We start from the raw sequence: 111,025 nt of genomic DNA, 5'->3' as shown, positions 1-111,025 counted from the left end.
AGCTGGCCCTTCTCCGCATTGGCGATGACGTTGCGGACCTCCTCCGCGCTGGCCAGCGGGAGCCGGGCCTGCACCTCGCCGGTGCAGGGATCGTAGACGTCACTGAAGCGCCCCGAGGTGCCCTCCACGTGCTGTCCGCCGACGTAATGGGAAAGCTCACGAACCATGATGGAATGCTCCTTTGCATGTGACCTAGATCATCTCTGCACCCGAATATACTCGGACTTCCTACTAATCTCCAGAGTGCGGGGCGGCTGCGGGGCCCGGTCCGGCGTCGCCGGTCCCATGCTCACGTGACGGCGGTGGCATTCGCGGGCGATCCGGTTCCTCCGGTGACGTAGAGCGGTTTGATGCTGACCAGGGCGTCCCAATGGCCGGTGGCTTTCATATGCCGGCTGAGGGGCCCCAGCCGCCACAGTTCACCCAGCGGCATGCCGAGTTTGGCGAGGAGTTGCTGGTGCATCATCCCGCCGTCGTTGGGGGCGGACGCCAGGAAGGGGCTTCCGGGAACGGCGGGCAGGCATTCGAAGGCGAAGTTGTCGGCAGCGAGCAAGGCGATCCGATGGTCCCACGCCCAGGCGACGAAGTCTTTCGACTGGCTGATGCCCGTGGCGCGCCGGCTGTCGCGGGTGCGTTGTTTTTCCTCCGGCGTCAGGGCGAGGAACCATTCGCACCAACCGGTGTGGAGCATAAGGATGTCTCCCGGGCGGAGACTGACCGACTGGGCCGCCATCGCGGCCTGAATGAGGTCCAGGCCCAGGGGTTCACCGGCTGCGTGGTCTATGGGCTCGCCCAGGTCTTTGCGGCGACCGTCGAGGTCGAGGAGGACTGCCCTGCCGATGATGGGTTTGTCTGCCCACTCCTGGATGCCGAGGTCGGGGGTGCCTACCCTGATCCGGTCATCGGGCGTTGCGTTGTAGAAGCCGACGTCATCGGCCCTCCGGTGGCGGAGCCCGTCCACCTGCGTCGACCCCTGCAGGAAGTATCCGTCCAGATAGTCGTCACGGTGGGCAGGGTGGGAGGAATAGATGGTGTGGCGCGGTGCGCTGCGTTTGACCGACATGCCGGGATCGAAAGCGTCCGCCGGGTAGTCGAGGCCAAAGACTGTGCCGGTCCTGATGCAGTTTCTTGCTGCCAGGACGGCGTCTGGGGAGATGAAGGACGGCGCGCCCCGGTCCGGTTCCGGAAAAAGCCCCCACGACGTCCCCGAGAGCCGGCCTTTCCTTTCCAGCAGCCCCTCAAAGGAGGGATAGGCCCCGGCGCCAGGGAGACGGGTCATCGGGTGAATGCTTTCCGGCGTGCCTGCTGCCGTTGCTGCTGAGGCTTATAGCCCAGAAGGAAACCCGCGACGGCGCAGAGGGACGCTGCGATGCACAGCGGGGGCTTCACGGAGTCGTTGAAGAAGCCGAGCCAGTCTCCCTGCCCGGCGATCAGGGCCACGGCCTGCGCGGTCACGAAGAGGACGCCGCCGAAGAGGAGGGCGGCAAGAGTCAGGACGAAGATGACTTCGGTTGCGCGTCGGAGCTGTTGCATGTCGTTTTTCCTTTAGATCGGCAGGACGCCGATGATGACCAGCACGCCGATGCCCAGTAGCGGCAGGGCGTAGTGGGTGAGCAGCCTGGCAAAGGTTTTGATCGGGTCGACGTCGGCGATGCCGCAGGCCACGTACAGCGGCGCCCCTCCAGGGGGGACCGCCGCCTCACAGGAGGAGAAGATCAGTACGGCGACGGCGGCAGTTGTCGCCGGGACACCGGCCGCGACGAGCGTCGCTACGCCCACAGTGCCGACGGCAGCCATGGTGGCCGTGGCGGAGAGCGGTGCCGCGACGGCGATGACGATCAGCCCGATCAGGACGGCGAGGACCCACAGGGGCAGATTCAGCCGGCTGAGCAGCGCAGTCAGCTGTTGGGGCAGGCCTGTGGCGGCGAGGACGTTGGCGCCGGCAAACGCGAAGACGACGGTAACCCCGACGACGCCGAACCGGGGCGCGGACTGCTGTAGCAGCGCCCACCAAGCTCGGCCGCAGCCAGGGAGCCTCCTCCTGCCCAGCAGGGCACCAGTAATGACCAGCACCACCGGTATCCAGACGATGACGCTGACGGCCTTGGGGACGTCCGCTCCGGTCCACTCCGATAGCGCAGCGGCAGCCATTCCTGAGGTGATGACCAGCGGGATGGCCACCACAAGGAAGAGGAACAGGGTGGCCCATCCGCGGCCGAATGCCACCCGGACAGGCTGCCGGTGGGCCGCATCCAGGGGGCTCATACCGCTTTTGCGGATCAGCAGCCAGGTGACGACGAGCCGGTGCAGGAAGCACCACAGACCGCCGACCAGCAGGGGCAGGACGAGAGAGTTGACGTCGAGCAGGGGCCCGACGGTGGCCGAACCGACGAGCACGAACATGGAGGCGCTGAAGGGGAAGGTGATCCCCATTCCGGCATTTCCGGCCACGAGGGTTGCGGCCGAAGCCCTATCGAGCCGGGATTTTTCCATCCAGGGGATCGTCACGGAGCCGACGGTCGCAGCGATGGCGGCCTGGTTGTGCACGACTCCGCCCAGCCCCGCGGAGGCCACGGTGGAGACCCAGGCGGGGCCCCCTTTCACGCCGCCGAGCAGGGAGTTGAGCAGGTCGATGAGCCGGTCCAGCACCCCGGTTTCGTCGAGCAGGTATCCCATAAAGACGAACGCTACGGTGGCATAGACAATTTCGTCAGTCGCAGCGGAGTAAAGGGAGGACCATCCCACCCGCGCTGCGGCGTCGCCCGTGAAGGGTAGCAGGATCAGGAATCCAAGGATCATGGCCTCCCCGACGCTGCGTTTGATCAAGGTGGTCCAGAGCAGGATGACAGCAAGATAGGCACCCAGAGCCCAGATGCCGATCATGCTGACGCTCCTGACAGGGTATGGCTGAGGTGATGGGAATTGATCATTGATTCCCGTAGAAGATTCTGCCCGAAGTCGGCGTCAGCGCAAGGCCTGTGACGTTTGCGCGCGATCCGCCGCCATCCGCCCCAACGCGGTCGCCGCGGCAGTCGTCATCTCACCCGGGACACCCAGTTCGGAGAGGTAGCCAGCGGTGTCCTGCATTTCTCTTGAGCGGCGCAGGGCGTGCTTGGCGGTTCCGGTGAGGAACCTGTCGATGACGGCTTGTCCGTCGCCGGCGAGTTGTCCGGCGATCTGCGCACGGATCCAGTCCTCCAGGCCGGCGGCCCGCCCGGCGGTGACGGCTTCGACAACCACGGACGCCAGGCCTTTCATGAGGACGCTGCGGAGGAGTTTGTGGGCCATGGCTACCCCCGGTTCCCCTGCCACTATTTGGACGTCGGCGCCTAGCGGGGCAAGCAGGGCCTCGACGGCCGGAGACCCGGGGCCGCTGACCATCAACGGGGTCTTCTCGCCCAGCGCGGCTACGGGCCCGAGGATGGCGACGTCGGCAAAAAACGCCTTGCTGGGCAGCTGTCCAAGTTCACGCATGACCTCCGGCGAGGAGGAGGTGAAGTCCGCGTAGCAGCTGCCTGCCGGGAGGACCGGCAGGCATTCCCGGGCGACGCTGCGCGCGGCAGCGGCCCCGGTGAGGACCAGGACAACCTCCGCGCCGGCGCTGGCCTCCGCAGCCGTCCCCGCCCGGCGGACGCCGTGGGGGGTTGTGGGGGCGACCGGATCGAAACCGGTCACCGTGTGGCCGTGGGCGACCAGCGCCGAAGCGTAGGTAGCTCCGGCTTCACCCAGACCAATAATGGTGCATGCAGTCATGAGATTTGCGTCTTTCTTTGCTTAGTGGCGGGATGCGACGATCGTGCGCCGGCGCTCGGTTTCGTCGGCGAAAACGGCCTCGGCAGCCTCCGCGACGGTCGCCGCCTGGTCCCGTGGAATGACGACAATGCCGTCTGAGTCGCCGATGATGATGTCGCCTGGCAGAACGGGCACTCCCCCGAAGGAGATGGGTGTTCCAATCCGGGAGGGGCCGTTTTTATACGGCCCCGCGGGGGTGGTGGCGCGCGCGAAGACAGGCATACCGATTTCGCCTAGGGCTTCTGCATCGCGAGCGGCGCCGTCGAGGGCGAATCCTGCCAGGCCGAGGTTGATGGCCCGTTCGCCGATGAGCTCGCCCAGCAGCGCCCGGGACTCGTCCCCGCCGCCGCTCACGATGATGACGTCTCCGGGGCGCGCAAGCTGGAGGGCCCGGTGGATGCCCAGGTTGTCGCCGGGGCGGGTCCAGACGGTGAAGGCGGGCCCCGCCAGGCGGGCGCCGGGCCAGATTGCCTGGATGGCTGAGTCGGCGACTCCGAGACGGTCCATAGCGTCGCCGATGTTGGCGGCGGGGAGTTTGGCGAGGCGCTCCAGCACGTCCCGGTCGGGACGGGGGAAATCGGCGTCTAGGTCTTCAAGGACGGGAGTTGTCATGTTGAATTCTTCCGTGAACGGCGGTTGGGAGAGGGCGGATCAGTCTTTTTTCTGGACCAGCGGGAGGACCTTCTTGAAGTCCTCTTCCTGCCCCGCCCAGAACTTCTCGTAATCGGCACCCGAGAGGTAGCTGGTCTGAAGGCCGAGGGCAGCCATCTTTTCCTTCACTGCGGGGTCTTCGATGGCCTTCTGCAAAGCAGCTTCAAGCTTCTTGGCCACGTCGTCCGGCAGTCCGGCAGGTGCCGAGTATCCGCGGACTGTACCGGCGACGAGGTCGTAACCGGATTCCTTGAACGTGGGAACGTCGGGCAGCGAAGGGGCGCGCTCCCCGGTCATGACGCCCAGGACGCGTGCTTTGCCCTGCTTGGTCAAGTCAGTCACGTCGCTGACGTTGGCGACCAGGACGTCGACGTGCTTGCCGAGGAAGGCGGTGGTGGCCTGGGACGCTCCTTCGGAGAAGTGCACCGGGGCAAACTCGGAACCGGTGGCTTCCTGGATTTGCGCCATTGCGAAGTGTTCGCCGGTCTGCAGGCCGGTGGTGCTGGCGGTCAGGGATTTGGGCTTGGCTTTTACCGCCTCGAGGAGCTCCTTCAGTGTCTTGTAGGGGCTGTCGGGCTGCACGGCGATGACCGTGGGGTCAATGACCTGACGGCCCAGCGGCTGGAAGCTGCTGCGTGAGTACTTGGCGCCGCGGCTGGGATCCAGCGGTGAAACCACGACGGACGGGGAACCGGTTGCCCCGATGGTGTATCCGTCCGGCTTGGCGCTGGTGAGCGCCGTGTAGCCGATCTGTCCGCCGGCGCCGGGCTTGTTAATCACCTCAACGTTGGTGCCGAGTTCCTTCTCCAGGATTGGCTGAACGAGGCGGGCTGCGGTGTCGACGGCTCCCCCGGAGCCGAAGGCGACGATCAGATCGATCGATTTGCCCTTCTTCGGGAAGTCACCGCCGGTGTTGTTGGCGGCGCCGGCATTGGCGCCGCAGCCGGTGAGTGCGATGAGGGCTGCTGCGGGTGATTTTCTTGGCTGACAAGGTTCTTCTCCTTTGAAGAGATGCGTGGGTTAGGGATAGGTGGGTAAGGGATGGGCGGGTCAGGGGGTGCGCGGACGAGGGACTTGCGGGGTTAGGCTTCGGGGTCCTCGGTGAGGGCCCTGGGTTTGCGGAATTTGAGCAGTGGGCTGCAGAGAATCAGCAGGCCCAGCCCGATCAGCACCGCGGAAATGGGGCGGTTGAGGAAGACGGTGAAGTCGCCTTGGGAGATTTCCAGGGACTCGCGCAGTGACCGTTCCATCAGAGGCCCCAGGACCAGGGTCAGGACCATCGGCGCCAGCGGGATGTCCAGGTTCCGCAGGGCCAGTCCCAGGAGGCCGAAGCCGATCATGACGAAGACGTCGAAGACGCTGAAGTTGATGGTGTAGGCGCCTATGACCATGAACAACAGGATCAGGGCGGTCAGGATGGGCGTGGGCACCCGCAGGATTGAGGTCCAGAGGCCCACCAGCGGGACGTTGAGCAGCAGCAGTAGGACGTTGCCGATGAAGAGGCTTGCGATGATGGCCCAGGCGATGTCGGAGTGCTCGGCAAAAAGGCTCGGCCCCGGAGTCAGGCCTTGTTGGAGGAATGCGCCCATCAGCACGGCGATCGTCGGGGATGCGGGGATACCCAGGGTGAAGAGCGGGATCAGCGCCGCGTTCGCGTGGGCGTTGTTGGCCGTTTCAGGCCCCGCCACGCCCTCCACCGCGCCCTTGCCCAGTTCCTTGCGGAAGCGCGAGAACTTTTTCTCGGCGGCATAGGACAGTAGGGACGACACCGATCCGGTCATGCCGGGGATCAGCCCGAGCCCGAAGCCGACGCCGGTGCCCCGGGCGATAGCCGGCGCGCTGCGGCGCCATTCCGTCCGGGTCGGGAGCAGCGAACGCATCCCCGGTGCGTGGACCAGGGGCGTCTCAGCGTCCTTGCGGTAGGAAAGGATTTCCGAGAGCCCGAAGACACCGACGATGACTGCTACGAAGCTCACGCCGTCCAGGAGCCGGTCCATCCCAAAGGTGAAGCGTGGTGCGCCGGCAACCGGGTCGATGCCGACCATGGAGATCAGCAGGCCCAGGGCACCCGAGATGATGGCCTTCACCATCGATTTACCGGCCAGGGCAACGAGCAGCGAAATTCCCACCACCATGAGGGCGAAGAACTCCGGCGGTCCCACCAGCAGACCCAGTTCGCCCAGGGGTTTGGCGGCGGCAACGAGGCCGAGGGTGGCGATGGTTCCGCCGACGAAGGAACCGACCGCTGCCAGGGTGAGCGCCGCGCCCGCCCTGCCGAGTTTTGTCATGGCATAGCCGTCGATGGTGGTGATGGCCGAGGATGCCTCACCGGGGGTGTTCAACAGGACGCTGGTGATGGTCCCGCCGTACTGGGTGCCGTAGAAAATGGCGCACAACATGATGATCGAGCCGGTGGGATCAAGGTTCAGGGTGAGCGGGATGAGCAGGGCCACGCCGGCGACCGGGCCGACGCCCGGCAGGACGCCGATGACGGTGCCCAGGAGGCAACCGAGGAAGGCGAAGATCAGATTTTGCCAGGTCATTGCGGCGGCGAACCCGCCGAGCAGTTCGTTCACGGTGTCCATGCCTAGAGTCCGATCAAGTTCAACGGAGCGAATGCCGAGACCGGGAGGGCGACGTTCAGGCCGTAGTTGAAGGCATAGAACGCGCCAACGCTTCCAGCGAGGGCAATGATCAGCGATGACACCCAGGTCCGGCGGCCGCGAAGCTTCAGGTGGTACAGCAGGAAAAGGAACATGCTCAGTTGAAAGCCCAGCAAGTCCATGACGGACGCCAGGACAACAAGGCTGGCCACCACCGCGATCACCACCCCGCGGTCGATCCCCTCGGCTTTCTCGCTCGGGCGCCGCAACTCCTGGACCAGCCAGAGCCCGGACATCGCCACCAGCACTCCCCCCATGGCGAACGGGAACAGCCCGGGGCCCGGTCCCAGAGACGTCCATAACCCGAGACCGACCGAACTGACCAGCACATAGGCGCCGACCAAGGTGAACGCGCCGATGCCCCCAAGGACCGAGGGCGCGACGCGCGTGGCGTGCCCGGGCCGCATCATCAGTGACTTCGTTGTCATCATTTCCTTCTTACGTGCAGTGAACTTTGATTTCATAGAATGAAATAACATTCCGTCTGGAGAAATAGTGACATGAGACACAGGGCCTGTCAAGGAACGTCGAGTTACATAGAATGAAAGGATGACGGTGACTTCGACACACTCAAGCGGTTCGGTCGAGGCCGGCGCGAAGTCCGCGAATATGCGGTCCCTGTCCAGGGCTATGGAGGTTTTCGCCGAACTCCAGCGCGCCGACAGGCCGCAGCGGCTCAGTGATCTGGCGAGGACCTGCGGCATGAGCCTGCCCACGACGTTGCGCATCCTGCGCGTGCTTCAGGACTTCGGCATGGTCGGCCAGACAGACAAGTCGTATCGGATCGGGCCCGCAGTCCTGCCCGCGGCCCGCAGCTACCTCGAAAATGATCCGCTGGTGGTCGCGGCCCGGCCCATCCTCCAGCAGGTCGCCGCGCAGACGGGGTTGACGGCGTCCCTTTACACGAGGCTCGGCTTTGAACGGATCCTGATTGCCCGCGTGGACGGCGAGGCGCCCCTGCGGTATGACCTCCCGCTGGGCAAACGGCTCCCCCTTACCGTCGGAGCGGCGGGCAAGATCCTGCTCGCCGCACTTTCGGAGGAAGAATTGCAGCAGGCTGTCGCCGCTGCCGTCGCTGCCGGTCACGAAACCCCCGATTTCACGGCCGGAGAGCTCCGTGCGCGGCTTCCGGACAGTGGGACCGACTACTCCTATTCGGCCGACGAGCGCGCCACCGGCGTTTTGTCCGTGGCCGTCGCGGTTCCCAACAGGGCCGGCAACCCGACCGAGTCCATTTCCCTTACCAGCCCCGTCGAGGCGGCCACCGAAGAACGCCTCAAATCCGGCGTTCCCGAACTCCGGCGCGCGGCCGCCCGTCTCTCGGAACTCCTGGAGGGGTCCGTCTACTAGGACCGGGTAAGTTAGGGACTGTGAAGATTGCTACCTGGAATGTGAACTCGCTCCGTGCCCGTGCCGACCGCGTTGAGGCCTGGCTCCAGCGCACCGACTGTGATGTCCTGGCCATCCAGGAAACCAAGTGCAAAGACGACAACTTCCCGTGGGAACTGTTCGAGCGGATGGGTTACGAGGTCGCGCACTTCGGCTTGAGCCAGTGGAACGGCGTGGCTATCGCCTCCCGGGTGGGGCTCGACGACGTCGAACGCACCTTCATGAACCAGCCGGTGTTCGGCAAGGGCGGCAAGGACGAGGTGCAGGAGGCCCGTGCGATCGGCGCCACCTGCGGCGGCATCCGGGTCTGGAGCCTCTATGTCCCCAACGGCCGGGCGCTCGATGATGAGCACATGCCCTACAAGCTCAGCTGGCTGGACACGCTCCGCGCCCACGCCGAGGGGTGGGTCCAGGCCGACCCGGAGGCCCAGATCGCGCTGATGGGTGATTGGAACATCGCCCCGCGGGACGAGGACGTGTGGGACATCGACTACTTCCGCGCCGAAGGGCTGACGCACGTCAGTAAACCGGAGCGCGAGGCGTTCCGTGCCTTCGAGGAGGCGGGATTCACCGACGTCGTCCGGCCGCACGCGCCCGGACCGGGCGTGTACACCTACTGGGACTACACCCAGCTGCGCTTCCCGAAAAAGGAGGGGATGCGGATCGACTTTGTCCTCGCCTCCCCCGCGCTGGCGGCCCGCGTGACCGGCGCCTCGATCGACCGCGAGGAGCGCAAGGGCAAGGGCGCCTCGGACCACGCCCCGGTCGTCGTGGAGCTGGCAGGCTGATGGACGCCCGCCAGGGAAGCGCCGGTCTGCGATGACAGGCAACCTCTACCACGGCCAGGCGGGGTTGCCGTTCTCCTCGACGCTGCGGGTCTACGAGCCGCTGGAGGCCTTCCCCGCCGAACAGCAGGAGGCCCTGCGGGCCGCAGGCGCCCGCTCGGAGTCCCGGGCCGCGGTGGAGAATGCCGAACTGCTGGCGTCCCTGGGCCGAATCACCCGCCCCGGCGGGGATCCCTTTCCCACCGGGCAAACCGACCTGGTCCGCGTGCTGGCCGTCAGCAGCTCCGCCGGCAGACCCGCCGGTAGGCCCGCCGGCCCCGCCGACGGCGACGGTGCAGTCGGCGACGGAGCAGACAGTGCAGCCGCCAAGGAGGTCCTGCCGGCCAGGCTGCTGTACTGCCCGAGCCAGCTGGTGCTGCGCGCCGGGCTGGCCGCCAACGCCCTGATGGAGGGGATCCACGGCCCGCTCGCCCAGCTGCTGATCCCGGAAGAACAGCGGGACCGGCACCAGGAACGCATCGACGAGGTGAAGGCGCGCGAGGGGACCGGCCGGGTCCACACCCGGGCCTCGACCTGGGGGATTCCGTTCAGCTGGTTCTGCCTTTTCCAGGAATCAGACCCCACGGACGTGGTGGAGTCTGGCGGCCGGATCATCACGGTGCGCATCCGGGCCACGATCGGCACCGCGCTGGAACGGGTCCGGCACGCCGTGGCCCACCTGGCCCTCGCGGCCCCCGAGCTGGACATGCTCGAGGACCTCACCCAGCTCACCGAGTGGCTGGAGCTCTTTCACGCGGATTCAGTCGTGGAGCTCGATTACGGCGCCGTGGCGGACAAGGTCTACCCGGACGATTCCCCGCTGGACGTGAGGCTGGGCATCGAGTGCCTTGCCGAGGGCGACATGACCGGGGCGGCCGCCGCGTACCGGCGGCTCGCCTCCCGCTGGATCCCGATCCGGCAGCTGGCGCGCGCCTCCTGAAGCCCGCCCCGCCGGAGGTATGCCTGCCGGGGCATATCTCCGCGAGGTTCCGGGTTCGGTTTTTTCGCCGGACCGCTTAGCCGGGGGCCGGGGCGAGCGGCTGCGCGAGCCGCGGCGCCGCCGTCGTGTCCCGCACGATCAGCCGGTGCGGGGCCACCGTGGAGCGTACCGCCCCCGCGATCCCGTCGAGTTCATCCAGCAGCATCTTGGTGCCAAGCTCGGCCTGTTCGTCGGGGCGCTGGCCGACCGTGGTGAGGCCCATCGAGGCGGAGAATTCGTGGTCGTCGATCCCTACGACGGACAGATCCTCCGGAATCCGGACGCCGGCCCGGCGGGCCTCGAAGATCACCCCCATCGCCATCTCGTCCGAGGCGCAGAAGATTGCAGTGGGTTTCGGTCCGGGACGGTCCCACAGCCGCTGGAACGCGGCCTGGCCGCTGCGGACGGTGAAGTCCCCCCACTCGTCCCACTCCGGCCGGACATCCAGCGCCGCCTGGGTCATGACATCCTGGAACGCCTTGATCCGCACCCGCGGGACGTCGAAGTTCAGGTCTGTTTCGTCGTCGCCGTGCAGCAACGCGATGTCCCGGTGGCCCAGTCCAATCAGGTGGCGCACCGCGGTGGAGGCCGCCTCGTAATCGTCGATCCCGATGTAGGCGCAGCCTTCGACGTGGCCGCCCACGACGACCAGCGGGATGTCGATCTTCTGCAGGTGCTCCAGTTCCTCCCGGCTCAGGGCCATGCAGAGGACCAGGAGGGCGTCGATTTGCTTGTAGACCATGGTCTTGCTGAACAGCCGCTCGCGGTGGCTGCCGTGCCCGCCCAGGTTGAACAGCGAGAGGTTGTACTGGCGGCCGTGCAGTTCGCGGTCCGCGCCCTCGATGGCCTTTGAGAAGAACCAGCGGCTCACGAAGGGTGCCAGTACCCCAATGGTCCGGGTGCGCCCGGTGGCCAGGCCCGAGGCCGAGGAGGAGGCCACGTAGCCGAGGGCCTCCGCAATTTCGAGGATCTTCTGGCGCGTGGCGGGCGAAACCCTGGGCAGGCCGCGGACGGCCCGGGAGACCGTGGCGGTGGAGACGCCCGCGGCGGCCGCCACATCCTCAATGCTGACGCCGGAATGGCCGCCGCGTTGCGCCCTGTCAGTTGTCCTTGCCACCGTGCCCCCTTGTCGGCTATCCGCAAATCGCGTCTAGCGTGCCGCCCCCACGGCCGATCCCTTCCAGTATCCGGCCCGCCCCCGGCGGGCGCCTCAGCGCCGTCGGGCGGCCGTCCGGCCGGGCAAACGCCGCCGCAGCCGGATCATTCCGTACAGTGCGAGCAGCGTGGCGAGCAGCCCGAGTGCCCAGCCGAGGGCCGGCTGGGCGGTCACCTCCATCCAGACGGTGACCGCCAGCAGGACCAGCGCCCAGAAGCCCAGGAACCCGATGATGATGTCGAAGTCCTCGCCCGAGCGCACCCTGCGGTGCGTGGGGTGGATCTCGCCCTGGTTCTGGCCGCGTGCCATCAGGAACCCGCCATCATGAAACCGTCACTTGACGGCGCCGGCCGTCAGGCCGGCGACGATCTTGCGCTGGAACACCAGCACCAGGATCACCAGCGGGATGGTCACGATGGTTCCAGCCGCCATGATCGCCGTGTACGGGATCTGGTTGGGCTGTGCGCCGGCGAAGCTCGCGATGGCGACGGTGACCGGCTGGGTCGCGTCGGACGAGAGCTGGCTGGCGATGAGGAACTCATTCCATGACGAGATGAACGCCAGGATGGCCGTGGTGAAGATGGCAGGGGCCGCGAGCGGCATGATCACCTTCCGGAAGGCCTGGCCCTGCGTGCAGCCGTCCACGCGCGCCGATTCCTCGAGCTCCCACGGCATTTCGCGGAAGAACGACGTCATCGTGTAGACGGTCAGCGGCAGCACGAAGGAGATGTTCGGGATGATCAGGGCCTGGTACGTGCCCATCCAGCCGATGTTGGTGAACAGCTGGAACAGCGGGGTGATGAGGGCGACGCCGGGGAACATCGAGGCCCCCAGGATGAAGCCCAGCACCAGGAACTTGAACCGGAAGTTCAACCGGGCCAGGGCGTACGCGGCGAACACACCGATCAGTAGCGAGACCACGGTCACCACCACGCCGATGAACACGCTGTTGAGCAGCGCCTGGCCAAAGCGGTTTCCGAAGGAGGTGTCGAACGCCGTGTTGAAGTTGTCCAGCGTGACGTGCGTCGGCAGGATCGAGGTGTCGTAGGTGAACCCGACATCGCGGAAGGCGGTCACCACCATCCAGTAGGCGGGGGCGAGGCACCAGATGAGGATCACCAGGGCACTGATGTACGTGCGGCCCTGGGCCCACTTTTCCCGGTTCTGGGCGACCTTGCGCCCCCGGTCTTGCTGCGCGCGCAGCTCGGTCGCGGCGGTGGTCATTTCTTCCCCTTACTAGCGCCGGTCTGCTGCTCCACCACATTCGCGCCAAGGAAGCGCACGAAGATGAAGGCGACAAGGAAAATGATGATGAACGTGATGGTCGATAGCGCCGCCGCCGCGTTGAAGCCCTGCCTGATCTGGTTGATCACCAGGATGGACAGCGTGGTGGTGTTGTTCGCCCCGCCGGTCAGGATGTACGGCAGGTCGAACATGCGCAGCGCGTCGAGGGTGCGGAAGAGGATGGCCACCATCAGCGCCGGCTTCACCAGCGGCAGGGTGATCATCCGGAACCGCTGCCAGGCCGTGGCGCCGTCGACCTTGGCCGCCTCGTACACCTCCGCGGGAATCATCTGCAGGCCGGCCAGGATCAGCAGCGCCATGAACGGCGTGGTCTTCCAGACGTCGGCGATGATGACCGCCCATTTGGCCGGCCATTCGCTGCCGGTCCACAGGATGGTGGTGTTGAAGAGCTTGTTGGCAATGCCCTCAAAGGCGAAGATGAACAGCCACAGCTTGGCGGTGACGGCGGTGGGGATGGCCCACGGCACCAGCACGGCGGCGCGGACCAGGCTGCGGCCCTTGAACGTGCGGGCCATGATCATGGCCATCCAGAAGCCGAGCACTGTCTCCAGTGCCACGGTCACGACGGTAAAGAAGAAGGTTGTGGCCGTCGCGGACCAGAACTGGGATCCGAGGGTACCCGGCGGGCAGGCCACCGTGCCGCCGGCGGGTGCGCTGCACTGCTGGGCGAGCCAGTTGACGTAGTTCGAGAACCCGGCCGGGCCGCCCTCGGTGAAGAGGCCGGTGGCCGGATCCAGGCCGGCGTCGGCCTGGAAGGACATCACGATGGCGCTGATGATCGGGTAAACGATGACGACGGCCAGCGCGATGATGGTGGGGGCCAACAGCCATGACGCCCACTTGCCCTGGCTGGCGATGATGTTGTCTTCCCCCACCCCCTTGGGTGCGTGGTGGAGCTCGGTCCCGCCCGACGCCGGCTTCTTAACCGGCGTCGGGCCCAATTCAGTTGCCATGATGGACTACTTTGACTGGGTTTCGATGGACTTCTGCATGTCCGACAGCGCCTGGTCCACCGGCTTTTCACCCTTGATGGCGGGGTAGGCGTTGTCCTGGATGGCCTTGGTGACGGCCGGGTAGAACGGCGTCACAGGACGCGGGACGGCGTTCTCGATCGAGGTCTTCAGCACCGGCAGGTACGGCAGCTTGGCGACCAGTTCCTTGTCGTCGTAGAGATTGGTCAGCACCGGAGCGAGGGAACCCTGCGTGGCGAAGAACTTCTGCGTTTCTTCCGTGGTGAGGAACTTCAGGAAGTCCAGGGCGGTGGCCTTGTTCTTGGAGTAGACGCTCATGCCGGCACTGTGGCCACCCAGCGAGGATGCGCCGGGACCGTCCTTGCCCGGAAGTGCCGTCATGCCCAGCACGTTCTTGACCTTGGAGGATCCTTCGGTGGTGGCCAGGTTGTACACGTAGGGCCAGTTGCGCAGGAACAGGAGCTTGCCGTCCTGGAACGCCTGCCGGGATTCCTCTTCCTTGAAGGTGATGGCCTCCTTGGGGATGTTGCCGTCCGCGTAGGCCTTGGCGAGGTTGGAGAGGCCGGTCTTGGCTTCTTCCGTGTTCAGGCTCGGCTTGCCGTCCTTGTCCAGCACGGAACCGCCGAAGGAGTTGATCGCCTCGGAGGCGTTGACCGTAAGTCCCTCATACTTGGAGAACTGGCCGGCGTAGCATCCCATGTTCTTGGACTTCGCGATCGAGCACATGCCCATCATCTCGTCCCAGGTCTTGGGCGCCGTGGGAACCAGGTCCTTGCGGTAGTACAGGATGCCGCCGTCGGAAGACTCCGGGGCCGCATACAGGGTGCCCTTGTAGGACGCCGCCTCGACGGTCGGCTTCAGCATCCCGGAGGTGTCCAGCGCCATCTTGTCCTTAAGCGGCTGGAGCCAACCCTTCGCCGCGAACTCGGCGGTCCACACGACGTCGACGCTGACCACGTCGTAGTTGGCGTTCTTGGACTGGAAGTTCTGTACCAGATCATCGTGCTGCTGGTCGGCCTGGTCGGTCTGCTCTTTGAACGTGACCTTTTCGTCCGGGTGCGCGGCGTTCCACTTGGCGATCAGCGGCCGGACCACGTTGCTGTTGTCCTTGCCCTGTACGTAGGTGATGGGGCCGCGGCCGTCCAGGTTAGCTGCCGCATCGCCGCCGCCGGCCGAGCCGCCGCCACCGCCCGTGCTGCCGCCGCCTCCACAGGCTGTGAGGGAGAGGGCCAGGACACCGGCCGCGGCCGCAGGAAGTAGGTACTTACGGTTTTTCATACAGGTGCTCCTCGCTGAGTACCGGCGTGGACCGGTGGTGCAGTTGGTGTGGTGCCAATCACAGTAGCGAGCAAGTGGTGAGGAATGCAAGCGTTTACATTAAACCTTTACGTAACGGAGACCGCCTGCGGTGGTGGACTTCGCCGCGCAGCCCACTGCCCTGCGGGGGCGGAAACCCTTGGGACCCACGGTTCGGGTGGGGCGGAAGTTTCCAAAACCTCACCGGGCACAGCACGGACCGACCGCCCCGCAGGTTGCAGAGGACCGCGTGGGAATGCGTCGGACCATGACGCCCCGCGTCAGCGGACGCGTTCAGCCCGGCCGAACCGGGACCGCGCCCCGGAGCCGATGTGGATCAGCACCGGCGTGCGTTTGCCGACGACGGCGTCCAGAGCCTCTACCAGGCCCGAGACTTCTGCCGCGAGGGTATGCGGGGCAACCCCTTGGCGCGGCTGCACCCGGATCCGCAGGGCCGGCTCGCCCTTGAATTCGTAGGTTGCCACCGTGGCGCCGGCCAAGTCCGGCCGGTCGGCCAGCGCCGCCCGGAGTGCCTGCTCGGCCACGCCGCCGCCGATCCGGACATAGCCTGGCACTTCACCGGCGTCGTCTTCGGCGACAAGCAGGTTCGCCCGGCCTTTGCCCTGCTGCGCCAGCCACGCCACCATCAGCGCGATGACGAGCAGTAGCAGCAACGCCATGACAATCCACAGCCAGCTCATCGTTTGACCGGGGAAGCGGGTGCGGTCGAAGAGACCGCGAACGCCGCCCCAGATGATTGCGGACCACCCCTGCCACCAGCGGCCCACGGCCGGCACGGTGGCCAGCAGGACCAGCAGGCCCCCGATCACCAGGAGCTTGACGCCGAGGATGCCGATCAGGAGCCGGTTAAGGATCCGGGGGGTGCCGTTCATGCGCCGATCACCCCCGAGGAGGCCAGGTTGACCCGGACCTCGGGCATCGGTGAGAGCGCCATCTCCCGGAGTTCGGCCTGGACAGCGGCCTGGACGTCCGCGGCGCGGAGCGGCACGCCGGAGGTTGGCCGGACGTTGACCAGCACCTGCCGCCGGGAGACCACTACCATCACCTGCTCCTGCGTCACGTTGGCGGCGAGCCGCGCCCGCCGCGCCAGGGCCGAGGCGATGACCTCGTCATCGACCACGACGCCGGCACGGGGGTCTGCGAGGACGTGCCGGGCCCGTCGCCCGGGAAGCACGGCGTTAAGGAAGAAGAACAGCCCGGCCGCGAACAGCACCGCGCCGATGACACCGAGCAGCAGCGGGGGAATCCCGCCGGGGAGGGCCGTGACCCGCTCCGCGGCGGTCTGCGGGTCAATCAGCCACGGCGGCTGTCCCACGGCCCGCACCGCCGTTTCCAGCAGGGCGTAGCCGCACAATCCGATGACCAGGAGGGCTGCGATGACGGCGGCGGCCGCCCGGGACGAAGTGGTCTCGCGGGCCAGGACTTTTTGCATCCCGGGCGCGCCGGAGCCTGCAGCGGATCCGGCAGGCAGGGCCCCGGCGTCCTCGGGTACGGGCATAGCGGGCCCGGTACCGGCGTCGCTGTAGTGGCGTTCGGCGGCCTCGCTCACCGGACCCGGCCTCCCTCGGTGACGCTGGCCCCGCTGATGCGGATGTCCACCCGGCTCAATTGCGCACCGCTGAGCTCCGTGACGCGGCGCAGGATCTCCGCTTTCGCGGCCACCGCACGGTCCCAGATAGAGCCGCCGAAGGCGGTGACCCGCGCCGGGTCCTTGAGCACCGCCGTGAGCGACGGGACGGCGATGGGGGCGACGAGCGAGAGCGCCAGGAGCCCGTCGTCGTCGGCCCAGTCGGCCCGGACGTCCTGCGGCGGCACACCGAGCGCCTCCGCAGCAGCGGCGCGCGCCACGCTGGTGAGGGCCTGGGTGCTGATCCGGTTGTGTCCGGCCAGGAGCCGTCCGGCGGCGGCACTCATGAGGAGGAACGCCGGCCCGTGAGGGCGTCGATGACGCTGCGCAGGTCCAGTTTCCCTTCCGCCGCGCGGCCCAGCAGGGCTCCGAGGGCCATAAAGAGCAGGGAACCCAGGAAGCCCCAGACGCCGAACGCGAAGGACATGAACGCCAGGAAGGCGCCGGCCGCTATGCCGACTACGGTCAGGTTCACTGCAGGGCCTCCCTCACGGGCCGTACCTCGCCGGAGGCCGCGGGCTTGGGCGGGCCGGGGACGAAGACGTCATGGATTTCAATGTTTACTTCGATGACCTGGAGCCCGACGAGCTCCTCCACGGCGGCGTAGACGGCGGCGCGGATCTGGTCCGCCAGGGGGTGCAGCGGGGTGCCGTAGAGCGCCACGAGGTCGATGTCCACGGCCACCTGGGTCTCGCCGACTTCGGCGCGTACCCCGGCTGCGTGATCCGAACTGCCCACCGCGTCGCGGATGGCGCCCAGGGCGCGGGACGGCCCGGTGCCGAGGGAATACACGCCGGGGACTGCGCGGGCGGCGATCCCGGCCACCTTGGCGACGGCGGCTTCGGAAATCACGGTGCGGCCGGTCGCGGCGCGGGCCGCACCCGGCAGCCCGGCGTCGGACAGGCCGGCCTCCGGAACCGCGGACTGAGGATTCTGGTATTCCATGTGGCACTCCCCCTTCTCTTTGTCACCACCCTAGTACCTGCCAGCGATATGGTGGCCGGTTGGCCCGGCAGGCCACCCGGATCCCCTGCCAGGACCTGCGACAGACGGAGCCGCGGGATATGGTCAGCCGCCCACAGCCGCTGTTGGACCGGGGAACGCACCTCCAACGCATCGCCGTTGCCCATGACGATCAAGTTGGTCAGTGGATGGGGGCCAGCCGCCTGTAGCTGAAGGACTTGAGCGTCAGCGACCCCTCTGCCGTGACGGCATTGACGGTCGGCGCCCCCGCGGCGGGGAAAACGAGTGACGTCAAAGTCTTTTCCCCGCCGTTGATGAAAACCTCCACTGAGGAATAGTCGACGAATATTGTCAGCTCGACTTTCCCTTCACGCGGTGGGCTGACGGTACGTCGCGGTGCCCGATAACTCGGCTGGAGTCCGGCCTCGCCGGCGGCGGCAGCACCAGCAGCGCGGGAAATGAATGCAGATTCACTCGCGAAGTCGTATCCGACCGTTGCGAACGTTCCTTTACCGCTTCCAAGCTCGATCCTCGCCTCGGATCCGTCGTCGCCACCCTTGCGTTCAAGCGTCATATCCAGCCGGTAGGCCCCGCCCTCCGGAGCCGGTAGCTGCCCGGTGCCATCCTGCGTCATTCGACGTTCCCCAACCGTTGCCACCGGTCCTTCAATCGACGTCATGGCAGCGGTGGGGCTGGAGACCAGGGTCGGCTTGCCTGCGATTGTTTTTAGCCTGATGTCGCGCACCATGGAGTCGGCACCGCCGTGCCAGTCCTCGGTGGGAAGCTGCCGTGCGTACGTCCAGTTGTTCATCCACCCGATGGCGTGCCGGGAGGACATCCGCTGGCTTTCGGTGAGCCGGGGATCGTCCCACGTCACGGCGGCGTAAAAGTCGGAGCCGGCATCGAGCCACTGGTGCGCCGCGTCGGTGGCGGTGAAGCGGGTTCCGTCCCATGAGCCAGTCCAGTAGGCGACGCCCGTGGTGAATCCCTCTTCGCTCCCGTTGGCGCTGGCGGCCAGGACCCAGGTCCGCTTGGACGGGTCCCCGTCGAGATCGAGCTGGAAGAGTTCCGGGCATTCCAGGGTGCCCAGACCCGTGCGTTCGATGCCCGAAGAGTAGTGCCAGTCCAAGAGGTCAGTCGAGGTGTACACGCCGATCTTCTCGCCTTCAGCCAGGGCCATCACCCATTGGCCGTGGGCTTCATCGCGGATGATCTTGGGATCCCGCCAGTCCGGTTCGCCGGGGTTCTCCATGATGGGGTGCTTCTTATAGGCGGTAAACGAGTATCCGTTGTCGGTGGAATAGAACAGGGATTGCCGTTGGACGCCCTGGTCCTGTTGCGTCATGACCGCGATAACGGCCCCCCTGCCGAAGCCGGCCGAGTTGTCATGGTCCACCACGGCGCTTCCGGTCTCGATGTCGCCCAGCCCGTTTTTGTACTTGGCGATCGCCACCCCTTCGTCTTTCCAGTGCACCAGGTCCGTGCTTGTCAGGTGGTACCACTCGGTGCCGTTTTCCGTGGGATACCCGGCGTTGTAGAGGTAGTAGTAGTGCCACAGCCCATCCACCAGGATCGGACGCTGCGGATCATTCATCCAATTCTTTCCGGGCGTGATGTGATAGCTGGGCCGGAATCGGGACGCCCCCTCCGGCCGGTCAAACGCCGAAGCCGGGAGCGACGACGCCTGCCGCGGCACGCCCAGATCCGAAACCATGGACGCCACGGCTTCGGAAGATATACACCCCGGACGGACGACTTCACCTGTCCCTGCCCGGACGACCCGGTCTTCCATACTGGACCGGACCTCGACGTCGTCTCCACTCCGCGCGGCTGCCACCCACCCGCTGGGGCATTCGATGCTCCGCAGATCCGCCACACCTTCGGCCCGGAGCGGATGCGTCAGCTTCTCGAGGGTGCGATCCCCGCCGCTGAGCCAGTAGGAGCCGTATCGGCCGTGCGATGCCATGGCTTCGTCCTGGGCGGCGGCGATGCCCCCGAGTGCCTGCTCGACCTGGCCGGCAGCTGCCGGACGGGGACTCGCCGTCGACGGGACCAGCGCCACCGCGACCAGAACCGCCGCGGCCGCTGCAGCCACAACAATCCAGATCGTGCGGAGGTTCAGGGTTCCGGGCGGGAAACGTTCTGCGATACGCAGCTGCCTCAATTTCTTTGGCACCAGCGGGCGTACGAGGTCTCTCACAATTTCAACGTTCCTGGTTCTGGTGGGGAGACGACGCCGTTCTCTGACGCCCTCGGAGATACAGGATGGAGGCGCCCGGATTCCGGGCGCCTCCATCCCTGTTACTGCCTCATTGATGAACTACTTGTAGAGGCCTTCGCCGCCAACCTTGACGTTGGTGGGCAGGTAGCCGAACGGCCCCAGGCCGTTCTTGCCGAAGGTGCGGTCAACCTGGGAGACACCGTCACGGAAGTTGATCTTCACGGTGGGCGAGAGGGAGCCGCCGCGGACGCCGTTCACGTTGTCGATGAAGGACTGCACCAGGCCGCCGGGCTGCACGTAGTGCGAGTAGGCCTGGAACTGGCGGCCGTTCTGGTTCGGGGTGGGCGCCTCGGGGGACTCGGACGGAAGGTTCAAGTCCGTGGGCGAGCCCAGGGCCAGGCCGCTGTTGTTCATCGGCTGGTAGTCCGAACGGACGCCGTTGCCCACGAAGCCGTAGACGCCGTCGGGACCGCGCATGCCGGCCGCGTAGGTGAACTGGTGGCTAATGGTGAACAGGTAGTACTTGTTCTTGCCGCCTTCATTCTGAATGAAGATCTGCGGACGCTCGGTCTGGTCGTTGACGCAGTTGGCCGAGAGGATCGGCGGCAGGAAGGACCACTTGGTCAGGTCCTTGTTGTCCGCAACTGCCAACCCCACGTTGGCGGTCTGGTAATAGGCGCCGCTGCTGTTGACCTCGTTGACGCTTTCCGCGTTCGGGTCGCCGGCCTTGTAGCCGAGGTCCTCGGCCTTGCATTCGTACTGTCCACGCGTTCCGCCGGTGTTGCCTTCGAACACCATGAAGGTCTTGCCCGGGTGGGCCGGGTCAGCGAACGTGTAGGGGTCGCGGAAGGCGAAGCCGGGGTTCTGGGCCTTGTTCTGGTACATCTTGCCGTCCGGCTCAAGCAGCTTGGTGTGCTTGAAGCCGTCGAAGGTCACGCCGTTCTTGTCGGCGTGGATCTTGCCCAGCGCCTTGGCGATGGCCGCGTCCGGGGCGATGCCGCCGCCGCCTGCGTTGCGCTGGGCAACGTCGTAAAACGTGGTGGCCGTGTAAAAGACGTTGACCTGGTTGCCCTGCATCAGGCGGGTGGAGCCGGACCATTCAGTGTTGCCGATCGAGGCGCCGTCAGCGAAGACATGGCCCCCGTAGTTCCACTTGTCCTTGGCCGGATCGGCGTTGGTCTTGCGGAAGAAGTAGCCAATCCGGGCGTTCCAGTGGCGCTGGTCGAAGCCGTAGCCTGCGTGGCGGTCGGCAACGAGGGAGAAGATGACGTCCCACCCCTTGTAGCTGATCTGGTTGGCGTTCTCGTCCGTCAGGGACCAAGTGTCCCAGACCCAGACGTCATCGTTCATCGCGGGGAAATTCTCAGGAATTTCCGGCATGGTGACATCCGGACTCATCGAGTTCTGGCCGGGCGTCACTGTGGAGTCGCTCTGCGCCATGATCTGCTTGGCATCGGCGCGGGTCCACTTGGAGGTGAAGTCCGCCGCCGGATCGTAGGGCGTCTGGCTGTGATCGGTGGGCAGCGGGAAACCGGGGGCGGGCGCCGGCATCTGCTGGGCGGCGGGCGGGTCCGAGGGTTCGTTGGCCTGGGCCGACGGAACGGCCAAAAACGCTGAGGCCACGAGGGCGGCTGCCAGCGCCGCGGCGGCAGGGCGCCACCTCAGCATCATGGGTGTATTGGGGTGCTTGTGCATTCTTGCTTCTCTCGCGGAGTTAAGACCAGTCGTGGATGACGGGCGTGTGCCCTCAATCCCCGAACTCCGACGGTCCCGACGACACCGCAGGCGTCATCGAGGACGCCATCGTGTCGAGGGGCGGGGCTTGGGTAGGGCCCCGGCTGGCGATTCGGAAAAGGATCTTTTCCTGTGCCGGTTTCTACGCTATGTAGGCCGAAGCCTGCTTATCAAACCGTGATTCGAGGTCCGAAGAACCGTGGTTTGCTCCACCCATGCAAGCGCTTGCATTGTCCAACCCGCGCGCGTGGCACAGGAGAATAGGTGCGTCAAATACCGCCCCACAAATCAGATTTAGTGTGAAATGTCACCCGGCGGAGGCCAAGGAAGCCAGTCCTTCGGTGCCCGTCGGCAAGCAGTCGGCGGGCATTCCGGGGCCGTCCAAACCTCAGGCGCCACTCGTTCCATGGCCTACTTGCAGTTGGCCGCAATCCAACCGATCACGGGAGCCATGGCGTCCTGGAACTTGCCGCTGGAGTAGACGGTCTGGTCACTCAGGCCGGCGACGGCGACCTGGTTGAGTTTGGCGAAGTCGGCCTTGAGGCTGTCCGGAACCCGCTCTGCCGTTCGGCTGAGTTCGGCCTTGAGCTGCTCAAGTTCGGCGGTTTTGCCCTGCGCCGCCGACAGCGGGAACAGCGAGGCGCCCGTGGCCTGCTCCGAGATCGTCCTGCACGCCTCCGCCGCCGTCGGGAAGTCGCCATACGGGCCGGACGTCCTGGTGGGGCTGGCCGTCGCGGAGGCGGTGGCGGACGCTGCCGGGGACGACGACGACGGCGGGGCCGCGGCTTCCGGCGCGGCGCAGCCGGTCAGGGCCGCGGCGGCGAGGAGCGCGGTGACGGTCAACGGGCGGCGGGTCTTGTGCATAATGCTGTTCAAAATCACTCTTCTTGGTCGGGCTTGCGCCGCGGACCTGTCAGGGACGGTTCGCGGCAATGGCGTTCTTCCCCAGCGTGCGAGTCTAGCCGGGCCCGTCGCCGGGTCCGCAACCGCGCGCGACGTCGTCGAACTCCCATCGATTGCTCCCTAACCGCCGTTTTGAGGCCTCAAAAGGGCGGCTACCCAGCAGTCGATGGGATTCGGGGCACTCGATAGGGTTAAAGAAGAAAAGCACCAGTTCCGAAGAACTGATGCTTCCCAGTGGTGGCTCCGACCGGCGTCGATCCGGTGACCTTTCGATTTTCAGTCGAACGCTCTACCAACTGAGCTACAGAGCCTAGGTGACGTGTCACCATGACGGCCGGAATTTCTTCTGGCAATCAGAGCGACCCTGACGGGACTTGAACCCGCGACCTCCGCCGTGACAGGGCGGCGCGCTAACCAACTGCGCTACAGGGCCTTGCTTTTACTGCTTGTTTACTGCTGTTTCTTGCTGTCTGCAGTATCGCTACCGCAATTTTTCAAGGCCTTTAGCCTACCAGACTTTTTCATCCGGCTTGACCAGTTCCTTGCGTACCCCCAACGGGATTCGAACCCGTGCCGCCGCCGTGAAAGGGCGGTGTCCTAGGCCGCTAGACGATGGGGGCCAGGACGCCATCCGGAAAAACCACTGAACCAAGGGCAAAATTTAAGGGCCGAAGCCTTCGTTTTTGTTCCCTTCGGGTTCCTCCGAACTGGACCTATAAAACTATAGGGCCAACTCCCGGAATCTCCAAAATCCGCTCCACCAAACGGGAATAAGCTCTGGACAGGGCCCGTAGGGCTGTGCGGATGATGGACGGATGGACGCCCTTGCTGCCCTCAATGAGATCGCTTTCTGGCTGGAACGCGAACGCGCCACCACCTACAAGGTGCAGGCCTTCCGCAAGGCGGCCGGACTGATTGGCGGATTCTCCCCCGAGGAACTGGCGGCACTACGGGCGAATGGCCGGCTGAAGCGGATGAAGGGGATCGGCGACCGGACCTTCGAGGTGATCGCCCAAGCGGTCGACGGCGGCGTTCCCGACTACCTTGCGGCCCTGCGCGAACGAGGCGCCGAACCTCTCGCCACCGGCGGGCAGGAGTTGCTGGCAAGCCTCCGCGGCGACCTGCACACGCACAGCGACTGGTCCGACGGCGGTTCGCCGATCGAGGCCATGCTGGACGCGGCCCGGACGCTGGGCCGTGAGTACCTGGCCCTGACCGACCACTCCCCCACGCTCAGGATCGCGAACGGCCTGAGCGCCGAGCGCCTCACCGAACAGCTGGAGGTGATCGCCGGGATCGGCGCCGGGACCGGATCGGCAGGAAACGGCACAGACCACCCCCAGGTCCGGCTGCTCTCCGGCATCGAAGTCGACATTCTGGAGGACGGGACGCTGGACCAGGCTCCGGAACTGCTGGACCGCCTCGACATCGTGGTGGCCAGCGTGCACTCGAAGCTCCGCTCCGACCGCCGGACCATGACCAGGCGAATGCTGGCCGGCATCGAGGACCCGCACACCCGGGTGCTGGGCCATTGCACCGGCCGACTCCTGAACGGCTCCCGCGGGACGCGGCCGCCGTCGGAGTTTGACGCGAAACGGGTGTTCGCGGCGTGCGCGGAAGGCGGCGTCGCCGTCGAGATCAACGCCCGCCCGGAACGCCAGGACCCGCCGGACGAACTGATCCAAATGGCCCTCGACGCCGGGTGCCTGTTCAGCATCGACAGCGACGCGCACGCGCCTGGCCAGCTGGATTTCCTGCAATACGGTGCGGAACGGGCCGCCCGGAACGGCGTTCCTGCGGAGCGGATCATCACCACCTGGCCGGTGGACCGGCTCCTCGAGTGGTCCCGACGCGGCACGTAGCGACTGCCGGCACGGCACTCAGGCGAGCAGCAACACGGCGAGGGTGACCATCACGACGGCGATTCCGGCGTCGAGCACCCGCCAGGCCGCCCGGCGCCGGAACACCGGCGACAGGAACCGCGCCCCCGCACCGAGGGCAGTGAACCATGCGATACTCCCAAGTCCGGCCCCGGCGGCGAACCACCAGCGGCCGGTCTCGCCCTGGGCGGCCGCGAGTGAGCCGAGCAGCAGGACGGTGTCCAGGTAGACGTGCGGGTTCAGCCAAGTGAAGGCCAGGCAGGTGGCCAGCACGGCCGCCCTGCTTCCCGGGGGCTTGTCCCCGGGCAGGTCCAGCTGTTCCCCGCGGACCGCGCGCCGGGCCGCAAGCGCCCCGTAGACCAGCAGGAAGGCGGCCCCCGCCCATCTGATCACCACCAGGGCGGCGGGCGCCTGGTCCAACAGCACGCCGATGCCCGCGACGCCCAGCAGGATCAGCACCAGATCCGAGACTGCGCAGACGGCCACCACCATGGCCACATGCGAGCGCTGGATACCCTGGCGAAGTACGAACGCATTCTGGGCACCGATGGCAACAATGAGGGACAGGCCGGCGGAGAGGCCGGCAAACACGGGGAGGATCACCCTTCGACGGTAAGCGCCGAATAGATATGAAGACAGCTAATCTTTCTGTTCCTGCATAAGATGAGCTAATGATCGACATTTCCCCGGAGCAGGCACGGACACTGGCGGCGATCGTCGCTCACGGAAGTTTTGATGCCGCCGCCGCCCACTTATCCGTGACGCCCTCGGCCATCAGCCAGCGGATCCGCGCCCTCGAGACGGCCGTCGGCCGCCCGGTGCTGACCCGGGCGCGGCCGGCGGAACTCACGGATTCCGGCCAGGCCGTGGTGCGCTTCGCCCGGCAGCTGGAGCTGCTCTCCGCGGACCTCACCGGGGAGCTGCAGCCGGAGGAACCCCAAGGGCGGACTCGACTGACGCTGGTGATCAACAGTGATTCCCTGCACACCTGGGCGCTGGCCGGCCTGGCCGCGGTGGCGGGAAGGGTCCAGCTCGAAATCCTCCGCGAGGACCAGGATTATTCGCTGGAGCTCCTGCGCAGCGGCGCCGCGGCCGCCGCCATCACCACCACGGCCAAGGCGGCGCCCGGGTGCTCCTCCCGGCGGCTGGGCGTGATGCGCTACCTCCCGGTCTGTACGCCCGGCTTTGCCGCCCGGTGGTTTCCCGACGGCGCCACGGCAGAAACGCTCGCCGCCGCACCAGTCATCGTTTTCGACCGCAAGGATGATTTGCAGGACCGGTACCTTCGGTCGGTGAGCCGCGCGGCACTGGAACCGCCACGGCATTACATCCCGGCCGCCAACGAGTTTGGCGAGGCCATCCGCTGGGGAATGGGGTGGGGGCTGCTCCCCGAAATAGAAATAGCGGAGGAGCTGAAGCACGGCACGGTGGTGGCCCTGGATCCAGCGGGGCACGTGGATGTTCCGCTCCACTGGCAGCAATGGCGGCATGGATCGGCCGCACTTGACGAGGTCGCCGCGGCAATCCAGGCCGCCGCCCGTCCGCTCCGGTAACTCCGGGCCGGTGACGGGGCCGGTGACGGGGCCGGGCTTGGCTACAGGTTGGCAGGATCTCGACTAGACCTGGCCGATTTCCGCCAGCTGCCGGGCCGCCGCACCGGCTAGATTGGCAGCATGGCAACAACAGCCGAAACCGGCTCCCCCTCCCCGGACAGCACGCATGCAGACAATACCCATCCCGGCAGCGCCCACGAAGCAGCCCCGCAGGCCGCAGCACGCGCGGCCCTCCGGCCCGGGCAGATCAGCGGGCTGGGAATCGCCGCCGTCATTATCACCGTGGTGCTCTGGGCGTCGGCCTTCGTGGGCATCCGCGCCGTCGGCCCCAGCTTCTCCCCCGGGCCGCTGACCTTGGGGCGGCTTGCCGTGGCCGCCGTCGTGCTGGGCCTGGTGGTCCTGCCCAAGTTCCGCAGGGCCGCCGTGCTCCCGCGGGGCCGCGAGTGGTGGCCCATCCTGGCCTACGGCGTGATGTGGTTCGGCGGCTACAACGTCGCCCTGAACGCCGCCGAACACCTGCTTGACGCCGGCACCGCCGCCCTGCTGATCAACGTCAACCCCATCCTGGTCGCCGTGATGGCCGGGATCATCCTGAAGGAAGGCTTCCCGCGCTGGCTGATCATCGGCAGCCTGGTCGCGTTCGGCGGAGTTGCGGTAATCGCCCTCGGTTCCGGCCAGCGGTCGACGGCGGACCTAGCCGGCGTGCTGCTCTGCCTGCTCGCGGCCGCCCTCGCGGCGGTGAGCGTGATCGTGCAGAAGCCGGTGCTCCGGAAATTCCCCGCGGCCCAGGCAACCTGGTTCGGCATTATGGTCGGCGCAGTGTGCTGCCTGCCGTTCAGCGGCCAGCTCGTCGCCGAACTGCAGGCCGCTCCGCTGCCCGCAACGCTGGGGCTGGTCTACCTCGGCGTCTTCCCCACCGCAATCGCATTCACCACCTGGGCCTACGCGCTCTCGCTGATCGACGCCGGCAGGCTTGCCGCCACCACATACCTGGTGCCCGGCACCACCATCCTGATCTCCTGGCTGGTGCTGGGCGAAATTCCCACCGTCTGGGGTCTGGTGGGCGGCATGATCTGCCTCGCCGGCGTCGCCCTGACCCGGCGCCGTTCCCGGGCCCTGCCCGGCACTCCGGCCAGGTCCTAGGGGCAGGGAGATGTCCGCCTCCCTTCCGCCCGGCCTGCCGATCATTCCCGGCGGAAACAACAACGACGACGGTACCGTCCACGACGGCGGACCCGGCCCGTTCCCGATGTCCGCGGACGAGTTCGAAGTGGCGGTGGGCGACGCCCTGGACCGCATCCCGCCGGAACTGGCGAAGACCATGGACAACGTGGCCGTGTTTATCGAGGACGACTACACCCCGCAACCCGGCGAGGACCCGGACACGGTGCTGCTGGGACTCTACGAGGGCGTGCCGCTGACCGAACGGGACTCCTGGTGGGACGCCGGCTCCCTACCGGACCGGATCACCATCTACCGCCGGCCGATCCTGGAGCTCTGCGCCTCCCGGAAGGACGTGGTCGAGGAAGTGACGGTCACCGTGGTCCACGAGGTGGCGCACCACTTCGGCATCAGCGACGAGCGGCTGCACGAACTCGGCTGGGGCTAGCCGCCTCCAGTACGACTAGCCTTGGAGGCATGGGACACGACCACAGCCACTCGCACGGGATTACGGCAACCGGGAGGCACCGCAAGCGCCTGATCGCCGTGCTGGGCATCACCCTGTCCGTGGTCCTGATCCAGGTTGTGGGCGCCCTGGTCTCCGGCTCGCTGGCCCTGCTCGCCGACGCCGGGCATATGCTCTCCGACGCCGCTGGCGTCTTCATCGCGCTGCTCGCCGCCTGGATCGCCGCGCGTCCGGCGAATGATGCGCGGACCTACGGCTACCAGCGGGCCGAGGTCCTCGCCGCGCTGGCCAACGCGCTGGTCCTGATCGTCATTTCCGTGGTCATCTTTACCGAGGCCATCCGGCGCCTCGGCTCGGCCCCCGAGGTCCAGACCGACGTCATGCTTTCCGCCGCCGTCCTGGGTGCGGTGGCCAACCTGGTCTCGCTGTTGATCCTGCGCGGCGCCCAGAAGGAAAGCCTCAACATCCGCGGCGCGTACCTGGAGGTCCTGGGCGACCTGTTGGGCTCCTTCGCCGTCATTGTCGCCGCCATCGTCATCATGGCTACCGGATACCAGGCCGCGGACACCATTGCCTCGATCCTGATCGCGCTGATGATCCTGCCCCGGGCCTGGCACCTGCTCCGCGACGTCGTGGACGTGCTGCTCGAAGCCACTCCCAAGGGAGTGGATGTCCAGATGATCCGCGAGCACATCCTGGCCGTGGACGGCGTGGTGTCCGTGCACGACATCCACATCTGGACCATCACCTCCGGGGTGCCGGTGTTCTCCGCCCACGTGGTGGTGGAGGATGCGGCGCTCGGAGCCCGCGGGGCGGACCGGGTGCTGGACAAGCTGGTCAGCTGCCTGGGCTCACACTTCGACACCGAGCACTGCACTTTCCAGCTCGAACCGGTCACCCACGCGGAACACGAGGCCCACCAGCACGCCTGACGGCCCGTCGCCGGTACGGCCGGCACTGCCCGGAACTGCTTTCGGCGGCCCGGAACCACCGTCGAACGGCACGACACGCCCCGTAGGGTGTGCCCAAATCACATGCTTGTTGTTTATGTTACTGATGTGACCTTTGTTGCCAAAGTAGCGTATGGCACGTAGCCTCGTCCCTGCTGGGCGATCCGCAGAGGGGCCATTCACGTGCCACATTCCTACCTCGCTCGCGCCAGCCTGACTGCAACGAGGTTTTCCATGGCTTGGACCGGATCCGGCGGCAAGGCTGCGGCACTCTGCACCGCCGTCGTACTGCTCGGCGCACTTGCTGTCCCGGCCCAGGCCTCCCCCGGGGCGGCACGGCCCGCTCCGTCCCTGGGGGTGCCGGCCGCGCCGGAGCTGCCCACGCCCGGGGAAATCGCCGCGGCCAAGTCCAGTGAACGCGCGACGGCGGACCAGGTGACCCGGATCGACCGGATCCTGGCGGACGCCTCTGCGGCCAAGGAAGCCGGCCTGGCCATCTCACTCGCCGCCAACAACGCCTATGCGGACGCCCTGGTGGAACTGCAGATCAGGCGGGACGCCGCCGCCCTGGCGGAGGCCAAGGCCGCGGCCGCCGAGGCCGAGCAGAAGAAAGCCCGCCGGCTGATCGGCCAACTCGCCGGCGACCTTTACCGCAATGGCGGCATGACACCGGCGCTCAGCCTGGTCAGCGGGAACGGCGAGGCGCTCCAGCAGGCCGCCACGCTCGAGGCGGTGGCTGCCGGCCGGAACCGCGCCTTCCAGGCCGCGGAGAATGCTGCCGCCGCCGCGCGGTCATCGAAGGACGCCGCTGCGGACGCGGACCGCGCCGCCGACGACGCTGCCCGCACCGCGGAGTCCCGCAAGACCGACGCCGAACGCGCCGACAAAGACCGGCAAAAAGCTGTGTCCGATGCCGCCGCCCAGCGGAAAATCCTGCTAGGCCAGCTGGCCTCGCTGCGGAACACCACCGTGGCACTGGAGTCCGCCCGGGTGGATGCTTTGGACCGGCAGCGCCAGCAGGCACGGCTCGCGGCACTTACCGCGGCGGGGGCCGCCGGCCCGGAGCCTGCCCGGGCAGCGGAGCCTGGGCCGGTTGCGCCGGCGCGCCCGGCCGGTACAACGCCGACGCCGCCCGCGGCGCCCCGGTCACCGGCCGTGCCGGAGCCGGTTCCCACCGTCCCGGCGCCCGTCCAGCCAGCACCGGTCCAGCCCGCACCCATCCGGCCCGCTCCCGCGCCGGCACCCCGTCCGGCACCGGCACCCGCGCCGCGTCCCGCCCCGCCGGCGCCCGCACCCGTACCTGCTCCTGCTCCTGCTCCTGCTCCCGCGCCGGGCGGTTCCAACCAGGTGGCAATTTCCGCGGCCCTGAACAAGGTCGGTTCGCCGTACTTCTACCAGTACGGCGGCACCGGCGCCTACGGCTTCGACTGCTCCGGCCTGGTCCAGAACGCGTTCGCCGCAGCCGGCAAGCAGCTGCCGCGCACGGCTGCCCAGCAGTACGCGGAGGCTCCGGTGCACGTGCCCCTCTCCGCGGCGCAGCCCGGCGACCTGCTGGTCTGGGGCTCGGCCCCGGGCTTCTACCACGTGGCCATCTACCTGGGTGGCGGCCGCGTGGTCCAGGCGCTGAACCCGGAGAGCGGGCTTACCGTGACGGACCTTGCTTCCATGTCCGGGATGCAGTTGTACCCCTACGCCGCCCGGTACTGAGTCGGCGCATTCGGGGCGGCTGCTCAGGAACGGACCGAAAAATGCGCTCATCAATTCGTGTTCGCTGCAACAGGGCACCCGGAATTCCGGAGTACCTTTGAGACACTGTCGAAAAGCTCGGCGGTCCATTCAGGAGGTGACGTGGTCATAGCACCGGAGACCGTGGACGGCGGCAAGGGCAGCGTCGTACTGCGCGACGACGGCCTCGTTCACCTGCAGTGGTCGCCTGGGATCAAGATTGAGGTAGAGGACGCCAGGGCCGCAATGGCGAAAGTCAATGAAATATGCCGCGGCGTGCCTCACCCGATGCTTGTAGACATGGCTACCGTCGCCTCGGTGAGCCGGGAAGCCAGAAGCATCTGGTCGATTCCCTGCGACGCCGCCCGGATCGCTTTGTTGGGGCGTTCCCCGGTGGACCGGGTCCTGGCGAACTTTTTTCTCGGTGTGCATATACCTCCCTGCCCTACGCGCTTCTTCACCTCCCGCGACGAGGCGACGGACTGGCTCTGTGCCAAGTCGTAGACGTCGGGATCTGGCGACTCAGCAGCAGCACCAGCGGCGAGCCGGACTTCACCGTATTTTTCCTCGGTCCGGGACACATGAGTCCTGAGGAGAGCATCGAGGACCCGCGCCTGCAGCAGTTGGTTGACGGCATTGTCCGGCTGGCCGCCGGAGAGCTGAGCGCGCGTATCGAGCCCTCGGAACAAAGAGATGCCATCGACGCCGTCATTACCGGCGTCAATCTCCTGGCCGAAGAGCTCGGGTATATCTACTCGGACCTCGAGGATCGCGTGGCGGCCCGAACGGCCATGTTGCGTCGAACGCAGGTTGAACTGGAGCATATGGCCAAGACCGACGCTCTGACCCGTCTGGCCAACAGGACCCTACTCAACGAACGGATCCACGAGGCAATCCAGACCGGCCCGGTCGGCGAAGATGCCCCCGCCGTGCTCATCCTGGATCTGGATTCATTCAAGGCTGTCAACGACACCTTGGGCCATAGCGCCGGCGACGCCGTACTGATCGAGGTTTCCCGCCGACTGCGTTCCGTCGTGCGGGCTGGCGACACCGTGGCCCGGCTTGGCGGCGATGAATTCGCGGTCCTCATCGTCGGAGCCAGCGCCGAAGAAATCATGCTCATCGCGCACCGGGCCTGGGAAGCCCTACAGGAAAGCGTGGATATTGGCACAGAAACGGTCTGGACCACGGGCAGCATCGGCGTCTGTATCCGCGGCGCCGGGTACTCGGCAGAGGAACTGGTGCGTGGCGCCGACATTGCGATGTATCAAGCCAAAGCCCAGGGCAGGAACAAGGTCCAGCTCTTCCACCCGGATATGCTCAATGCCGTTCAGGAAAGATCACGGATCACCGCTGAACTACGAACGGCAGCTGACAGCGGCCAGCTGGCGTTGCTGTACCAGCCGGTAGTCGAACTAGCGTCCGGCAGAGTCGCCGGTGTCGAGGCCCTCGTCCGATGGCACCACCCCGTACACGGCACAATCATGCCGGACAGCTTCATTGGGATCGCCGAAGAAACCGGCCTGATCCTGGAACTTGGACGGTGGGTACTCCACGAAGGAATCTCCCAACTGGGCCGCTGGAAACGAGCCGCACCCGAGCTATCGGATTTCTGCCTGCACATCAACCTCTCGGCCGCCGAACTCCTTCGAAACGATCTGCTCGAAGACGTCAGCGGGACCCTGGCGAAAAATGACATCGAACCGTCCCGCCTGGTCCTCGAGATTACCGAGAGCGTACTTATGTCCCGGGGTACGGGAGAAGAACAGGTACTGGAAAAACTCCGCGCCCTCGGCGTCGGGCTGCAGATCGATGACTTCGGCACCGGCTATTCATCCATCAGCTACCTTCGGACCCTTCCCGCCGACACAGTCAAGGTTGACCACTCCCTCATCAAAAACCTCGAATCCGACCTCCAGCAACAGAAATTCGTTGCTGCCATCCTGCAATTGATATCGGCAGCCGAACTGGAAGCGATCGTCGAGGGCATCGAAACCGCCGAACAGGCCGCTCAGCTGCAAGCAATGGGCTGCCTCTACGGGCAGGGCTATTACTTGGGACGCCCCGGCCCCGCCGCGGCGATACTCGAACGGATCAGCGGCTCCGAGCCCCGGCGGTAATGTTTGTCTATGCCGAAGTTTTGGGACCGAATGCTGCTAGTCCCGACCGTATCGCGCCTGGTGTCCGGTGCGCCGAAAGACCCGCATGCAGCCTGGGAACAATACTGGACCGGCATACGTGCCACGGGTGACAAAGGAGACGTTCTCTGGGACGCCGGCTCCGCGGCCGAGCGCAAACAGTACACAGAGATAGTTCTCGCGCATTTTGATCCGGACCTGCCCGTCATCGACATCGGATGCGGCAACGGGACGTACAGCAGATGGCTTGGCTCCCTTTTCCCCAAGGTCCTCGGGGTTGATGTCTCCGCCAGCGCCGTTGCGAGGGCCACTGGGGAAACCAGCGACAGCCAGAACCCCGCATACGCAGTCCTGGACGCCACGGAGGCGGGCGCCGGAGAACTCCTCTTGGAGCGTCTGGGGCCCGCGAACGTTTTCATCCGCGGCGTGTTTCACGTCCTCAAACCAGCCAAACAAGCCGCGCTGGCGGACAACCTGAGCACCATCGTCGGGGGAGCCGGACGCGTGTTTTTAGCCGAAACAAATTTCCTCGGAAACAGCCTCGACTACCTGGCCGAACTGGGTGCAACAAGAGGACACGTACCCGCACCCTTGCAGCGGGCCCTGCAAAACCTGCCCCGCCCGGGGCGTTTCGGCGCCGCGGAGCGACGCATCGTCTTCCCCGACACAAGGTGGCGCACCCTCGCGGACGGACCGGTCAGCATCGAGGTCATCCCCATGAACCCCGCCGGCGGGCCGCAACGGGTTCCGGGTTACTTTGCCCTCATGGCCGGCGCGCAATCCCCGACGCGCGCGGGCACATCACTCGGCGCTCCGCGCGGTTAGGCCGTTCTGGCAGTCGGCACCGTTCACGGGTCCCCGGGATCTCGTCGGTCCTAGGAGAGCACGTCCTTCGTGGTGAACCGGGCGTAGGCGAGGGCGCCGAAGAAGGCCAGGTAGCCGCCCTGCAGCAGCGCGTTGGCGGCGAAGGATTCCCAGGCGACGGGCTGGCGCAACAGGTCGGCGAAGTCGAGCCAGCGGTGTGTGAAGAGCCACGGGTGCAGCCACTCGAGCTGCGGCAGCGCGTCGGCAACCTGGGCGACGACGGCCAGCACCACCGTGGCCGCCATCGCACCGACGGGCACGTCCGTCAGGGACGACATGAACAGGCCAATGGCGGACAGTCCCACAAGTGAAACCGCCAGATAGGCGGCAATCAGCAGCAGCCGCCCGAACGCCTCGCCGGCGCCGATCGAGTCGCCGGAAAGCAGGGTCACCGGCCCCACCGGGAACAGCGCCGCTCCGATGCCTGCCCCGACCAGGGCCACCGTGAACGGAGCTGCGACGGCGAACACGGCGGCCCCGGCGTACTTGACCACCAGCAGCCGACCCCGCCCCGCCGGGGCAGCCAGGAGGTAGCGGAGCGTCCCCAACCCGGCCTCGCCGGCCAAGGTGTCGCCTGCGACCACCCCGATCGTGAGGGGCAGGAATAACGGGACGGCGACCAGCATCGCGGTCACCCCGACGAACAAGCCGTTTTGGCTGATCCGGTCCAGGAACGCGGGCCCGCGGCCGGCCGGCACCGCCGAGGAGAGCCGCACGGCCACGGCGATCAGCACCGGGATGGCGGCCAGGGCGAGCAACATGGCCCAGGTCCGGCGGCGGCGGAAGAGCACACTCAGCTCGGAGCCGAGCAGCCGCAGGCCCGGTGCCCTTGCCCCCCGCGGCGCCGAAACGGCAGCCGGGCCGGAAGCGGCAGAAGCGGCAGCCGTCAGCTGAGGCTCCCCGGGGGCGGGGTTGCCTGGACCTGGGGCGGGCGGATCATTGCGCAACGTCGAAGCCCTCCCCGGTCAATTCGACGAAGCGGTCCTCGAGGCTGCCCTGTTCGACGGCGAAGCCGCGGACCCTGACGCCGGCCGCCACGAGCTCCGCCACCAGCTTCTCCGGCGAGGGGGCGCCGGCGGCGGAACCGGCGGGCAGCGGCGCGTACAGCACCTCGCCGGCAGCCGCCTGGTCGGCAACCGCCTGGTCGGCGGCCGCGGTTCCCGCACCGGGCCCCGGACCGCGAAGAGTGCCGCCGCCCCCGGACGGCGGCCTCCCGCCGTCGACGCTCAGTCCCAGGCCGGCCATCACCCGGGCGGCAGCGCCGGGGTCCGGGGTCAGCAGCCGGACCCTGGAATGGCCGGCCTGCCGCAGTTCCGGCAGGGGGCCCTGGGCCACCAGGCGGCCGGCGCTCATGATGGCGGCGTGCGTACAGATCTGTTCCACTTCGGCCAGCAGGTGGCTGGAGACGAACACGGTGGCGCCGTCCGCGGCGAGGGACCGGACGAGGTGCCGCACCTCGCGGGTACCTTGCGGGTCCAGGCCGTTGGTCGGCTCATCCAGCACCAGGAGCTCCCGGGGTGCCAGCAGCGCGTTGGCGATACCCAGCCGTTGCTTCATGCCCAGCGAATAGGCCCGGACCTTTTTGTCCGCGGCGTGCGCCAGGCCCACCCGTTCCAGCGCTGTGTGCACCCGGGCGCGCCGGGTCCCGGCGGGCGCTTCCGGATCCGCGGCGTCGAAGCGCAGCAGGTTCGCGGCGCCGGAGAGGAAGGGGTAAAACGCCGGCCCTTCCACCAGGGCGCCCACCCGGGGCAGCACCGCGCGCAGCTGCCGCGGCATCTCCTCGCCCAGGACACGGACCGAGCCGCTCGACGCCGCCGCGAGGCCCAGCATGATCCGGATCGTGGTGGTCTTGCCCGAGCCGTTGGGGCCCAGGAAACCAAAGACCGAGCCTTTGGGTACCGCCAGGTCGACGCCGTCGACCGCCAGCTGCCGGCCGAAGCGCTTGCTCAGGCCCCGGGTCTCGATGCTCAGTTCGGCGGACGGCGCGACGGCGGTCACCGGGCGGCAGCTGCGGCCTGGAGCCGCTCGAGCGGGACCGACCCGGCGAGGATGCGGCCGTCGTCCAGGATCAGCACGTTCAGCAGGGCGCTGGAGAGGAGCCTGCCACCGGCCACGGGGACCGCGGCCTGGGCCAGCAGCGACGCCGCACTTCCGGGTTTGCCCTGTTGCTGCGGGGTGCCGTTGCCCAGCGCTGCCTGGGGCACGGTGCCGGCGGGCAGTTCGACGATGGACTCCCAGCCGGTCCCGCTGATTTTGGCTTTGTCCCGCGCAGCCGCGGCGGGGGCCTTCGTGGCCGGACCGGGCCGTTCCTTGGCGCCGGCTGCCTTGTGGTCCGGAACCGGGAGCTCCTTGACGGTGGCGCCGGGCGGCGGGCTGAACTGGAAGATGGCGGCGTCCGGGGCCTCCAGCGAAAGCTTGGTGAAGGCGACGCTGAACGCCGGTTCGGCCTGGCCGCGCGCCCTCAGCTCGACGCCGAGCGGCATGCCGCTTTGGCCGTCGACCGAAACGGCCACCGAGGCCAGCAGCGTGGTTGAGGACCGGGGCGTGAGCACCAGGCGGTAGGCGGCGCGCCCGGCGACCTCCACGTCCGCGCCGACGCTCACATCGCTGCTGCGGTCCAGCGTGGCGAGGAGCTTCGCGGCCAGCACGTCCGGGGTGGGCACGGACTCCTGGCCGGACGGGTGGCGGTCTCCGGACCGGGCCGGGAGCACCGCGTGCGCGGCGGTGTTGTCCTTGGAGTTGTAGAACCAGAGCTCGTTGCCGTGCCGGATGACGTCGCGCTCGGCGAGCCGGTCCATCACCTGGACGCGGGCGTTCTGCGCCCCGTCGCGGTAAACCCTGGCCGTATGCGGTCCGGTCAGGAGTTCCAGCCAGGCGGTGTCGGCCGAGGCCGTTCCCGGACCGGTCTGCGGAAGTTCCGGCAGGCCCAGCTCGGAGGTCTGTTCCAAGGTCCCGGAGAAGGATGTCTGGCGGTGCTGGGCTACCAGCTCCAGCACTTGCTGGGGGGATTTGGCCGGCAGCGGATCCTGCGCGCTGGCCGGCAGGGATCCCGTCAGCACGCCGGCGGCGATCACGGCAGGGACGGTTGCGGCCGGCAGCCAGCGCAACCAGGTACGGGTCATTATGACCGCGCTCCAATATGGCTCATCATTCAAGGTTACGCCCGGAAGCGGCAAGGATCACCGGGCGCCGGCAGATTCTTCCGCACCGCCGTCCGGAGCCTGCAGCGGGACCTCCGGCAGCACGGTGCCGGCGCCGCCGTCAACCGTAATGTCCTGCCCGGTGGCGATCAGCGAGGTGGCCTCCGGAACCCCGACGACGGCGGGAATCCCGTATTCCCGGGCCACGACGGCGCCGTGCGAGTTGGGTCCGCCCATTTCCATCACCAGTCCGCCGGCGGTCAGGAACAGCGGCGTCCAGCCCGGGTCCGTCGAGGGCGCAACGAGGACCTCGCCGGGCTCCAGCAGCGCCCCTTGTGGCTCCAGGATGACCCGGGCCCTGGCGGTGACGGTGCCGGCCGAGGCCGGGCTGCCGGTCAGGAGCCCCGGGTTTCCCGCTGCTGTCCGGCCGGCACCGCCCGGCCGTGCCTCCGGTTCCGTCCCGTCCGAGAGCAGCACCCGCGGGATGTGCCGGCGGCCAAGTTCCCGGACGTAGGCTTCCCGGCGCTGCGCCACCAGGTCCTGCAGCGGCGCCCCGGCGAGGGCCTGCCGGACGTCGACCAGGTCCAGGAAAAAGACATCGTCCGGATCCGTGATGCGGGCGGCCGCCGCCAGCTCCGTCCCGATGGCCTGAAGTTGGACCCGCACCGCGGCCAGGGCCTCCACAATGTGGTACTTCGGCAGTTCCCGCAGCCCGGCGAACATCCTGGTGCGTTTCAGCGCCGCCCGCACCAGCGCGCCGCGCAGCCTGCCGCGCTCCCCCGCGGCGGCGGCGAGCCGCTTCGCCTGGGCCTCGGCGTCGCGGGCGGCCCTGCTGAACTGCCGGTCCGGGGCCTGGCCTGGGTCCTCCAGGCGCAGGTAGTTGGCCAGGACTCCGAAGATATAGGCAGGGTCATCGGACCAGCGCGGCATCCCGACGTCGATTTCCGCCACGGCCCGGTGGCCGTAGCGGCCCAGGAAAGCGGTGAGCCCTGACTGCACGCCGGAGGGCAGCGTTCCCGCCCGGTAGCGGCGGACCAGGTCCGGGACCGCCGCACCGTCGCGGGAGCCGTCGTCGGTGACCGCCGCGCCGTCGAACACCGCTGCGGACTCGGCGTCGGCCCGGATGGCTGCGGCGAGCTGCCAGAGCGCCAGGTCCATTTCGGTGGTGACGTTGCGGGGCAGTCCCCGCAGCACCTGCTGCAGCGCCCCCGGTCCGGGCCCCGCCCCCAGCAGCCTGCCGGCGGCCGCCAGCAGGGCGAAGCCCAGGGCCGGCAGGGGCAGGATGTTGGGCACCACCGGGAAAAGCTCCTGGCCAAGGATCCGCTCCACGTGGTCCAGCCGCTGCTCCGCGGTGGCACCGGCCGGGACTACCAGGGCGGCCCGGAACCGTTTACCGAATTGCTCCGCCCGGCGCAGCGCTGCCTCCGGCCGGAACAGTGCCCGGAGCAGCGTGCCGGGGACCCGGGCCCGCACCGCCACCGGGCCGATGTGCCGCAGCACCCGCCACGGGGACCGGCTGGTAACCGAAAAGCGGGGGTCCTGGAACAGCTGCCGCAACACGGCCGCGGAGCGGGCCTCCATCACGTCGAACACCCGGGGAACGATCGCCCGTCCGACGGCGCTGCGCACCACCGGGGTCAGGTCAAAGAAGAGCCGCTGCCCGGCCTGGACGTACGGCGCCGGCCCGTCATGCGGGGCGGGGACCTGGAACTGCGCCGCACGGGCCACGGACGAGGCGATAAGCCGGAAGGCCGCCAGCCCCATTGGGGTCAGCGGGCGGGTCAGGCCCTGGGCCAGGCTGAAACACAGGTAGACGCGGGTCCCGTCCCGGACCGTCGCACGCTCGGGCAAGGGGTAGAGCGTGGTGATGGCCCGGGACTGCGTCAACCATGCCGCGCCGCCGCCGTCGATCGCCCATTCGAGGTCCTGCGGCGCGCCGAAGTGCACTTCCGCGCGGCGGCCCAGCAGCTCCAGCGCCAGCAGCCGGGCGTCGTCGACGCAGGGCGCCGTGCCGGCGTCGGGCTGGACGATCCGTTCGGTTCCGCCGCCCGGCAGCGGCCGGATGACCAGTTTTTTGCTGCCGATCCGGCGCTCCAGAATCCGCCGGGTGGCGCTGTCGACGACGAAGTGGTCCGGGTTGACCGCCCCGGACACCACCGCCTCGCCGAGGCCCGGGCTGGCGTCGATGACCGCTTCGTGCCGCCGGCCGGTGACCGGATTCGCGGTGAACAGGACTCCGGCCACGGCTGCGTCCACCATCCGCTGGACCACCACCGCAAGCGCCACCGACCCGGGGCCGATCGCGTGGGCGGCGCGGTAGCTCACGGCGCGGTCCGTCCAGAGCGAGGCCCAGCACTGCCGGACCGCGGCCAGGACCGCGTCGACGCCCACGACGTTGAGGAAGCTGTCCTGCTGGCCGGCGAAGCTGGCAAAGGGCAGGTCCTCGGCGGTGGCGGAGGAGCGCACCGCCACCGGGACGTCCGGGCCCAGCGCCGCGTAGGCGTCCTGCACGGCCGCGTTAATCTCCGCTGGAACTTCTGCGGCCAGGACCAGCCGGCGGGCGGCGGCGGCCAGTCCGGCGAGCCTGGCGAGGTCCCGGGGGGCGGCCGCGGCCAGCTCTGCGTGGACGGCGTCGAGCGCGGCAGTGGACGTGGCCTGCCGGTAGGCCCGGGTGGTCAGGCAGACACCCGGCGGAACCGGCAGCCCTGCGCGCAGCAGTTCGCCGAGGTTGGCCGCCTTGCCGCCCACGGCGGGCAGCAGCTCCGCGCCGGCCTGCTCCAGGGCGACCACCAGCCCCGGCGTCGGTTCCGGCGGTTGCGGTGGGCGCCGCCGCGGCGCTCCTGGATCGGGTAGCTGCCCCATCTGCCGGCCCCCTTCAACGACGAAGCATGCGGTCCCGGCGGTGGGCTAGGAGTCGCCGAGCATCGGGCCGAAGCTGGCCCGGTCGGCCAGCCGCGGGTCCTCACGGTCCGGGACCACCATCACCGGGCCCTTGGCGTGGTGCAGGATCCCGTCGGACGTGGATCCCAGCAGCATCCCGGTGAAGCCGCCGCGGCCGCGGGTGCCCACCACTACGAGTTCCACGTGCCGGCTGGCCTCGACGAGGATGTCGATCGGGGAGCCGTCCACAAGCTGGGTTTCAACCTCGAGCCGCGGGAAGTGGCTCTTGAGCCACGCCACGCCGGCGTCGAGCTGGACGCGGATATCCGCGAAGAGGGCTTCGCGGTCCATCGGGGCCGGGACCCAGGCGAGGGAGCCGCTGTATTGCGGGACCGCGCAGACCAGGCGCAGCGGCGCGGAGAGCCGTTCGGCCTGGGCCGCCGCCTCCAGGACCGCCACCCGGGCCTGCTCGGAGCCGTCCACGCCCACCACCACGACGTTTTCGACCGGCTGGTGGCCGGATTTTTCCCGTTCGGCCCGGACGTGTTTGTCCTGCGTGGTTTCGCCCAGTCGGTCGCCGCAGATGAGCGGCACCGTGACCGTGGGGCACTTGGCGTGCGCGGGAAGCGCGCTGCTGACCGATCCGAGGAGCCGGCCTACGAAGCCGCCCCGGCCGCGGGTGCCGAAAACCAGCAGTTCGGCGGTTTCGGTCATGTCCAGCAGGACCCCGGAGGCGTCCCCGTTCTCCACCGACGCATCGACGTCGATGTTGTAGCCGGCCACCTTGTCCATTGCCTGCTTCAGGATGGCTTCGGCGCCCTCCCGGATGACTGAATCGTCGACCGTGGCGTAGCCGCCATCCAGCCCGGAGGCGGCGAAGACGGGCACCGAGTAGGCGGTCACGATGTGCAGCGGGCTGCCCCGTCGCGCCGCTTCGCGGGCGGCCCAGACCAGGGCACAGTGGCTGTGCTCCGAGCCGTCCACGCCGACGACGATCCCCCGAGGAGCGGACCGCTCGCCGGCGTCGTCCCCCGCCGGATCCGGGTACACCTGTTCTCGGGCCATGGGGTCCGCCTCCTCGCGTTACGTGGCTGTGTTGCGGCTATTCTGCCAGAAGTGTCAGGGTGCGGCGTCCACTGGCGGCGCAGGCAGGATTTACCAGGTGTTTACATACTTTGTGCCCGGGCCCGAAACCCGCGCAGCGGCGGCGGCCGGGCCTGCCGGAGCCTGGTTAAAACGCCGTAAAGCCGCGGAAATAGCAAAGCCGGACAGGCCCTGTTCACAGCCCGCAATCTTGGGTATCCTCTGAGGCATTGCTGAACCGAGACTCGTCTTTCAGATCGCCGGCTCCCTTGCGGGGCGCGTCAGGACGGATCGCCGGACCAGCGTTCCGGGCATCGGCCCGGAATCCGCACCATTCGAGGAGGGACCCCGCAGTGTCGAGCATGCCTGTGTACGGCGGTATCGAACGGACCAGCACTGTGGTCATCGGCACGGGCCTGTCCGGACTGGCGGTCGCCAGCGAACTGCAGCGCCGGGGTGTCGGAGCCATCGTGGTTGACGGACTGGACCTGCTCGGTGCCGGAAACCCGGCCAATACCTCCTCGCTGCAGCGCTGCGACGCGGCGGACGCTGCCACCCTCAGGGAGCGCAACGAAATCCTGCGCCACCTGCGGAACTACGCCGCCAGCCACAGCCTCGACATCCGCAACAACGTGCGGGCTCTGCAGCTGGACCACCTGGAGGCGGACGGCCGGGCGGTCGAGGGCCTTGACTTCCAAGAAGCCGGACACCCGGCGCAGCAGTGGGCCGTCAGCACGCCCAATGGCATCCTGTACGCCGACCATCTGGTGCTGACCCGCTGCGCGCACAGCCAACTGCGCCGCATGCTCGCCGACTTGGGGGTGGCCGCAGGCCAGAACCTGATGGCGGCCATGCACGCGCTCGGCATGTACCTCGTCGGCGTCGGCGAGCTGATCACTCCCACGCCGAAGGAAGTCCTGCGCCAGGCCAAGCTGGTGGGCCAGGCGATTTCCGCCAAGGTCCACCCGGAGGGTATGCCGTCGCTGCTGTCCGCGGGCCTGGCGTTGCCGGCCTAGGAGCCGGCTTCGCCGTCGGTTCCGGCGCTCTCGTCCCCATCGGTTCCGGCGCCGTCTTTAAGCCGCCGCTTCGCCATCAGGCCCAGTGCAACCAGGATGCCCACGGCCACCGCCACGAAGAGCACGATGCTCCACGGGAAGGGCTGCGAGGCGTCCGGCGCCGGGGACGAGGGCGCGACCGTGGTTCCCGGCTGGGCGGTGCCCAGCGTCGGTACCGATCCCGACGCCGGGGCCGTGCCGACCGCCGTCGAACCTGCGCCCGCCGCCGCCGCGGCGGTGAAGGTGAAGGTGCCCTCGATCGGGTGACCGTCCGCGCTGGCCACCCGCCACTGCACGGTGAAGGACCCTGCCGGTGCGCCCGTCTTGAGCTTCTGCGACGCCACGTTGTCCACGATCTCAACCGCGCCGTCGGCCCAGTTGGTCCCTGCGGCGTCGCTGACCTTGATCTGCGTGCCGATCGCCAGCGGTTTGTTGGTGAGCGTGAGTGACACCGAGGCCGGCGGGGTGGGCAGCGTCGCGCCGGCGGCCGGGCTGGTGGACTCCACGGCGTCGTGGGCCAACGCCGGAGCGGCACCCAGGAGCGCGATGCCCAGCAGGACCGCCACGGCGGTGATCAGGCCCAGCAAGGCGCCCGGAAGTTCTCGGATTGAACGCATGGAAGAACTGCTCCTTGTGTTGGCTTCCTTACAGACTAGGCGAATTTGGCAGGTGGGCGCCGTCACGCCTAATAGGATTTAGCTAACACCCCCTTTCCCTCCCGGAGGACCAATGCTTAAGCAGGGCTCTGCACTCGACCGGTATTTCAAGATTTCCGAGCGGGGGTCGAACTTCTCGCGCGAGATCCGTGGCGGGTTCGCCACGTTCTTTGCCATGAGCTACATCGTGGTGCTGAATCCGCTGATCCTTTCCGGCCCGGATTCGTCCGGCGGGACGCTCGGCTTCCCGGCTGTCGCCGCCGTGACCGCCTTCGCGGCGGGCATCCTGACGATCCTGATGGGGGCCTGGGCCAAGCACCCCTTCGCGCTGGCTACCGGCCTGGGCGTCAACGCGTTCGTGGCCGTCACCGTCGCCACCAACCCGGGCCTGACCTGGCCGGACATGATGGGCCTGGTGGTCCTCTCCGGCGTCACCATGCTGATCCTGGTGCTGACCGGTTTCCGGACCGCCGTGTTCAAGGCCGTCCCGGAAGGGCTCAAGACCGCGATCGTGGTCGGCATCGGCCTCTTTATCGCCCTGATCGGCCTGGTCAACGCCGGCTTCGTCCGCCGCATCCCTGACGTCGCCGGCACCACCGTGCCCGTCGGCCTCGGCTTCGACGGCAAGCTGCTGGGCTGGCCCACGCTGGTGTTTGTGGTCGGCCTGATCCTGACCATCGCCCTGGTGGTCCGCAAGGTCAAGGGCGCGATCCTGATCGGCATCATCACCTCCACCATCCTGTCCGTGATCCTGGAATTCACCCTGCACATCGGGCCCAGCTTTGACGGCAAGAACTTCAACCCGCAGGGCTGGTCCCTGGTGGCGCCCAAGTTCACCGAATGGGCCGCCCCGGACCTGTCCCTGATCGGCAAGGCCAACCCGTTCGGCGCGTTCGAGCACCTCGGCTTCGTCGCCGCGACCCTGCTGGCGTTCGTGATCCTGCTGAGCATCTTCTTCGACGCGATGGGCACCATGGTGGGCCTGGCCACCGAGGCCGGCACCATCGACAAGGACGGCAACATCCCCAACGTGGACCGCGTGCTGCAGATTGACGCCCTGGGCGCGATCGTGGGCGGCGGCGCGTCCGTCTCCTCCAACCAGATCTACGTTGAATCCGGCGCCGGCATCGGCGAAGGCGCCCGCACCGGCCTGGCCTCGATCGTCACCGGCCTGTTGTTCCTGGTCGCCATGTTCTTCACCCCGCTGATCAACCTGGTCCCGTTCGAAGCCGTGGCCCCGGCGCTCGTCGTCGTCGGTTTCATGATGGTCTCCCAGGTCGGCAAGATCGACTGGCAGGACTGGGGCATCGCGATCCCCGCGTTCCTGACCTTCACGCTGATGCCGTTCACCTACTCGATCGCCAACGGCCTCGGCGCCGGCTTCATCTCCTTTGTGCTGATCCGCCTGGTCCAGGGCCGCGCCCGCGAAGTGCACCCGCTGATGTGGGTTGTGGCCGCCGCGTTCCTGCTGTTCTTCGGGATCGGCCCGATCGAGGCCGCGCTCGGCCTGCACTAAGGATCCCGGCCCTCCCCCTCCGCCGAGATGGCATTTGGCGGCAGTGTTTTTGGAAAACATGGCCGCCAAATGTCATCTCGGCGGCGTTTAAGCCGGGGTTTCCGGGATTTCGGACACCCCGACGGCGGCGCTGCTGGTTTTCCGCCCCGGGCTGCGGTGAGCTAGGGACATGCCTTCCGCCAACCCCGCCGTTGATGTCCCGCCGCAGCCCTGGACCGGAAGGTTCGACGGCGACGGCGCCGACCACCGCCGCTGGTGGCAGGCGGTAACGCCCCACACTGGGCACCCGGCTGCGCACCCGCAGCCGGCCCGCTCCCCCGCCGCCCGGCCCGCCGTCATCCTCGGCTTCGGCAGCGACGCCGGCGTGCGGCGCAACAAGGGCCGGGTCGGGGCGGCTGCCGCACCCGCCGCCATCCGCGCCGCGCTCGGCCCGCTCGCCTTCCACCTGGACCGGGAAATCCACGACGCCGGCGATGTCACCGTGGCCGGGGACACGCTCGAGGCCGGGCAGGCGCGGGCCGGACTGGCCATCACCGGGCTGCTCGACGCCGGCGCCCTGCCCGTGGTCCTGGGCGGCGGCCATGAAACCGCGTTCGCCAGCTACCTGGGCGTCGCCGGGTCCGCCGCGGTCCGCGAAGGCCTGAGCCTGGGGGTGCTGAACCTGGATGCCCACTTCGACCTCCGCGACGAGCCCGTGCCCAGTTCCGGCACCCCGTTCCTGCAGATGGCCCGGGCGGAAGCCGCCGCGGGCCGCGAACTGAAGTACGCCGTCGTCGGGATCTCCGAACCGAACAACACCCGTGCGCTGTTCCGGACCGCGGCGGATCTGGGCGTGGACTACCTGCTGGACGAGGACTGCTCCGCGGACGCCGCGCAGGCGTTCGTGGCCGCGTTCCTGGCCCAGGTGGACGCGCTGTACCTGACGATCGACCTGGACGTGCTGCCGGCGTCGGTGGCACCCGGGGTGAGCGCCCCTGCCGCCTACGGCGTCCCGCTGCCGGTGATCGCAGCGGTCTGCCGGCAGGTGGCCGCGAGCGGGAAACTGCTGCACCTTGATGTCGCGGAGCTGAACCCGGAGTTCGACGTCGACGGCCGCACCGCCAAGGTCGCCGCGCGGCTGATCAATACGCTGCTGCGGTAGCCGGCCGGCGGGGTTAGGGCGGGGCGGAGTTGAAGCCGGGCCGCTCAGATGGCGGTGTGCGGGGCCTGGCCCTCGTCGCCGTGCTCTTCCACCGCGCGGCGCTCGCGCAGCCGATCCAGCCGGTTCATCACCGGCGCCGTCGTTGCGCCGTGCAGCACGATCGACATGGCCACGACCAGCCCCACAAAGGCCCAGAGTTCCTGCGCCTGTGCGCCGAAGTTTCCGTGGCCCAGGGCGTAAGCGAGGTAGTAGAGCGAGCCGATGCCGCGGATGCCGAAGAAGGAGATGGCGATCCGTTCCCGCGGGCCGGTCTTGCCCCGCGCCAGCCCGAGCCAGCCCGCCAGCGGACGCACCAGCAGCAGGAAGGCCAGCGCCACCAGCACCTCGGTCCAGCCGATCCCGGCGAGGAGGCCGCGGGCGATCGCGCCGCCCAGCAGGACCAGGATGACCACGGTCAGGAGCCGCTCCAACTGCTCCACGTAGGAGTGCATCACCCGGTGGAAACCGTGGGTGCGTTCCGCGGCCCGGATGGTGACGGCGCAGACGAACACCGCGACGAAGCCGTAGCCCTCGATCAGCTCGGTCACCCCGTAGGCCAGGAACGTCGCCGCCAGTGCCACGAACCCCTCGGAGTGGTTGGAGAGCCGGATGCTCTCGTGCCGGGCCGTGAAGAAGAGCCGGCCCAGCAGCTTGCCCGTCCCGACGCCCAGCAGGACGCCGATGCCGATCCGCCAGAGCACGTCCACCGCGAGAAAGTTACCGAGCCAGCCGGACGGCGAGGCCCCGACAAAGCTGATGGCAATGGCGAGGTAGACGAACGGGAACGCCAGGCCGTCGTTCAGGCCGGCTTCGGAGGTCAGCCCGAAGCGGATCTCGTCCTCGCGTTCGGTTTCCTCTTCCTCGTCGGCGGGCTCCCCCACCTGCACCTCGGAGGCCAGGACCGGGTCGGTCGGTGCCAGCGCGGCCGCTACGAGGAGGGCGGCGCCCAGGCCGAGGCCCAGGAACCACAGCCCCAGCAGGGTCAGGCCGATGATGCACAGCGGCATGGCCAGTCCCAGCATCCGCCAGGTCGTGGACCACCGCCGGAGCCCCAGCGGCCGGTCCAGCGCCAGCCCGGCTCCCATCAGCGAGATGATGACGCAGACTTCGGTCAGGTGGGTGACGAACTCCCCGTGCTGCAGCGGATCAGGGTCCGGCAGCGCCGGCATCAGCGTGAACGCCAGCATGCCGGCGCCCAGGAAGACCATCGGCATCGAGAGCGGCGCGTTGCGCAGCAGCTTGGGCAGCACCGCCGCGATGAAGACGGCGATTCCGGCCGCGACGAAGACAATACTGGAACCCTCAAACATCTGCACGCCCTCCTGCCGCGACCGGGGAGCAGGCCCGGAATGGGTCGGGGCGCCGTTCCCAAAAGAACGGCGCCCCTCGCCTAAAAGATATACCGCCACCTGCACACTATCGGCTCCGGGCCGGGACGCCACGCCGGACAGACTAGAATGGAGGGCGGCCAACCGGCCGGATTCTAGGAAAGACCAGTTAATGAACACACACACCATGCGGACCCAGGCCTCTGACGCAACGTCCATCAAGCTCTCGTTCGCCAGTGCCCACGAGGTCCACTACGGCCTCGAAAACGCCGTCAACACCCTGATCGCCTCGGCCGTCCAGGACCGCCGCTGCGGGATCCGGGTTACCCGCCACGAGCCGGGCGCCTACACCGTGGCACTGGATGACACCGTGCCGTTCGGCGAGACCCACGAGGACGTCGCCGCCTAGCCTGCGCGGGCCGGGACAGGCCAAGGGCCGGTGAGGGATGCACCCCTCACCGGCCCTTTTTCCTTGCCCCTGGCGGGGCGGGGCGCCTAGCTCCGCCGCACCTGGACGCCGTCGGACTTCAGGAACAGCTGCGTCTCCGACGGCGCTGCCGGCACCAGCCAGAGCACGTTGCCGCTGGAGGAAACCTCTTCGACTTCGCCGGCTGCCAGAAGCTGCGCGTGCTTCAGGATTTCCACCCGGTCCCCCGTCTTGAGGCTCCTCCAGTCGGAAACCGTGGCGGCGAATGCCGTGCGCCTGGACATAACCGTCCCGCGTGCTTTCATGAACTTCTACCCCTTTGTAGGTTCTTGCCACAACATCGTTGGTGTGGGCTTGATCATATTTTTACTACAATTCCTCCGGGCCCGCCCGCCGTGTTGCCGAACATTTCGGAGGCCCTCAGGAAATCCCGCGTATCGCGTATTTTGTTTGCCGTCAGGCCAGATTTCCGACGGCGGATTCGGCGGCGGCGCGCACCTTGCCCGACGCCACCAGCCGGTCCGCGGCTTCCAGTTCTGGCGAGAGGAACCGGTCGGCGCCCGGGCCGTCGACGACGTCGCGCAACACCGCGATGACCGCGGCGCCGGCCGGTCCCGGCGTCAGTTCACCGCCGGAGAGCTGCGTGCGGATGTCCAGGGCGCGGGCGGAAGTCACCAGCTCGATCGCCAGGACGCGGCGCAGGTTCTCCACCGCGCGGCGCAGCTTGCGGGCCGCGTGCCAGCCCATCGACACGTGGTCCTCCTGCATGGCCGAGCTGGGGATCGAGTCCACCGACGCCGGCACGGCCAGCCGCTTGTTGTCCGAGACCAGCCCGGCCTGGGTGTACTGCGCGATCATCAGGCCGGAGTCGACGCCGGGGTCCGCGGCGAGGAAGGCGGGAAGCCCGTGCGAGCGGGCCGGGTCCAGCATCCGGTCGGTGCGACGCTCGGCAATGGAACTCAGATCCGCGACGGCGATGGCCAGGAAGTCCAGCACGTAGGCCACCGGGGCGCCGTGGAAGTTGCCGTTGGAGCTGACCCGGCCGTCTGGCAGGACCACCGGGTTGTCGATCGCGGCCGCCAGTTCGCGGGAGGCCACCAGCGCCGCGTGGTCCACGGTGTCGCGGACGGCGCCGGCCACCTGGGGGGCGCAGCGCAGCGAGTAGGCGTCCTGGACCTTGGTGTCGTTGATCCGGTGCGAGGCCACGATCGGGGAGTTGGACAGCACCCGGAGCATGTTGTCCGCGGAGGCGGCCTGGCCCGGGTGTGGCCGGAGCGCGGCGTGCAGTTCGGGGAGGAACACCTGGTCGGTGCCGAGCAGCGCCTCGACGCTGAGCGCGGCGGTGATGTCCGCCGTCGTGAGCAGCTGGCGGAGGTCCGCGATGGCCATCAGCAGCATCCCCAGCATGCCCTCGGTGCCGTTGACCAGGGCCAGGCCTTCCTTTTCTGCCAGGGTGACGGGTTCAATGCCGTGCGCGGCGAGGAGCTCCGCGACCGGACGGCCGTCCTTGGCGCCGTACAGCTCGCCGTCGGGACCCAACGCTTCGCCCTCGCCCATCAGGACCAGGGCGCAGTGGGACAGCGGCGCGAGGTCGCCCGAGCAGCCCAGCGAGCCGAATTCGCGTACCACCGGGGTGATGCCGGCGTTGAGGACATCCACCATGGTCTGCAGCACCACGGGGCGGACGCCGGTGCGGCCGGAGGCGAGAGTCTTGGCGCGCAGGAACATGATGCCGCGGACCACCTCGCGTTCCACGGCCGGGCCCATGCCGGCGGCGTGGCTGCGGATCAGCGACTTCTGCAGCTGGGTGCGCAGCTGGTTGGGGATGTGCCGGTTGGCCAGCGCCCCGAAGCCGGTGGAGATTCCGTAGGCCGGGGTCTCGCTGTGCGCGAGGTCGTCGATGTGGGCGCGCACCGTGGCGACGGCGTCGAGGGCGTCCTGGGCGATGGTCACCTTGGCGTCGTGGCGGGCGACGGCGACGACGTCCTCCGGGGTGACGCCGCTGGCGCCGAGGGTGACGGTGAGCGGAGCTTGCGTTGTCAGGGTCATGATTCCTACTTCTTTGCTTCTGCGGAGTCCGTGGGGAGCATCGGGATGCGGACGCCGCGTTCTTTCGCGACCTCGACGGCGCGCTCGTAGCCGGCGTCGGCGTGGCGGATGACGCCCATGCCGGGGTCATTGGTGAGCAGGCGTTCGAGCTTCTCCGCAGCGAGGTCCGTGCCGTCGGCCACGGAGACCTGGCCGGCGTGGATGGAGCGGCCGATCCCGACGCCGCCGCCGTGGTGGATGGAGACCCAGGTGGCGCCGGACGCCGTGTTGAGCAGCGCGTTCAGCAGCGGCCAGTCGGCGATCGCGTCGGAGCCGTCCGCCATCGCCTCGGTCTCACGGTACGGGGAGGCGACTGAGCCCGAGTCCAGGTGGTCGCGGCCGATCACGATGGGCGCCTTGACCTTGCCCTCCCTGACTAGCTGGTTGAACAGCAGTCCGGCCTTGGCGCGGTCGCCGTAGCCCAGCCAGCAGATCCGGGCCGGCAGGCCCTCGAACTCCACGCGCTCGGCGGCGGCGTCGATCCAGCGGTGCAGGTGCTTGTTCTCCGGGAAGAGTTCCTTGATGGCCTTGTCCGTGACCGCGATGTCCTCCGGGTCACCGGAGAGTGCCACCCAGCGGAACGGGCCCAGGCCCTCGCAGAACAGCGGCCGGATGTACGCCGGGACGAAGCCGGGGAACTCGAAGGCCCGGTTGTAGCCGCCCTTGCGGGCTTCGTCGCGGATGGAGTTGCCGTAGTCGAACACCTCGGCGCCGGCATCCTGGAACTCGACCATGGCCTGGACGTGCCTGGCCATCGAGGCCTGGGCCTTCTTGGTGAAGCCCTCGGGATCGGCTGCGGCCTCGCTGTGCCATTCCTCGACCGTGATGCCCTCGGGCAGGTAGCTCAGCGGGTCGTGCGCGGAAGTCTGGTCAGTGACGATGTCCACGGTGAGCTCGCCGGCGTTGTGGCGGCGCAGGATCTCGGGGAACACCTCGGCGGCGTTGCCGACATAGCCGACGGACCAGCCGCGGCGCTCTTCCTTGGCTTTGAGCACCTTGGCGATGGCGGCGTCGAGGTCGGTCTCCACCTCGTCGAGGTAGCGCTTGCCGGCGCGTCGGCGCAGGTGGCTCTCGTCGACGTCGACAATCAGGCAGGCGCCCTCGTTCAGGGTGACGGCGAGCGGCTGCGCGCCGCCCATGCCGCCGCAGCCGCCGGTGAGGGTCAAGGTGCCGGCGAGGGTGCCGTTTTCGTCCCCGGTGAGCTTGCGGGCGATCGCGGCGAAGGTCTCGAAGGTGCCCTGCAGGATGCCCTGGGTGCCGATGTAGATCCAGGACCCGGCGGTCATCTGGCCGTACATCATCAGCCCCTCGGCCTCGAGCCGGCGGAATTCGGGCCAGTTCGCCCAGTCGCCGACGAGGTTGGAGTTCGCCAGCAGCACCCGGGGCGCCCATTCGTTGGTGCGGAAAACGCCGACCGGCTTGCCGGACTGGACCAGCAGGGTTTCGTCCTTTTCCATGGTTTCCAGGGTGCGGGTGATCGCGTCGAACGCCGCCCAGCTGCGGACGGCGCGGCCGGTGCCGCCGTAGACCACCAGGTCATCAGGGCGTTCGGCCACCTCGGGGTCCAGGTTGTTCATCAGCATGCGCAGCGGGGCTTCGGTCTGCCAGCTCTTGGCGGTGAGCTCGGTGCCGCGGGCTGCTTTGACCGGGCGGGCACCGGTGGTGAAGTCGGCGGGTGCCATGAGGGGCTCCTTTGTTGTCTCGGGTGGTTCCTGGCAAGAGGTTCTGTATCAACTAAAGCCTGTCCGCAGCCCCGGAAACAGGGGCTTCCGGCGGGTGCTGTCCGGGATTCCAGACCCGACCGGCTCGCGGTTGGCGTCGATTTGAGCGCCCGGAACGGCAACTAGAGCGAGCTGGTTAGGCTGGGGCGCCCATGGATCCGGACCGAGAGATCGTCCGCCACCTTCTTGACCCGCGCGGCCAGCACCGGCCACTGGTCCGCCGGCAGCTTGTCCTCCAGAAACGTCACGGCTACGGCGGCCGTCGGCCAGCCCGCGTGGTCCGTGACGGCGGCCGCGATCGAACCAAAGCCCGGCGTCACCTCGCCGTGTTCCGTGGCGTAGCCCCGCTGCCGGACCTGGTCCAGGTGGGAGGACAAGGCCGAGTACTTGGTGATCGGTGATTCGGTCTCGTGCCGGGCACTGAAAGCCGCGGCGTTCGGGTACAGCGCGCGGACCTGGGACTTCGGCAGCGCGGCCAGGATCGCGCGTCCGCTCGCGGTGAGGTGGCTGGGCAGCCGGACGCCGACGTCGGTCACGAGGGAGGGGCGGTTCTTGGCCCGCTCCTCGACGATGTAGAGCACGTCCCGGCCGTGCAGCACGGCCAGGTGCGCGCTCTCCCCGATCACGTCCACGAGCGATGCGAGCATGGGCCGGCCCAGCCGGGAAAGCGGCTCCTGGCGTGAATAGGCGGAGCTGAGCTCGAAGGCGCTGATGCCGAGGCCGTAGCGCTGTTCTTCGTGTAGGTGGAGCACGAATCCGTTCGCCTCCATCACCCCCAGCAGGTGGTAGACGCTGGAGCGGGGCAGGCCCAGGGAGGTGGCAATGTTCGACGCCGCCATCGGCCCGCGCTTGGAGGCCAGCAGTTTCAGGATGCGCAGCGTATTTTCGGCAGCAGGTACCTTGGACGCCGCCCTGGCGGCGGACGGCTTCGGTACGGCCGCGTTCGGTACGGGGCTGGCGGCTTCCCCGGGCTGGGCAGTGCGGCTGGCGGCAGGCATGTGTTCCTCTTCGACGTCGGGCGGTGTCCGGTATCCCGTACTCAAGCATGCACCCGGCCCGCTGCCGCCGGGATCGCGTCGCCGCACCCTCCTGTCTGGGATACCGGACTTTCGCCCGGGTACGTGGCGGGGCCCGGCCCGCGGGACTTCCGCCCCTAGCCCGGCCGCGGGGGCGGCGCTTCACTGAAAGGAGCCGCCGGAACACCAGGAGGACCGCCGTGCGCTGGATCGCAGGACTGTTCTTAATCGCCCACGGCCTCGTTCACCTCGCTATCTGGCTGCCGCGGCCGGACGCGAAGGCCCCGTTCGACGTCGGCCGCTCCCCCTTCGCTGGGGAGGTGCGCCGGCTCGCTGTTGCCCTGGCCGTCGCCGCCGCGGCGGTGCTGGGGCTGGCCGGCCTGGGCGTCCTGGTGGCGGCGCCGTGGTGGATCCCGGTCACGGTCGCCGGGGCAGCAATCTCATCCGCGCTGCTGCTGCTCACGTTCAACACGTGGTGGCTGATCGGGCTGGGCATCAACACAGCCATCATCGTGCTCACCATGCAGCAGGCCGGGTGACGGGCGTGAAAAGCGTGCGGCCAGGGCTGCAGGGGGCGGGGCTGAGAGCGGTGAAGACGGTCCACACCCTGGCGTGGTTCACGATCGAATCGGCGATGGTCTATGTCCTGTACGCCGGATTCCGGGGACATTCCGACCGGAGGGCGGGCCTTGCTGGCGCCATCGTCCTCGCCGAAACTGCGGTCTTTGCGGGCAACGGCTTCCATTGCCCGCTGACGGCGGTGGCTCAGCGACTGGGCGATGCCACCGGATCCGTCACCGACATCGATTTGCCGAAGTGGTTTGCCCGGAACCTCCCGGCGATCCACGTCCCGCTGATCGTGCTGGCAGTAGCTTTCCACTGGCGCAACCTCCGCCGTCTGCCACCGCTCGGCCGGCGCGGCGCTGCCACGCGAGTATCAGCTGCGACCGTCCAAGTAGTCCGTGGTGAAGATGAGGTAAATGTTACTCGTGTTACTGGAGGGAGTCATCCCTAGAGTGGCGTGACGGGGGCACCGGGGCAGGGATGGCCGGGCTGGGGGCCCGGCCCCGCCGGTTCCCCCGCGAAGGGGTTCGGTTCGCAGGCAAGGAGCACTCCGATGAGCATTTCCCCAGCACAGCCAATCAGCTCAGCACAACCAGCACGTCCGCGGCCGGCCGGGCGTATTGGCCGGACACTCAGGCAGGCCGTCCACCGCCTGCGCGAGGGCCGCGTCCCGTTCCGGATCGGCGAGGTGGTGGTGGGTGACGACCCTTTCAACGGCCGCCGGGAGGGGAGGGTGGAGGTCATCCGGGCCCCGTACGTCGGGCTGCGCATCCCCGGCACACCGGCCGGAAGCCTGGTTTTCTTCGACCACCGGAACGTACGGCGCCCCGAGTAGATCCCGTCCACGGTCACACCACACCGCGCACCTGCCCGTGCCGGGCAAAGGGGCGGCCGGGGGCAAGGTATGCCGTTCGCATTAAGGAGATCATGTCCATGTTCGCTGCAGATGCCGTGCCCGTTTACCTGACCGCCGCCGAGGTGGCGGTGATGATGCGGGTGTCCAAGATGACCGTCTACAGACTGGTCAAATCCCAGGCCCTGGCGGCAGTCCGCTTCGGAAAGTCCTACCGCATCCCGGAAGCGGCGGTCCGGGATTACATCCGGCAGACCGCCACACCCGCCTCCTGACAGCATCAGGCCGGCGGTCGACGGCGGCCCGCGCCGGTGCGGGCGTTACGCCTCCCGTTCGCCCCTCCGCCGGAAGTCGCCCGGCCAGTCGGACTTCCGGATCCGGCCGAGTTCCTGAACCGGCCCCAGGTGCCCCCACTCGTCGCGCCCCAGCCGGGCCAGCGGCCCGAGCAGGTCGATCCGCGGGTGGTTGCCCTCCAGGACATCGGCAGAGACCGCGGCGTGGGTAACTTCGCCGAACACCAGGACGCAGTCGCCCATGGGCAGGATCGAATGCAGCCGGCACTCCAGTGCCGCCGGCGACTCCGCCACCCGCGGCACGCTGACGGTCAGGCTGGCCTCCCGGGTGACGTGGGCGGCGTCGAACTCGCTGACTTCCGGCGGGAAGTTGGTGCCGGTCGCGTTGACCTCGGCGATGAAATCAGCTGGCGCAAGATTGACCACAAATTCGCCGCGCGCGGAGATGTTCCGCAGCGTGTCCTTCCGGCCCACCGAGGTGAACTGGACGATTGGCGGTGTCACCGACGCAACAGTGAAGAAGGAATGCGGAGCGAGATTGTCCACCCCGTCGGCGGAGGTGCTGGACACCCAGGCAATGGGACGGGGAACGACGACGGCGGTCAGCAGCCGGTAAAACTCTGCGGAGGGCAGGTCGGCGGGGCTGAAATCCTTGCGCATGCCCCCAGCCTAGCGGCACGCCCCCGCCGGCAATCCCGCCCCGGCCAGCATGCCCGGCCGCCAAGCCGGGCGGGACTGACAGACAACGGACCCGCCCGGGCAGTTGCGCCCGGGCGGGTCAGAGCCAGCGCGTCAGAGCCGGCAGGTCAGAGTTAGCGGCCTACCGCGCGGACCAGCCGCCGTCCATCGTGTAGCTCGCACCGGTGACCATGCCGGCGTCGTTCGAGGCCAGCCAGGCCACCAGCGAGGCGACCTCCTCCGGTTCGACCAGCCGCTTCACGGCGGCCTCGGTGAGCATGATCTTGCTCAGCACCTCGGACTCCGGAATGCCGTGCACCTTGGCCTGGTCCGCAATCTGCGATTCGACCAGCGGAGTCCGGACATACCCGGGGTTGATGCAGTTGGACGTGACGCCGTGGGCGCCGCCCTCCAGCGCCGTGACCTTGCTCAGCCCTTCCAGCCCATGCTTGGCCGAGACGTAGGCGCTCTTGAACGGCGAGGCCCGGAGTCCGTGCACCGAGGACAGGTTGATGATCCGGCCGAAGCCGTTGGCGTACATGTGCGGCAGCGCGGCCCGGATCAGCAGGAACGGGGCCTCCAGCATGAGCGTGACGATGCGCCGGAAGTCGGCCGGATCAAAGTCCTCGATCGGGCTGATGCGCTGGATCCCGGCGTTGTTGACCAGGATGTCGCAATCCAGGCTGAGCGTCTGCAGCGCTTCGACGTCGAGCAGGTTGACCGCCCACGCGGTCCCCCCGACCTCGTCGGCCAGGGCGGTGGCGGCGGCTTCGTCGACGTCGGCAACCACCACCTTCGCGCCCCGCGCGGCGAGGGCACGGACGCTGGCCGCGCCGATCCCGCCCGCGCCGCCGGTGACCAGTGCCTTGCGGCCGTTGAGCGTATTTTCCATTTTCCCAGCCCTCCAGTTCAGAAATTCACGGTGATCAGATTCAAGCAGGTCAGAGTCGAGCAGTCAGCGGGCGCCCGCGACGGCGAGGCCTTCACGTTCCGCGTCGGCCCGGTCCACGTCCTCGAGGGCGATGCCCTTGGTCTCCTTGAGGCTGAGCACCGCCGCCGTGGTGATGGCACAGGCCACGACAAGGTAGATGGCGGTGGGCAGCCAGGAGCCGGTGTCCTTGAGCCAGGCGGTGGCCAGCAGCGGCGCCAGCGAGCCGGCGAAGATCGAGGTGACCTGCGAGCCCAGCGAAACGCCGGCGTAGCGCATCCGGGTGGGGAACAGTTCCGACATGAGGGCCGGCTGGCCGGCGTACATGAACGCGTGGAGGCACAGGCCGATCGTCACGGCCAGCACAATGACCACCGGGTTGCGGGTGTCGAACATCGGGAAGGCGAAGAACGGCCAGGTGGCACCGGTGATGGCGCCGACCAGGTAGACCGGCTTGCGGCCCCAGCTGTCCACGAGCCGGCCGACCTGCGGGATGACCAGGAAGTGGATGAGGTGGGCGATCAGCAGTGCCAGCAGCAGCGAGGACGTGTCGTACTTGTGCACGCTCTTGAGGTACACGATCGCGAAGCTCACCACGAGGTAGTACATGATGTTTTCCGCGAGCCGGAGGCCCATGGCCTGCAGGATGCCCTTGGGGTACTTGCGGATCACCTCGCGGACGCCGTAGCTGGCGGCCTGTTCCTGCTCCAGCTGCGCCTTGGCCTCGAGGAAGATCGGGGCTTCGGAGACGTTGGTGCGGATGTAGTAGCCGACGAACACGATCACCGCGGAGAGCCAGAACGCCACGCGCCAGCCCCAGCCAAGGAAATCGGCGGCGCTGAGGACATTGGACATGATGAACAGGACGAGGGTGGCCAGCAGGTTGCCGACCGGGACGGCGGCCTGGGGCCAGCTGGACCAGAAGCCGCGGGACTCGTTCGGGCTGTGTTCTGCCACGAGCAGCACGGCGCCGCCCCATTCGCCGCCCAGCGCGAAGCCCTGGATGAAGCGCAGCGCGACCAGCAGGGCCGGCGCGAGGTAGCCGATGTCGGCGAAGCCCGGCAGGCAGCCCATCAGGAACGTGGACACACCGATGATCACGATGGTCAGCTGCAGGGTGGGCTTGCGGCCCAGCTTGTCGCCGATCTGGCCGAAGACGATGCCGCCGAGCGGGCGGGCGACGAAGCCGACAGCGTAGGTCAGGAATGCCTGGATGATGCCGTCCAGCTCATTGCCGGTGGCGGGGAAGAAGTACTTGCCGAACACCAGGGTGGCGGCGGTGGCGTAGAGGAAGAATTCGTACCATTCCACGACTGTGCCGACCATCGATGCGGCGACGATTTTCTTGAGGCCTGCGCCCTTGGCGGGTGCGGCGGGGGGTGTTGCGGAGCGTTGATCTACGCTCATCTGGTTCTCCTTAGTGTCCACGATGACACGCGCTGTGATGCACGGCACTGAAATTGGGCCTCATCGAGTATCGCCGCACATTCCGGGCGGCTCAATGGCCAAAGCGGCACGATGTGTGTGCAGAATTGCAGATATGAATGCGAATCCTGATGACCTGCTGGTGCTGCTGGCGGTCTCCCGCTCGGCGAAATTTACGACGGCGGCCCAGGTCCTCGGCCTGAACCACACCACGGTTTCGCGCCGGATCGCGGCCCTGGAGAAGGCCCTCGGCGGACGCGTGCTCTCTCGCGCCTCGGGCGGCTGGGAACTGACCGAACTCGGCGCCGCGGCGGTCGCCGTCGCCGAACAGGTCGAAGGCGCGGTGCGCTCGCTCGAAAAGCCGGGATCGACGCCGGACCCGGTCACCGGCGTCGTCCGGATGACGGCAACCGACGGGTTCAGCGCCTATATCGCCGCCCCCGCGGTGGCGCGACTGCGCCGCGACCATCCCGGGCTCAGCGTGGAGATCATCACGGTGACCCGGCGCGCGCTGCAGCAGCGCTCCGGGCTGGATATCGAGGTGGTGGTCGGCGAGCCGCAGGTGCACCGGGCCGAGGCGGCCCGGCTCGGCGAATACATGCTGGGCATGTACGCCTCACGGAGCTACCTGGCCGAGTACGGGACGCCGCGGTCGGTGGACGAGCTGAAGGCGCATCCCCTGGTCTACTTCGTCGATTCCATGCTGCAGGTGGACGACCTGGACGCCCCGCGGCGGCTGGTGCCGACCATGCGGGACGGTCTGAGCTCCACCAACGTTTTTGTCCACGTCGAGGCGACGCGGGCCGGGGCCGGCATTGGCTTCCTGCCCTGCTTCGCCGCGGACCTGCACCCGGACCTGGTCAGGCTGCTGCCGGACGAGTTCGCGGAACTGCTCCCCTACTGGATGGTCCTGCGGCCCGACTCGATGCGCCGCCCCGCCGTCGCCGCGCTGGTCCAGGCCCTGCGCGAGCAGACCGACGCGCACCGCGAGGCGCTGATGGGCCGGGCCGGGTACGCAGCGATTGCTCCGTAGGCGCCGTTTTGGGGCCGCAAAAGGGGCGCTACGGAGCAGCCGACGCAGGGTCGTGGCGGACGGCGGCGCCGGCGGCGAACGCCCGCACCCTGTCGTCGTGCCAGATGTGGGCCGGGACCGCGCCGCCCAGCAGCCGGCGCGCGAGGCCGGGGTCGTCGTCGAACGGCGAGTCGCTGCCGGCGATGATCATGTTGCCGTAGCGCCGGCCCTTGAGCATGGCCGGGTCGGCGATGATCACGGTGTGTTCGAAGGCGGCTGCGATCGTTGCGGCGTCCTCCCGCGCGTTGGCCAGGGCGGGGGCGTCGCCGGAGTTCACCAGGTAAATTCCGCCGGGTGCCAGGACGCGCTGGGCGTGCTCGGTGAACTCGCTGGTGGTGAGCGGCCGGGGGGTGAGTGAACCGGCGAAGACGTCGCGGATGATGAGGTCCCGCGTCTGCGGCGTGAGGCTCTCGGTGACCTCGCGGGCCTCCCCCACGCGCAGCCGCAGCAGCGGCGCCTTGGGCAGGTCGAACCAGCCGCGGACGTACTCGGCGAGTTTGCCGTCCAGTTCCACCACCACCTGGCGGGCGTCCGGATAGGCGGCATGGAAGTAGCGTGCCAGTGAGCAGGCTCCCCCGCCAAGGTGCAGGGCACGCAGCTTGGGACGGGCCGCCGGCGGCCAGCGGGATTCCACCAGCGCGGCGATCCAGCGCATGTATTCAAAGTCGAGGAACAGCGGGTCGGCCAGGTCGATGTGCGAGCTCATAACGCCGTTGATCCTCAGCAGCCAGCCGGTTGAATTGTCCTGGTCCGGGATCAGCTCGCAGTCGCCGGTGTCGATGTAATAGACGCCCGCGACGGGGCCGTCCGGGCGCGAGCCTTTCGGCACTTCCACCACTCCCGGCGTCCCGGTTCCGGAGTTGCGGCTGGCCGCTCTGCCCCGTTTGGCCATCAGCCGTGCGCCGTTTCGCTCATGGTCCAACCCTAGCGGCTGGGATTCCCCGAATTTCAGGATCTTCTTGTAATCGGATGCAAAGCGTGCTTACTATTCATTAGTAATCATGCTTACTATTCGCGTTCGGCGCTGCTGGTCTTTCCACCGGCAGCAGATCTACAAGGAAAGAGAGCGACGATGACAGAGAACCAATGGCCCCAGGACACCACCTACGGCACCCCCGGTGTGGCGCAGGGAGAGTCGGACCTGCGGCAGAGCTCGACGTTCCCGCCCGCTTCCACCGGGACTTCAACCGGGACGTCTTCAAAGACCGAGGCCGCCAAGGGCGAAGCCAGCGAAGTGAAGCAGCAGGCCGCGGAATCGGCCCAGAATGTCACCGAAACGGCGAAGGCCGAAGCGGCGAACGTGGCCGGTGAGGTCAAGAGCAACGCAAAGGACCTCATCAACCAGGCGCGCACGGACCTCACCGCCCAGGCCGGCACGCAGCAGCAGAAGGCTGCCCAGGGCCTGCGCTCTATCTCCAGCGAACTGCATACGATGGCTGATGCTTCCGACCAGCCCGGCGTCGCGACCGACCTGATCCGGCAGGCCGCCGAACGGTCACAGTCCGTGGCTACCTGGCTGGACAACCGCGACCCGGGTTCGCTGCTCAGCGAAGTGAAGTCCTTTGCCCGCCAGCGCCCCGGCACCTTCCTGCTGGCCGCTGCCGGCGCCGGCATCCTGGCCGGACGCCTGAGCCGCAGCCTCAGCGCGGGCGCCCCTGACACGGCAACCACGGGCACCACCGGCACCCCGGCGCAGTACAGCGCACCGGTCACCCGGGTCCCGGACACCGGCGTCGCGGTCCCCCCGCCGCCGGTAACCTACCCGGAAACCACGACCGCCGGCGTCGCCGATACCTACCCGCCCAGCCCGCTTGAGGGCACCGGTGCGCACGCCGACCAGTGGGCAAACGACCCGCTGGCCGCCGATCCGTACCGGATCGATCCCACCGTCGATCCCGACCGTAAGGATCCGTTCGACGGAGGCCGTCGATGAGCAGCGAGATGCCCACGGGCGCCCCGATGCCTCCCTCGGAGGCCCACGTGAAAGCGGAGACCAGTTCCCTGGGCGACCTGCTCGGTGACGTCACACGGGACATGTCCACCCTGATGCGTCAGGAAGTGGAACTTGCCAAGGCCGAACTGAAGCAGACCACCAGCCGGGCCGGCAAAGGCAGCGGTATGCTTGCCGGCGCCGGAGTCGCAGGCCACTTCGTCCTGCTGTTCCTCTCCCTCGCCCTCTGGTGGGGCCTGGGAACGCTGATGGGGCTGGGATGGTCCGGCGTCGTCGTCGCGATCATCTGGGGCGTCATCGGCGCCGTACTGGCCTCGATGGGCCGCAAGGAACTCAAAGCGATCAAGGGCATGCCCCAGACCGCCGAGACGATCCAGGAAATTCCCCCCACCCTCAAGCCCAGCCACTAGAGCGAGGAAAACACAATGAGTGAAAACCCGGATGCCATCCGCGCCGACATTGAAGCAACCCGCGCCCGGCTCGGCACGAACGTCGACGCCGTGGCCGACAAGGTCACCCCGTCGCACATCGTCCAGCGCCAGACTGACAAGGTCAAGGACGCCGTCTTCGGAGTGAAGGAGAAAGTCATGGGAGCAGCCGACCACACCGCCGGCAACGTGCATTCCGCGGGCGGCAGTGCCGCCTCGCACCTGAACGACGCCGGCTCCGCCGTCGCCGACGCACCGCACCTTGCCAAGACCAAGACCCAGGGCAATCCGCTTGCTGCCGGGCTGATCGCCTTCGGCGCCGGCCTGCTGGTGTCCTCGCTGATTCCGGCGAGCCAGAAGGAACGCGAGGCGGCGGACGCCTTGAAGACTGCCGCCGAGCCGCTCACCACCGAGCTGACCGAGGCTGCCCAGCACGTGGCCGAGGGGCTAAAGGAGCCCGCTCAGGCGGCTATGGAGAACGTCAAGGCAACCGCCACCGACGCCGCCCAGAACGTCAAGGGTGAAGGCCAGAGCGCCGTCTCCGACGTGAAGGACCGCGCGGCCGACGCCAAGGACAACGTCCAGCAGGCCTAGCCCGACCCGGAAGACGGCCGGTTGCCCTCGCTGACGCGCTGGGCAGCCGGCCGCTGCGCTTAACCCACGAAAGAAGATTCCGATGGCCAAGAACCTCACCAAGGCGGACACTGGCTCCATGGACGACGCCGAAACCGCGAAGAGCAGCACCGCCAAAGCCCGGACCGCACCCGCGCCGGACGATGCCCGCAAGCCGGACAGCCCCGGGGACGTCACCAAGCCGTCCTGGAAGTACATCGCGAAAAAGACGTTGCGGGAGTTCACCAAGGACCAGTGCCCCGACCTCGCAGCGTCGCTGACCTATTACTCGGTACTGTCAATCTTCCCGGCGCTGCTGGCGCTGGTGTCCATGCTGGGCATTTTCGGGAACCCCCAGAAAACTACCTCCGCGCTGCTCGATATCGCACAGGGCATCGCCCCGGGCGATACCGTGGACACGATCCGCGGGGTGGTCCAGGACCTGGCAAGCTCGCCGGCCGCCGGCTTCACCCTGATCCTTGGCTTGCTCACCGCTCTCTGGTCCGCGTCCGGCTACGTGGGCGCGTTCGGCCGGGCCATGAACCGGGTCTACGAGATCGATGAGGGCAGGCCGTTCCTCAAGCTGCGCGGCACCATGCTCGGCGTCACGGTCGTCAATCTGCTGATCGTCGTTGTGCTGGCCGCGATGCTGGTGCTCAGCGGCCCGGTGGCGGAATCCGTCGGGAACATGATCGGCCTCGGCGGCGCCTTCCTGGCCGTCTGGAACATCGCCAAATGGCCGGTGATGCTGGTGCTGGTCGTCCTCGCGATCGCCATCCTTTACTACGCCACCCCCAACGTCAAGCAGCCGAAATTCCGCTGGATGAGCATGGGCTCGGCCATCGCCCTGGTGGTCTTCCTGCTGGCCTCCCTCGCTTTCGGTTTCTACGTGGCCAACTTCAGCAGCTACAACAAGACCTACGGTGCGATCGGCGGCGTGATCATCGCGCTGCTCTGGCTCTGGATCCTGAACATGTCGCTGCTCTTCGGCGCCGAGTTCGACGCCGAGACCGAGCGCGGACGCCAGCTCCAGGCCGGCATCGAAGCGGAGGAAACCATCCAGCTGCCGCCGCGCGACACGAAGAAGAGCGACAAGCTGCAGGCGCAGGAGGAAGAGGACATCCGCCGCGGCCGCGAGCTGCGCGAAGAGCACAGCGGCGGCGGGCAGCCCTCCGCGGATTACAGCTCCACCGACCGGAACGGGCGCCGCGAAAGCTAGTACCGGGAGGGGAAGCGCCGAACGGCGTCGGACGCGCGGGATACCCGCCGGCCGGCGCCGTTTCCGCGTCGGGTCACGGCGCCGTTTCCGCGTCCGGCGTCGGGTCACGGCGTCCGGTGCGCACCCCGCAGCCCAGAGTCCCGGCGTCGGGCGCGGGACCAAAGCCCCTAGCCGCCGCGCCGCCTGACCCGCTGTACTGGGGGGACGCACCGCTGGGGGTGCTGCGTCCGCCTACCGGGAGGATCCATGCCGGCACCCGCAGTTGGTCCCCCGCCCGCCGCCGTCGCCGTGGGCTACGACGGTTCAGAATCCTCGCAACTCGCCGTCCGCTGGGCCGCCGAACATGCCGCCGCACTGGGCCTGCGCCTGCGGGTGGTGCACGCCTGGGTCTGGCCGATGTTCACCAAAGATCTTGGCCCGGTCAAGGGAGTGGCCGGCAGCGGTCTCCGGCATTCCGCCGAGACCATCATCGCTGAAGGTGTGGGGCTGGCCCACGGCGTTGACCCGGGACTCGACGTCGAGGGCGTGATGGAGGCCGGACTGCCCGCACAGATCCTGCGGCAGGCCGCCCGGGATGCCGCCCTGCTCGTGGTGGGAAGCCGCGGCATCGGCGGCGTACTCGGGCACCTGGCCGGCTCGGTCTGCCTGGACCTGGCCGGCTCCGCCCCCTGTCCGCTCATGGTGGTCCGCCGCCCGCACCTGCCCGGCAAGCCCGTCGTCGTGGGCGTCGATGCCGCGGCCCGCAGCCCGGTAGTTCTGGCCGAGGCCGCCCGGCTGGCCGCCGCCGTCGGTGCCGAACTGCAGTTGGTCCACGTGGACCCGGGCCGGGGAGGCAACGCGGAGCCGCACGGCCGGCACGCCCCGCTGCACGGCTCGGACCTCCTGGAGCACGCCCTCGGCCAAGCCGGTCGACTCGCCCCCGGGCTGGCGGTCTCCGGGATCCTGAAGGAAGACCACTCCGCGGCCAAGGAACTCGTGGAGGCGGCCGACGAAGCGGACGTGCTGGTGCTGGGCACCCATAACCGTGCCGGAGGCGTCGGCAATACCGTCTCCGCTGTGCTGCACAAGGCCGCCTGCAATGTCATGATTACACGCTGATTCTTAGGCCCCGGGACCCGTGCCTCGTCCAGCCCCGGGGCCGGACGAGGAGCCAGAAAGGGAGGCTCAGTGCGAGCCTGGTGGGTTGCGCAGCCGGGACCGATCGCCACCGGTCCGCTGGTTTCAGGCGAGCGCCCGGACCCCGTCCCCGGCCGCGGCGAAGTACTGGTGCGCGTGCGGGTGTGCGGTGTGTGCCGGACAGACCTGCATCTGGCCGAGGGTGAGCTGGCCCCCAGGCGCCCCGGTGTGGTTCCGGGCCACGAGGTGGTCGGTGAGGTGGTGGGACGCGGCCGCGGCGCGGACCGGTTCCGCCGCGGTGAGCGGGTGGGGGTGGCGTGGCTCGGCGGGACCTGCCGAACCTGCCGGTTCTGCCTGCGCGGGCAGGAAAACCTGTGCTTGTCCCCCACCTTTACCGGCTGGGACCGCGACGGCGGCTACGCCGAACTCATTACCGTCGCCGAGGACTTCGCCTACCGGGTTCCGGAAGCCTTCGACGACGAGGAAGCGGCACCGCTCCTGTGCGCCGGCATCATCGGCTACCGCGCCCTGAGCCGGGCCGAGCTGCCCGTCGGCGGCCGGCTGGGCATCTACGGCTTCGGCGCCTCCGCCCACCTCGCCGCGCAGCTTGCGCTCTACCAGGGGGCCCAGGTCTATGTGATGACGCGGTCTCCGGAGGCGCGGCGGCTGGCTCTGGAGCTCGGCGCCACCTTTGCCGGCGGGGCCGAGGAGGAACCGCCGGACCCGCTCGACGCCGCCATCCTCTTCGCTCCCGCCGGGACTCTGGTGCCGCCGGCGCTGCGTGCCCTCGACCGTGGCGGGACCCTCGCCGTCGCCGGCATCCACCTCAGCGACATTCCGGCCCTGCACTATGCCGAGGAGCTGTTCCAGGAGCGCCAGCTGCGCAGCGTCACCGCCAACACCCGGGCCGACGGTGAGGAGTTCTTCCGCATCGCCGCAGAGATTCCCCTGCGCCCCACCACGGTCGCCTACCCCTTCGACGCTGCCGACCAGGCGCTGCAGGACCTGGCCGCGGACCGGGTCACCGGCGCCGCCGTCATCCGCGTCGCGCCCTGATCCAGTCCCCGCCACCTAATGCCAGTCAGTTGGGCGCGGGGCGTTGCGGGGGAATTCGTGCTGCTCGCCGGCCCGGAGCAGCACCCTTTGCGCGCCGACCCGGACCAGCACGGGAGCGGCGTCGCCGGGGGCGGCGGAGACGAGAAGCCGGTCGGTTTCCAGGTGCACGGACAGGAGCTGGTCGCGGTAACGGACCTGGAAGTCCACCCGGCGCAGTTCAGCCGGCAGCCGGGGGGTGAAGTCGAGGGCGTCGCGGGTAATCCGCAGCCCGGCAAAGCTGCGCTGGACGACGTCGATCGAGCCGGCCATCGCGCCCAGATGGATGCCCGAGCTTGTGGTGCCGCCCTGGGTGTCGTCCAGGTCAGCGTCCAGGGCTTCCCGGAACGTGGCCCAGGCGCGCTCCGGATCGCGCTGCGCGAGGACCGAGGCGTGCGCCACCCGGCTCAGCGTGGAGCCGTGCGCGGTGCGGGCCAGGTAGAAATCCACGGTCGCGGCCATCTGCGCGGGGGTGACGGTGTAACCCAGCCGGCCGAGGAACCCCACGAGCTGGTCCTCGCCAAGCACGTACAGCAGCATCAGGACGTCCGCCTGTTTCGCCAGCCGGTAGTGGTTGGTGCTGTCCCCCTCCGCTTCCAGGATGAGGTCCAGCCGTTCGATGTTCCGGTAGCTGCGGCGGTAGTGGTTCCAGTCCAGCTCGCGGAGCGCGCCGTAGCCGGCGAACTGGCTGATGATGCCGTCGCCGTGGAAGGGTACGAACATGCGCCGGCTCAGCCGGGCCCAGGCCGCAATCTCTCCGGCCGTGATGCCGAGCCGGGCACGGAGGTCCTCCATGTCAAAGCCCCGGACGGAGTGCATGATCCATTCGGCCTGGTCGAAGACCCAGGCGGCCATGATGTTGGTGTAGGCGTTGTCATCGAGGCCGCCGCCCGGGTTGCCCGGGGGCCCGGTGTGGTACTCGTCCGGGCCCATCACGCCCCTGAGGTGGAACCGGTCGTCGGTGGCATCGTAATCCGCCATCGAGGCGAACAGCCGGGCGACGTCGACAATCAGTTCCGCGCCATGCTGGGTCAGCCAGCCGCGGTCCTGGGTTGCCTCGAAGTACTGCCACGCGTTGTAGGCCACGGCCAGCCCCACATGGCGCTGGAGGTGGGAGTAGTCCGGCATCCAGTGCCCGGACAATTTGTTGAAGAGCAGCTTTGGGGTCTGCTCGGTGCCGTCGCTGCCGCTCTGCCACGGGAACAGCGCGCCCCGCAGGCCGGCCGCCCGCGCGGCGTCGCGGGCTGTGCCGAGGCGCCGCCAGCGGTAGTCGATCAGCTCCCGGGCGAGCGAGGGCAGCCGGGAGTTCAGCACCGGCAGGACAAACAGCTCGTCCCAGAAGACGTGGCCACGGTAGCCCTCCCCGTGCAACCCGCGGGCCGGCACCCCGGCGTCCAGCTCGGCCGTGTGCGTCGTCAGCGTCTGCAGCAGGTGGAAGACGTGCAGGTTCAGGATCAGCTGCGCCTGGGAGGGGGCATCGGACTCGATGATGAACGGGGCCAGTAACAGCGACCACGCCCGCTCGTGGTCCGCCAGCAACGCCTCGAAGCCGCCCGAGCGCGCGAGCACCGCCTCGGCAGCCGTCAGCGGCGAGGAGACCGCGTGGTCCCTGGAACTGGCGACCCCCAGCGTCTTGGTAACCTTCACCGCGGTCCCGTCCGCGGCCGGAACCTCCAAGCGGTGCGCGTACAGGCCGTCCAGCTGCTCGAAGGTGGAATTGGCCGGCCCGGACACCTCGGTGCGCAGTGCCAGTGCGATGCCAATGCGGCTCTGGCTGGTCTGCACCTGCACGCTCAGTCCGACGGCGCCGCGTCCGGCTGTATTCCGCCCACCGGCGGGCTCCCCACCGGCGGACCCGGTTGCCTGCACCGCCGTCAGGTGCCGGTTGGACAGCTGCGCATCCTCGGGAACGTTGGAGTTGGTTACCGCGGTGTCGCAGCCGCTGCGGACGCTGATGCTGCCGCTCCAGCCGTCCGCGGTGAGGACGGTTTCCAGCGCTGCCAGATGCGGCTCCGCCATTGACACAATGCGGCGCTGCACCAGCTGCAGCCGCCGCCCGGCGTCGTCCTCCAGCAGCGCCTCGCGGGTGAGCAGCGCGCGTTTAAGGTCCAGGGTGCGGCGTTCCTTCCGGAGCTTCAGGCCGCCTTCGGACCACCACGCGCCGTCCCCGATCCGGAGGTCCAGGTGCAGCCAGTCCGGAATGTTCACCATGTGCTCATCCACGGTGCGCTGCCCCTGCACGACGCTGGCCAGCCGGTTGTAGACACCGGCGAGGTAGCTCCCGGGATAGTGGATCTCGCCGCCGCGGTGTTCGGGAGCCGCGCCACGGGTGGCCAAGCAGCCGTTGCCCAGGGTGGTCAGCGCCTCCCGGTGCCCTTCGTGGGCCGGATCGAAGCCCTCGTAGACCAGCATCCACGGGTGGGTGATGACCAGTCCGATGTCCAGTTCGCTGACGTCTTCGACCACGATGTCCGCGCCGGCGTTCTCCAGTTCGGCCCGCCGGCCGGTCCGGTCGATGCCGACGACCAGCCCGAATCCGCCGCGGCGGCCAGCCTCGACCCCGGCGACGGACGCTTCGATGACCATGGCCCGCGCGGGCGGGATATCCAGCCGCCGCACCGCCTCCAGGGCCAGGGCCGGGGACGGTTTGCCGGGGATGGCCTGGCGCAGCGCCGCCTGCCCGTCCGCCATGTGGTCGAAGAACCCGTCGAGGCCGACGGCGGCCAGGAGCGTGCCCGCATTGGGGGCGGAGGTGGCCAGCAGCACCGGGATCCGGCCGGCCCTGAGCCGTTCCAGCAGCGCCAGGGTGCTGGGGAAGGCCCGCGGCGGCTGGCCGCGCAGCATCTGCCCGAAGAGTTCGTCCTGGCGTTTCCCGAGCCCGAACGCCGTCCAGTCGGCCGGACCGTCCGCGGGTGAGCCGGCCGGCAGTGAAACGCCCCGTGAGGCCAGGAACGCCGAGGCGCCGTCGGCGGGGGTCCGGCCCTCGATGTAGCCGGTGTAGTCGGCGTCGGTGAGCGGGTCCCGGCGGGCGCGCGCCGGGAGCCGGGGGTCCTGGAAAACGTCAGCCAGGAGCCGTTTCCACGCGGCGGCACGGAGCTCGGCGGTATCCAGCACAACGCCGTCCAGTTCGAAGACCACCGCGTCGACGGGCGCCAGGGCAGCTGCAACCGTGGGCGACTCCGTCATGGGCTATTCGTACCAGTCATCCGGAGCCGGCAACAGTGGCGCGCGGCCCGGTTGCGCCGCTCAGCCGAGGAGCGCATCGAGGGTGGTGAAGCCGTAGCCGGCCTGGCGGATCCGGTTGATCAGTTGCGGGAGCGCGTCGGCGTCCAGGGTGCTGCCGTCGTCCGGGTTGGAGCCGATGTGCATCAGGACGATTTCCCCGGGTTGTAGGCCGGCGAGGACACGGTCGGCGACGATCTGGGCGGTGACGCCGCCGCTGGTGCCCTTCCAGCCCAGGGTGTCGACCGTCCAGCGCACCGGCACGTAGCCCAGTGCGTTCACCGCCGCGATGGTCCGCGCGTCGCGTTCACCGAAGGGGAAGCGGAACAGCGGGCGGGCGTCGGCTCCCCCGGCCGTGATCGCCGCCTGCGCAGCGGAGAGTTGCTGGGCGATCTGGGCATCGGAGAGGGTCGTGAAACCCGGGTGCGTCATCGAGTGGTTGCCCACCCGGTGGCCGGCGGCAACGATCGAGGCGACGCCCGCGGGGTTGGCGCCGGCCCAGTTGCCGGTGAGGAAGAAGGTGGCCCGGACCCCGGTGGCGCCGAGGGTGCGCAGAATGCTGGGCAGACCGGCCGAATTGGCCCCGGCGTCGAAAGTCAGGGCAACCGCACGGCCGGCATTTGGGATGATCTCGACGTCGGCTCCCCGGAGCGCCGCCGGGAACGGGGCCGGAGGTACAGGGGGCGGTGCCGGGGGCGGCGCTTGGGTCGTGACCGGCGGCGGGACCGGGGCGGCGCTCGACGGCGGGGCGGGCTTGGCCGTCGGCGTCGGGCTCGGCGTCGGGGTGGGCGTCGGCGTCGGAGTGGCCGTCCGCGGGGTTGCGGTGGAGGGGCTGGCAGCCGGAGCCGTCGACGGTGCGGCGGCCGGGCGTTCCCGGGAGAGAACCAGTGCCGTGACGACCGCGGCGGCCAGCAGCAGCACCGCGGCCGCCAGCGCAACCAGCCGGCGTCGTCCGCCAGCGAAGACCGACCACATGCTTCACCGTGGCACCACCGGCCCCGCGCGGGGTAGGGCTGAAAGACCCGCCGCGCGCCCGGACCATGCGCGAACGGACACTTGGGGCCCCGCAAGCCTACGCCGCAAGGGCCGCAAGTGTACGTTCGGGCTCAGGGTAGGCCGCAAGTGTACGTTCGGCCCGGGGGCGGGGCGGGGTGGCGCAGTAGGATGCAAGTAGTCGCAGACGCCAGGTCTTGCGCGGAGGACGAGGCGGGACAACCGTGAAAATTGCGCTCCGGTATCCGCTGGTGATGGGCACGGTCGCCGCCCTCCTGGCGGTGGTGTTGCTGCTGGCCTCGGGCCAGGAAGGCATCGCGCGGATCGCGGCAAGCATTTACGCGCTGGCCGTGGCCGCCTACCTCGCCATCGGTATGGTCCGCCGGCTGCTCGGCGGCCAGTGGGGCATTGACATCCTGGCCGTCACCGCCATTGTCAGCACCGTACTGGTGGGCGAATTCATCGCCTCGATGATCATCGTGCTCATGATGGCCGGCGGCACCGCCCTCGAGGACTACGCCGCGGGCCGGGCCAAGAAGGAACTGACGTCCCTGCTGGAGCGCGTCCCTCAGACGGCCCACCGGGAACGCAACGGCAACTCCGTCAACGGCGGCTCGGGCACCGCCACCAACGCAGCAGGCACCACCGAAGGAGCCGCCGAAGCCACCACCGAAACCGCCACCGAAACCGCCACCCACGCGGGCGGCCAGCACGAGGATGTTGCCGCCACCGACGTCCGGATCGGTGACATCCTGCTGGTCAGGCCGGGTGAGGTGGTGCCGCTGGACGGCGTCCTGCTTTCCGAGTCCGGGACCTTCGACGAGTCCTCGCTCACCGGGGAGAGCCTTCCGGTGGAGCGGGTGGCCGGCGAGGGGCTGATGAGCGGCTCCCTCAACGGCGAAGCGGCGGTCCGGATGCAGGTGACGGCACGGATGGAGGATTCCCAGTACAGCCGCATCGTCGCGCTGGTCAAGGAAGCCGCGGACAGCAAGGCCCCGATGGTGCGGCTCGCCGACCGGTATGCCGTGCCGTTCACGGCCCTGGCCTACGTTCTCGGGGCGATCGGCTGGATCATCAGCGGCAGCCCGGTCCGGTTCGCAGAGGTGCTGGTGGTGGCCACGCCGTGCCCGCTGCTGATCGCCGCCCCCGTCGCCTTCCTGGGCGGCATGAGCCGTGCCGCGCGCGGCGGCATCATCGTCAAATACGCCGGCGTCCTGGAACAGCTGAGCCGGATCAAAACGGTGGCCTTCGACAAGACCGGCACCCTGACCTACGGCCGGCCCTCCCTGGTCGGCATCCGGACCGCCGGGTCCTTCACCGAGGACCAGGTCCTGGGGCTGGCAGCGTCCGCCGAACAATATTCCTCACACGTCCTCGCCGCCTCGGTGATGGACGCGGCCCGGAGCCGCGGGTTGGTCTTCGAAACCGCCACGGAGGCCACCGAATTCGCCACGCACGGCGTCCGGGCCCGCTTCGACGGCCGGGACGTGGTCGTCGGCAAGCCCAATTTCGTTGCGGAATCGGCTGCCGGGGTCGTGGAAACCGGGCTGGCCAGCGGCGAACTCGCCATCTACGTGGGCGTGGCCGGGGAGTTCGCCGGGGCCCTGGTGATGAGCGACCCCATCCGCAGCGAAACCCGCCGCACCGTGGCCGAGCTCCGGGAACTCGGCGCCACCTGGACCGTCATGCTGACCGGCGACGCCCTGGCCACCGCCGAGCACATCGCGGCAGCCGCCGGGCTGACCGATGTCCGGGCCGAGTGCCTGCCGCCGGACAAGGTCGAAGCCGTCCGGGCCCTCCCCGTCCGCCCGGTCATGATGGTGGGCGACGGCGTCAACGACGCCCCCGTCCTGGCCGTCGCCGACGTCGGGATCGCGATGGGCGCGCGGGGATCGACGGCGGCGGGTGAGTCCGCCGACGTCGTGATCATCCTCGATGACCTGTCCAAGGTGGCCTCGGCCGTGCGGATCGGCCAGCGCACCGTAAAGGTCGCGCTGCAGAGCATATGGATCGGGATCGCGCTGAGCGTGGCGCTGATGCTCGCCGCGGCCGCGGGCTACGTCCCGGCCATCGCCGGAGCCCTGTCCCAGGAGGTGGTGGATCTTGCCACCATCCTGAACGCGCTGCGCGCCCTGGGTTCCGGGCGGCCCGCGGTGCCCGGCGCAGCGGCCGGCGGGCCTAGCCCCCGGACGCCAGCTTCTCGGCTTCCGCGATCCGCGGGACGGTCCTGAGGTAGCTGTCAGGGTTCAGCGAGATCGAATCGATGCCCTCGCCCACCAGGAAGGCCGCGAACTCCGGGTGGTTGCTGGGCCCCTGCCCGCAGATGCCGATCTTGATCCCGGCCGCGTGCGCCTTCCGGATCGCCTCGCTGATCATCGCCATCACGGCCTCGTCGCGCTCATCGAACAGCGCCGCCAGCTGCGCCGAATCGCGGTCCACCCCCAGGACCAGCTGGGTCAGGTCGTTCGAGCCGATCGAGAAACCGTCAAAGCGGGTGGCGAACTTGTCGGCCAGGACCACGTTGGAGGGGATCTCGCACATCATGTATACCTGCAGGCCATGGTCGCCGCGGACCAGGCCGTTCTCCGCCATCACCGCCAGGACCTTGTCCGCCTCCTGCGGCGTCCGGCAGAAGGGGATCATCACAATGATGTTGCTGAAACCGAGCTCCTCCCGGACCCGCTTCAGGGCCCGGCATTCGAGCGCGAACCCCTCCCGGTACCGCTCGTCGTAGTACCGCGAGGCACCACGGAACCCCAGCATGGGATTCTCCTCGGCCTCCTCGAAGGCTGAACCGCCCACCAGGTGCGCGTACTCGTTGGTTTTGAAGTCGCTGAGCCGCACAATGACCGGGTTCGGATGGTACGGCGCGGCGATCTTCGCGATGCCCAGTGCCAGGGTGTCCACGAAGTAGTCGCATGGATCGGCGTAGCCGCGCGTCAGCTCCCGGATCTGCGCCGCTTCCTGCGGGTCAGTAACGCGTTCCGGATGGACCAGCGCCATCGGATGGACCCGGATCAGGGCGCTGATGATGAACTCCATCCGGGCAAGCCCGACGCCGTCCGCGGGCAGCCGCCACCACTGGAAGGCGGCCGCCGGGCTGGCGATGTTGACCATGACTTTGGTGCGCGTCGCCGGCAGCTCGCCCAGGTCCACGTCCTCGGTTTCGAACGCGAGGCTGCCGGCGTAGACGCGTCCCACATCGCCTTCGGCGCAGGAAATCGTCACGGCCTGGTTCTCCGCCAGCGCGGAGGTGGCGTTGCCGGTCCCGACGACGGCGGGCACCCCCAGTTCGCGGCTTACGATCGCCGCGTGGCTGGTGGGTCCGCCGCGGTCGGTGACGATCCCGGCCGCGCGCTTCATGATGGGGACCCAGTCCGGGTCGGTCATTTCGGTGACCAGGATGGCGCCATCGCGGAACTTCTCGATGTCCGCGGCGCTCCGGATGACGCACGCCGTCCCCTGCGCGATCGAGTCGCCGATCGCGGCCCCGTCCGCCAGCACCGGCCCGGTTTCCAGGAGGTGGTGGAGGGTGAACCGCGAGCCGGTCTTGAGCGACTGCACCGTCTCCGGCCGGGCCTGGACCATGAACAGCTCGCCGGTCTCGCCGTCGCGGGCCCATTCCATGTCCATCGGCCGGCCGTAGTGCTCCTCTACGGAGACGGCCCAGCGGGCCAGGGCGAGGATCTCGGCGTCGGCCAGGACGAAGGCACGGCGCTCCGCTTCCGAGGTGTCCACGGTGCGGGTGCGGGCGTGGCCGCCGCGGCTGTAGACCATCTTCTGCGCCTTGGAGCCGAGGGTCTTTTCAATGATCGGGCTGGGTCCCCCGGCGGCCGCAGCCTCAGTTAGGAGCGGTTTGAAGACCAGGTATTTGTCCGGGTTGATGGTGCCCTGCACCACAGTCTCGCCAAGGCCCCAGGCGGCGCTGATGACGGCAGCCCGCGGGAAGCCGGAGTCGGTGTCGATCGAGAACATCACCCCGGAGGCGCCGACGTCGGAGCGCACCATCCGCTGGACCCCGATTGAGAGTGCGACGTCGAGGTGGTCGAAGCCCTTGACCTCCCGGTAGCTGATGGCCCGGTCCGTGAACAGGGAGGCGTAGCAGCGCCGGCAGGCGTCCATCAGTTCCCGCTCGCCGGCGACGTTCAAAAAGGTTTCCTGCTGGCCGGCGAAGCTGGCATCGGGCAGGTCCTCGGCCGTGGCGCTGCTTCGGACCGCGACGGAAAGCCGCTCCCGCCCGGCGCGCTGCCCCAGTTCGCCGTAGTGCGAGCGGATGGAGTCGGCGATGTCCGGCGGGAAATCGCTGGCCAGGAACAGTTCCCGGATGGCTTCGCCCGTTTCGCGCAGCGTGGCGTCCCCGGAGCGGTAGGCGAGGATCCGCGAGCGCATGGCCGGTTCGATCCCGTTCGCCGCGATGAAGGTCCGGTAGGCCGCGGCGGTGGTGGCGAAGCCGTCCGGGACCCGCACGCCCCGGGCCTTGAGGGACTGGATGAGTTCGCCCAGGGAGGCGTTTTTGCCGCCGACCTGGGGGACGTCGCCCATGCCGATTTCTTCAAACCACTTCACGTGTTCGGGCATGCCGGCGCTCCTTTGGGCGTGTGTCATCCATGGTCCGATCCTGCGGCCCGGGGCCGTATGCGGTCAGAGTCTTTGGACCTTTTAGGCGGCGCGGCCGGACGGGCCGGCGGTGCCGGACCGCCGGTGCCGGGCCACCTTGTAGACCCAGTCGGCGAGCAGGACCGCCGGAATGGCTGCCAGGGCAACCGCCAGTCCTCCGGGGGTCGGCGGGGAATGGCCCAGCAGGCCGGCGACCGGGCCAAGGAACAGGAAGACGGAGAGCAGCCCCAGCTCCGCCAGCACGGCCCAGAGCAGCAGCCGGTTGGTGAACCAGCCCAGCCGCCAGGGCGGGGAGGTGGCGCTGCGGCAGGCGAAGGCGTTGGCGAGCTGGGCCAGCACCACGGTGGTGAACGCGGCGCCGGAGCCCGCCATCAGCACATCCGACGGCGGCAGTGCGGCACCAGGGCTCCAGCCGGCGCCGAAGAGCACGGCGGTGTACGCCGTCATCTCCAGCAGCGCCTCCACCGGGCCCAGCAGGCCGAAGACCCGGAACATCAGGGCGCGGTCCATCAGGTGCCGGCGTTCCGGCGGGCGTTTCAGGGCCCCCTTGCTGGGCGCCTCGCTGCCAAGGGCCAGGGCCGGCAACAGGTCGGTGCCGATGTCCAGGGCGAGGATCTGCAGGACGCTCAGCGCCAGCGGGAACCGCCCGCCGGACAGGGCCCAGAACACGAACGGGGTCAGTTCGGCGACGTTGTCCGTGAGGTGGTAGGTCAGGAAGCGGCGGATGTTCGCGTAGGTGGCGCGGCCCTGCTCCACGGCCGCGATGATCGTCGCGAAGTCGTCGTCGAGCAGCACAAGGTCCGCCGCCTCGCGGGCCACGTCGGTGCCGCTCAGGCCCATGGCGACGCCGATGTCCGCCTGTTGCAGCGCCGGGCCGTCGTTAACGCCGTCGCCGGTCATGGCCACCACATGCCCGCGGTGCTGCAGCAGCCTGGCGACCCGGAGCTTTTGTTCGGGCGTCACCCGGCTGACGACGACGCCGTCGCGGTCCAGCAGCGCGGCCAGGACCTCGTCGTCCTCCGGCAGGGTGTGCCCCTCCAGCACCATTTCCGGGGAGCCGATCAGGCCGGTCTCCCGGGCGATGGCCGCGGCGGTGAAGGCATGGTCGCCGGTGACCATGCCCACCTTGATACCGGCCTCGCGGGCTGCCTGCAGCGAGAGCCGGACCTCGGCGCGGGGCGGATCGTGCAGGCCGATCAGGCCCAGCAGCGTCAGCCCGGTCTCCACTTCGTCCGCCGTCGTGCTGTCCGGCACCGGCCCCGGCAGCGTTCGCTCGGCGACGGCGAGCACCCGGAGCCCGTGCGAGGCCATCTGGTCCACCATGCGCAGCGCGCCGTCAGTGCCGTCTGTGCCGCCGTCACCGCCGCTGCCGACACTGGCGGCGTCGTCGCGCCTGCATAAGGGAATCACGGACTCCGGCGCGCCCTTGACCAGGAGTTCAGTCCCGACGATGGCGGACTCCCGCAGCCGGCGGGGGTCGAAGGCGAAGCGGTGCGACGGCGCCGGCTCGGCCAGCCGTCTGCCGCGGCCGGCCAGCCGGGTGGCCAGCGCATCGATGGCGGCCTCCATCGGGTCGCCCTCGGCGATCCACTGGCCCTCGTGCAGCACCGCCCGGCCCACCGAGGCGGCGCGCGCAGCGGCGCTGAGCCGCTGCCCCGCCTGGAACGCCGCGGCCCCGACGTCCGCGCCACCCTCGCCGCTGACCTGCGCCTTCGGCCCGTAGCCTGGCCCGGTGATGCCGAGCAGCCCGGCGGGGGTCCAGACCTCGACGGCGTTCATCCGGTTCTGTGTGAGGGTTCCGGTCTTGTCCGTGCAGATAAAGGTGGTGGAGCCGAGCGTCTCCACCGCCTGCAGATTCCGCACCAGGGCGTTGCGCGCGGCCATCCGTTGGGCACCGATGGCGAGCGACAGGGTCACGGTGGGAAGCAGCCCCTCGGGCACCAGCGCCACGGCCACGCCGATCGCGAAGAGGAACGCGTCGCGCCAGGAGATGCCGACCAGCAGCGAGAGGATGAAGAACAGCGCGCCGATGCCCAGCGCGACGCCGGCGACGATCCGGACGATCCGCTGCAGCTCCAGCGCCAGCGGGCTCGGCGGCGCCTCGACCTTGCCGGTGAGCGAGGCGATCTCGGCGAGCCGGGTCTGTCCCCCGGTGCTGGCCACCAGGCCCTCCGCCGTGCCGATGACCAGGAACGTCCCGCCGAACACGGTGTCCCCGGCCGCCTTGGTGACCGCCTCGCTTTCGCCGGTGAGCATCGATTCGTCCACCGTGCAGACTGCGGCGAGCGCGAGGCGCAGGTCCGCGGGGACCCGGTCCCCGGCCACCAGCACGACGGCGTCGCCTGGCACCAGCTCGGTGGTGTGCACCTTGATGACGCGGTTGTCCCGGCGCACCGAGACCATGGCGGGCAGCAGTTCCCGCAGCTTCGCGGCGGCGTGCTGGGCGCGTTCCTGCTGGATGTAGGCGAACACCCCGTTCACCAGGATCACCACAATGATGGCGACGCCCAGCTGCGGCATGCCGGCGACGAACGCGAGGGCCGCCGCTGCCCAGAGCATGACGGCAAAAAAATGGGTCAGCTCTGCCAGCAGCCGCCGCCAGCCCGGAACCGCGCGGATCTGGGGCAGCCGGTTTGGTCCGCTGCGTTCCAGCCGCCGGGCGGCCTCCGCCGAGCTGAGGCCGGAAATATCCTGCAGCGGCCCGGCGCCCGCGGCCGGGATCACCGTCCGCCGCCCGTCACGTGCAGCACCCAGCCCCGGCCCTGCCCAGGTCCCTCATGCCTCCGAGGATGCGCCGGCGCGGCGCGGCCGGTTAGGGCCAAAGGTCACTGCGGCGGGCCTCAGCACTGAGGCGCAGCAACAGGGCCCGGCAGCCGGGCTCAGCTGCCGGTGGCCGCCGGCGGCCGCTGCCGGCCCAGCGAGCGCAGGTACGTCCCAAAACCCTGGGGCGCCCGTGCGTGGGTCCGGCCGGAGGTCAGCACCCGCATGCTGTCCGTGGCCAGGACGGTGAAGGCGAGGCTCCGCAGGCTCTGGACCAGGGTGCGGTCCTCGTGCGTTTCCAGGTGCGAGAACCCGCCGGCGGCCAGGTAGGCGGAGGCCCGGACGCCGAAGTTGGCGCCGTAGATGTGCGGGTGGTTTTCTTCGAAGGGGTGGCGCTCCAGCCAGCGGCGCAGCAGCTCCGGGTCCATCCCGACGGGGTCCGGTTCCACCGAGCCCAGCACGGCGTCGGCCCCGGCTTCGGCGAATTCGAGCTGCCGCACCAGCCAGTTCACCGGAACCTGCGAATCGGCGTCGGTGTTGGCCAGCCAGGTCCGTCCCGGCCAGGGCAGCGGCGCGGACCGCTGGCCCGGGGCGCGCCGGTGCGGACCGAGCACGGCGGCGCGGACGCCTGCCGCCCGGCTCGCGCCGGCGCTGCGCAGCCGGACAGGGAGCGCGCTGAAGCGCGGGTCGGCGTCGACGTACCCGGCGGTGATCGCCGCGGACCGGTCGGTGCAGCTGTCCAGGACCACCATCACCCGGACGGCGACGCCGGGGCGGCGGCGCTGCAGTTCGTCCGCGGCGCACTGCACCGCCCGCAGCGCCCGGTCGATGTGCTGGTCCTCGTTGTGGGCCGGCATGACCACCGCGACGGCGTCAATGCCCGGCCGGCGCTGCGGGCTCCGGGCCGCAGCGGCCGCGCCGCTCACCCCTGCGGCTCCGGGGCGCGGAGGATTTCCAGCACGAAGTCGCGCTCCCGGTAGAGCCCGGCGTCGGCCCAGCGAAGCTGCCGGCGCGCGGCGGCGTGGACGGTGTCACCGTCGAGCTCCCAGCCCTCGATCGGGTGCCGCCAGTGGCACAGCGCCAGCGTGCCGCCGGGCAGCAGCGCGGCCTCGACCCGTTCGAACAGGGCGGCCAGCTCCTCCGGACTGAGGTAATAGCCCACCTCCGACACCACGATAAGGTCGAAGGCGCCCTCCGGCCAGTCCTGCGGCACCGTGAGGTGGCGGGTCCGCGCGGCAGGCAGGTGCGCGAGCCGCCGGGCGGCGTGGGCCAGCGCGGCGCTGCTCGCGTCGACGGCCAGGAAGCTGCCGCAGCGTTCCGCGAGTTCCACGCTGAGGGTGCCGATCGAGCAGCCGATTTCGAGGCCGGCGCTGTAGCTGCGGCCGGGCAGCGCCGCGAGCGTCAGGGCACGCTTGCGGTGTTCGTACCAGCTGGTGGTGTACTGCCAGGGGTCTTCGCTACGGGCGTGGACGGTGTCGAAGAGTCCCTCCGCGTCCGCCGCGGCGAAGCCGGCGCGGGCGCGTGCGGCGTCTGCCAGCGCACCGGCCCCCGGGCCGTTGGGCGGTACGGCCGGCCGTTGCCAGGCGAACGTTTCCCAGTGCCGGGAGAAGTGCTGCAGAAAGGGCGGCGGGAGCAGCACTTCATCGCCCGGCTGGTCGGAGAGCGCCTTGACCTGCGAGGTGTGCGCCGCCATGGCCCGCGCTTTCGCCTGCTCCTCGGCCTGGGTCAGCGGGAGCCGCAGCCAGGACTGCCAGGCCGAGTCCTCGGGGCCGGCCCAGAGCCAGTACCAGACCGGGTACTCCAGCAGCCCGTAGCCGGAGGAGGCGGCCGCCTCCGCCGCCGCGGAGCCCAGCGCATCGTGGTCCGTGTGGCCGTCGTTGCGGTAGGGCGCCACGAGGACAACCCGGTCCGCGGTCCGGCCGGTGGCGGCAGCGGCCTCGGTAATCGCGGCCAGGACCTGCTCCCGGTGCCCGGCGACCTGCCCGTCCGGCAGCCCAAGGTACCGCCAGCCGGCGTCCGGGACGAGCCGACCGACCGCGCCGGCGAATTCGCGCAGCCGCAGGTCGGCCAGCTGTTCCGGTGTGGTGTTGGGCGAGTCGGGGTGCGAGGCCTCCCCTGCCGTGCACAGCAGCAGCCGCACCTCGGCGCCGAGGCCGTGCAGCCGGGCCATCAGCCCGCCGGCGCCCAGGGATTCGTCGTCGGGGTGGGCGGCCAGGACGATGAACGCCGTGCCGGCCAGCTCGCCGGCGTCGAGCGGGAGCTCCGGCAGGGCGGCGGCGCCGCTGCGCGCCCAGTCCTCTTCGGGCGTTCCGGCGTCGTGGTGGGTGAAGCTCACCATGGGTGGTCCCCCTTGAAGGCCAGTGCGCCGAGCTGGGCGTCGTCGCGCATGGCGTGGTGCTGGCGGATGTAGAGCGAGAGGTCGGCCATGCGCTTCCCGTAGCGCGCGTCGAAGGCCAGCGGGGCGGGCCCGAGGTTTTGACTCACCAGCGCCTGGACGCGTTCGACGGCGGCGGCCACGCTGCCGCGGACGCGCAGCGCCTCGCTCCACGCACCGGCTCCGGAGAGCTCCCCGGCGTCGATCCGGGCCGCGGTCCGGGCGAGGTACTGGGTGAGTCCGGTCAGGGTGCGGTCGATTTCGCCGAGGTGGGCGAGGGCGAGCTGGTCCGGTTCGCGGCCGCCGTCGGCCGCTTTCTGCAGGGAGTCCACGTAGCTGCGGGCCACCGCGACGGCGCCGCCGAACCAGCAGGCAGCGACCCCCATGCCGCCCCAGGCGAAGCCGGGACGCTGGTAGTACCAGCCGGCCGGGCCGAGCGGGACGGCCGGCACGGCGTCGAAGTGTACGGTGCCGCTGGGGACCTCGCGCAGGCCCAGGCTGGTCCATTCCGGGTCGGCGAAGCTGACCCCGGCGGCGTGCAGGTCGACGGCGAACGCGGCGCGGCCGCCGCCGTCGTCCAGGTGCGCGGTGAGCACGGCGTGGTCCAGTTGGGCGGCGATGGAGCACCACGGTTTGGAGCCGTTCAGGACGACGCCGCCGCCGGCGCTTTTGGCTTCCAGCTTCAGCCCGGGAGCCTCGGCGGCGAAGACACCCCAGGTCCCGTCGAAGGAAACGCCGGTCGAACCCGGGGCCGCGCCGGCCTGGGTGAGGATGGCGGCGGCGTCGAGGTGGGGTTCCAGGATCCGGCCCGCAGCGACGTCGACGGCGGTCACCGAGGCGAGGATCTCCCAGAGGTAGCCGGTCCGGCCTGCGCCCGGGTTGGGTGCGGTCCCGCCCAAGTCCTTGGCCAGGGCCAGCAGGGCCGGGACGTCACCGATGCCGGCCTCGGCGGCTTGCAGCAGCGGGTTCAGCCCGGCCAGGTCGCCAGGCGTGGAGCTGATCCGCACGGCCTGGGGAGGGCGGGCTTCCTGGGTCGCGTTCATTGCCTGGTCCGTGTCCTTTGCGAAGTGCGCCTGGTGTTGTCCGTGCCTGCAGCTGCCGGCCGAAGCCGCCGCTGGGTAAATCTAAGCATACTTAGCACTTGGCCGGTCCTTGCCCACCGTCGTTGCCGGCCGGCCAGCAGCACTGCGCACACCATCCCGCACTAGAGCACGCGGGCGAGGGCGAAACCGTCCCAGCCCTTCGATCCCACGGTCTGGATCACGGTGGCGTCCAGTCGTGGATCCTCGCCCATCATCTGCAGCGCCGCGACGATCCCCGGCGCGTTGACGGCGTCCAGGGCCGGTTCCAGCACTGCCCCTTCCCAGACCACGTTGTCCATCACCACCGTCGTGCCGGGGCGGCCAAGCCGGATGGCCCAGTCCAGGTAGTGCGGGTTGTTTTCCTTGTCCGCGTCGATGAACACGAAGTCGAAGGGCTCGGCGACCTCGCCTTCCAGCGCGCGCAGCGTGTCCAGGGCGGCGCCCACCCGGATTTCCACCAGGTGGCCCAGTCCGGCCTGGTCGAGGTTGGCGCGGGCCACCTCGGCGTGCCTGGGCACGAATTCGCACGTGGTGAGCCGGCCGCCGTCGGGCAGGCCCTGGGCCATCCAGATGGTGCTGAATCCCGCCAGGGTGCCGATCTCCAGCACCCGCCGGGCTCCGGAGATCTGGACCAGCAGCTTCAGGAGCTTGCCGGCGTTCGGCGCGACCTCGATGGGCGGCATTCCCGCCGCCAGGGCGGCCGCCACCGCGTGCCGCAGCGAGTTGTCGGGCCGGACCACGGCGCCGGAGAGGTACTCCTCGACGGCGATCCAGCGGGAGGTGGGCTGGTGCTCGATCATGCGGCCAGTCTTCCAGTTGACCCCGCCCGACGGTAGGGCCGGGCTTCAAGGCGCCACGGCCACAGTCACCGAGGCGTGGGAGTCATGAGCGTTTGCGTGAGCTGCCGAACGGATGAAGCTGGCTCTCGGAGGTCTCGTTTGGCCTAGGCCATAGTTGGTTGGCGGCCATTTTGTAACAAAGTTTTCCGTCGAGTTTCTGGGGCCGGATCCACACCTGATAGCCCTCCTCTGCGACGAAAAGTTCTCGTCCTCTGCTGCTGTCGGAAGCAAGCCATAGTGCGGAAGAGTCGGCCATGGCGTCGTCAACAATTCCTGCCCGGACGATCAAGGAGTCCTTGCGGATTTCCACCGGCGTCCCGACCAGGCGACTCCAGTCATGGCAGGGGTATGGGTCAGCAGTCATCTCGGAAACTCGCTTCTCGCGCCTGGTGCGGATACTTCGTCGTAGCGCCGAAGTGAGCGTCGCAGGAACCGGCCACGGCTTCCTTCGTGAATCCTTTGAATGCTGCTCGTCATGGCCTGCTCCTTCCGGGCGGGGCTTGTTAGTGGAGGTGACTTCCACCGTTGATGTCGATAGTGGTGCCGGTGAGGTACGCGGAGTCCTGTGAGGACAGGAAGGTGATGACCGCGGCCACTTCATCGGTGGTGGCGTTTCGGCCAAGGGGGATGCCGGCATTGATGGCGGCTTCCTGTTCGTCGGTGCTGCCGACGCGGATGTTGGTGTCAACAGCTCCGGGGGTGATGGCGTTGATCGTGACGCCGGTGGCGCCGAGTTCGCGGGCGAGTGCCTTGGTGAAGCCAAGGATGGCGGCCTTCGCAGCAGAGTAGGGAACCTTGCCGAATACGCCCCCGCCGCGCTGGGCGGATACAGATGACATGTTCACTATCCGGCCCCAGCCGTTGGCGATCATGTCCGGCAGGAACGCCTTGGTCACGAGGTATGTGCCGGTGGCGTTGACATCCATGATCTTGTGCCAGAGATCCAGGGTTGTTTCGAGGAACGGCACCGGGGAGGTGATGCCGGCGATGTTGGCTAAGGCGCCCACCGGAGGAAGGTTGCCGTGCTTGACTTCATTCGCTACCGCGGCTTGGGCGCTGATGACCGAGGATTCATTGGCGACGTCTATTTCGTGGCCGAAGGCGGGGACGTCGAATTCATTGCCGATCTCGGTCGCGACCTTGGCGGACTTCTCCCCATCAAGATCCAGAATCACGACGGCCCATCCCTGACTGGCGTAGCGGCGGGCAGTGGTGATGCCGATGCCGCGCTCGGAGGTCGCGCCGGTAAGGACTGCGGTGCGCTGGATGGTGTGGCTCATTGATGCTCCTTGGAAACCTAGGGCCGGCATTGCTGCGGCGGGCAGAGCGATCCGCCGGCGCCTGTAGCGTCGGCGCCGATCGTTTTGATCTGCGGGGTGATGCTGATCACTGTAGCGCGGCTTATTGTCGACAGTCAACCCTAGACATCGACTGTTGACATTGAGCATGAGCTGCGTCACTATTGGTCGCATCAGATGTTAACAGTCGACAGCGTTGGAGCCGTGTGCCCATCGCTCATCGAAAGGGACAAAACTCCATGAGCAATGAAGCTCTGAAAATGAGGGGCCATGTACACGGCACCAAGGACGCCAGAAGGGTGGCCATCGGCTCCGGCGTCGGCGCTGTGATTGAGACGTATGACTTCATCGGCTTCGGCACCGCCGCGGCGCTATATTTCGGGACGGCCTTCTTCCCCGGCAGCGACCCCGTGACGGGGACGCTGGCCGCATTTGCCACCCTCGGCGTCGGCTTCGCCGCCCGTCCAATCGGCGGCATCATCGGCGGCCACCTCGGCGACAAGCTCGGGCGCAAGCCCGTGCTTGTCTCCTCGCTCATCCTCATGGGCATCGCCACGTTCGTCATCGGCCTGCTCCCCACCTACAGCCAGGTCGGCCTGCTGGCCCCTGCCCTGCTGGTGTTCGTCCGCATCGTCCAGGGCCTGGCTTTCGGTGCGGAATGGGGCGGCGCCATCCTGATGAGCTACGAGCACGCACCCTGGAAGTCGAAAGGCAAGTACACCGGGATGGTCCAAGCCGGCTTCCCGGTGGGGCTGCTGCTGGCCAACCTGGTCTTCCTCTCCAGCGCACAACTCGGCGGCGAGCTCGCCTGGCGCATCCCGTTCCTGGCCAGTATCGTGCTCGTCATGGTCGGCCTGATCATCCGTTCCAAGGTCCCCGAATCACCGGTCTTCGACGAGGTCAAGGACTCCGGAACCATCGTGAAGTCCCCCATCGTGGAGGTCCTCAAGACCGACTGGCGGAACATTGTCAGGGGCATCGGCCTGCGCATCGCCGAGACCGCCGGCTACGCGGTGTCCATCACCTACATGATTTCCTACCTGAACACCCAGCACCTGGCGGACAAGACCCAAACCCTTGTAGCCCTGTGCATCGCCTCGGCCATCGGCATCTTCGCCACCCAGGCCTGGGCAGCGCTCACCGACCGGATTGGCCGCCGGCCACTGTATGTGTGGTCCTGCGCCTTCGCCCTGCTGTTCGCGATTCCGATGTTCCTTCTCGTCAACACCGGAATGTTCGTCTTCATAATTGCCACCCTCGTGATCTCCTACGCCGTCTGCCAGAATTCCCTCGCCGGGGCCCAGGGCGCTTGGTTCCCCGAGCTGTTCCGGGCAAACACTCGCTCCTCCGGGGCTTCGCTGGCCTACCAGATCTCGGCCACCGTCTCCGGTTTCACGCCCTTCATCACCACTCTGCTGTTCGTGAGCTTCGGCTGGATGGGCCCGGCGCTGCTGTTCGCCCTCTACGCAGCTATCGGCCTTTGGGCTGCTATCACCACCAAGGAAACCTGGGGCAAGCGTGAGCGCGAGCTTGCTGACGAAGCCGCCAAAAGCATCCCCAACATGGTGAACGCTTGATCACCGCAACGACTAAGACGAAAACGGAGCCAGCAATGCCAACACTTACCGCCGAGCGGGTTGACCAAGACCGCTTGATGAACGTCAGCGCCGCGGCGTACCGGATACGCCACCACGCCCTGAACATGGGCGAGGTACAGGGACAGGGCTACGTGGGCCAGGCACTCGGCGCAGCGGACATGCTCGCCGCCGTCTACGGGGACCAACTGAACTTCCGTGCCGAGAACCCGCACTGGGAAGCCCGGGACCGGTTCCTGCTTTCCACCGGCCACTACGCCATCGGCCACTACGCCGCGTTGGCCGAGGCCGGAATCGTGCCGGTCGAGGAACTGGAGACCTACGGCTCGGACGATTCACGCCTGCCCATGTCCGGGATGTCCACCTACACCCCCGGCATGGAAATCTCCGGCGGTTCCCTGGGCCACGGTCTGACCATCGCCGTCGGCATGGCCCTTGGCCTTCGCTACCAGGGCTCAAGCGCCCGGGTGTTCAATTTCCTTTCCGATGGGGAACTGGACGAGGGCTCCACGTGGGAAGCCGCCATGGGGGCCCACCACCACCAACTGGGCAACCTCACCGCGATGGTGGACATCAACGCCCTGCAGGCCGACGGGAAAACAGACACCGTCCTGCGCACCGAACCGGTGACGGAAAAATGGCAAGCGTTCGGCTGGTACACCCAGCGGGTGGACGGGAACGACGTCGGCGCGCTGCTGGCAGCATTCGATAACGCAGCCGTCCAGGCCGCCGCCGTCGGACGTCCGTCGGTGATCCTGTGCGATACGAAGGTGGGCCGGGGCGTTCCGTTGCTGGAAAACCGCGAAAAGGCTCACTTCATGCGCATCGAAGAACACGAATGGCAGACCTGCCGCGAACAACTCACCGCCGGATACGAAGGAAAGGCTTCAGCATGAGCACCACAACCGAGGCCCCCGACACCACAACAGCCGCCAAGCCGAAGCTGAAGACCTCGGCGATGATCGCCTCCTTCGCGGACGCGGGCCAGAAGACCGCGTCCGCACCGTTCGGGCACGCCCTGGTCAAGGCCGCGCAGGAAAACGACAAGATCGTAGGCCTGACCGCCGACCTGGGCAAGTACACCGATATGCACATCTTCGCCCAAGCCTTCCCGGAGCGGTTCTTCCAGATGGGCATGGCGGAACAGTTGCTCTTCGGCGCAGCCGCCGGCTTCGCCGAAACGGGGCTGGTCCCGTTCGCCTCCACCTACTCGGTGTTCGCGGCTCGGCGTGCCTACGACTTCCTCTGCTTGGACAGCGCCGAACCGAACCTGAACGTCAACATCGTTGGCGGTCTTCCCGGGCTGACCACTGGATACGGGCCCAGCCACCAGGCCACCGAGGACATGGCCATCTTCCGTGGCATGCCCAACCTGACCATTGTGGACCCATGCGACTCGATCGACATTGAACAGGCCGTCCCCCAGCTGGCGGCCAGCGACGGTCCGACCTACCTGCGCCTGCTGCGCGGTAACGTCCCTACCGTCCTCGACGAGTACGGCTACACCTTCGAACTTGGCAAGGCCAAGGTTCTGCGTGGCGGCAACGACGTCGTGTTCATCTCCTCCGGTCTGATGACCATGCGCGCCCTCCAGGCCGCCGAGGCACTTGCGGGCCACAACGTGGACGTCGCCGTCGTCCACACCCCGACCATCAAGCCGTTTGATGCCGAAACGGTCCTAGCTGAGATCAACACCGACCGCCTAGCCGTCACACTGGAAAACCACTCTGTCATCGGCGGCCTCTTTGAAACGGTGGCCTCCGCCGTCGTCACCGCCGGAGTGGGCAAGCGCGTGGTTCCCGTAGCGTTGCCGGACCAGTTCTTGGACGCCGGCGCCCTGCCCACCCTGCATGACCGATACGGCCTGGCCGTGGATCGCATCGTGGCTAAGGTCCTCGCCGAACTCGGCTGACCGGCGGGGGGGGTGGCTGGTTACCTTTCAGAAAGCACGGCACCGGCCCCCGCCGGAGCCGTGCTTTCTGCCGTATCATCAGACAACTACCAACTGTAAACAGTCGACCTATAACACTGAGGACGGGCCATGGCCGGAATGACAGCCCCGCTGCTGGGATTGCAGAAGCAGAACCTGCGGGAGCAGGCGGTCTCAGCACTGCGCACCGCCATTACCAGTGGAGAACTTGAGCCCGGCCGCCACCTGGTGGAAACCGAACTGTCCGAAATGCTGCAGATCAGCCGAGGAACGCTGCGTGAGGCTCTCCGCCAGTTGGAACAGGAAGGATTGCTATCCGCGGGGCCGCGCGGCCGCCTTTCCGTTCGGCACCTGGACGAAAAAGAAATCCGCGATATTTTCGCCGTGCGGGCTGCCCTCGAATCATTGGCCGCACGCACCCTGTGCGAGCTCCCGGAACGCGAAGTTGCCATCGCGGCCCTGCATCAGAAAATTGACGTTATGGAGGCGGCCCAGGACGCGTCATTGGAAGAGCGGATCGAATCCGACATGGAATTCCACCGCACCCTGTGCCAGCTGACAGGGAATGAGACACTGCTCCACTCCTGGGAATCGCTGGAGGGGTCCATCCGGATGTCCATCATGTTCGCTGGACGGGAGAAAGGTGTCAGAAACATGAGCGTGGCCCGACACCACGAGATCGTAGCGGCCATCGAAACCGGCGATGCATCCCTGGCCCGCAAAACGATCCGCGAGCATATGGACGGCGCCGCAGACAACCTGGTCGCCTAGGCCGTCTGCCCAGGCGGCGCATGTTACCTCGATGCGCCTTCGCTGCCTTCGGGTGCTTCCACGCGAAGCGCCCAGGTAGGGGGACGGCGGGAATCGGGGGCTACTCGCCCAGGGCTTGTTCCAACCGGTCCAGTTTGCCGGTCAGTTCGCCCGTGTAGCCGGGGCGGATGTCCGCCTTGATCACCAGGGAAACGCGGCTGCCGTAGCGGCCCACGGCTTCGGTGGCGCGCTTCACGACGTCGAACACCTCGTCCCATTCCCCCTCAATCGTGGTGAACATCGAGTCGGTGTGGTTCGGCAGGCCGGATTCGCGGACGATCCGCACCGCCTCGGCGACGGCGTGGTGGACCGACGCGTCGTCGGCTTCGGAACCGGCCGGGGCGTCTGCGGGGCGGCCTGAGGGTGCGACAGAAAATGCAAGCAACATGGCTCCAGTCTGCCACGCGGGCCGGGGCACACCAGGGCCCGGAACGGCGGCCCAACACGTCACATATAGAAGTACCCGCCGGTAACAGGTTTCCTCCGCCTTCCCGTTGCTACCCTAAGCAAATGAACCGGGCAGTAGACCGCAAGCCGCTCCGTGCGGATGCAGCGCGCAACGTCAACAAGATCATTGCCGCGGCCCGCCAGTGCTTCCGCGAGCACGGCCCCGAAGTCCCGCTGCAGACCATCGCCGTCACCGCCGGAGTGGGGCCCGCGACGCTGTTCCGGAACTTTGCCGACAAAGAAGAACTCGTCCTCGCCGCCCTGCACCAGCAGTTGAAGCTGCGGGTCAATCCGGTGATCGAGGAGGCCCTGGCCGGCAAGGACGCGGCGGAAGGCCTGTTCCGCATAGTCGACGCCCTGATGGGGGTTGCCAGCGACGAAGCCAACCTCCTCGGCGCGGTGGCGGGACGCCGCGGGGTGCTCACCGGGATCACCGGAGACCTGATCGAGTCCGTCGCCGTGCTGCTTGGCCGCGGGCAGGGCCAGGGCACGCTGCGCAGCGACATCTCGATGACGGACATGATCCGGCTGCTGGCCATGCTGATCGGCGTGGTGGACACGATGGAGGCCGGATCGGAGGCGTGGCGCCGTCCGGTGGCCCTGATGGAGGATGCCATCCGTGCCGAGCGGCCCGACCGTCCCCTGCCGCCCCAGTCGCTGGTGCCGGGGACGACGTACGGCACCGCATTCGGCGTCGGCTTCGGGTCTGCCTACGGGACCAAGTAGCGTTGGCCGCATGACCTGGGAAACCGCTGCCGGCGTGCTCGGCGGCCTCTTGCTGCTGTATGCCGTGCTGCTGCTGCTCCTCTGGGGCTACGCACGGCGGCATCCCGAAACCGTCACCATGAAGGACGCCTTGCGGCTGCTGCCGGATCTGCTCCGGCTGATCCGCCGGCTGCTGGCCGACCGCACCGTCGCGGTGGGGGTGCGTGTCCGGCTGGGCCTGCTGCTGGCATACCTGCTCTCCCCGATCGACTTGGTGCCGGACTTCGTGCCGGTGATCGGTTACGCGGACGACGTCGTGATCGTCGCCCTGGTGTTGCGGTCCGTGGTCGCCCGGGCGGGCGTGGAGGCGGTGGAGCGGCACTGGCCCGGCACCCCGGAGGGCCTGCAGCTCATCCTGAAGCTCGCAGGCCTCGGCACCGCCCGCTGAGGCTCCGCCGCCACGGGCCGTCATGGACCGGGGTGCGGAATAGCGCCCCGGCGGCCGCTGTTATGGGCTGCATGAAGGCAATAACTTACAGCGAATACGGAAGTCCGGACGTCCTTGAGCTGACGGAGCAGCCGCTGCCGAAGGTCGGGCCGGGGATGGTTCTGGTCAAAGTCAAGGCGGTGTCGGTCAATCCGGTCGACTGGAAGATCATGGCCGGCTACCTGGACGCAGCCATGGATGTGCAGTTCCCGGCCATCCCCGGGTGGGACGTGGCCGGTGTCGTCGAGTCGGTCGGCATCGATGCTCCGCATTTCCAGCCCGGCGAGGAAGTCATTTCCTACGGCCGCAAGGACTACGTCCACGGCGGAAGCTTCGCCGAATACATCGCCCTGCCGGAACGGCTCCTGGCCCGCAAGCCCGCGTCCCTGGGGTGGAACGAATCCGCCGGCCTTCCGCTGGCGGGATTGACTGCCTACCAGGTCCTCACCCGGCTGGGCCTCACAGCGGGTGAGACCGTGCTGATCCATGGCGGCGCCGGCGGCGTCGGGTCGCTGGGAATCCAGATCGCCGCGGCGCTCGGCGCTAGGGTCATCGCGACCGCTTCCGAAAAGAACCACGACTTCATCCGGTCCCTCGGGGCCGAGCCGGTCAGCTATGGCGAGGGGCTCGCCGAGCGGGTGCGGGCCCTGCGCCCGGAAGGCATCGACGTCGTCGCGGACTTCGTGGGCGGCAACCTCGAGGCCACCCTGGCGGTGCTGGCCGACGGCGGCCGGCACGCCTCGATCGCGGACAGCGAGGTAGAACAGCACGGCGGCACCTGGATGTGGGTGAACCCCGTCGGCGCCGAACTGCAGGAGCTCGCCGACCTGGTCGACGAGCGCAAGCTCCGGGTTGAGGTGGCGCAGACCTTCCCGCTGGCGCAGGCTGCCGATGCCTTCCGGCTCAACATGGAGGGCCATACCCGCGGCAAGATCGTCGTCACGGTCGACGGCGACTAGGGCCGCCTGATCCGGGGCGGTTCAGCCGTCCGCGGGCTTGTCCTTGGCTTCGTGGAGGTCGGGCTTTTCCTTGGCTTCGTGCAGGTGGTGTGCCTCCTGGAGATGCTGCTGCAGCTTCTCCTCGGCCTCCCGGCGGCGGCGCGCCATCTCCCGCAGTTCCCGGGTCGACTCGGCCCCGGGGGACACAAAATGTTCGTGCGTCTTGGAATGGTGCGCCTTGCCGGCCGCTTCCGGGTTCACCGCTTCCGGATCATCCGGCTTCACCGCTTCCGGATCGTCCGGACCGGAGTTAGCGGCATTCGGCGCGTCATTCTCGCTCATGATCGAATGCTTGCACCGCCCGCCGGGCGGAACTAGGGGCTAAAGACCGTTCAGCGTCCGGCGGCCCTCAGTTCCAACCAAGCAAGCGCAGCCCTGCCGCGGCGCCGGCGCCGGCCAGGACCACCACCAGGAACGGCGCGCGGAACCAGAGTGCCACCGCGGCCGCGGCGAGGGCGCCGAGCCGGGCGTCCAGTGCCAGGGACTGCCCGGACGCCACCGTGTTCACGACGGTCAGGGAGGCCAGCAGGCCGATCGTCATGGTGCCGGCGATCCGGGACATCCGCGGATTGCGCAGCAGGCTGGCGGGCACCAGATAACCCACCAGCTTCCAGGCGTAGGCCAGCACACAGGAGAGCAGGAGCCAGAGCCAGAGCGTCATGAGGCCTCCCCCGGGCCGCGGCCCGGACGGCGGGCAACCTCATGCTCCTCGGCGTACGGGTCGACGTCGGGTTCCAGTCCCTCGTCGCTGCGACCGTGGCTGAACCAGCCGACCACCGCCGCCACGAGCGCGGCGACCAGGATCGGAACCCCGGCCGGCACGAACGGCACGGCCAGAACGGTGGCTAAGGCGCAGACGACGGCGATCGCGACCGGTTCGCGGCCCTTGAGACGCGGCCAGAGCAGACCCAGAAAAGCCGCCACCGCGGCGCCGTCGAGCCCCCACTGCTTCGGGTCTCCAAGGGCACTGCCGGCCAGCGCCCCCACCGCAGTGAACAGGTTCCACAGCACAAAGATGCCGATCCCCGCGGTCCAGAAGCCCCGGCGCTGCTCCGCCGGGTCGGTCTGACCGGTGCTCGTGGCGGTCGATTCGTCGATGGTCACGTGGGCGGCGGCGAACCGGCGCCAGCCCCGCGGCTGGAGCAGGGCGTTGAGCTGCATCCCGTAGATGCCGTTGCGCATGCCCAGCAGGGTGGCCGCGCTCATCGCCGCGATGCCGGAGCCGCCGCCGGCCACGACGCCGATGAAGGCGAACTGCGAGCCGCCGCTGAACAGCAGCAGGCTCAGCGCCATGGTCTGCCAGAAATCCAGCCCGGACGTGACGGACAGGGCCCCGAATGAGATGCCGTACAGTCCGGTGGCGATGCTGATGGACAGCCCGACGCGGACGGCCGGGGATTGTGTGAACTTCAACGGCGCGGCCGCTGCGGGACCGGCCTGCCCAGGCTCCACGCCCAGGCGATGAGCGGCGCCTGCAGCGGCAAGCGCAGGCTGTGGATGCGGCGTTGGGCTGGCGTTCCGTCGGGGCCGAACGCTGTGCGGAGCGCATCCAGGTGTCCGGCGAGGAAGGCGGTGAACATGCCGGTGACGCACGCGGCGGCCACACGGCGGGTGGGCGGGAGCAGCAGCCCGACGGCGGCGCCGGCCTCCAGCAGCCCGCTCGCCGCCACCCATTCCTCGCGGGACAGCACGGCGAGCGGCCCGTTGCGCCGGATGCCGGAGTCATCACGGCAGAGGAAATCCGGGACCACCGGGGCGAAGAACCCGGGATCGCGGAAGTGTTTTGCCGCGCTGGCCAGCAGCAGTCCGCTCAGGGCGGCCGCGGAGAGTGTCTGGGTTGCCCGGGGGGACCAGCAAAAAGGCATGGAACCATGCAACCACAGCCGCGCGGTGCCCGGTAACCGGGGGCCGTAACCTGCGCCGCGGGCTGCGAACACGGGACTTTCCGCAGGGGTCCGGCGGCGGCGGCCCGGAGTACCTTGTTGACTATGAGCAGTGTCGTGGAGATGGCCGGCGTCGTGAAGCGGTTCGGGGCCGTGACCGCCCTCGACGGCCTGGACTTTGAGGTGGCCGCCGGGGAGGTACACGGTTTCCTGGGGCCCAACGGGTCCGGCAAGTCCACCACGCTGCGGCTGCTGCTGGGCCTGCTGCGGTCCAACGCCGGAAGCATCCGGGTGCTGGGACTGGACCCTTGGCGCGACGTCGCGACGCTGCACCGCCGGCTGGCGTACGTGCCCGGCGACGTGGCGCTGTGGCCGAACCTGACCGGCGGCGAGGTGATCGAGCTCCTCGGCAAGCTGCAGGGCGGCCAGGACCGGGCGCGGCGGGACCGGCTGCTGGAGCTGTTCGAGCTGGACCCGACCAAAAAGGCCCGCACCTACTCCAAGGGCAACCGGCAGAAGGTGGCCCTCGTCGCCGCCCTGGCCACCGACGCCGAACTCTTCTTGTTGGACGAACCCACCAGCGGCCTGGATCCGCTGATGGAGGACGCCTTCCGCGGCTGCGTCCGCGAGCTCCGGGCGCAGGGCCGCACCGTGTTGCTCAGCAGCCACATCCTCAGCGAGGCCGAGGCGCTCTCCGACCGGGTCAGTATCATCAGGGCCGGCCGGGTGGTGGAGACCGGCCCGCTGGAGCACCTGCGGCACCTGACCCGCACGTCCGTCACCGCCGACGTCGCCGCCGTGCCGCCGGGGCTGGAACTCCTGGCCGGCGTGCACGATGTGGTGGTGGCCAACCACCGGATCAGTGCCCAGGTGGATCCCGCCGGCCTCGGCCCGTTCCTGCAGGCCCTGACCGCCGCCGGTCTGCGTGCACTCACCAGTCAGCCGCCGACGCTGGAGGACCTGTTCCTGCGGCACTACGGCGCCGGAAACGGCGTCTCCCGGAGCGGGACGGGCACGACAGCCTCCACAGGCGCAGGTTCCCAAGCCGTGGGCTCCGCCGCTGCGGGCACCGGCGGACGGAGCTCCGCCGGGCCGCGTTCCACCGGGACACGCTCCACCGGTCCGGGGGCCGGCAATGCCTGAGACACTGGCCGGCACCGGGACCCTGGTCCGGCTGGGGCTGCGGCGGGACCGCTGGCTGCTGCCCGCCTGGGTGCTCGGCTTCGCCGTCGTGGCGTATTCGACGGCGGCGGCCGGCGCGGATCTCTACCCCGATGTCCGCAGCAGGATCGAGGCCGCCAACGCCTTGAATGCCACCGCCTCGATGGTGGCGATGTTCGGCCGCATCTATGATCCCGCTTCGCTGGGGGCACTCTCGCTGATCAAATACACCGCGTTTATGACCGCCATCCTCGCGGTCCTGATAGCCATCCTGATCATCCGGCACACCCGGGCCGACGAGGAGAGCGGACGGCTGGAACTGCTTGGCGGCGGCCGGCTGGGACGCGACGCGGCCCTGGCAGCCGCCCTGGTCATCGGCCTAGGCGCCAGCCTGGGCGTGGGACTGCTGTCCGCCGCCGGCCTGGCCGCCGGGGGCCTGCCGCCCTCCGGGTCGCTGGCCTTCGGCCTCGGCTGGGCCGCCACCGGGATGGCCTTCAGCGCCGTGGCCGGCGTCGCGGCACAGCTGACCGCGAGCGCCCGCGCCGCCACCGGACTCAGCGTCGGCGTCATCGCGGTCACGTACGGACTGCGCGCCGTCGGGGACCTCGCCGAACCGGGGCCGTCGTTCCTTTCCTGGCTCTCGCCGATCGGCTGGAACCAGCAGATCCGGGCGTTCGCCGGGGACCGGTGGTGGGTGCTGGCGCTGCCGGTAGCGCTTTGCGTCCTCCTCGTCCCGGCGGCCTTTGCCCTCCGGGCCCGGCGGGACCTTGGCGCGGGGCTGCGCGACGAGCGTCCCGGACCCGCCGTCGGTTCGCTCGCCGGGGTCTGGGCCCTGGCCGTGCGCCTGCAGCACCGGGTGTGGCTGGCCTGGGCGGTGGCCTTCGTCGTTTTCGGCGTGGTGATCGGGTCCCTGGTCAGCAACGTGGCACAGATGCTCAGTTCCTCCAACGCTCAGGACCTGATCAGGCTGATCGGCGGCACGGACGCCCTCAGGGACGCTTTCCTGGCCGCCGAGATCAGCATCATGGGCCTGCTGGCCGCAGCCTACGGTGTGGCGGCGGCGAACCATCTGCGCAGTGAGGAATCCGCGGGCCACACCGAGGCCCTGCTGGGGACGGCCACCACGCGCATCCGCTGGGCGGGCAGCCACTACGTTTTCGCGCTGGCCGGGGTCGCGGTTCTGATGGTGCTGGCCGGGGTGTCGATCGGCGCCGGCGCCGCAGCCGCCGTCCAGGACGCCGGGCTGGTGGGCCGCGCCACGATCGCCTCGCTCGCCCAGATTCCCGCCGCCTGGGTGCTGACGAGCGTGGCGCTGGCGGTGTTCGGCTGGGCGCCCCGGCTGGCCGGGGCGGTCTGGGGCGTGCTGCTGGCGTTCGTGGCGCTCGGAGAGTTTGGCGTGCTCTGGAACGCCCCCGGCTGGCTGATGGACCTCTCCCCGTTCCGGCACTCCCCGCTGCTGCCGGTCGGGTCGGACGCGGTGCCGGCGCTGGTAGCCCTGACCGCCGTCGCCGCCGGGCTGGCGGTACTGGGCTTCCTCGGGTGGCGGCGGCGGGACCTGGCCGCGTAGCTGCGCCGCTCCGACGTCGTCCGGGCCGTGGCTGGACCAGGCAGGGACCCGTCGACTACTTGCCGTTGTATTCGTCGTCGGTTATGTGCTCACCCCAGATGGTGGTGGCTGCGGGGTCTTCGCCGTTCTGGAGCATGGCGATGTGTTCCATGAAGCAGCCGGGGGCAGCGGCGTGCCAGTGTTCTTCGCCGGGCGGGGTGTAAAGCGTTTGGCCGGGGTGGACTTCGATGATCTTGCCGTCGCGGCCGCCGAAGCGGGCGACGCCCTGGGTGACCCGGAGGTACTGGCCGTGCTGGTGGGAGTGCCAGGCGGTCCGGGCTCCGGGGGCGAAGCGGACGGTTGCGACGACCATCGTCTGGTCCGGCTCGTGGGGCAGCGCGATCGGATCAAGCCAGACGTCGCCGGCGAACTGCTCGGCCGGGTTCTTCGAGGTGGGCACGGTGGGTTCGATGTTCATGATCTTTCCCTACTTGTTGTCGGTCAGGAGTTGCTGGGCCACGCCCATTGCAGCCATACCCTTGGGCCAGCCGGCGTAGAGCGTGATGTGGGTGATGGCTTCGATGAGCTCTTCCCGCGTCACGCCGTTCTCGAGGGCGCGGCCGAGGTGGAAGCCAAGCTGCTCTGTGTTTCCGCCCGCGGCGAGGACGGCAACGGTGATGAGGCTGCGGTCGCGTGCGGGGAGTTCAGGCCGGTTCCAGACGTCCTCGAAGAGCACGTCGTCGGTGAGTGCGGCGAGTTTCGGGGCGAAGTCGCCGAACATTTTCCGCCCGCCTCCGAGCTGCTTGGGTTGGTCAGTCATGATGTTCCTTTTTTCGGTGGGTGCGTGGAGGCTCAGGCGGCCTGTGCCGGTCAGTCGGCTTTGCGGATGGTGGCTGCGAATCCGTCAGCCTGGTTTTCGATGGCGTTGGTGTCTTGGTAAGTGCCGATGGGCACGATCCCGTTGAAGTAGCCGACGTGCCGGTAGTAAAGGACGAGGCTTCGATCGGGGGCGTAGTACCCAATCGTGAGCGGCGCGGCCTCGCTTCCTGCTGGTGCGCCCGCGAGGTCCAGCGGGACCGGTAGCTGCGCTAGCTTTTCCTGGCCGCCGTGGTGCCGGAACGCCAGGGTCAGGGGAAGCTGGGCCAGGAGGGATGCCGACGTGGCGCTACCGTCGAGTTCTCCTGCAATTCTCCGGCCCTGGAGCTCGATGACGATTGGAGTGGTGGCTGATGTCACGGTCCGGGCGGCAGCCGGATCGCCCGCCGGTGTGCCCGGCGAGGGCGGCCGTGTTTCAGCGCTGCCGCCGGCGTTATAGCTGCAGCCAGCCACGGCGACGGCGATCCCGACCATCGCCGTCGCCACGAGGCCTGACTGCAAGGCTTTTCCCAGCGAAAAACGGTTGCCAGTGTTCATGGGTGGATCCTTTCCGGGCGGGGCGGTGAATTTGGGCACCGCCGGTACGGCTAGAGGCGGGCGGGGAACGCGGTGCGGCGCCCGTAGACGGTCAGCATCAGCGCGGCCAGTCCGGCGGCGATCATCACGACCGCAAGCACCAGGCCGCTGAAACTCGTCAGCAGGGCGGCGCCGAGGATGCCGGCGGTGAAGATGGCCAGGTTGAACGCCACCGGTAGGAATGAGTTGGCAACGTCGGCGTCCGCGCCTCCGGTGGTGGTGAGGGCGGCTTGGAGCTGGGCGGCGGCCCCGCCGAAAGTGATCCCCCACAGGACGGTCGCGGCGATGACAGCCGGGGCCGAGGCGTAGCCGACCAGCAGCACCACCGCGGCCGCGATGAACAGGGCAACGCTTCCGTGCAGGAGCGGGCGGGGGTGGTTGTCCAGGAGGGCGCCGGTGACGATGATTCCGGCGATCGAGGCGACTCCGAAGATGAAGAGTTCGACGTCGACGGTGATGCCGGTGCCGGTGGTCCGCAAGTACGGGGCGAGGTACGTGTAGATGGTGTTGTGGGCCAGCATCCAGGTGAAAATGACGGCCAGGATCACGGCGATGCCGGGGATGCGGAACACCCGGGCCAGGGGAAGCCGGGTGGCGCCAGGTTGCCCATCGGCATCGGGTGCGATAACAGCAATGAATACACCGGCAATGACGGCCACCGCGGTAAGTCCGGCGAACGCCCAGCGCCAGTCGAAGGTCGTTCCGAGCCAGGACCCCAGTGGTGTGCCGAGGGCGAAGCCGACGGGCGCCCCGACGGAGACGATCGCCAGCGACAGGCCTGCACGGGAGGGCGGGCTGATCTTTCGGCCGTACGCGGCCAACATCCCCCAGATGATTCCCGAGAACGCCCCGGCAACGAAACGCGACACCAGTGACAAGCTCACGTCGCCAGAGAGGGCGGTAGTGCTGTTGGCCAGGATCAGGCCTAGGACCGCGCCGAGGAGCAACGGCTTGCGGCGCATACCCCGGGTAAGTGTGATGGCCGGAATCGTGATGATCACCGTGCCGAGGGCGTAGGCGCTGACGAACAGTCCGACGGTGCCTTCGCTGGTCCCCATTCCGGCGGCGATGGACGGCAAGAGGCCGGCCGGCATGGTCTCCATCGCAACGAGGACGAAGCCGATAACGGCCAGCACCGCCAGGGTGGCCAGCGGCAGTCGTTTCGCCGGTTCAATAGCTGCCGGGGCCGGCGCCCGGAGAGTGGTGGTGTCCATGGGTTCTCCTTGCCCGCAGGGGAAGCGGACGGGTTACGTGCTGGGAATCTTCACCCAGTCAACAGGCGATGCATTCCGCGCGGGAGTCACTGTCAAGGGGTGTACCGGGAGGGACCCCCTTCTCTTCCGGTGCCGATTTATCCTTGAAACATGGATAACCGGGCTGAAGTACGTGAGTTCCTGATGTCGCGGCGCGCACGGCTCACCCCGGAAGAAGCCGGCCTCGTCGCCGGCGCGAATCGCCGAGTGGCCGGGCTGCGGCGCAGCGAAGTCGCGCTCCTCGCCGACGTCAGCGTCGAGTACTACGCCAAGCTTGAGCGGGGTTCCATCGCGGGGGCGTCCTCGTCCGTGCTCGATTCCCTGGCCCGTGCCCTCCGCCTTGACGACGCCGAGCGGGCGCACTTGTTCGACCTGGCCCGGGCGGCAGACGGCATTCCCACTTCCGGCAGGCCCCGGAAACGTGCCGCCACCCAGGCGCCGGCGCGACAGAGCCTGCAGTGGGCGCTGGAGGCGATCACCGAGGGCGTCGCCTTCGTCCGCGACCCGTACCAGAACCTGCTCGCGACCAATGCCCTCGGGCGGGCCTTCTACTCGCCGGTGCTCGGGGACGGCGGCCGTGTGCCCAACCTCGCGCGGTTCCAATTCCTCGACCCGGCGTCGCGGGATTTCTACCCGGACTGGGAGCTGTTCAGCGAGATGTGCGTGGGCATCATGCGGGCCGAGGCGGGCCGCGACCCCCACGACCGCACCATGCAGGACTTGGTCGGAGAGCTCTCGACGCGGAGCGAGACCTTCCGCGCCCTCTGGGGTGCCCACAACGTGCGTATGCACGGCTCCGGAACGAAACGTTTCCATCACCCTGTGGTCGGCGAAGTGACCCTGGCGTACGAAGAGCTCGCCATCACCGCGGAGCCTGGGCTGGTCCTGATGATCTACACCGCGGAGCCCGGTTCCCCGTCGGCAGAACGGCTCCGCCTGCTGGCCAGCTGGGGCGCCAGCGGACGCACGGCCGCGGAACCGCACCAGACCACCGGCTGACACCGCCGGCCCGCAGCAATTCCCTACAGCGGGGCGAGCAGCTGGGCGCGGACCTCGGCGGGGCGGTTGGTGGTGATCTCCTGGATGCCGAGTTCCCGGCAGAGGGCGACGTCCTCCGCCGAGTCCACGGTCCAGACCCGGAAGCGGCGCCCCGAGGCCAGCCAGCGCCGGACCGTCCGGGAGTGCCCGCGGACGTAGCTGATGCCGGGGCCGGCCAGGCCCACCTCGCAGTCGTCCAGGATCCGTTCCCCCTCGGTCTGTGCAGCTTTCATGACGTTGGCCAGGGCGCCCCCGGTAATGGCTCCGAGCCCCAGCTCCTCCCGGATTTCCTCCACGTTCACGTCGTCCACGAGCTGGCAGATGGCCGCGGCGGGTACGGACTGGAGCAGGTGCTTCACCGAGTCGGGGCTGAAGCTCATGAAGGAGACCCGGACGTTGTCCAGCATCGAGGTGGCCCGGTCCCAGCCCTCGGCCTCGAGGACTGCCAGGACCCGGTCCTCGAGTTTGAGCTGATAGGGGCTGGGGTGTTTTAGTTCGATCGCCAGCCCTATCTCGCGGCCGGCCAGGCGCAGGATGTCCAGCAGTTCGGGGAGGGTCAGGAACTGCTCGGAGGGGGCGCCGTATTCTTCGGGGATCCGGGCGCCCTTCCAGGAACAGAAGTCCAGCAGCCGCAGCTCCTCCAGGGTGCGGTCCGCAACCGGGCCGGTGCCGTTCGAGGTGCGGTCGAGGTTGGCGTCGTGGAGCAGCACCGCGTGCTGGTCGCGGGTCAGGTGGACATCGCACTCGACGCCGTCGGCGCCGTCGGCGATGGCCTGCAGGTAGGCGGCACGGGTGTGCTCGGCGAAAGCTCCGCTGGCGCCCCGGTGGGCGTAGACCAGGGGGCGGGCGGCGGCGGACTCCTCGATTGTCATGCTGACACGTTAGCGGACGTGGGTTGCGGATGCGCGGCTAGGCTGGGCACATGCAGGTGAACACTGAACGACCCGCCAGTACCGCCGTCCCCCGGGCCAGCACCGAACACCGGCTCTCCGCCGCGTACGCCGAAAAGGCCGCGGCGCTGCGGAAGATGAAGCTCCTGGCCGTGTCGCTGCTGATCGGCATGGCGGTCATCTTTGTGGTCGCCTTCGCCCTCCAGAAGCAGTACCCGGCGCTTCAGTACGTCCGAGCCGCGGCCGAGGGCGGCATGGTGGGCGCCCTCGCGGACTGGTTCGCCGTGACCGCCCTCTTCAAGTACCCGCTGGGCCTGAAGATCCCGCACACCGCGATCATTCCACGGCGCAAGGACCAGATCGGGGCGTCGCTGGGCGAATTCGTGGAGACCAACTTCCTTTCCGAACAGGTGGTGAAGGAGAAGCTGGCCAGCGTGGACATCGCCCGGAAGGTCGGCGGCTGGCTGTCCGGTCCGGGCGGGCCCGAGCGGGTGGCCAAGGAGGGTGCCGCCGTGATCCGCGGCGCCTTCACGGTGCTGAACGACGACGACGTCCAGGCCGTCATCGAGGGCATGGTCCGCAGGCACCTGCTGGCGCCGCCGTGGGGACCCCCGGTGGGCCGGCTCGCTGAGCGCGTGTTCGACGACGGCCACCACCACGCGCTGGTGGACCTGCTGGTGGACCGCGCGGTGGACTGGGTGCGGGACAACCACGAGACGGTCAACCGGCTGGTCACGGACCGCTCCCCCACCTGGGTGCCCACCTTCGTGGACGGGCTCGTGGGCGACAAGGTCTATGTGGAGATCCTGAAGTTCACCCGCGCGGTGCAGGGCGATCCGCAGCACCAGGTCCGGCTCTCGATCGACAAGTACCTCAAGGAGTTGGCCCAGGACCTGCAGCACGATCCGGTCATGATCGCCCGGGCCGAGGGCATCAAAGCCCAGGTGCTGGGCGACCCCGAGGTCCGCGAACTCGCCTCCCGCACCTGGGGCACCGTGAAGGCCGCCCTGCTGGCCGCCGTCGACGATCCGCACAGCGAGCTGACCGTGAAGTTCAAGGCCGCCGTGCACGACTTCGGCACCCGGCTGGTGGTCGACCCGGAGCTGGCCGGCAAGGTGAACACCTGGATCGGCGACGCCGCGGGCTACCTCGTGAACAACTACCGCGCCGACATTGCCGGAGTGATCACCGATACCGTGGCCCGCTGGGACGCCGAGGAAACCTCGCAGAAGATCGAACTCCAGGTCGGCAAGGACCTGCAGTTCATCCGGATCAACGGCACCGTGGTGGGCGCCCTCGCCGGGCTCGCCATCTTCACGGTGGCGCACCTGCTCTTCGGCTGACCCCCCAGCGCGAACGGACACTTCAGGCCCCAACCAACGCGCGAACGGACACTTCAGGCCCGCTAAACGTGCGCGACCCTGGCCGCGGCCCGGCCATGCATGGCGAAGACCGTGAACGCCAGCGCCGCGAGGGCCGTGACCACGAGCAGCATCAGCCCGATCGAGTAGCTGCGGGTCGCGGCGTCGTAGGTGGCGCCCATCACCAGCGGCGGGAAGTAGCCGCCCAGGCCGCCGGCGGCGCTGACCACCCCGGCAATGCTGCCCACCTTCCCGGCCGGGGCGAGCACCCCGACCCAGGCGAAGACGCCGCCGGTGCCCAGTCCCAGGGCCGCCGCCATGGCCACGAACGTCAGGCCGGCGGGCACATCGCCGTCGGGCTGGAGATTCACCACCCAGGCCAGCACGGCGACGCCGGCGAGCGACACCATCACGACGGGTTTGGGTCCGAACCGGTCCGCGAGGACGCCGCCCACCGGCCGGGCCAGCACGGCGGCCAGGGCGAACCCGGCCGTGCGCGCACCGGCGGCGCTGGGGTCGAAGCTGTAAATGTCGCGGAGGTAGGTGGGAAGGTAAGTTGCGAAGGACACGAAGCCGCCGAACACGACGGCGTAGAGGAAACACATCTTCCAGGTGACCGGAGTCTTCGCGGCGTCCAACAGCTTGGGCAGGACCGGGGCGTCGGTGCGGTGCCAGGCCGGGGACTCCTTCATCAGGAACCAGACCAGCGCGGCCATGACGGCCAGGACCCCGGCGATCAGCAGGTGCGTGGGGAAGTACCCGATCCAGGCGACCAGCCGCGGGTTCAGGAAGGCAGCCAGCGCGGTGCCTCCCATCCCGGCGCCGAAGACCCCGGTGGCGAAACCGCGCCGTGACGGTTCGTACCAGGCGCTGACGAAGGGGATGCCGACGGCGAAGACCGTCCCGGCAACGCCGAGCAGCAGCCCGGCGCCCAGCACCAGCGCGAAGGAGCGGATGGTGCCGCCGACGGCCACCAGCAGGATGGGGACAATGGCCGCCAGCAGCACAAAACTGAACAGGGCGCGGCCGCCGTACTTGTCCGTCAGGGCGCCGACGACGATCCTCCCCAGCGAGCCAACGAAGACCGGCATCGCGACGAGGACGCCCGTGGTCGCCGGGTTCAGCTGGAGGTTCTGCGTGTAAAAGGCCCCCAGGGTAGCCACCGAGTTCCACGCCCAGAAACCGGCCACCGAGGCGGCGGTGGCGAGCACCAGGTTGAGGGTCCGGCCGCCCGGGGCGGCCGCGGAGGGGGACACTGTTCCGGCCACTGGGGGTCTCCTTTCGATTCGGACGGGCGGGTTCAGCGCTGCGCGTTCAGCACCGCCAGCTGGTCACCGGTTCCGGGTATCCCGGTCGCGGGTTCCGACGGCGGACCAGCCGCGGCGGGCGGCGGTGGAAGAGGACCGTGCCGCGGCCGCGCCGGCTTTGGCGCCGTCCCGGTCACGGTCCCGGGAGCGGTACACGATGTAGGGCCGGAAGAGGTAGTGGAACGGTGCCGTGAAGGCGTGGACGAGGCGGGTGAACGGCCAGATCACGAACAGCGCCATGCCCACCACGGTGTGCAGGTGGAAGGAGAACGGCGCCGCCGCCATCGCCGCGATGTCCGGCTGGAAGATGAACAGCGAGCGGAACCACGGGGCCACGGTCTCGCGGTAGTTGTGCCCGTGCTCGCCCTCGAAAACACTGGCAAGGGTGGTCCAGAGCCCGAACACGATCGCACCGGTCAGCACCACGTACATGGTCTTGTCGTTCTTGGTGGTGGCCATAAACACCGGCCCGGTGGTGCGGCGGCGGTAGATCAGCAGGATGATGCCGCCCAAGGTGCCAACCCCGGCAATGCCGCCCACCAGCAGGGCGTTGAAGTGGTAGAAGTCCTGGCTCATACCCACGGCCTGGGTCCACGCCATCGGAATGACCAGGCCGAAGAAGTGCCCGGCGATCACGGCGAGCAGGCCGAAGTGGAACAACGGCGAGGCGATCCGCAGGAGCCGGGATTCGTAGAGCTGGGAGGACCGCGTGGTCCAGCCGAACTGGTCATACTTGTACCGCCAGACGAGGCCGCCGACCAGCACCACGGCCATGACGTAGGGCAGCACGCCCCACAGGACGATGTCCAGAGTGGAAAGTTCGACGGCGGATCCGGGCTCAGCTTCGAAGGCCGGCATGGTCAGGCCCCCTTTACGGGAAGCAGGCGGGGATCGTACGGGTCCAGGCCCACCGCCTCGGTGGGCGGACCGTAGCCGGCCATCCGCATCACGGCCTGCTCGTCCGCCGGCGATTTCCCGGGCAGGGTGGCGCAGATAGCCTGCAGGATCCGGGCGTGCGGCAGCTCGTCCCGGAGCAGGCCGAAGCGCAGCATCTCCAGGCTGGCCCGGAACCGGCTCAGCAGCTCGCGGCCGGCCGCGAGATCCACCAGCGCGGCGTATTCCAGCACCATCGGAAGGTAGTCGGGCAGTTCGCCGTGGGTGTCCACCAGAATGTCGCTTTGCCGGTAGGTCTTCTTGAAGTTCCCCAGGACTTCGCCGCGGCGGCGGGTGTCCCCGTCGGTCCAGTAGGACAGGTGCAGGGCGTGGCGCTTGCCGAGGTCGAACTCGCGCACGTAATGCGCCTGGAGCTCCAGCGGCGGCAAGGATTCCAGCCGGTCCAGCACCTCGGCGAAGTCCGCACCGGCGCCGGGGGACTCGGCCAGCGCGTCCCGCATCAACGGGACCCTGCCGAGCAGCTCCTCGTCCGGGTAGGACAGGCACCAGGCGGCGGCGAGGTAGACGACCTGCTCGCGGCGGCTCACTGCCGCTCCCCCGGCTGGCTGCTGGGACCAGGAGCGGCTCCGGCAGCTGGCTGCTTTTCGGGGAACAGCCCCGCCGGCGCCCCCGTCCCGTCCCAGTTCAGCAGGTTCACCCGTCCACGCAGCGTCGCCTCACCGGGCGCGGCGCCGGAGGTCTGCCGGTCCTTCAGCGCGTTGAAGGTTTCCACCGCCACCGGGACGGGTCTGCCGCTGGCCTCGCCGAACGGCGCGGAATCCTGCATGCCCGGCCCGCCCTCGAAATCCAGCGAGCAGCCCATTTCCTCGAGGTCGTGTGCCTGTTCCACGTGGGCCTTGGGGATTACGTAGCGCTCCTCGTACTTCGCGATCGCCATCAGCCGGTACATCTCGTACATGGTCTGGCTGTCCATTCCCACCGCTTCCGGGATCGAGTCGTCCGGATCATTGCCGAGGCTGATGCCTCGCATGAAGGAGCGCATCGCGGCGAGCTTCTTCAGCACCGCGGTGACCCGGTCCGCGTCGCCTGCGGTGAAGAGTTCCGCGAGGTATTCCACCGGGATGCGCAGCGCATCGATGGCGCCGAACAGGTTGCCGGCGTCCTCGCCGTCGTGCCCCTGGTCCCGCAGCAGATCGACGACAGGAGAGAGCGGCGGGACGTACCAGACCATCGGCATGGTCCGGTATTCGGGGTGCAGCGGCAACGCCACCTTGTAGACCTTGGCCAAGGCGTAGACCGGCGAGCGCCGGGCCGCGTCGATCCAGTCCTCCGGGATGCCCTCGGCCCGCGCCTCGGCCTGGACGGCGGGGTCGTTCGGGTCCAGCAGGACGTCCATCTGGGCTTCGTAAAGCTCCTGCGGGTCCGTGACGGCGGCAGCCGCGGTGACGGCGTCGGCGTCGTACAGGAACAGGCCCAGATACCGCAGCCGGCCCACGCAGGTCTCCGAACACACCGTCGGGAGCCCAACCTCCACCCGCGGGTAGCAGAAGGTGCATTTCTCGGCCTTGCCGGTCTTGTGGTTGAAGTAGATCTTCTTGTAGGGGCAGCCGGTGATGCATTGCCGCCAGCCGCGGCACTTGTCCTGGTCCACCAGCACGATCCCGTCCTCCACCCGTTTGTAGATCGCGCCGGAGGGGCAGGAGGCCATGCAGGACGGGTTCAGGCAGTGCTCGCAGATCCTCGGCAGGTAGAACATAAAGGTCTGCTCGTAGGCGAACTTGATCTTGTCCTCGGATTCGCGCCGGACCTTTTCCACGATCGGGTCCAGGTGCCCGTTCTCCATGGAACCGCCCAGGTCATCGTCCCAGTTCGCGGACCAGGTGATCTTGGTGTCCTCCCCCGTGATCAGGGACTTGGGCCGCGCCACCGGGAAATCATCGCCCAGCGGCGCGTCCACCAAGGTTTTGTAGTCGTAGGTCCACGGCTCGTAGTAGTCCTTGAGCTCGGGCTGGACCGGGCTGGCGAAAATCCCCAGCAGCTTCTTGACTCGGCCGCCGCCCTTGAGCACCAGCTTGCCGCGCTTGTTCAGCACCCAGCCGCCGTGCCACCGCTCCTGGTCCTCGTAACGGCGCGGATAGCCCTGCCCGGGACGGGTTTCGACGTTGTTGAACCAGACGTATTCGGTGCCCGCCCGGTTGGTCCAGGCCTGTTTGCAGGTCACGGAACAGGTGTGGCAGCCGATGCATTTGTCCAGGTTCATGACCATGCCCATTTGAGCCATCACACGCATCAGTACTGCACCTCCTGGGAACGACGGCGGACGGTGGCCACCATGTCGCGCTGGTTTCCGGTGGGGCCAAGGTAGTTGAAGGCGTAGGCCAGTTGGGCGTAGCCGCCGATCAGGTGCGAAGGTTTGACCAGCAACCGGGTCACCGAGTTGTGGATGCCGCCGCGCCGCCCGGTGGCCTCGGACTTCGGCACGTCGATGGTGCGTTCCTGGGCGTGGTGGACGTAGACGACGCCGGCCGGCATCCGGTGGCTGACGATCGCGCGGGCCACGAGGACGCCGTTGATGTTCACGCACTCCACCCAGTCGTTGTCCTTGACTTGGATGGCGTCCGCGTCCGCGGGACTCATCCAGACCGTGGGGCCGCCGCGGGAGAGCGAGAGCATCAGCAGGTTGTCCTGGTATTCGGAGTGGATGGACCATTTGGAGTGCGGCGTCAGGTAGCGGACCACCACCTCCATGGCCCCGTCCCGGCCGAGTCTGGGTTCGCCGAAGAGCCGGTGCATGTCCAGCGGCGGCCGGTAGATCGGCAGCGCTTCGCCGATGTCCCGGATCCAGTCGTGGTCCAGGAAGAAGTGCATGCGGCCGGTCAGGGTGTGGAAGGGCTTGAGCCGCTCCACGTTGATGGTGAAGGGTGAGTAGCGCCGGCCGCCGGTCTCGGAGCCGGACCATTCCGGGGAGGTGATCACCGGGACCGGGCCCGCCTGGGTCTGCGCGAAGGTGATGAATTTTTCCTCCGACCCTTCGGACAGGTCCGCGAGTTTCCGGCCGGTGCGCACTTCCAGGTCCTTGAAGCCCTGGACGGAGAGGGCACCGTTGGTGGTGCCGGAGAAGGCAAGGATCGCCTCGGCCATCTTCGCGTCGGTGTCGATTGCGGGGCGGCCGTCAGCGGCGCCGCCGAGCATCACGCCGTTGGATCGGCTCAGCCTTTCCAGCGGGCCGGCGAGTTTGTAGGTGACGTTCTTGACGGTGAAGCCGAGTTTGTCGGCCAGCGGCCCGACGGCGGCCAGCTTGTCCGCGATGGCGGTGTAGTCGCGCTCCACGACGGAGAAGACGGGCATGTTCTGCCCTGGCACGGCGGGGATGGATGCGTCCCGCCAGTCGCGGACGATCCCGCCGGGCTGGGCGATTTGGCCGGGGGTGTCGTGCTGCAGCGGCACGCTGACCAGGTCCCGGCGGACTCCCAGGTGGGTTCCGGCCTGCCGGGAGAACTCCTGGGCCAGCAGGTGGAAGGTGTCGAAGTCCGTCTTGGTTTCCCAGGGCGGGTCGATCGCGGGGGTGAAGGCGTGCACGAAGGGGTGCATGTCGGTGGAGGACAGGTCGTGCTTCTCGTACCAGGTGGCGGCCGGGAACACGACGTCGGACAGCAGCGTGGTGGAGGTCATCCGGAAGTCGGCGGAGACCAGCAGGTCCAGTTTTCCTTCCGGCGCCTGCTCGTGCCACTTCACATCCCTGGGCTTGAGGCCCTCGGCATGGTCCTTGCCTAGGACGTTGTTGTGGGTGCCCAGCAGGTTCCGCAGGAAGTACTCGTTGCCCTTGGCCGAGGAGCCGAACAGGTTGGAGCGCCACAGCACGAGGGTCCGCGGCCAGTTCTCCGGGGCGTCCACGTCCTCGATCGCCGGGTTCAGGGTGCGGTTTTTGAGGGCGTCCGCGATGTAGCCGGGGGTGTCTTGCGCGGTGCCGGCGGCGACGGCGGCTTCCGCCTCGTCCGCGAGGTCCAGCGGGTTCCGGTCGAACTGGGGGTAGAACGGCATCCAGCCGAGTCGCGCGGACTGGGCCATCGCGTCCGCGGTGTGCATGCCGTCCAGCGCGCCGGTGGACAGCGGGGACTTCAGCGCGTCGGCGGAGTAGCCGTCCTGCCGCCACTGGTCCGTGTGCATGTACCAGTACCCGGTGCCGATCATGGTCCGCGGCGGCCGGGACCAGTCCAGCGCGTTCGCCAGCGAGACCCAGCCGGTGGCGGGGCGGGTCTTTTCCTGGCCCACATAGTGCGCCCAGCCGCCGCCGTTGCGGCCCATGCAGCCGGTGAGCATCACCAGGGCCAGCACGGCCCGGTAGGTCGCGTCGCCGTGGAACCACTGGCAGATCCCGGCGCCCATGATGATCATGGACCTGCCTTTGGACTCTTCGGCGTTCCGGGCGAACTCCCGTGCCACCCGGATGCAGGCCTGCGCGGGAACGGAGGTGATTTCCTCCTGCCAGGCCGGGGTGTACGGCGTCGCGGCGTCCTCAAAACCCGCGGCCCACTCCCCCGGCAGCCCGTCGCGGCCCACACCGTACTGGGCCAGCATCAGGTCGAACACGGTGGTGACCAGCTGGCCTTCCAGCTCGAGGACGGGCACGCCGCGGCGGAGCACGCTGCCCTCACCGTTTGCGTCCTCGAAGCAGGGCAGCAGGATCTCGGCGCTGTCAGCGGAGACCTCGCGCAGCGACAGCGCCGGTTCGATCCCCTCCAGGTCCAGGTTCCATTTGCCCTCGCCGCTGCCGGAATAACGGAAGCCCATTGAGCCGTTGGGCACGGCCGGTCGGCCGGTCTTCTTGTCGAACAGCACGGTGCGGAACGCCGCGTCCTCAGCCAACGACTCGGCCGGGAGATCCCTGGCAGTGAGGAACTTCGCCGGGGTGAGGGAGCCGTCGTCGCGCCGTTCCAGCCGGACCAAAAACGGCAGGTCCGTGTACTGGCGGACATAGTCGGCAAAGAACGGCACCTCGCGGTCGATGAAGAACTCCTTGAGCATCACATGGCCCATGGCCATCGCCAGGGCGGCGTCGGTGCCGGCCTGGGCGGGGAGCCATTCGTCGGCGAACTTCGTGTTGTCCGCATAGTCCGGGCTGACCGTGACCACCTTGGTGCCGCGGTACCGCACCTCGGCCATCCAGTGCGCGTCCGGAGTCCGGGTCACGGGGACGTTGGAGCCCCACATCATCAGGTAGCGCGCGTCCCACCAGTCACCGGATTCCGGGACGTCCGTCTGGTCTCCAAAGACCTGCGGGCTGGCCACCGGCAGGTCGGCGTACCAGTCGTAAAAGGACGTCATCACGCCGCCGATAAGCTGGATGAACCGGGTCCCCACCGCGTGCGAGACCATCGACATCGCGGGGATCGGGGAGAATCCGGCGCAGCGGTCCGGACCGTAGGTCTTGATCGTGTTGACGTGCGCGGCTGCGGCGATTTCGATCGCTTCCTGCCAGGAGACGCGGACCAGGCCGCCCTTGCCGCGGGCCTGCTGGTAGCGGCGGCGCCGTTCCGGGTCGCCCGCGACGTCGGCGAACGCCAGTACCGGGTCGCCCAGCCTGGCCTTCGCCTCGCGGTACATCTCCACCAGGACGCCGCGGGCGTAGGGGAACCGGACGCGCGTGGGTGAGTAGGTGTACCAGGAAAAAGCCGCCCCGCGGGGGCAGCCTCTAGGTTCGTATTCCGGGCTGTCGGGGCCCACCGAGGGGTAGTCCGTCTGCTGGGATTCCCAGGTGATGATGCCGTCCTTGACGTACACCTTCCAGGAGCAGGAGCCGGTGCAGTTGACCCCGTGGGTGGAGCGGACCACCTTGTCGTGGCTCCAGCGGTCCCGGTAGAAGATGTCGCCCTTGCGGCCGCCTTCCCTGAACACCGCCCTGCCGTCGTCGGTCTGGTCCCATTTCGTGAAAAATCGGCCCAGCTTCAACATTGCGTCCGAGGCGGGTCCGTCCAACCCCGCGGAGCCTCCGGCAGTCATGCCCCCAAAGCTATGGGCCGCGATTGGGCCCGGCTAGGGCCTTAGGACACGGGGTAGCGCGAGGGGCCGCAAGTGCCCGTTCGCGCTTTGTTGGCCCTGTTTAGGCGAAGGGTTCCAGCTCGACGCCGGCTTTTTCCAGCGCTGCGCGGACGGCGGCGGCCACCGCGACCGAGCCGGGGGTGTCTCCGTGCAGGCACAGGGAATGCGGCGAGAGCGTCACCACGGTGCCGTCGACCGCCACGACCTCGCCCTTGAGCGCCAGGCGGAGCGCCCGTTCGACGATCTCGTCGGGATCCTCGATCACCGATTCCTCCTCCAGGCGCGGCACCAGGGTGCCGTCGGGGAGGTAGGTCCGGTCAGCGAAGGCTTCGTGGAACACAGGGTGGCCGGCTTCGCGGGCAAACCGGAGCAGGGCCGAGCGCTCCAGGCCCAGGATGGGCAGGCCCGGATCGTAGGCCTGGATGGCGGCGACCACGGCGGCGGCCTGCTCTTCGTCGTGCACGGTGCGGTCGTAAAGGCCGCCGTGCACCTTGACGTAGTCCACCGAGGCGCCCACCGCATGGGCGACGCCGTCGAGCGCCCCCAGCTGGTAGAGGACCACCCCGAACAGGTCGTCAAAGGTCATGTCCATGGCGCGGAGGCCGAAGCCGGCCAGGTCCGGGTAGCCCAGGTGGGCGCCCACCCTGACGTCGAGTTCGTAGGCCGCGCGGCAGGTGTCCAGCATGGTGACCGGGTCCCCGGCGTGCATACCGCAGGCCACGCTGGCGCTGGTGATCAGCGGGAACATCGCGGCGTCGTCGCCCATGGTCCAGGAGCCGAAGGACTCCCCCAGGTCAGCGTTCAGATCCACGGGTGCCGCCTTCCAGATCCGGGCCGGCGTCAGCGGCGGGAGCGCCGGGCTTCAGCTCGCCGGGGATGGTCACCGGCATAGGGCCGAAGGCCTCCTTGGCGTTTTCGATGACGGCGCGCCCCATGATCCGGTTGCCGACGCCGCCCACCACGGCGCCGACGCCGAAGGGCAGGGCCCGGCCCAGCAGCGCCGTGCCCTGGCGCTTGAGCAGGTTCCGCAGGAAGGCCCGCTGGATCCGCTCCCGCACCGAGCCAAAACCGATCATCGGCGCCCGGCGGGCGAACAGCGTGCCCCAGGCCTGCGTGGGGCCTTTGCCCTGGCCGGCGGCCTGGCCGCTGAGGGAGCTCAGCAGGGCCGTGCCTTCTTCGCCGAGCATGATGGCCATGACCAGCGTACTGGCCCGCTCCGGATCCACCATCCGCACCCCGTGCAGTTCCGCCAGCGAGGTGGCGAACAGCGCGGTGGCCTCCAGGAAGCCGACGGTTGCGGCGGCGGAGAGGCCCAGCGCGGCGACAGTGCCGACGCCGGGGATAACGGCGGAGCCGCCGACGAGCGCACCGCCGCCGGTGACGGCGGTCAGGTAGCTGCGTTCCAGGATGGCTGCGAGCTGCGCCGCGGTGGCCTGCGGGTGCTTCCGCTGCAGCCGGCGCAGGTTCGCCAGGACCAGTGGCCGCTGGATTTCCACCGCGCGCAGGAGCATGCTGTGGACGCCGGGCTTGGGCTTGCCGTCGGCGTCGAACATTGCGCTGTGGGCGGTCTTCTGGGCAATCTTCATTGCCGGGTTGCTGCGCTTGGCCATCATCGCCTCTCCGTGAACCATAAGGGTGCTGAACTTCGTCCAGCCTTAACACTAGGCCACGTGCCCGCCGGCCGCGCCTGGACGGCCGCTAAAACGCCCACGACTCGGCCAGCGCGATGAAGGCCGAGGAGGACGGGCCCAGCGGGCCCGGGTAGACCGACGGCCCGCCCGGCCACTCCACCCCGAATTCGGCGAGCCGTCCGGAGCTGCAGGGCAGGTACACATTGCTCAGGGCGGCGCTGGTTTCGCCGAGCTGGAAGTCGGGGGCGGCGAACTGCCGCCGGTCCAGGACGCCGGTGATGGCCAGTTCCGCCTTGTGGCCGGTGGCGCGGAAGCCCGACGCCGGGTCCACCTGCACCGTGAACTCGTCGTGGGTGTGGCTGATCCCGGCCAGCGGGAAGCGTGCCGCCTCGGGGAAATAGCGGGTGAGTTCGGTGGCCAGGGTCTCCGCGAGCGCTGCATTGGCGCCGTAGCTGCGCCAGCCCTGCAGGGTGGCCACCAGCAGGGCGCTCCCGGCACCCCAGCGGGACCAGTCGGCCTGCCAGAACGTGGCGAAGCAACTGGCCGGTTCACCGGGAACCTGGGCTCCCCGGGAGTCCACCGGGTGCAGGGCCAGGCCCGCGTTGATCCCCACCAATGCCAGGCTGCGCCGCACCGGCGCGGTGGCCGTTCTCTCCATGGCAGGAGCCTATGGGACGGCAACGGCTGCGGCCGGAAGCTCGCTGCCTCCGGCCGCAGCCGTGTCCCGCATCGCCTGCCGCCAGGCTGGGTCCCGCTTGGCGTTCCCGCCTGGCGGTTACCCGCCTGGGCGGGGGTGGCGCGGGGCGATGCTTACCGCGGGGTGCGGATCAGCTTCTTGTTCACGAACTCGTCCATCCCGAACCGGCCCAGTTCACGCCCGACGCCGGAGCGCTTGACGCCGCCGAACGGCAGGTCCGCCTGCGTTTCGGCCACGGAGTTGATGAAGACCATGCCCGTGTCCAGGCGGTCCGCGACGTCCCGGGCCTTGTCCGCGTCCGCGCTGAAGACCGAGCCGCCGAGGCCGTACGGGGAGCCGTTGGCCAGTTCGATGGCCTCCTCGACGCTGGCCACCTTGTAGATGACCGCGGCCGGGCCGAACAGTTCCTCGGAGAAGGCGCGCATCTCCGGCGTGACATCGGTCAGCACGGTCGGCTCCACGAAGGCCCCGGGGCCGTCCACCTGGTGGCCGCCGGTCCGCAGGGTGGCGCCCTTGTCCACGGCGTCCTGGATCTGTTCGATCAGGCCGTCCGCGGCGCTCTGCGAGGAGAGCGGACCGAACTTGGTGTCTTCCTGTTGCGGATCTCCCGGCTTGATCCGGGCCATCCGGGCGGTGAACTTCTCCACGAAGGGTTCGTAAAGGTCCTCGAGCACAATGAACCGCTTGGACGCGGTGCAGGCCTGCCCGGCGTTGCCCATCCGGCCGCCCACGGCGGCCTTGACGGTGGCGTCCAGGTCATCGGAGTCCAGCACGATGAAGGGGTCGCTGCCGCCGAGCTCCAGCACGTACTTCTTGAGGTTCCGGCCCGCCACTTCGGCCACGGCCGCGCCGGCCCGCTCGCTGCCGGTCAGGGAAACGCCCTGGATCCGGGCGTCGGCGATGACCTCGGCAACCTGGTCATTGTCCAGGAACAGGTTGGTGTAGGCGCCCTCCGGGAGGCCGGCGTCCTTGAAGATGTCCTCGATCGCGAGGGCCGACTGCGGGCAGCTGCCGGCGTGCTTGAGCAGGATCGTGTTGCCCAGCACCAGGTTGGGCGCGGCGAACCGGGCGACCTGGTAGTAGGGGTAGTTCCACGGCATGATGCCCAGCAGGGGCCCGATCGGGGCGGAGCGGACGACGGCGGAGCCGCCGCCCTTGACGTCCAGCGGCTCGTCCTTGAGGAAGTCCGGACCCTCCGTGGCGTAGTAGTCGTAAATGTCGGCGACCAGCTGCACTTCGCCGCGGGACTGGGCGAGGGGCTTGCCCATTTCGGTCGCGATCAAGCGGGCCAGCTCATCCTGGCGTTCCCGGTAGAGCTCGGCAACCCGGGCGATTACCTTGGTACGTTCCTCGACCGGGGCCGTGCGCCATTCCTGGAATGCCTGCTGGGCGGCCGCGAGCGCTGCTTCAACTTCGGCCGACGTCGCGAGCGGAAATTCCTTTTCCGTTTCTCCGGTTGCGGGGTTCACTGTCTTGTAGGCAGTCATAGGTCCACCATCTCCGTTTCTGGCTGGTTTGAGCCGGTTCGGGCGCGGACCGCAGGTGGCGCCCGGTACGGCGCCGACGGCGGTTCCCGCCCAGTGCGTGGGGCCGGCCTGTCCGCTATGGCAGCACTGGGTCCCATAGGCGCCAACCGGCACCTACCCCGGACTATTCCATCCGGGCACCCGACGGCGGCCGCCTCCGGCCAGACGGACAAACCCGCCGCGGCGCCCGCCGGCGGCCCGGCGCCCTAATTGACGGCCCGCACCACCGGGATCGACGCCGTCGCCGGCCCCGGGAACACCGTGGGCTCCGGACTCACCACGGCATGCAGCGGCACGTGCACCGGTTCGCTGCCGACCGTGAACCGTTCGCCCCGCACGTCGACGTCCAGCGGCGCGCCGTCCGGAACGCTCAGCCGCAGCGCCGCATGGTCCAGCTCGACGCGCAGCAGCCCGCCGCGGAGCTTCAGGTGGAAGGACAGGCTGTCCCATTCGGCGGGCAGCCGCGGATCAAAGTAGGGCACGTCGCCCTGGTCCCGCAGTCCGGCGAAGCCGCTGACCAGCGAGCTCCAGACCCCGCCGGTCGAGGCGATGTGCACGCCGTCGATCGTGTTGCCGTGGGTGTCGTCGAGATCGATGTAGAGCGCGTGGATGAAGTGGTCCAGCGCGGCCTTGCCGT

The 111,025-nt window shown here is 68.8% G+C and carries 106 protein-coding genes and 3 tRNA genes (2 of these 109 running past the window's edge); 39 read left to right on the top strand and 70 right to left on the bottom strand.

Annotation, left to right across the window (positions count from 1 at the left end; all coding sequences use genetic code 11):
• The 9 genes from ABIN76_RS04660 to ABIN76_RS04620 all read right to left on the bottom strand — a co-directional run.
• Positions 1-167 carry the beginning of a CoA-acylating methylmalonate-semialdehyde dehydrogenase gene (locus tag ABIN76_RS04660; RefSeq protein ID WP_346958546.1) on the bottom strand. It extends 1,333 nt beyond the left edge of the window, so 167 of the gene's 1,500 nt are visible here — the first part of the coding sequence; its start codon is at positions 165-167; its stop codon lies off the left edge, out of view.
• Between the two features lie 122 nt (positions 168-289).
• Positions 290-1,279, bottom strand: coding sequence for a cyclase family protein (locus ABIN76_RS04655; protein WP_346958545.1), 990 nt, complete (start codon positions 1,277-1,279; stop codon positions 290-292).
• Complete coding sequence (locus ABIN76_RS04650) at positions 1,276-1,533, bottom strand: hypothetical protein (protein WP_346958544.1); 258 nt, start codon at positions 1,531-1,533, stop codon at positions 1,276-1,278. The genes ABIN76_RS04655 and ABIN76_RS04650 overlap by 4 nt, the downstream gene beginning before the upstream one ends.
• A gap of 12 nt (positions 1,534-1,545) precedes the next feature.
• Complete coding sequence (locus ABIN76_RS04645; protein ID WP_346958543.1) at positions 1,546-2,883, bottom strand: TRAP transporter large permease subunit; 1,338 nt, start codon at positions 2,881-2,883, stop codon at positions 1,546-1,548.
• A gap of 81 nt (positions 2,884-2,964) precedes the next feature.
• A complete protein-coding gene (locus ABIN76_RS04640; RefSeq protein ID WP_346958542.1) occupies positions 2,965-3,753 on the bottom strand; it encodes a DUF1932 domain-containing protein in 789 nt (262 codons plus the stop codon).
• 21 nt (positions 3,754-3,774) lie between these two features.
• Positions 3,775-4,404, bottom strand: coding sequence for a methyltransferase (locus ABIN76_RS04635; RefSeq protein WP_346958541.1), 630 nt, complete (start codon positions 4,402-4,404; stop codon positions 3,775-3,777).
• A 39-nt stretch (positions 4,405-4,443) separates the two neighbouring features.
• The gene (locus ABIN76_RS04630) at positions 4,444-5,400 is read right to left on the bottom strand and encodes a tripartite tricarboxylate transporter substrate binding protein (protein WP_346958656.1); all 957 of its coding nucleotides are present in this window, start codon (positions 5,398-5,400) and stop codon (positions 4,444-4,446) included.
• A 125-nt stretch (positions 5,401-5,525) separates the two neighbouring features.
• The gene (locus tag ABIN76_RS04625) at positions 5,526-7,028 is read right to left on the bottom strand and encodes a tripartite tricarboxylate transporter permease (RefSeq protein ID WP_346958540.1); all 1,503 of its coding nucleotides are present in this window, start codon (positions 7,026-7,028) and stop codon (positions 5,526-5,528) included.
• Between the two features lie 2 nt (positions 7,029-7,030).
• Positions 7,031-7,534 carry a tripartite tricarboxylate transporter TctB family protein gene (locus ABIN76_RS04620; RefSeq protein ID WP_346958539.1) on the bottom strand — a complete coding sequence of 168 codons (504 nt, stop codon included), beginning with the start codon at positions 7,532-7,534 and terminating at the stop codon, positions 7,031-7,033.
• A gap of 121 nt (positions 7,535-7,655) precedes the next feature.
• Here ABIN76_RS04620 and ABIN76_RS04615 point away from each other — a divergent pair, with 121 nt between their 5' ends.
• The 3 genes from ABIN76_RS04615 to ABIN76_RS04605 are packed head-to-tail and all read left to right on the top strand — an operon-like array spanning position 7,656 to position 10,259.
• A complete protein-coding gene (locus ABIN76_RS04615; RefSeq protein ID WP_346958538.1) occupies positions 7,656-8,456 on the top strand; it encodes an IclR family transcriptional regulator in 801 nt (266 codons plus the stop codon).
• Between the two features lie 20 nt (positions 8,457-8,476).
• Positions 8,477-9,283, top strand: a complete 807-nt coding sequence (locus ABIN76_RS04610) for an exodeoxyribonuclease III (protein ID WP_346958537.1) — start codon at positions 8,477-8,479, stop codon at positions 9,281-9,283.
• Positions 9,284-9,314: 31 nt separating this feature from the next.
• Positions 9,315-10,259, top strand: a complete 945-nt coding sequence (locus ABIN76_RS04605; RefSeq protein WP_346958536.1) for a hypothetical protein — start codon at positions 9,315-9,317, stop codon at positions 10,257-10,259.
• A 76-nt stretch (positions 10,260-10,335) separates the two neighbouring features.
• Here the strand turns inward: ABIN76_RS04605 and ABIN76_RS04600 are convergent, their stop codons facing one another.
• The 16 genes from ABIN76_RS04600 to ABIN76_RS04525 form a co-directional block, all read right to left on the bottom strand.
• Complete coding sequence (locus ABIN76_RS04600) at positions 10,336-11,415, bottom strand: LacI family DNA-binding transcriptional regulator (protein ID WP_346958535.1); 1,080 nt, start codon at positions 11,413-11,415, stop codon at positions 10,336-10,338.
• Positions 11,416-11,508: 93 nt separating this feature from the next.
• Entirely contained in the window at positions 11,509-11,763 is a 255-nt protein-coding gene (locus tag ABIN76_RS04595) for a hypothetical protein (RefSeq protein ID WP_346958534.1), read from the bottom strand.
• Between the two features lie 24 nt (positions 11,764-11,787).
• Positions 11,788-12,678 (bottom strand): carbohydrate ABC transporter permease, encoded by an 891-nt coding sequence (locus tag ABIN76_RS04590; RefSeq protein WP_346958533.1) that lies wholly within the window; start codon positions 12,676-12,678, stop codon positions 11,788-11,790.
• Positions 12,675-13,712: a sugar ABC transporter permease gene (locus ABIN76_RS04585; RefSeq protein ID WP_346958532.1), complete on the bottom strand. Its 1,038-nt coding sequence runs from the start codon at positions 13,710-13,712 to the stop codon at positions 12,675-12,677. The genes ABIN76_RS04590 and ABIN76_RS04585 overlap by 4 nt, the downstream gene beginning before the upstream one ends.
• A gap of 6 nt (positions 13,713-13,718) precedes the next feature.
• The gene (locus ABIN76_RS04580; protein WP_346958531.1) at positions 13,719-15,008 is read right to left on the bottom strand and encodes an ABC transporter substrate-binding protein; all 1,290 of its coding nucleotides are present in this window, start codon (positions 15,006-15,008) and stop codon (positions 13,719-13,721) included.
• A gap of 299 nt (positions 15,009-15,307) precedes the next feature.
• A complete protein-coding gene (locus ABIN76_RS04575) occupies positions 15,308-15,919 on the bottom strand; it encodes a hypothetical protein (RefSeq protein ID WP_346958530.1) in 612 nt (203 codons plus the stop codon).
• Positions 15,916-16,545: a hypothetical protein gene (locus ABIN76_RS04570; RefSeq protein ID WP_346958655.1), complete on the bottom strand. Its 630-nt coding sequence runs from the start codon at positions 16,543-16,545 to the stop codon at positions 15,916-15,918. The genes ABIN76_RS04575 and ABIN76_RS04570 overlap by 4 nt, the downstream gene beginning before the upstream one ends.
• A 47-nt stretch (positions 16,546-16,592) precedes the next feature.
• Entirely contained in the window at positions 16,593-16,961 is a 369-nt protein-coding gene (locus tag ABIN76_RS04565; RefSeq protein WP_346958529.1) for a hypothetical protein, read from the bottom strand.
• Positions 16,958-17,149 (bottom strand): hypothetical protein, encoded by a 192-nt coding sequence (locus tag ABIN76_RS04560; RefSeq protein WP_346958528.1) that lies wholly within the window; start codon positions 17,147-17,149, stop codon positions 16,958-16,960. The genes ABIN76_RS04565 and ABIN76_RS04560 overlap by 4 nt, the downstream gene beginning before the upstream one ends.
• Positions 17,146-17,619 (bottom strand): Asp23/Gls24 family envelope stress response protein, encoded by a 474-nt coding sequence (locus ABIN76_RS04555; protein ID WP_346958527.1) that lies wholly within the window; start codon positions 17,617-17,619, stop codon positions 17,146-17,148. Before ABIN76_RS04555 ends, ABIN76_RS04560 begins: the two co-directional genes overlap by 4 nt.
• 199 nt (positions 17,620-17,818) lie before the next feature.
• A complete protein-coding gene (locus ABIN76_RS04550; RefSeq protein ID WP_346958526.1) occupies positions 17,819-19,837 on the bottom strand; it encodes a glycoside hydrolase family 32 protein in 2,019 nt (672 codons plus the stop codon).
• Between the two features lie 120 nt (positions 19,838-19,957).
• On the bottom strand, positions 19,958-21,553 hold the full coding sequence (locus ABIN76_RS04545; protein WP_346958525.1) for a glycoside hydrolase family 68 protein: 1,596 nt from the start codon (positions 21,551-21,553) through the stop codon (positions 19,958-19,960).
• 450 nt (positions 21,554-22,003) lie between these two features.
• Positions 22,004-22,468 (bottom strand): hypothetical protein, encoded by a 465-nt coding sequence (locus ABIN76_RS04540; RefSeq protein ID WP_346958524.1) that lies wholly within the window; start codon positions 22,466-22,468, stop codon positions 22,004-22,006.
• Positions 22,469-22,730: 262 nt separating this feature from the next.
• Positions 22,731-22,806: transfer RNA gene (locus tag ABIN76_RS04535), tRNA-Phe, on the bottom strand.
• A 48-nt stretch (positions 22,807-22,854) separates the two neighbouring features.
• Positions 22,855-22,928: transfer RNA gene (locus ABIN76_RS04530), tRNA-Asp, on the bottom strand.
• A gap of 114 nt (positions 22,929-23,042) precedes the next feature.
• Positions 23,043-23,115 (bottom strand) — tRNA-Glu (locus tag ABIN76_RS04525).
• 195 nt (positions 23,116-23,310) lie between these two features.
• On the opposite strand from ABIN76_RS04525, the gene ABIN76_RS04520 reads away from it, so the two are divergent.
• Entirely contained in the window at positions 23,311-24,357 is a 1,047-nt protein-coding gene (locus ABIN76_RS04520) for a PHP domain-containing protein (protein ID WP_346958523.1), read from the top strand.
• Between the two features lie 18 nt (positions 24,358-24,375).
• On the opposite strand, the gene ABIN76_RS04515 is transcribed toward ABIN76_RS04520, so the two are convergent.
• A complete protein-coding gene (locus tag ABIN76_RS04515) occupies positions 24,376-24,978 on the bottom strand; it encodes a LysE/ArgO family amino acid transporter (RefSeq protein WP_346958522.1) in 603 nt (200 codons plus the stop codon).
• Between the two features lie 68 nt (positions 24,979-25,046).
• Here ABIN76_RS04515 and ABIN76_RS04510 point away from each other — a divergent pair, with 68 nt between their 5' ends.
• The 8 genes from ABIN76_RS04510 to ABIN76_RS04475 all read left to right on the top strand — a co-directional run bounded on the left by ABIN76_RS04510 (position 25,047) and on the right by ABIN76_RS04475 (position 33,193).
• Positions 25,047-25,928, top strand: coding sequence for an ArgP/LysG family DNA-binding transcriptional regulator (locus ABIN76_RS04510; protein ID WP_346958521.1), 882 nt, complete (start codon positions 25,047-25,049; stop codon positions 25,926-25,928).
• 120 nt (positions 25,929-26,048) lie between these two features.
• The gene (locus ABIN76_RS04505; protein ID WP_346958520.1) at positions 26,049-27,071 is read left to right on the top strand and encodes a DMT family transporter; all 1,023 of its coding nucleotides are present in this window, start codon (positions 26,049-26,051) and stop codon (positions 27,069-27,071) included.
• Positions 27,072-27,081: 10 nt separating this feature from the next.
• A complete protein-coding gene (locus ABIN76_RS04500; protein ID WP_346958519.1) occupies positions 27,082-27,537 on the top strand; it encodes a metallopeptidase family protein in 456 nt (151 codons plus the stop codon).
• Between the two features lie 29 nt (positions 27,538-27,566).
• Entirely contained in the window at positions 27,567-28,487 is a 921-nt protein-coding gene (locus ABIN76_RS04495; RefSeq protein ID WP_346958518.1) for a cation diffusion facilitator family transporter, read from the top strand.
• Positions 28,488-28,739: 252 nt separating this feature from the next.
• Positions 28,740-30,212 (top strand): C40 family peptidase, encoded by a 1,473-nt coding sequence (locus ABIN76_RS04490; RefSeq protein ID WP_346958517.1) that lies wholly within the window; start codon positions 28,740-28,742, stop codon positions 30,210-30,212.
• A gap of 147 nt (positions 30,213-30,359) precedes the next feature.
• Positions 30,360-30,734: an STAS/SEC14 domain-containing protein gene (locus ABIN76_RS04485; protein ID WP_346958654.1), complete on the top strand. Its 375-nt coding sequence runs from the start codon at positions 30,360-30,362 to the stop codon at positions 30,732-30,734.
• Between the two features lie 77 nt (positions 30,735-30,811).
• On the top strand, positions 30,812-32,350 hold the full coding sequence (locus ABIN76_RS04480) for an EAL domain-containing protein (RefSeq protein ID WP_346958516.1): 1,539 nt from the start codon (positions 30,812-30,814) through the stop codon (positions 32,348-32,350).
• A gap of 60 nt (positions 32,351-32,410) precedes the next feature.
• Positions 32,411-33,193 carry a class I SAM-dependent methyltransferase gene (locus ABIN76_RS04475; protein ID WP_346958515.1) on the top strand — a complete coding sequence of 261 codons (783 nt, stop codon included), beginning with the start codon at positions 32,411-32,413 and terminating at the stop codon, positions 33,191-33,193.
• A 50-nt stretch (positions 33,194-33,243) separates the two neighbouring features.
• Here the strand turns inward: ABIN76_RS04475 and ABIN76_RS04470 are convergent, their stop codons facing one another.
• From ABIN76_RS04470 to ABIN76_RS04450, 5 genes are all read right to left on the bottom strand, one after another.
• The gene (locus ABIN76_RS04470) at positions 33,244-34,050 is read right to left on the bottom strand and encodes an ABC transporter permease subunit (RefSeq protein ID WP_346958653.1); all 807 of its coding nucleotides are present in this window, start codon (positions 34,048-34,050) and stop codon (positions 33,244-33,246) included.
• Positions 34,051-34,168: 118 nt separating this feature from the next.
• Positions 34,169-35,230 (bottom strand): ABC transporter ATP-binding protein, encoded by a 1,062-nt coding sequence (locus ABIN76_RS04465; RefSeq protein ID WP_346958514.1) that lies wholly within the window; start codon positions 35,228-35,230, stop codon positions 34,169-34,171.
• Complete coding sequence (locus tag ABIN76_RS04460) at positions 35,227-36,354, bottom strand: hypothetical protein (RefSeq protein WP_346958513.1); 1,128 nt, start codon at positions 36,352-36,354, stop codon at positions 35,227-35,229. The genes ABIN76_RS04465 and ABIN76_RS04460 overlap by 4 nt, the downstream gene beginning before the upstream one ends.
• Before the next feature lie 57 nt (positions 36,355-36,411).
• Positions 36,412-39,234 (bottom strand): PEP/pyruvate-binding domain-containing protein, encoded by a 2,823-nt coding sequence (locus tag ABIN76_RS04455; RefSeq protein WP_346958512.1) that lies wholly within the window; start codon positions 39,232-39,234, stop codon positions 36,412-36,414.
• A 45-nt stretch (positions 39,235-39,279) separates the two neighbouring features.
• The gene (locus ABIN76_RS04450; protein ID WP_346958511.1) at positions 39,280-40,317 is read right to left on the bottom strand and encodes a universal stress protein; all 1,038 of its coding nucleotides are present in this window, start codon (positions 40,315-40,317) and stop codon (positions 39,280-39,282) included.
• A 380-nt stretch (positions 40,318-40,697) separates the two neighbouring features.
• Here ABIN76_RS04450 and ABIN76_RS04445 point away from each other — a divergent pair, with 380 nt between their 5' ends.
• Complete coding sequence (locus ABIN76_RS04445) at positions 40,698-41,351, top strand: FAD-binding protein (RefSeq protein WP_346958652.1); 654 nt, start codon at positions 40,698-40,700, stop codon at positions 41,349-41,351.
• Here the strand turns inward: ABIN76_RS04445 and ABIN76_RS04440 are convergent.
• The gene (locus tag ABIN76_RS04440) at positions 41,348-42,007 is read right to left on the bottom strand and encodes a copper resistance CopC family protein (protein WP_346958510.1); all 660 of its coding nucleotides are present in this window, start codon (positions 42,005-42,007) and stop codon (positions 41,348-41,350) included. The genes ABIN76_RS04445 and ABIN76_RS04440 overlap by 4 nt on opposite strands.
• A gap of 112 nt (positions 42,008-42,119) precedes the next feature.
• On the opposite strand from ABIN76_RS04440, the gene ABIN76_RS04435 reads away from it, so the two are divergent.
• Together ABIN76_RS04435 and hutG are read left to right on the top strand one after the other, a co-directional pair.
• Positions 42,120-43,562 (top strand): NCS2 family permease, encoded by a 1,443-nt coding sequence (locus ABIN76_RS04435; RefSeq protein ID WP_346958509.1) that lies wholly within the window; start codon positions 42,120-42,122, stop codon positions 43,560-43,562.
• Positions 43,563-43,731: 169 nt separating this feature from the next.
• The gene (gene hutG / locus ABIN76_RS04430; RefSeq protein ID WP_346958508.1) at positions 43,732-44,703 is read left to right on the top strand and encodes a formimidoylglutamase; all 972 of its coding nucleotides are present in this window, start codon (positions 43,732-43,734) and stop codon (positions 44,701-44,703) included.
• 44 nt (positions 44,704-44,747) lie between these two features.
• Here the strand turns inward: hutG and ABIN76_RS04425 are convergent, their stop codons facing one another.
• Entirely contained in the window at positions 44,748-46,052 is a 1,305-nt protein-coding gene (locus ABIN76_RS04425) for a cation:proton antiporter (RefSeq protein WP_346958507.1), read from the bottom strand.
• 190 nt (positions 46,053-46,242) lie between these two features.
• Here ABIN76_RS04425 and ABIN76_RS04420 point away from each other — a divergent pair, with 190 nt between their 5' ends.
• On the top strand, positions 46,243-46,479 hold the full coding sequence (locus tag ABIN76_RS04420; RefSeq protein WP_346958506.1) for a hypothetical protein: 237 nt from the start codon (positions 46,243-46,245) through the stop codon (positions 46,477-46,479).
• Positions 46,480-46,565: 86 nt separating this feature from the next.
• Here the strand turns inward: ABIN76_RS04420 and ABIN76_RS04415 are convergent, their stop codons facing one another.
• The 4 genes from ABIN76_RS04415 to ABIN76_RS04400 all read right to left on the bottom strand — a co-directional run bounded on the left by ABIN76_RS04415 (position 46,566) and on the right by ABIN76_RS04400 (position 51,349).
• Positions 46,566-46,802, bottom strand: coding sequence for a hypothetical protein (locus tag ABIN76_RS04415; RefSeq protein WP_346958505.1), 237 nt, complete (start codon positions 46,800-46,802; stop codon positions 46,566-46,568).
• A 151-nt stretch (positions 46,803-46,953) separates the two neighbouring features.
• The gene (gene hutH / locus ABIN76_RS04410; RefSeq protein ID WP_346958504.1) at positions 46,954-48,546 is read right to left on the bottom strand and encodes a histidine ammonia-lyase; all 1,593 of its coding nucleotides are present in this window, start codon (positions 48,544-48,546) and stop codon (positions 46,954-46,956) included.
• Between the two features lie 5 nt (positions 48,547-48,551).
• Complete coding sequence (locus tag ABIN76_RS04405) at positions 48,552-50,267, bottom strand: urocanate hydratase (RefSeq protein WP_346958503.1); 1,716 nt, start codon at positions 50,265-50,267, stop codon at positions 48,552-48,554.
• A gap of 161 nt (positions 50,268-50,428) precedes the next feature.
• A complete protein-coding gene (locus ABIN76_RS04400; protein ID WP_346958502.1) occupies positions 50,429-51,349 on the bottom strand; it encodes an IclR family transcriptional regulator in 921 nt (306 codons plus the stop codon).
• Between the two features lie 173 nt (positions 51,350-51,522).
• Between ABIN76_RS04400 and ABIN76_RS04395 the strand changes: the two genes are divergently transcribed.
• The 4 genes from ABIN76_RS04395 to ABIN76_RS04380 all read left to right on the top strand — a co-directional run bounded on the left by ABIN76_RS04395 (position 51,523) and on the right by ABIN76_RS04380 (position 53,014).
• Positions 51,523-51,861 carry a hypothetical protein gene (locus tag ABIN76_RS04395; protein WP_346958501.1) on the top strand — a complete coding sequence of 113 codons (339 nt, stop codon included), beginning with the start codon at positions 51,523-51,525 and terminating at the stop codon, positions 51,859-51,861.
• Between the two features lie 50 nt (positions 51,862-51,911).
• Positions 51,912-52,337: a hypothetical protein gene (locus tag ABIN76_RS04390; RefSeq protein ID WP_346958500.1), complete on the top strand. Its 426-nt coding sequence runs from the start codon at positions 51,912-51,914 to the stop codon at positions 52,335-52,337.
• Positions 52,338-52,439: 102 nt separating this feature from the next.
• Positions 52,440-52,721 (top strand): hypothetical protein, encoded by a 282-nt coding sequence (locus tag ABIN76_RS04385; RefSeq protein ID WP_346958499.1) that lies wholly within the window; start codon positions 52,440-52,442, stop codon positions 52,719-52,721.
• Between the two features lie 98 nt (positions 52,722-52,819).
• Complete coding sequence (locus ABIN76_RS04380; protein WP_346958498.1) at positions 52,820-53,014, top strand: helix-turn-helix domain-containing protein; 195 nt, start codon at positions 52,820-52,822, stop codon at positions 53,012-53,014.
• Positions 53,015-53,059: 45 nt separating this feature from the next.
• Here the strand turns inward: ABIN76_RS04380 and ABIN76_RS04375 are convergent, their stop codons facing one another.
• The 3 genes from ABIN76_RS04375 to ABIN76_RS04365 form a co-directional block, all read right to left on the bottom strand.
• On the bottom strand, positions 53,060-53,692 hold the full coding sequence (locus ABIN76_RS04375; protein ID WP_346958497.1) for a flavin reductase family protein: 633 nt from the start codon (positions 53,690-53,692) through the stop codon (positions 53,060-53,062).
• Between the two features lie 160 nt (positions 53,693-53,852).
• Positions 53,853-54,602, bottom strand: a complete 750-nt coding sequence (locus ABIN76_RS04370) for a 3-hydroxybutyrate dehydrogenase (RefSeq protein ID WP_346958496.1) — start codon at positions 54,600-54,602, stop codon at positions 53,853-53,855.
• 63 nt (positions 54,603-54,665) lie between these two features.
• Positions 54,666-56,045 (bottom strand): MFS transporter, encoded by a 1,380-nt coding sequence (locus ABIN76_RS04365; RefSeq protein WP_346958495.1) that lies wholly within the window; start codon positions 56,043-56,045, stop codon positions 54,666-54,668.
• Positions 56,046-56,178: 133 nt separating this feature from the next.
• On the opposite strand from ABIN76_RS04365, the gene ABIN76_RS04360 reads away from it, so the two are divergent.
• Positions 56,179-57,096, top strand: a complete 918-nt coding sequence (locus ABIN76_RS04360) for a LysR family transcriptional regulator (protein ID WP_346958494.1) — start codon at positions 56,179-56,181, stop codon at positions 57,094-57,096.
• Between the two features lie 28 nt (positions 57,097-57,124).
• Here the strand turns inward: ABIN76_RS04360 and ABIN76_RS04355 are convergent, their stop codons facing one another.
• Entirely contained in the window at positions 57,125-58,027 is a 903-nt protein-coding gene (locus ABIN76_RS04355) for a fused MFS/spermidine synthase (protein ID WP_346958651.1), read from the bottom strand.
• 180 nt (positions 58,028-58,207) lie between these two features.
• Here ABIN76_RS04355 and ABIN76_RS04350 point away from each other — a divergent pair, with 180 nt between their 5' ends.
• From ABIN76_RS04350 to ABIN76_RS04325, 6 genes are all read left to right on the top strand, one after another.
• Complete coding sequence (locus ABIN76_RS04350) at positions 58,208-59,068, top strand: hypothetical protein (protein WP_346958493.1); 861 nt, start codon at positions 58,208-58,210, stop codon at positions 59,066-59,068.
• Positions 59,065-59,496 (top strand): phage holin family protein, encoded by a 432-nt coding sequence (locus tag ABIN76_RS04345; protein WP_346958492.1) that lies wholly within the window; start codon positions 59,065-59,067, stop codon positions 59,494-59,496. The genes ABIN76_RS04350 and ABIN76_RS04345 overlap by 4 nt, the downstream gene beginning before the upstream one ends.
• A gap of 15 nt (positions 59,497-59,511) precedes the next feature.
• Positions 59,512-60,108 (top strand): DUF3618 domain-containing protein, encoded by a 597-nt coding sequence (locus ABIN76_RS04340; RefSeq protein ID WP_346958491.1) that lies wholly within the window; start codon positions 59,512-59,514, stop codon positions 60,106-60,108.
• A gap of 82 nt (positions 60,109-60,190) precedes the next feature.
• Positions 60,191-61,345: a YihY/virulence factor BrkB family protein gene (locus ABIN76_RS04335; protein WP_346958490.1), complete on the top strand. Its 1,155-nt coding sequence runs from the start codon at positions 60,191-60,193 to the stop codon at positions 61,343-61,345.
• A 246-nt stretch (positions 61,346-61,591) separates the two neighbouring features.
• Positions 61,592-62,443, top strand: coding sequence for a universal stress protein (locus tag ABIN76_RS04330; RefSeq protein WP_346958489.1), 852 nt, complete (start codon positions 61,592-61,594; stop codon positions 62,441-62,443).
• A gap of 69 nt (positions 62,444-62,512) precedes the next feature.
• Positions 62,513-63,517, top strand: a complete 1,005-nt coding sequence (locus ABIN76_RS04325; protein WP_346958488.1) for a zinc-dependent alcohol dehydrogenase family protein — start codon at positions 62,513-62,515, stop codon at positions 63,515-63,517.
• A gap of 15 nt (positions 63,518-63,532) precedes the next feature.
• Here the strand turns inward: ABIN76_RS04325 and ABIN76_RS04320 are convergent, their stop codons facing one another.
• Both ABIN76_RS04320 and ABIN76_RS04315 read right to left on the bottom strand, forming a co-directional pair.
• Positions 63,533-66,739, bottom strand: a complete 3,207-nt coding sequence (locus tag ABIN76_RS04320) for an HAD family hydrolase (protein WP_346958487.1) — start codon at positions 66,737-66,739, stop codon at positions 63,533-63,535.
• Between the two features lie 60 nt (positions 66,740-66,799).
• A complete protein-coding gene (locus ABIN76_RS04315; protein ID WP_346958486.1) occupies positions 66,800-67,750 on the bottom strand; it encodes a polysaccharide deacetylase family protein in 951 nt (316 codons plus the stop codon).
• Positions 67,751-68,022: 272 nt separating this feature from the next.
• Here ABIN76_RS04315 and ABIN76_RS04310 point away from each other — a divergent pair, with 272 nt between their 5' ends.
• Positions 68,023-69,999 carry a heavy metal translocating P-type ATPase gene (locus tag ABIN76_RS04310; protein ID WP_346958650.1) on the top strand — a complete coding sequence of 659 codons (1,977 nt, stop codon included), beginning with the start codon at positions 68,023-68,025 and terminating at the stop codon, positions 69,997-69,999.
• Here ABIN76_RS04310 and ppsA read toward each other — a convergent pair.
• The 7 genes from ppsA to ABIN76_RS04275 all read right to left on the bottom strand — a co-directional run bounded on the left by ppsA (position 69,947) and on the right by ABIN76_RS04275 (position 80,720).
• A complete protein-coding gene (ppsA, locus tag ABIN76_RS04305) occupies positions 69,947-72,346 on the bottom strand; it encodes a phosphoenolpyruvate synthase (protein WP_346958485.1) in 2,400 nt (799 codons plus the stop codon). The two genes, ABIN76_RS04310 and ppsA, sit on opposite strands and share 53 nt — an antisense overlap.
• Positions 72,347-72,427: 81 nt before the next feature.
• Positions 72,428-75,109: a cation-transporting P-type ATPase gene (locus ABIN76_RS04300; RefSeq protein WP_346958484.1), complete on the bottom strand. Its 2,682-nt coding sequence runs from the start codon at positions 75,107-75,109 to the stop codon at positions 72,428-72,430.
• Between the two features lie 155 nt (positions 75,110-75,264).
• The gene (locus ABIN76_RS04295; RefSeq protein WP_346958483.1) at positions 75,265-76,071 is read right to left on the bottom strand and encodes a glycosyltransferase; all 807 of its coding nucleotides are present in this window, start codon (positions 76,069-76,071) and stop codon (positions 75,265-75,267) included.
• Positions 76,068-77,483, bottom strand: a complete 1,416-nt coding sequence (locus ABIN76_RS04290; protein ID WP_346958482.1) for a bifunctional PIG-L family deacetylase/class I SAM-dependent methyltransferase — start codon at positions 77,481-77,483, stop codon at positions 76,068-76,070. Before ABIN76_RS04290 ends, ABIN76_RS04295 begins: the two co-directional genes overlap by 4 nt.
• A complete protein-coding gene (locus ABIN76_RS04285) occupies positions 77,477-78,562 on the bottom strand; it encodes an acyl-CoA dehydrogenase family protein (protein WP_346958481.1) in 1,086 nt (361 codons plus the stop codon). Before ABIN76_RS04285 ends, ABIN76_RS04290 begins: the two co-directional genes overlap by 7 nt.
• A gap of 161 nt (positions 78,563-78,723) precedes the next feature.
• Positions 78,724-79,401, bottom strand: coding sequence for an O-methyltransferase (locus ABIN76_RS04280; RefSeq protein ID WP_346958480.1), 678 nt, complete (start codon positions 79,399-79,401; stop codon positions 78,724-78,726).
• Between the two features lie 542 nt (positions 79,402-79,943).
• A complete protein-coding gene (locus ABIN76_RS04275; protein WP_346958479.1) occupies positions 79,944-80,720 on the bottom strand; it encodes an SDR family NAD(P)-dependent oxidoreductase in 777 nt (258 codons plus the stop codon).
• A 257-nt stretch (positions 80,721-80,977) separates the two neighbouring features.
• Between ABIN76_RS04275 and ABIN76_RS04270 the strand changes: the two genes are divergently transcribed.
• From ABIN76_RS04270 to ABIN76_RS04255, 4 genes are all read left to right on the top strand, one after another.
• Positions 80,978-82,315 (top strand): MFS transporter, encoded by a 1,338-nt coding sequence (locus tag ABIN76_RS04270; protein ID WP_346958478.1) that lies wholly within the window; start codon positions 80,978-80,980, stop codon positions 82,313-82,315.
• Positions 82,316-82,350: 35 nt separating this feature from the next.
• On the top strand, positions 82,351-83,229 hold the full coding sequence (locus ABIN76_RS04265; RefSeq protein ID WP_346958477.1) for a transketolase: 879 nt from the start codon (positions 82,351-82,353) through the stop codon (positions 83,227-83,229).
• Positions 83,226-84,245, top strand: a complete 1,020-nt coding sequence (locus ABIN76_RS04260; RefSeq protein WP_346958476.1) for a transketolase C-terminal domain-containing protein — start codon at positions 83,226-83,228, stop codon at positions 84,243-84,245. The genes ABIN76_RS04265 and ABIN76_RS04260 overlap by 4 nt, the downstream gene beginning before the upstream one ends.
• A gap of 129 nt (positions 84,246-84,374) precedes the next feature.
• A complete protein-coding gene (locus tag ABIN76_RS04255; protein ID WP_346958475.1) occupies positions 84,375-85,034 on the top strand; it encodes a GntR family transcriptional regulator in 660 nt (219 codons plus the stop codon).
• Between the two features lie 100 nt (positions 85,035-85,134).
• On the opposite strand, the gene ABIN76_RS04250 is transcribed toward ABIN76_RS04255, so the two are convergent.
• Positions 85,135-85,461, bottom strand: a complete 327-nt coding sequence (locus ABIN76_RS04250) for a thiamine-binding protein (protein WP_346958474.1) — start codon at positions 85,459-85,461, stop codon at positions 85,135-85,137.
• Positions 85,462-85,583: 122 nt separating this feature from the next.
• Here ABIN76_RS04250 and ABIN76_RS04245 point away from each other — a divergent pair, with 122 nt between their 5' ends.
• The 3 genes from ABIN76_RS04245 to ABIN76_RS04235 all read left to right on the top strand — a co-directional run bounded on the left by ABIN76_RS04245 (position 85,584) and on the right by ABIN76_RS04235 (position 87,671).
• The gene (locus ABIN76_RS04245) at positions 85,584-86,246 is read left to right on the top strand and encodes a TetR/AcrR family transcriptional regulator (protein ID WP_346958473.1); all 663 of its coding nucleotides are present in this window, start codon (positions 85,584-85,586) and stop codon (positions 86,244-86,246) included.
• A gap of 10 nt (positions 86,247-86,256) precedes the next feature.
• Entirely contained in the window at positions 86,257-86,673 is a 417-nt protein-coding gene (locus ABIN76_RS04240) for a YkvA family protein (protein WP_346958472.1), read from the top strand.
• Positions 86,674-86,744: 71 nt separating this feature from the next.
• Positions 86,745-87,671 (top strand): NADP-dependent oxidoreductase, encoded by a 927-nt coding sequence (locus ABIN76_RS04235; RefSeq protein ID WP_346958471.1) that lies wholly within the window; start codon positions 86,745-86,747, stop codon positions 87,669-87,671.
• Positions 87,672-87,692: 21 nt separating this feature from the next.
• Here the strand turns inward: ABIN76_RS04235 and ABIN76_RS04230 are convergent, their stop codons facing one another.
• The 4 genes from ABIN76_RS04230 to ABIN76_RS04215 all read right to left on the bottom strand — a co-directional run bounded on the left by ABIN76_RS04230 (position 87,693) and on the right by ABIN76_RS04215 (position 89,575).
• Complete coding sequence (locus tag ABIN76_RS04230; protein WP_346958470.1) at positions 87,693-87,992, bottom strand: hypothetical protein; 300 nt, start codon at positions 87,990-87,992, stop codon at positions 87,693-87,695.
• 67 nt (positions 87,993-88,059) lie between these two features.
• Complete coding sequence (locus ABIN76_RS04225; RefSeq protein ID WP_346958469.1) at positions 88,060-88,371, bottom strand: AzlD domain-containing protein; 312 nt, start codon at positions 88,369-88,371, stop codon at positions 88,060-88,062.
• A complete protein-coding gene (locus ABIN76_RS04220; RefSeq protein WP_346958468.1) occupies positions 88,368-89,123 on the bottom strand; it encodes an AzlC family ABC transporter permease in 756 nt (251 codons plus the stop codon). Before ABIN76_RS04220 ends, ABIN76_RS04225 begins: the two co-directional genes overlap by 4 nt.
• The gene (locus ABIN76_RS04215) at positions 89,120-89,575 is read right to left on the bottom strand and encodes a hypothetical protein (protein WP_346958467.1); all 456 of its coding nucleotides are present in this window, start codon (positions 89,573-89,575) and stop codon (positions 89,120-89,122) included. The genes ABIN76_RS04220 and ABIN76_RS04215 overlap by 4 nt, the downstream gene beginning before the upstream one ends.
• A gap of 123 nt (positions 89,576-89,698) precedes the next feature.
• Here ABIN76_RS04215 and ABIN76_RS04210 point away from each other — a divergent pair, with 123 nt between their 5' ends.
• Complete coding sequence (locus ABIN76_RS04210) at positions 89,699-90,736, top strand: ABC transporter ATP-binding protein (protein WP_346958466.1); 1,038 nt, start codon at positions 89,699-89,701, stop codon at positions 90,734-90,736.
• Complete coding sequence (locus ABIN76_RS04205) at positions 90,729-92,321, top strand: ABC transporter permease (RefSeq protein ID WP_346958465.1); 1,593 nt, start codon at positions 90,729-90,731, stop codon at positions 92,319-92,321. The genes ABIN76_RS04210 and ABIN76_RS04205 overlap by 8 nt, the downstream gene beginning before the upstream one ends.
• A 55-nt stretch (positions 92,322-92,376) precedes the next feature.
• Here the strand turns inward: ABIN76_RS04205 and ABIN76_RS04200 are convergent, their stop codons facing one another.
• Genes ABIN76_RS04200 through ABIN76_RS04185 form a run of 4 tightly spaced genes read right to left on the bottom strand, consistent with a single transcriptional unit; the run spans position 92,377 to position 94,966 of the window.
• On the bottom strand, positions 92,377-92,778 hold the full coding sequence (locus ABIN76_RS04200; protein WP_346958464.1) for a cupin domain-containing protein: 402 nt from the start codon (positions 92,776-92,778) through the stop codon (positions 92,377-92,379).
• A 9-nt stretch (positions 92,779-92,787) separates the two neighbouring features.
• Positions 92,788-93,120 (bottom strand): carboxymuconolactone decarboxylase family protein, encoded by a 333-nt coding sequence (locus ABIN76_RS04195; RefSeq protein WP_346958463.1) that lies wholly within the window; start codon positions 93,118-93,120, stop codon positions 92,788-92,790.
• 50 nt (positions 93,121-93,170) lie between these two features.
• The gene (locus ABIN76_RS04190) at positions 93,171-93,713 is read right to left on the bottom strand and encodes a cyclophilin-like fold protein (protein ID WP_346958462.1); all 543 of its coding nucleotides are present in this window, start codon (positions 93,711-93,713) and stop codon (positions 93,171-93,173) included.
• A 50-nt stretch (positions 93,714-93,763) separates the two neighbouring features.
• The gene (locus ABIN76_RS04185) at positions 93,764-94,966 is read right to left on the bottom strand and encodes an MFS transporter (protein WP_346958461.1); all 1,203 of its coding nucleotides are present in this window, start codon (positions 94,964-94,966) and stop codon (positions 93,764-93,766) included.
• 150 nt (positions 94,967-95,116) lie between these two features.
• Between ABIN76_RS04185 and ABIN76_RS04180 the strand changes: the two genes are divergently transcribed.
• The gene (locus ABIN76_RS04180; protein WP_346958460.1) at positions 95,117-96,004 is read left to right on the top strand and encodes a helix-turn-helix transcriptional regulator; all 888 of its coding nucleotides are present in this window, start codon (positions 95,117-95,119) and stop codon (positions 96,002-96,004) included.
• 23 nt (positions 96,005-96,027) lie between these two features.
• On the opposite strand, the gene ABIN76_RS04175 is transcribed toward ABIN76_RS04180, so the two are convergent.
• Complete coding sequence (locus tag ABIN76_RS04175; protein WP_346958459.1) at positions 96,028-96,915, bottom strand: glycerophosphodiester phosphodiesterase family protein; 888 nt, start codon at positions 96,913-96,915, stop codon at positions 96,028-96,030.
• 155 nt (positions 96,916-97,070) lie between these two features.
• On the opposite strand from ABIN76_RS04175, the gene ABIN76_RS04170 reads away from it, so the two are divergent.
• Positions 97,071-98,276 carry a DUF445 domain-containing protein gene (locus ABIN76_RS04170; RefSeq protein WP_346958649.1) on the top strand — a complete coding sequence of 402 codons (1,206 nt, stop codon included), beginning with the start codon at positions 97,071-97,073 and terminating at the stop codon, positions 98,274-98,276.
• Positions 98,277-98,338: 62 nt separating this feature from the next.
• On the opposite strand, the gene ABIN76_RS04165 is transcribed toward ABIN76_RS04170, so the two are convergent.
• The 10 genes from ABIN76_RS04165 to ABIN76_RS04120 all read right to left on the bottom strand — a co-directional run.
• Positions 98,339-99,562 (bottom strand): MFS transporter, encoded by a 1,224-nt coding sequence (locus tag ABIN76_RS04165; protein WP_346958458.1) that lies wholly within the window; start codon positions 99,560-99,562, stop codon positions 98,339-98,341.
• Between the two features lie 63 nt (positions 99,563-99,625).
• Entirely contained in the window at positions 99,626-100,459 is an 834-nt protein-coding gene (narI, locus tag ABIN76_RS04160; protein ID WP_346958457.1) for a respiratory nitrate reductase subunit gamma, read from the bottom strand.
• Positions 100,460-100,461: 2 nt separating this feature from the next.
• A complete protein-coding gene (gene narJ, locus ABIN76_RS04155; protein ID WP_346958456.1) occupies positions 100,462-101,082 on the bottom strand; it encodes a nitrate reductase molybdenum cofactor assembly chaperone in 621 nt (206 codons plus the stop codon).
• Positions 101,079-102,785: a nitrate reductase subunit beta gene (narH, locus tag ABIN76_RS04150; RefSeq protein WP_346958455.1), complete on the bottom strand. Its 1,707-nt coding sequence runs from the start codon at positions 102,783-102,785 to the stop codon at positions 101,079-101,081. The genes narJ and narH overlap by 4 nt, the downstream gene beginning before the upstream one ends.
• On the bottom strand, positions 102,785-106,495 hold the full coding sequence (locus ABIN76_RS04145; protein WP_346958454.1) for a nitrate reductase subunit alpha: 3,711 nt from the start codon (positions 106,493-106,495) through the stop codon (positions 102,785-102,787). Before ABIN76_RS04145 ends, narH begins: the two co-directional genes overlap by 1 nt.
• A 100-nt stretch (positions 106,496-106,595) precedes the next feature.
• Positions 106,596-107,345 (bottom strand): 5-oxoprolinase subunit PxpA, encoded by a 750-nt coding sequence (locus ABIN76_RS04140; RefSeq protein ID WP_346958453.1) that lies wholly within the window; start codon positions 107,343-107,345, stop codon positions 106,596-106,598.
• Positions 107,329-108,144 carry a hypothetical protein gene (locus ABIN76_RS04135; RefSeq protein WP_346958648.1) on the bottom strand — a complete coding sequence of 272 codons (816 nt, stop codon included), beginning with the start codon at positions 108,142-108,144 and terminating at the stop codon, positions 107,329-107,331. The genes ABIN76_RS04140 and ABIN76_RS04135 overlap by 17 nt, the downstream gene beginning before the upstream one ends.
• An 88-nt stretch (positions 108,145-108,232) precedes the next feature.
• A complete protein-coding gene (locus ABIN76_RS04130; protein WP_346958452.1) occupies positions 108,233-108,823 on the bottom strand; it encodes a hypothetical protein in 591 nt (196 codons plus the stop codon).
• A 152-nt stretch (positions 108,824-108,975) separates the two neighbouring features.
• Positions 108,976-110,349 carry an NAD-dependent succinate-semialdehyde dehydrogenase gene (locus tag ABIN76_RS04125; RefSeq protein ID WP_346958451.1) on the bottom strand — a complete coding sequence of 458 codons (1,374 nt, stop codon included), beginning with the start codon at positions 110,347-110,349 and terminating at the stop codon, positions 108,976-108,978.
• Positions 110,350-110,594: 245 nt separating this feature from the next.
• Positions 110,595-111,025, bottom strand: partial view of a glycosyl hydrolase family 65 protein gene (locus ABIN76_RS04120; protein WP_346958450.1) — the 3' end only. 1,900 nt of this gene lie beyond the right edge of the window; the window shows 431 of its 2,331 coding nt (coding positions 1,901-2,331); its start codon lies beyond the right edge, outside the window; it ends in the stop codon at positions 110,595-110,597.

Origin of the sequence: uncultured Arthrobacter sp., from assembly GCF_964021775.1 — a bacterium.
In the GTDB taxonomy this organism is placed as follows: domain Bacteria; phylum Actinomycetota; class Actinomycetes; order Actinomycetales; family Micrococcaceae; genus Arthrobacter.
This window is presented reverse-complemented; position numbering and strand designations above follow the sequence as displayed.

Bases quoted from the DNA above. Each gene is read 5' to 3' on its own strand.
- ABIN76_RS04575 (WP_346958530.1), bottom strand. From the start codon at position 15,919: ATGAACGGCACCCCCCGGATCCTTAACCGGCTCCTGATCGGCATCCTC.
- ABIN76_RS04565 (WP_346958529.1), bottom strand. From the start codon at position 16,961: ATGAGTGCCGCCGCCGGACGGCTCCTGGCCGGACACAACCGGATCAGC.
- ABIN76_RS04270 (WP_346958478.1), top strand. From the start codon at position 80,978: ATGAGCAATGAAGCTCTGAAAATGAGGGGCCATGTACACGGCACCAAG.
- narI (WP_346958457.1), bottom strand. From the start codon at position 100,459: ATGCCGGCCTTCGAAGCTGAGCCCGGATCCGCCGTCGAACTTTCCACT.
- ABIN76_RS04620 (WP_346958539.1), bottom strand. From the start codon at position 7,534: ATGACAACGAAGTCACTGATGATGCGGCCCGGGCACGCCACGCGCGTC.
- ABIN76_RS04595 (WP_346958534.1), bottom strand. From the start codon at position 11,763: ATGGCACGCGGCCAGAACCAGGGCGAGATCCACCCCACGCACCGCAGG.
- ABIN76_RS04385 (WP_346958499.1), top strand. From the start codon at position 52,440: ATGAGCATTTCCCCAGCACAGCCAATCAGCTCAGCACAACCAGCACGT.
- ABIN76_RS04250 (WP_346958474.1), bottom strand. From the start codon at position 85,461: ATGTTGCTTGCATTTTCTGTCGCACCCTCAGGCCGCCCCGCAGACGCC.
- ABIN76_RS04605 (WP_346958536.1), top strand. From the start codon at position 9,315: ATGACAGGCAACCTCTACCACGGCCAGGCGGGGTTGCCGTTCTCCTCG.
- ABIN76_RS04380 (WP_346958498.1), top strand. From the start codon at position 52,820: ATGTTCGCTGCAGATGCCGTGCCCGTTTACCTGACCGCCGCCGAGGTG.
- ABIN76_RS04570 (WP_346958655.1), bottom strand. From the start codon at position 16,545: ATGCCCGTACCCGAGGACGCCGGGGCCCTGCCTGCCGGATCCGCTGCA.
- ABIN76_RS04435 (WP_346958509.1), top strand. From the start codon at position 42,120: ATGCTTAAGCAGGGCTCTGCACTCGACCGGTATTTCAAGATTTCCGAG.
- ABIN76_RS04650 (WP_346958544.1), bottom strand. From the start codon at position 1,533: ATGCAACAGCTCCGACGCGCAACCGAAGTCATCTTCGTCCTGACTCTT.
- ABIN76_RS04135 (WP_346958648.1), bottom strand. From the start codon at position 108,144: ATGGCCAAGCGCAGCAACCCGGCAATGAAGATTGCCCAGAAGACCGCC.
- ABIN76_RS04145 (WP_346958454.1), bottom strand. From the start codon at position 106,495: ATGACTGCCGGAGGCTCCGCGGGGTTGGACGGACCCGCCTCGGACGCA.
- ABIN76_RS04210 (WP_346958466.1), top strand. From the start codon at position 89,699: ATGAGCAGTGTCGTGGAGATGGCCGGCGTCGTGAAGCGGTTCGGGGCC.
- ABIN76_RS04260 (WP_346958476.1), top strand. From the start codon at position 83,226: ATGAGCACCACAACCGAGGCCCCCGACACCACAACAGCCGCCAAGCCG.
- ABIN76_RS04490 (WP_346958517.1), top strand. From the start codon at position 28,740: ATGGCTTGGACCGGATCCGGCGGCAAGGCTGCGGCACTCTGCACCGCC.
- ABIN76_RS04315 (WP_346958486.1), bottom strand. From the start codon at position 67,750: ATGTGGTCGGTCTTCGCTGGCGGACGACGCCGGCTGGTTGCGCTGGCG.
- ABIN76_RS04310 (WP_346958650.1), top strand. From the start codon at position 68,023: ATGGGCACGGTCGCCGCCCTCCTGGCGGTGGTGTTGCTGCTGGCCTCG.
- ABIN76_RS04265 (WP_346958477.1), top strand. From the start codon at position 82,351: ATGCCAACACTTACCGCCGAGCGGGTTGACCAAGACCGCTTGATGAAC.
- ABIN76_RS04200 (WP_346958464.1), bottom strand. From the start codon at position 92,778: ATGAACATCGAACCCACCGTGCCCACCTCGAAGAACCCGGCCGAGCAG.
- ABIN76_RS04185 (WP_346958461.1), bottom strand. From the start codon at position 94,966: ATGGACACCACCACTCTCCGGGCGCCGGCCCCGGCAGCTATTGAACCG.
- ABIN76_RS04195 (WP_346958463.1), bottom strand. From the start codon at position 93,120: ATGACTGACCAACCCAAGCAGCTCGGAGGCGGGCGGAAAATGTTCGGC.
- ABIN76_RS04170 (WP_346958649.1), top strand. From the start codon at position 97,071: ATGAAGCTCCTGGCCGTGTCGCTGCTGATCGGCATGGCGGTCATCTTT.
- ABIN76_RS04340 (WP_346958491.1), top strand. From the start codon at position 59,512: ATGAGTGAAAACCCGGATGCCATCCGCGCCGACATTGAAGCAACCCGC.
- ABIN76_RS04360 (WP_346958494.1), top strand. From the start codon at position 56,179: ATGAATGCGAATCCTGATGACCTGCTGGTGCTGCTGGCGGTCTCCCGC.
- ABIN76_RS04230 (WP_346958470.1), bottom strand. From the start codon at position 87,992: ATGAGCGAGAATGACGCGCCGAATGCCGCTAACTCCGGTCCGGACGAT.
- narH (WP_346958455.1), bottom strand. From the start codon at position 102,785: ATGCGTGTGATGGCTCAAATGGGCATGGTCATGAACCTGGACAAATGC.
- ABIN76_RS04225 (WP_346958469.1), bottom strand. From the start codon at position 88,371: ATGACGCTCTGGCTCTGGCTCCTGCTCTCCTGTGTGCTGGCCTACGCC.
- ABIN76_RS04280 (WP_346958480.1), bottom strand. From the start codon at position 79,401: ATGATCGAGCACCAGCCCACCTCCCGCTGGATCGCCGTCGAGGAGTAC.
- ABIN76_RS04580 (WP_346958531.1), bottom strand. From the start codon at position 15,008: ATGAAAAACCGTAAGTACCTACTTCCTGCGGCCGCGGCCGGTGTCCTG.
- ABIN76_RS04585 (WP_346958532.1), bottom strand. From the start codon at position 13,712: ATGGCAACTGAATTGGGCCCGACGCCGGTTAAGAAGCCGGCGTCGGGC.
- ABIN76_RS04635 (WP_346958541.1), bottom strand. From the start codon at position 4,404: ATGACAACTCCCGTCCTTGAAGACCTAGACGCCGATTTCCCCCGTCCC.
- ABIN76_RS04240 (WP_346958472.1), top strand. From the start codon at position 86,257: ATGACCTGGGAAACCGCTGCCGGCGTGCTCGGCGGCCTCTTGCTGCTG.
- ABIN76_RS04455 (WP_346958512.1), bottom strand. From the start codon at position 39,234: ATGGGGCAGCTACCCGATCCAGGAGCGCCGCGGCGGCGCCCACCGCAA.
- ABIN76_RS04510 (WP_346958521.1), top strand. From the start codon at position 25,047: ATGATCGACATTTCCCCGGAGCAGGCACGGACACTGGCGGCGATCGTC.
- ABIN76_RS04320 (WP_346958487.1), bottom strand. From the start codon at position 66,739: ATGACGGAGTCGCCCACGGTTGCAGCTGCCCTGGCGCCCGTCGACGCG.
- ABIN76_RS04405 (WP_346958503.1), bottom strand. From the start codon at position 50,267: ATGGCACCCGCCGACTTCACCACCGGTGCCCGCCCGGTCAAAGCAGCC.
- ABIN76_RS04205 (WP_346958465.1), top strand. From the start codon at position 90,729: ATGCCTGAGACACTGGCCGGCACCGGGACCCTGGTCCGGCTGGGGCTG.
- ABIN76_RS04125 (WP_346958451.1), bottom strand. From the start codon at position 110,349: ATGACTGCCTACAAGACAGTGAACCCCGCAACCGGAGAAACGGAAAAG.
- ABIN76_RS04495 (WP_346958518.1), top strand. From the start codon at position 27,567: ATGGGACACGACCACAGCCACTCGCACGGGATTACGGCAACCGGGAGG.
- ABIN76_RS04345 (WP_346958492.1), top strand. From the start codon at position 59,065: ATGAGCAGCGAGATGCCCACGGGCGCCCCGATGCCTCCCTCGGAGGCC.
- ABIN76_RS04505 (WP_346958520.1), top strand. From the start codon at position 26,049: ATGGCAACAACAGCCGAAACCGGCTCCCCCTCCCCGGACAGCACGCAT.
- ABIN76_RS04445 (WP_346958652.1), top strand. From the start codon at position 40,698: ATGCCTGTGTACGGCGGTATCGAACGGACCAGCACTGTGGTCATCGGC.
- ABIN76_RS04425 (WP_346958507.1), bottom strand. From the start codon at position 46,052: ATGTTTGAGGGTTCCAGTATTGTCTTCGTCGCGGCCGGAATCGCCGTC.
- ABIN76_RS04235 (WP_346958471.1), top strand. From the start codon at position 86,745: ATGAAGGCAATAACTTACAGCGAATACGGAAGTCCGGACGTCCTTGAG.
- ABIN76_RS04255 (WP_346958475.1), top strand. From the start codon at position 84,375: ATGGCCGGAATGACAGCCCCGCTGCTGGGATTGCAGAAGCAGAACCTG.
- ABIN76_RS04335 (WP_346958490.1), top strand. From the start codon at position 60,191: ATGGCCAAGAACCTCACCAAGGCGGACACTGGCTCCATGGACGACGCC.
- ABIN76_RS04245 (WP_346958473.1), top strand. From the start codon at position 85,584: ATGAACCGGGCAGTAGACCGCAAGCCGCTCCGTGCGGATGCAGCGCGC.
- ppsA (WP_346958485.1), bottom strand. From the start codon at position 72,346: ATGCCCGAACACGTGAAGTGGTTTGAAGAAATCGGCATGGGCGACGTC.
- ABIN76_RS04180 (WP_346958460.1), top strand. From the start codon at position 95,117: ATGGATAACCGGGCTGAAGTACGTGAGTTCCTGATGTCGCGGCGCGCA.
- ABIN76_RS04440 (WP_346958510.1), bottom strand. From the start codon at position 42,007: ATGCGTTCAATCCGAGAACTTCCGGGCGCCTTGCTGGGCCTGATCACC.
- ABIN76_RS04625 (WP_346958540.1), bottom strand. From the start codon at position 7,028: ATGGACACCGTGAACGAACTGCTCGGCGGGTTCGCCGCCGCAATGACC.
- ABIN76_RS04480 (WP_346958516.1), top strand. From the start codon at position 30,812: ATGAGTCCTGAGGAGAGCATCGAGGACCCGCGCCTGCAGCAGTTGGTT.
- ABIN76_RS04555 (WP_346958527.1), bottom strand. From the start codon at position 17,619: ATGGAATACCAGAATCCTCAGTCCGCGGTTCCGGAGGCCGGCCTGTCC.
- ABIN76_RS04640 (WP_346958542.1), bottom strand. From the start codon at position 3,753: ATGACTGCATGCACCATTATTGGTCTGGGTGAAGCCGGAGCTACCTAC.
- ABIN76_RS04190 (WP_346958462.1), bottom strand. From the start codon at position 93,713: ATGAACACTGGCAACCGTTTTTCGCTGGGAAAAGCCTTGCAGTCAGGC.
- ABIN76_RS04500 (WP_346958519.1), top strand. From the start codon at position 27,082: ATGTCCGCCTCCCTTCCGCCCGGCCTGCCGATCATTCCCGGCGGAAAC.
- hutG (WP_346958508.1), top strand. From the start codon at position 43,732: ATGCCTTCCGCCAACCCCGCCGTTGATGTCCCGCCGCAGCCCTGGACC.
- ABIN76_RS04645 (WP_346958543.1), bottom strand. From the start codon at position 2,883: ATGATCGGCATCTGGGCTCTGGGTGCCTATCTTGCTGTCATCCTGCTC.
- ABIN76_RS04375 (WP_346958497.1), bottom strand. From the start codon at position 53,692: ATGCGCAAGGATTTCAGCCCCGCCGACCTGCCCTCCGCAGAGTTTTAC.
- ABIN76_RS04520 (WP_346958523.1), top strand. From the start codon at position 23,311: ATGGACGCCCTTGCTGCCCTCAATGAGATCGCTTTCTGGCTGGAACGC.
- ABIN76_RS04175 (WP_346958459.1), bottom strand. From the start codon at position 96,915: ATGACAATCGAGGAGTCCGCCGCCGCCCGCCCCCTGGTCTACGCCCAC.
- hutH (WP_346958504.1), bottom strand. From the start codon at position 48,546: ATGACCCTGACAACGCAAGCTCCGCTCACCGTCACCCTCGGCGCCAGC.
- ABIN76_RS04655 (WP_346958545.1), bottom strand. From the start codon at position 1,279: ATGACCCGTCTCCCTGGCGCCGGGGCCTATCCCTCCTTTGAGGGGCTG.
- ABIN76_RS04290 (WP_346958482.1), bottom strand. From the start codon at position 77,483: ATGGTGAGCTTCACCCACCACGACGCCGGAACGCCCGAAGAGGACTGG.
- ABIN76_RS04275 (WP_346958479.1), bottom strand. From the start codon at position 80,720: ATGAGCCACACCATCCAGCGCACCGCAGTCCTTACCGGCGCGACCTCC.
- ABIN76_RS04355 (WP_346958651.1), bottom strand. From the start codon at position 58,027: ATGGCCAAACGGGGCAGAGCGGCCAGCCGCAACTCCGGAACCGGGACG.
- ABIN76_RS04420 (WP_346958506.1), top strand. From the start codon at position 46,243: ATGAACACACACACCATGCGGACCCAGGCCTCTGACGCAACGTCCATC.
- ABIN76_RS04370 (WP_346958496.1), bottom strand. From the start codon at position 54,602: ATGGAAAATACGCTCAACGGCCGCAAGGCACTGGTCACCGGCGGCGCG.
- ABIN76_RS04460 (WP_346958513.1), bottom strand. From the start codon at position 36,354: ATGACCCGTACCTGGTTGCGCTGGCTGCCGGCCGCAACCGTCCCTGCC.
- ABIN76_RS04365 (WP_346958495.1), bottom strand. From the start codon at position 56,045: ATGAGCGTAGATCAACGCTCCGCAACACCCCCCGCCGCACCCGCCAAG.
- ABIN76_RS04450 (WP_346958511.1), bottom strand. From the start codon at position 40,317: ATGGCCCGAGAACAGGTGTACCCGGATCCGGCGGGGGACGACGCCGGC.
- ABIN76_RS04215 (WP_346958467.1), bottom strand. From the start codon at position 89,575: ATGCCTTTTTGCTGGTCCCCCCGGGCAACCCAGACACTCTCCGCGGCC.
- ABIN76_RS04350 (WP_346958493.1), top strand. From the start codon at position 58,208: ATGACAGAGAACCAATGGCCCCAGGACACCACCTACGGCACCCCCGGT.
- ABIN76_RS04285 (WP_346958481.1), bottom strand. From the start codon at position 78,562: ATGAACGCGACCCAGGAAGCCCGCCCTCCCCAGGCCGTGCGGATCAGC.
- ABIN76_RS04615 (WP_346958538.1), top strand. From the start codon at position 7,656: ATGACGGTGACTTCGACACACTCAAGCGGTTCGGTCGAGGCCGGCGCG.
- ABIN76_RS04590 (WP_346958533.1), bottom strand. From the start codon at position 12,678: ATGACCACCGCCGCGACCGAGCTGCGCGCGCAGCAAGACCGGGGGCGC.
- ABIN76_RS04415 (WP_346958505.1), bottom strand. From the start codon at position 46,802: ATGAAAGCACGCGGGACGGTTATGTCCAGGCGCACGGCATTCGCCGCC.
- ABIN76_RS04545 (WP_346958525.1), bottom strand. From the start codon at position 21,553: ATGCACAAGCACCCCAATACACCCATGATGCTGAGGTGGCGCCCTGCC.
- ABIN76_RS04330 (WP_346958489.1), top strand. From the start codon at position 61,592: ATGCCGGCACCCGCAGTTGGTCCCCCGCCCGCCGCCGTCGCCGTGGGC.
- ABIN76_RS04130 (WP_346958452.1), bottom strand. From the start codon at position 108,823: ATGGAGAGAACGGCCACCGCGCCGGTGCGGCGCAGCCTGGCATTGGTG.